This window comes from Deltaproteobacteria bacterium (genome assembly GCA_026129095.1).
Classification (GTDB): Bacteria; JAGRBM01; JAGRBM01; order JAGRBM01; family JAHCIT01; genus JAHCIT01.
On sequence record JAHCIT010000006.1, the window covers coordinates 1 to 115,343 of the forward strand.

Here is a 115,343-nt window from a genome sequence, read left to right on the forward strand (position 1 = left end):
GGCTTCTGCCTCCGTTGCCACCGAACAGAGGCTATCATTTTATATCTTGACAAAAAAGCGCTAAAAAGAGTAATTAGAACTCTTATGGACGATCCCTTATTCAGTAATCACATCAACCCCGTTGGCTACGCCTGGACGGCAACGGCCTTTAAACAGTTGGCTGTCCGGCAGAAGGTCCAAGGCCGGGTTCCCGAGATAACGATAGCGCGGGTGCCGGACTTCTCCGTCGAAAGGAATCCAGAAATCGCCGGGATCGAAAAGGGTGGAGGCCGCGCAGAGCCTCCCCGCTGGGTGCAGCCATTCAAGGATCATCCGGGCCTATTTCTGGATTTTGCTGACCTCAAGCGTCCGACCCCGGAAGAGACGGCTGACGCCATCAGGATTTTTGTCGGCCGTGTGGGCCTCTTGGGCATTGGCGACGACGATGCGGCCGGAAAGGAACCCTTCTCTGGATGGTCACGTGAGTTGGACTATTTCACCCACGCTCTCGATGTATGGGAATCCCTGAAGGCGGGAGATCTGTCACGCCTTCAGAAGCTTGGCGGCGGGTGGGACGGCACCCAGAAACATCTTGCTCATGAGGAATTTCTCGACGCTCGACATTCTGATGACGACGAGGTTCTCGACAGCTTCGGCGCATGGATACTGAGGAGAGCGTCAATTGAAGACGGGCGCCGCGAACTGGATCTTGTCGGCCTGCCGGGGGCGGCCAGGGATTACCTGGCCGGGGCGGTCGATAAAAAAGTGTCCGCCAATGTTCACGTCCGGTTCGCCGGGAAGGCGAGTGCGAATGTTCCGTTCGAGATCCGGATGCTCTCCAAAAACCTGTTGGGCGGGATCTGGCTCCAGTTCGCGAGTTATGTGAGCGGAAAAACCGAGTTCCGGCGCTGCGACATCTGCGAGACCTGGACACCTTATGCGGGCGAGGAGGGCGTTCGTAAGACGCGGCGCTACTGCTGCACCGGCTGCCGGAACCTGGCCGTCGTTGTTCGGAAGCAGGCGCTCGCTCTTCACCGCCGCCAGAAGAGCATCCGGGCAATCGCCGAGGAAACCGGTATCCGAGAAGAAGTTATCAACCGTTGGATTGAGGAGAATCCGCCGGAAATCCCGGCGAAACAGACGAAGGAGTAGACGCGATGGAAGCAACAAACCCGCCTATCGACAAGGCCCTGATCGACCGCCTGATCCGCCAGATCAAAGAGGCGATTCCAGGCGACCCGTCACGTGAACTCGTCTCCGCAGGGCTGGTCACGATCGAAGAAGCATCGAAGTTCCTCGGGATCAGCCGGTCGAAGATCTACGAAATGATGGCCGATGGCCTCATCAAATTTGTTAAACTCGGCCGAAGCAGACGAATTCCACAGAATGAACTGATCCGGGTCGCATCCGAGGGGCTTGTCGGCGGCGCGTAAATTTCGGGCTCGACATACAAGGAGAGACGGTTATGTCCAGAAAACGTGGCAATGGCGAAGGTACGGTAAATCGGAGATCTGACGGCCGATGGGAGGCCCGCCTCCGCCTTGAGGACGCCAACGGCCGCATCGTCCGCAAGTCCGTTTATGGGAAAAGCCGTGACGAGGTGAACAGGAAACTCCACGAACTCCAGTGCCAGAAACACGATGGAAGCTTCAATACCGATGCCAGCCAGAAAATGGCGGACTTCCTTGAAACCTGGCTGATCCAGCACGTCCAGCCGACGCGGGAACCCCGGACGGTCGAATTCTACGAGCGTACGGTCCGGAAGGACATCATCCCGGCCATCGGACATATCCCTCTTGAACGGCTGAAGCCCCCGATGATCCAGAAGTTCTATTCCACACTCCTTTCCGCCGGCCGCTCAAAGCTCACCGTCAAGAAGATTCACATCACGCTTCACGCCGCGCTGGCTGTCGCCGAGAAGCAGCAGATCATCGCCCGGAACCCCGCCCACTTCGTCACGCCGCCGAAGCCGGACGCGGTGGAACCGCTCGCGCTCGATGCGGAGCAAACGAGGAAGTTCTGCCAGCAGATACGGAACCATCCCTTTGAGGTCATTTATGTGTTTGCACTCGACTCGGGCTGCCGGCAGGGAGAAATCCTCGGCCTCAAGTGGCACGACATCAACTTAACCACTGGCGCGGTGAAGATCGACCGGGCGATGAAGCGAACGGCCAAAACTGTTTTTCTCGGCGCGCCGAAGACGAAGAAAAGCCGCCGCACCCTGATCGTTAATCCCGTCACGCTGGACCTGTTCCGGCTCCAGCAATCCAGGCAGGCGGAGATGCGAAGGCTGGCGGGCGACCTCTGGAAGCCGAAGGCCGGTTTCGAGAACCTCGTCTTCACGACCGAGACCGGCAATCCGTTCGATCCGTCCCGGCTGACCATCGAAATGAAGAAGATCTGCGCCCAGGCGGAGATTCCCTACGTCAAGTTCAAGGGTTTACGGAGCACGCACTCGACGCTGCTTGCGGTCAACGGCATATCGCCGCGCGTGATTCAGGAGAGACTGGGCCATGCGACGCTCGACATGACGCTGAGAATTTACACGGCGGTGCAGCCGTCGATGCAGGCGGAAGCGACGCGGGTGATCGAGTCCTATATCGTCAACCACAAACAGAATCTGGGAGGGGACTCGCCAGATGTCAGAATTCCGACGCAAGCCAGTGGTGGTCAAAATGGTGGTCAAATGGCCCAGAAATTCCGTTGGCCGCTGATCGTTTTTTCCAAGCCTGTGGAATTATTCGGAAGATTATGGTTCCCGATGATGGATTCGAACCACCACAAGCAGAGTCAGAGTCTGCTGTCCTACCATTAGACGAATCGGGAACGGGCCGGGGCGGTCTGGAGTGGCTCTGGAACCAGAGGCTCGCAGTCACCCGTTGGGTTATATGTAAGAAGCCGGGGCGCGTCTGTCAACCCTTGCGGACTAAAGGTGTCGTGACACGTCCTGACACGCGGTACGGCCATGATTTTCCCTTCAATCCGCCCGTTGCACGCCCCTGCGTGGCGGAGGTATTCAGTCAGGAGGCAGTTTATGGAACTTGTTATCGCCACAATCGTGGGAGCCGCTCTTGGTCTGGCCGCTGGATTTTTCGCCGGTATTACGCTTGGCAAGAAAACCGGTACCGGCGAAGCCGAAAACCGCACAAAACTCGAAACACTGCTCGCCGAGCGCGACCGGGAACTGAAGGAATGTTTGGCCCGCCTAGACCAGTCCGAGCGGGAACGGGTGCAGGCACTGGCCCGGCTCGCCGACCTGGAGGCCCGGCTGGACAGCGAGCGAAGCAAACTGGCCGACTTTGAAAAACAGATCGAAGGAAAACTCGGGAAACTTTCGCTCGATGCGCTCCAGAAGAACAGCCAGCAGTTCCTGGAGCTGGCCCGGCAGAATCTTGGGCAGACGCAGGCGGAAGCCAAGGGCGAACTGGAAAAACGCCAGCAGGCGATCGAAAATATCGTCAAGCCGGTGAGCGAGCTACTGGAAAAATACCACGCAGAAATCCAGAAGATCGAGAACTCGCGGCAAAAAGACTACGGATCACTCTCTGAGCAGGTTCAGTTCCTGCTCACCTCCAACAAGGAGTTGCGGGGCGAGACATCCAAACTCGTGGATGCGCTGAAAAAACCCCAGATCCGGGGAAACTGGGGTGAAATACAGCTCCGGCAGGTGGCCGAACTGGCAGGCATGATCGAGCACTGCAACTTCATCGTGCAGGAAACGGTAACAACCGAGAGCGGGCGGCTCCGGCCCGACATGATCGTCAACCTGCCAGGTGGCAAACAGATCGTTGTTGACGCCAAAGCCCCGATGGAGGCCTTTCTCAAGGCGGTAGAATCTCCTACCGACGACGAGCGGAACAAGTGGATGCTGGAGCATGCACGGCAAGTTCGGGACCACATCCGGAAACTGTCGGCCAAGAGCTACCAGGATCAATTCCCCAGCGCCCCCGATTTCATTGTCATGTTCATCCCCGGCGAGGGATTGTTCCGTGCGGCTATCGAGCATGATAGCGAGCTCATCCAGTCCGGCATCACGGAAAAGGTGATCACCGCAAGCCCCACAACGCTGATCGCCATGCTCAAGGCTGTCCATTACGGCTGGCAGCAGGAAAAGATCAGCGAAAACGCCCAGCGGATCAGCCGGCTGGGGAGTGAACTGTACGGCAGGGTAAGGAAACTCGCTGAGCATTTCTCCAAGATCGGCAGCGGACTCGACAAGGCCACCGAATCCTATAACGAAGCCGTCGGATCGTTGGAGCGGAGCTTTCTGCCATCAGCCCGGAAGTTCCGGGAACTGGGCGCCGGAACCGGCGACGACATCCCCGAACTGGACCCCCTGGACAAGACCACCCGCGAACCCACCGCCCCCGAACTCGCCGAGCCGCCTTCAGACGGATGATTAACGCAGGTTTTTTCATCTCGGGGAGAAAGGCCGTATTGAGTCCGGCCACTGGCAGGTGATACTGTCCTTCACTTCAGTATGGCAAGGAAAAATACAGGAAACGGTGCTGATTCCAGCACGGCTCCGGCGCGGCCGCTCATGAACAAGGTGGCGGGTGCCGTTGCCGGCCGTGCCGGACAGATCGTGAGCGGTGTGGGGTCGTCAATTGCCGATGTGACCGGAGCGGTTATCGGCATGATCGACCGTGCCCCCAAGCGGGGACGCTATGACCGGAGCGTATCGGCTGCGGAGCGCGCACACGCCACCCGCCGCCGGCTGCTCCAGGCGGCCGCCAAGGTTTTCGCCGAAAAGGGTTATACCGAGGCAAGCGTCGCCGACATCATCGCCGAGGCGGGAACAAGCCGCCAGACCTACTACGACCTGTTCGACAACAAGGAAGCCATCCTGCTGGCCCTCCAGCAGCGGGCCGTCCGGTTCATGATCCCCTATGTGAGTGGAGCGATGGACAAGGCCTCGACCGCCGAGGTGATGATCGACAACGGCGTGAGTGCGCTTCTCAAGCTGGTCGAGCAGGCCGGGCCGCTCGCCGAGATCGCGCTGAGAGAGATGGGCAATTCGCCGGCCGTGATCAGCGCCCGCGAGGAGATCATCGGCCTGTTCTGCGAGATGCTGAAAGAAGCAGCCGAGGCCGCCTACCGGGACGGGCTCACCACCCGGAAACCCGATCCGGTCACGATCCGGGCGCTCGTGGGCGGTATCGAAACCGTCGCACTGGATTACATCCGTGCCGGACGGACCAAAGAGATCATGGAAACCAAACCTGCATTCGTCAGGCTGCTCGAACGGGCTCTGACCTAGGCTGTAATTACGCCGCCTGGGCCTGGCGCTTCTCGTAGACGCGATCCATCTGCTTCTTGATCGCCTTGTAGCGCCGTTCGCCAATGCCGCCGAACACGTCGTTCCCGTAGATTTCGCGCTCCAGCTTCTCCATCTCCGGATCAATCTCGCCTTCGCTGCGCATCGTGTAGTCCACGAATCCCTTGTAGTTCTCGGGCTCGTAGCGCATGAAGTAGGTATTCACGGCGAGATTATAGGCCATGAGCAGTTCGTCACGCTTCTGCGGAAGCGGCATGCCCGACCGCTCGGCAAGGCGCGTCACCTTGGCAACAAACTTGCCGAAGAAACCGAATACATCCATCCCGAGGGCGGTGAAGTAGGGCCGGTAATCGAAGATTGCCCCCAGTGCCGGAGCGAGCATAAGCGCCCGGCTGATCTGGTAGCGCTTGTTCTTGGTTACATGCTCCGGGATGTTGCCTGCCTGGTTGTAGTTCTGAGGGAAACCCACATGCCGGGCCTCGTCCCGGTGGAACTGGTGCATGATGTCCTCGATGCCGGGAAAGTTGGCGAATGTCGAGAACGTGCTCGTGGCAAAGCTCTCCAGCATCACGTTCATCCCGAACAGCCGGTTGTAGGGTTCGGCACGGGCGACACTCTCGAACAGGAACCGGGCCGAGTTGTGCAGGGGCTTCAGGATCCCGAGCGTCTTCAGCATCTCGCGAAGGACCAGGAAGTGCTTGGCTTCCTCCATCACCTGAAGCGACATGCCCATGCGGGAGCCCGTCCCCTTTACATGCGGGATGAGCGTGGCCGAGGTGTAGAGGGCATACGCCTCGCCGTGGCAGATGAGCGAGAGAATCCAGCCGAGCGCATCGCGCTGCTCGGGTGTGGTGGCGGCCTCGAACCTGCGGCGGACGTCCTCGGACGTCGCCCGGCGCATCATCTCTTTCGTCTCGTCAATTTCGCGGATCGACCCGCCGCGCTTGTCGCCGGCGTTCTTTTCGACGGCGGTGGCATCCCGCAGCCCCAGGTATGGGGCAGCGACCTCCGCCTTCCAGATATTGGCCAGCGCCTTTTCGTAGTTCCGGCTGGTGAGGACTTCCATCTCGCCGCCCACGAAATTGGCGGTCCTGTCGTCATAGGTGTTGACGAGGTGGCCGTCCACGTAGTCGCGCGCCCGGTCCTCGTATTTCCGGTAAAGCCCGGAGACGCCGAAGAATGCCGCGTCTATTGCCTTGTCGAGGGTCTGGTATGCGAGCTTCCGAGCAGGGTTCATGGATGACACCTCCATCAGCTAATAAAGACACTACTGTCTTTTCATTGGATGGTCAAGTGAGAAATGGCCCGCCGCGTCAGGCTGTGCGAGCCATTTATAAGCGTGCGAAATGCCTGGGCTAGTTTAACGGCAGTCGGGGAATGGATAGACACTGGAGAGCTTAATGCTCCGATAGATATTGCATCCCTTTACCGACAGTCTGGCAATCACGGCAGATGCCATACAGCTCAAGACGATGGCGGACCAGCCGGAAACCCTGGGCCCTGGCACTAGCCGCCTGGAGCTTTTCGATGTCGTCATTTTCGAACTCGATAATCTTCCCGCAGGAGAGGCAAACCATGTGGTCATGGTGCTCGTCCCGCTCGTTTACCTCATAGCGGGCCACCTTGTCGCCGAAATACCGCTCATTGGCGAGCCCCGCCTCGGTGAGAAGCTTCAGCGTCCGGTAGACAGTCGCATACCCGACCCGCTTGTTCTTCCTGCGGGCCAGTTCCAGCAGTTCTTCAATGGAAAGGTGCGAGTTCGTCCGGAAGAAGGCATCCGCGATATCTGTGCGCTGGCGGGTCACCTTGAGCTGCTTCTCACGGATATATTCGCTCAAACGGCGGTGCCGCTCGTCCACGATCCTGTCTGTAACTTTGAATTTCATTGGAAACGCCTGTTATTCCAGAGAGCTGCCGTGATTTTGAGTACGAAGATATCAGGGTCTCTTCCGCTTGGAAATACCCAATCGAAGGCGGTTGCCCCGACGGTTTTATCCAGGCCAGCTACTACCTGTCGCGACTATTCGGCCAGACGCTCCGGCAGGGTTTGCTCAAACAGCAGGTGCCGCGCTGCGCCAGCAGGGTCGTCGGGGAGACGGCTGCAATACCGCATGAACCTCGGGACAGTGGAAAAGAGCCGCTCGGCCTTCAGGAACCGCGGGTTCTCAATCCGGAAGAATCCGGGCCGGGCAAGACTGGCCACCATCGGATCGGCACGGAACTGCCGGATCTTCTCCAGCAATTCGTCGTAATAGGGTATTTCTTCAATTGTCGCCCGCAGGGTCTTCGCCCTGGCAGTCGTCCCCTCGATCGCCTCAATAGTCTGCTTTTCGAGGGCATCAAGCCCATCCGGGAACATGACCAGCAGTTGAAGATCGTACAGGGGATCGTGATGCACCACCTGTAGCAGGTGGCCGATGATCGTGTCCCGCTCGGACAGGAGTCCCGTGGGGTCCAGCATGGAGGCGGGGTCTTCCACCCAGCGCAGGAACTGATGGAACCAGAAGCCTATTTCGAGCTGGTCGTACATGTCCCGGCTGCCAGGAATCAGGAAGTAACGGAAGTTATCGATCGTCCCCTGAACGATCTGGAGCGGGGTTGGCATCCTGTCCACATATCCCGCGTCCTTCAGGGCGCGCACCCGGCGGGCCAGTTCGCGCCCGTTCCGCCAGCTCCCAAGGGTCACGGCAAAACGGCGGATCTTCTCCTCGACCGCCTCGCGGGGGCCGATGGCTGTGCGGATCAGTTCCAGGGGATTATGGGTTTGCCGGAACGACTTGCTGTCTGGCTGAGCCTCGGACCTTCCCTGCATCTCCATGTCTTGCCCCCCAACTTCAGCGGTCAAACCGCTTCAGCACTTCATCGGTAATATCCAGCGCAGGCCCTGCATAGATCACGTTGACAGAACTACGCTCGAATACCACGTCAATGTTTTTTTCCTTCGCAATCTGCTCGGTAAGCTCGCGCAGCCTGGACACCACTTCACCCGACAGTTGCTCGTCCTTGCGCTTGATCTCTTCCTCGTAGTCGGCCGAGCGGCGCTCGATCTGCCGCTGCTGGGCGCGGAGCTGGTCCTCGCGTTCAGCAATCTGCGAAGGAGTCATGACCAGCCGTTTCTGCCGGAATTCATCCATGTCCTTTTCCAGATCCGACTGAAGTTTCAGCAGCGCCTCGCGGCGGCGCGCCACCTCATCCTCGATTGCCTGCCGGTGCGTGCGGCCTTTTTTGGAAGTGCCGATCACCTTGTGGAAATCAACAATGGCAAAAGTCGTTGCCCACGCCGGCATGGCACCGCCAAGCACAACTGCCGTCATGGCCATCAGGAACAGCTTACGCATCAGGAACTCCTCGGGTTAAAGACCCTTGAGCCGCAGGGCTCCGGGTATGATTTCAAAACTCGCCGGGCTTTCCCCGGCCAGTTCGCCGTCAATATCAATCAGAACCCGGCCGGGCGAACTCACCTCGACCCGGCGGCCACGCCAGCATTTCACCTTCGGGATCGTTCCGGCAAGTCCGCGGTAAACCAGCCGTCCGAGCTGGACCGTTTCCAGGAAGGTGAGATCGCCAGTCACGACCACCTCGAACTGGCCGTCCGAGAGGGAGGCGTCCGGAGCGATCCTCATGCCGGCGCCAAAGCAGCGCCCATTAGCCACTGCCACCATGTATTGCGGGATTCCATCGGCAACGGTCTTGCCGTCCACGACGATCCGCATCGGCTGATTCCGGTAAGCAAGGCTGCCCCGGATACTACCCATGAGGAAACTGGCCTTGCCGCCAAATGCCTTCGTCGTCCGGTTTACTGCATCCACGACAAGACCGCCGACTCCCAGATCGGCGATGTTGATGAAATACCTCTCGGCCGGCGCTCCCTCCGCCGGCTTCAGCCGAACCAGACCCACATCACAGGGGGAAGCGTCCCGGCCACGGAGCAACCGTGCGGCCTCGCGCACATCCTTCGGGAAACCATAGGACTTGATGAAGTCACAGCCAGTCCCGCGAGAAAGGACACCGAGGGCCATTCCCTCGCGCACCGGACGGCCATTATCGAAAAATCCATTGACAACCTCGTTCAGGGTTCCGTCGCCGCCGACGGCGAGAATCATCTCCGCGCCCTCTTGTATTGCCCGGCGGGTGAGTTCGACAGCCTCCAGCGGCCGGGTAGTCATCTTCACCGCAATGGGCCCGAGTTCGGCTTCAAGCGCACTCCTGAGACTGTTCCACTCTTTCCCCGTCCGCCCGTTGGCGCTCCGGGGATTTACCACCGCGGCGGTGCGGAAATTTCCTCCCGTCAAGCCTGCACCCCCAGCGAATGTGCCACGACATCAATCACGTCGAGCACTTCCACGCCCGGACTGCTGGACTTGAGATGCTGTCCGCACAGTGGCGAAGCAGTTACCGTTTTCCGGGTTCCGGTTTCATAAAGCTCCTCCATGCGGCGGCGGGCCATCTTCTTCGCATCAGCAGGGAAAATGCGGGCGTACGCGCTGCCGGCCCCGCAGCAGCTCGTATCCTCGCCGCTCCAGGCGGGCTCACGTACCACAGCCCCGCACATTTTCAGCAGCTCCCGTATCCGGCCTGACGCACCCAGCTTCCGGGCTGCCTCACAGGGGTCATGGATGACGAGCGGCTCGGGAAACGCCCGCAACTCCCGGCCCGCGAGTTTTTCGCAGATCCAGTCCACCCACCAGACGACCTTGGGTGTCACCTTGATATTGACCCGGGGATAACCGTGCTGGAACATCACGGCGTCCTCAGGCGCAACAGTAACGACCGTGTCGTAACCCTGGAGCGATGCCAGCACTTCAGACGCATGGGCACGGAGCCCTTCGCGATCACCGCAATGATACAGTGCTGCACCGGTGTCGAGCCGTCCGGCGGCGATAACCGACACGTTTTCCGCTCCGACCGCATCGAGTATCCCCACCAGCTTCCGGATCCGCTCCCCGCCGGAGGCTATGAGATCCCCTCCCAGCCAGATGGCCGTACGGGCCTGCGGGCCACGATATTTTTCAGGGATGATCCCTGCGGCAACCGGCTCCAGCGGAACGTCATGGGGAGTTCCGGTCTCACGGACCTTTGCAGCCAGCTTCACGGCTGCCGGCAGCGTCTGCCCCGCCACGAACAGGTCGGCCCGTGCGGCCTCCAGAACCGGCCCCACCTTGATCTCGTGGTCACAGTACACCTTGCAATGGGCGCAGGCTGTACACTTGAAGAACGAGACGGCAAGATCCGGACTCGTCTCCACCGAACCCTGCTTCAGCAGATAGGCCATCGTCATCTTGGCAGTGGGCGTATAGGTCTCGCGTGCGTCGGTTTCCGCCACCGGGCAGGCGAACCGGCACATCTTCGGACAGTAGGTGCAGTAGTCGATTTCCCTTCGGAACGATTCGATCAGCACAGTTCTCGTTTCCTTTCGGCTTCCACCTGTTACAGCCCCAGCTTGCCGGGATTCAGTATCCCCGCCGGATCCACCGCCTGCTTGATGCCGCGGAATATCTCCTGAAACGGGCCATTCTGCCGGATGAGTGCATCCTGCTTGAGCGACCCCACACCATGATGATGAGAGATCGTCCCCCCACTGGCTCCAACCGACGCCAGGAGATCATCCCAGAGCGTCCGGTACACCAGCAGGTCGTCCTCCGAACCCGAATTGCCCATGAACGAGAAATACAGGCAGGCGCCTTCCGCATAAGCGTGAGAGAGGTGGCACAGCAGCATCGCACGGGCTCCGACGGTCCCCTTCACCGCGGCATAGAGCTTCGGGATATCCTTCCAGAGGGCGGCCACCTCCATCGTGTCCAGGACCATTTTCGGATTGGGCAGGATGCGGCTGAGGTTGTAGTTAACGCCATAGCGGCGGCCGAACCAGTGTTCCACCGGCCCCGGACCCAGATCCACCGCGACGCCGCCGGCGAGTGATTCGATCTCGGCGAGATCAGCGTCGACCAGTTCGCTCTCACCCTCCACGGCCAGCAGCATCAGCGCTCCCTTGCCCACATTCAGCTTGAGGTGCTGGACCTGCAGGGCCGTGTCGGCTTCATCATAAAGCCGAAGCAGCGACGGCCGGCAGCCCCGCTGGAGCAGTTCGCGGATGACCCGCTGGCCCGCGAGAAAGTCCTTGAAAAGGTACGCCTGGTATTCCTTTCGGGCCGGAAGCGGCCAGACCTCAAGCGTAGCCGCCGTAATCACCGCGAGCGTTCCCTCGCTGCCGATCAGGATCTGCCGCAGGTCAGGCCCCGCCGCCGAACGTGGGGCCGTCGTCGTGCGGAATATCTCGCCCGTAGGCAAAACCCCCTCCAGCCCCACCACCATATCCTCGATCTTGCCGTATTTCGTCGAGAGCTGGCCTGCCGAGCGGGCTGCAATCCAGCCGCCCACGGTGCTGCAGTATATGGACGACGGGAAATGGCCCATCGTGAACCCTTGGCGCTGGAGATTGCGCTCGAACCGCTCACCGTTCACACCGGCTTCTGCATGGACCGTGCTCGAAGTCTTCCGGACCGGAGCCATGCGGGAAAGCCGCTTGATGTCGAGCGTAATGCCCGCCTGCACCGGCACTGCCGCCCCGCACACACCGGAACCTCCGCCGTAAGTGGTAACCGGTATCTCCTCCTGCTGGGCCATCCGGAGCAGCCGCGAAATGTCGTCCACGTTCCTTGGGAACACCACCACATCGGGGAGTGAGGGCGGTAGCCCCCGGCGGAGTTCCAGCATCCCTCCCGGCATGCAGTCACGGCCGTAGATGAGCCTGTCGTTCAGGTCAGCCGTGAACATCCCCTCGTCCCCCGAAAAAATGTCACGGATGAGAGCAAGGACACGCGATGAGGGTTCGGCGAACTCAGGCCGTCCCAAGGTCCACCTCCCCTTCCCCGCCAAACTCGCCAAAACCCAGTTTGCCGGGGTTCATCAGCATCTCCGGGTCCATTACCGCTTTCGCACCATCCAGTATCCGGGCCAGCGGCCCCATCTCGGTCCGCATGGCGTCGGCCTTCAGGATTCCAACTCCGTGATGGTGTGTGCAGGTTCCCCCGGCACGGTGACAGGCATCCAGCGCCAGCCGCCATGCCTGCCCGTAACGGGAACGGCAGTCTTCGAGATCGAAACCGCCTCCCATGAAAGTGAAATAAATCGACCCGCCGGTACGGTAGGCATGGGAAAAATGCGCCATGACGATCGCTTCCCGGGAAAGTGCTTCCTTTACCCGCAAGTAGAGACCGAACAGGTGGTCCCAGTCGGCAGCGACTTCCATCGTGTCCGCCCAGGCAAAATTGTCAAAAACGACCGACATCCGGTAGCTCACGGCATACCGTTTCTCGAACCAGTGCTGGGCGGGAGCTTCGCCAAGATCATGTCCGCCAAATTCGGCTGCGGTCCGCATGGCGATCTTGTGCTCAGCCTCGGTCCGCACCTGGCGGCCCTCGAACAGGTTGATGAACAGGCACTGCTTCGGAATAAACCCGGTCAGCCGGTTGAGGAGCGACGGAACCGAAAGCCCAAACCCCACCATGGTCCGCAACGGGCTCGGATACTGGACACGGGCAAGCGAAAGAACCGATTTGAACAGGCTATCGCGGGGAAGCGTCTCGGAATCCCGACCACGGTGGTCATCGGAAGCGCCTCCGCCGCCGGAGCGCCCCACCCCGCGTAGGGCAATAGCCGAATCCAGCTCGTCATAAAGGCGGGCCACGGCGGGCTTTACACCCTTCTGCATCAGCGCCCGCATGTAACCCATGCCGCTGGCGAGATCGGGGAACCTCCATCCCTGGAATATCCGGTGTTCAGGGAAGTGATGTACCCGGAGCCGGGCCGAGGTAACAAAACCGAGCGTGCCCTCCGAACCAGCAAACAGGTGGTTCCAGTCCGGTCCGGTAGCCGACCGTGGCACAGGGAGCGTGGACGCCAGTCGTCCGTCGGGAAGCACAAGGTCCAGCCCGACCATCATGTCCTCGATTTTTCCGTAGCGGGAACTCATCTGACCGGCAGAGCGGGCAGCAATCCAGCCTCCCACAGTGCTGCTATATATCGAGGACGGGAAATGACCGAGCGTATATCCCTGCTGGTTCAGCCACCGCTCAAGACGCTCGCCGTTTACTCCAGCCTCCACATGGACCACCTGGCTCTCACGGTCGAGGTCGAGAATGCGGTTAAGCCCCTTGATGTCCACCGGGATACTGCCCTCAAGAGGGACTGCGCCGCCACAGACACCTGACCCGCCACCATAAGGCGTCAGCTTCACCTTCTTTTCACGAGCGGCCTCGACGGCTTTCTGGAGCTTTTTCACCGAATCCACGAACAGGACTGCTTCCGGTGCCATACCCGGATCGCCGTCGCGGACGCCCATCGTGAGAAACGGCCAGCAGTCGCGGGCAAATGTAAGTGTGTCCGGCTTTGCTGTGGAGAGGCCGCCACGTCCTCCGGCCGTCCTGAGAGCGGCAACAGCCGAAGACGCTCTGGGCTTCTTGGCCCGTGAACCTGCGCGCCTGCGCGAGGGCTTAACACCCTCACCCGCGGCCTCCTGCTTTGGCGGCTTCCTACCTGCCAATGGCCTGTTTCCCTTCCTGCTGTTTCCCGGCTGCCAGCTGTTCTCCGGCAAGATAGCCCGTCAGGAGTGCCGCACCGAGTCCCGTTCCGCCACGAAGGTAGTCATAACCCGAGAGGATATTCCCGCAAGCGACAAGATTGCGGGCGACCATCTGGCACCGGCCATCCAGCGGGCGTAAATCTGGTCCCACGGCCACGCCTGCCCGGAACGCCGGATGAGGGCCCTCCGGGGCGCGGCTGAACAGTTCCTCCGGCTGGCGAGAGAGTATTTCACGGCCATCCAGAAATACCGGGAGGCCGAATACCGATTCCCGGAGCCGCTTTTCACGGATCATGCCACCGCCCGCGAACTTGCCCGTCGCCAGCACAAAATCATTGGCCCGGATGACTTCTTCCGGTTCACCGGGGTTTTTCCTGACAGCAACGCCTGAAACCACCCCGCCCCCGATTTCCCCCTTCACGATATCGCAGTGGATCGTCTCCACTCCGGCTGCCGAAAGCGCCCGGTCCAGCGCCAGCTGAAGCCGCACACCGGGCACCGATGGGACAGACGAAACCGATTCCGCCACCCGGCATCCCAGTTTTTCGCCGGCCCGGCGTACGGACTCCGCTGCCCGCATGAATCCGAATACTGGCGGAACGACAAGGATATCGAACGTCGCCGAGCCTACTCCCACCCGGATTTTCTCGATCACCCTGTCGAACATCCCGCTGTCTTCAAGAAGCGAGGCGCACCCCAGCGCGTTCGCATTGTACCCGGTTGATTCATCCAGTTCGATGTCGAACCCGCGCACACGCGGCGGATTGTAGGCCGACATGAGGTGCCCAAAGACCTGAGCGGCCCGTTCGCCGTCCCACCCGGGTATGCCCCGGATGCCGCAGAAACCGACCCGCTTCCTTTTCAGCACATCGCCTTCCGGCAGTTCCATGGACGCCTGCAGGAGGGCTGTCTGCTTGAGAGTACCCGCCTGCGTCACCGCAATCAGGTTCTGGCGGCCGTCTCCCGCAAACGGAAGACCTGTACAATCTTCCAGCGCCCGGCGCGCAAGGGAAAAAGCTGTCAGAAGCCGTCCGGCCCTTTGCCCCGGACTTTCGCTGCGGGACGTCAGGAGGCTGAACAGGTGCGCCGGATTACGGGCGATCTCCCGCTCAACAAGCACTTCCAGTCCGGTTTCGTTCGGAAGCGGTGTCGCTGACGTCGTATCCGGATCGGCAACGAGATCCAGCGCGCCGGAGGAAACCGCCGTAGCTGCCCCACCCCGGCGAAGCAGCACCACCCGGCGGCCTGAGCGGGCTGCGATCCAGGCGGCAAGCGAACCGGCCAGCCCGCCACCCAATACGGCGACATCGGCGTGCTTTTCAGCCATGTGCGGCGAGGTTCTCTCCGGATTCCGGCGCCACTGCTGCCCGGCGCCACTCTTCGAACAGTCCTGCGGGCGGGACGGCGGCGGTGAGATTCAGCGTGCAGTAGTGATTCGCCTGGTGAAGTTCTTCCTGGGCAAGTTGCTCCCCTTCCAGCACCGGGAACTTCCCTTTCCAGCGGTTGGCGACGAAATCCCGGAGTTCTTCAAGCTGCCGGGCGCCCGTTAGCCGGTGCTCCCGGGCGAGGATGCAGGAGGCCGCCTGCGAGCAGCGCATTCCCTGACAGGGGCCTGTACCAAGCCGTGTGCGGCGGCGGACGTCGGACAGCTTTGACGCCCATTCGGTCCGGCAGGCGTAAGCAATTTCGGCACCTGTCACAGGCTCGCAGGGGCAGACCAGCGACTGAAGCCCCGGTTCCTCCTGCGAAATCTCCACGATCTTCTCCGCCCGCGCCCCGTGCCGGAAATGGATACGGCCGAGCGCGAATTCCGGTAGCGGCCCTTTTGCGGCAAGCTCGGAAAGATTCAGTTCCCGCTCGCCGCCAGCCAGCGGCACTTCATGTGTCCGGCAGGGAACATGGCCGCGGCCGATGGCTGCTTCCACCGCGTCCACGGCCTCCTCGCTCATGATCCGGTAAGCGGCGAGCTTTCCACCCGACATAGACAGCAGGTTTCGTGCACCGTCCCTGATGCCGTGATCCACGATCCGGTGGTCACGCGAGAGCTTGTCCTCGTTCTTGTGCCATGCCCACAAGGTCGGCCGGACACCCACCATTACGCGCGTCACGCGGGCTTCCCGCACCTGTGGAAACGAACGGGCGATACCCTCCAGCAGGTATTCGATTTCGTCCTCGGTAACGGTGAGGTTGTCGAGATCGCCGTAGAAATCATCGTCCGTGGTTCCGACGATCGCACCATTATCATGGGGGATGATAAAAATCTGGCGGCCGTCGGCGGCATCGCAGAGAATCCCCGTATTCACGACGCGCCTGTCGAGAATCAGGTGAACGCCTTTTCCCTTGCGGAGCCTCAGGCCGACCCCTGCCTTCGCCAGTACGTCCGGGTTCCAAGGGCCGCAGGCGATGAAAACCACCTTCGCCTTCTCCTCATAGATCCGGCCTGTGCGATGGTCCTCCAGCCGGACGCCAGTCACTGAATCGCCGTCTCTTAGGAATGTGAGCAGTTCCGTATGGTTCCGGATCACGGCGCCGTGCTCAGCCGCCGAAAGCGCGGTCGCCGCGCAAAGCCGGAAGGGATCGATACCGTATTCGTCCATCGTGACGGCCCCGTCCACCGACCGGGCAAGGCCCGGCTCGATCGCGAGCACTTCTTCACGATTCAGACGCGTATGCTTCTTGCCGTTCTTGTAGGGCTGGAAGAGGTCGTATCCCTCGAAATAGGTTTCCATCGCCTCGGCCATGACCCGGCTGGCGAAGCTCCGGCGCGAGACGGGAATGAGGAACGGTATGCGGAACAGCATGTGCGGGGCGCACTTCTGGATATAGCCGGAATCGACACAGGACTTTTTCGTCGTCTGGATGTCGTAGAGCATGTAACGTGCGCCACCGTGGATCATGCCACTGCAGCCGCCGGTGGCTCCGGACGAGAAATCGCGCTTTTCGACGAGCAGGACTTTCATCCCCCGGATGGCCGCATCCCGGGCGATGCCGCAGCCGTTTACGCCGCCACCGATGATGATAAGATCATAGGACATGGGGGCTCCGCGCAGGAATCCCGGCGGCTGACGGCACTGTCAGTCCTGGCGGTCCGGCGCTCCGACCGTTCTATGACCGGACGAACCGGCTGCATCAAGTGGGTGGGATTACCTTCCCGGCTTGCACTGGGAAGGGTCCAAGGCGCGGGCGCGAAGCTGCGCGGCCCTGGACTCCTCAGCAGCACCAATTCCCGGTAGAAAAGCGACACGCTGGGCGGCAGCCGCGGCCTCTTCGCAGCGGGTGGAAAGCAGTAGTGCCTCGGCAAGCGTCAGTTCCACCTGTGGATCCTGCTGGCGGGTCGCTGCCGAGGCAAGTTCGGACAAACTCGCCGCCCGGTAAGGGTCGCGGATATTTGGATCCTTCGCAGAGATAAGTAGCCGGGCCATGTCACCGAGAATCAGCGGATCGCGGGTATAGGCCTTTCGGGCCGCCTCGAAGGTGGAAAGGGCCTCGGTTTCCCGGCCGAACTTCATCTGGATGGCACCGAGCCGACGGAACGCCTCGGGCTGGGCACGTGGGAGTTCGATGCACCGTTTCAGCAGAAGCTCGGCCTTTGCATCATCCCGGGTGTCGAGCCCCAGGTTGCAGTAGTCGATGTGGGCCTGCGAGACGGTTTCGGTCTGAAAGGTAGCGGCACGGAACTTTTCCCGCACACTATTAATGACCTGCGTATTCTTTGCCGGGAGCCCGGTCATGGCGAACATCATCGCGCCAGGTGCAACAGGCCGGCCGGCAAATACTCCCGCCATTTCACCTCCGGCCCCCTGATAAAGCACGACAGCATCGGCGAAGTCCGCACCCGACCGGGTATCGGACATCTTGGCACCCTTCAGGGACGAGAGGTTCACCTTCAGAAACGTATCGAACTGTGCGGCGAGCGGGTTATCCTGCGACTGGCGCAACACCAGCAGGCGGCGGCCGTCAGCCCAAAGGATCAGTTCGGAACCCGCCCGCTTCGTCACCTTGCTGGTGTCAAAACCGGCAGGAATTTCCACGCTGAAACCGAGTGAATCTGAACTGTAGGAGACCATCTGGGCCTGCACAGGAGCAACCAGCAGGATTACGAAGACTGCCGTCCACAGCAATCGCATGCGGAACACTCCTATCGTGCCCGCGCCTGCGGCGCGGCCACTAACCCCAGGGCGGCTGGCGCATCCGTCAGTGCCTCAATCGCCCCGTACTCGACGAGCCGGTTCCGTCCCGTTCGTTTGGCATGGTACAGTGCCTTGTCAGCCCGGTCGATGATGTCCGCCTTCTTTTTTGCGTCCCGCGGATAAACGGCCAGTCCCAGCGAAACTGTGGCCTGGAAAGCTTCGCCGCCGGGTCCATAAAATGTTTCCTTCTGGAACTCGTTGCGTATCCGTTCGGCAACCGCCTTCGCCCCGGAGGCCGGAGTATCCGGAAGCAGCAGGACAAACTCCTCCCCGCCATAACGGGCGGCAAGATCGATCTGGCGAGCCTGATTTCGAAGCACGGCGGCCAGCCGCCGGATTGCCTCGTCTCCGCATGGATGGCCGTATGTGTCATTCACCTTCTTGAAATGGTCTATATCAAGAAGGATTAGCGATAACGGCTGGGCCGACCTCTGGGCACGCTCCAGCTCCACCGTGATCCGTTCCTGGAAATGACGGTGATTGCACAAGCCCGTGAGTCCGTCGGTCGTGGCGAGTTGCTCCATCCGCTTGTAAAGCCGGGCGTTCTCGAAAGCGTAGGCAGCCTGGCGGCCAAGCACTTCCACGAGGTGAACCTCATAGGGCTTCAGCCTGTCCCGGTTCCGGCAGCCAGCGACAAGGACACCGCCCACGCCATGCGGAGTCGGAAGCGGGACACCGACCAGCACTTCGCAGGAAGGGAGTTTTTCCCTCCTGAAGGCAAGCGGCTGCGACGGATCGACGCCGCTTTTGCGGGAGTAGGCGAGCGTATGGCCGGTCTCGGCGATCCAGCCGAGACGCGACTGGGGCTCCACCTTGAGGCTTCCGAGCCCCGCCGCACCGGCCGCATGCACGATTTCGAGAATGCCGTCAGGCTCACGGCGCAGGGCCAGGATAAAAAGATCGGCAGGAATGATCTCCCTAATGGCCGCTTCCAGACGGACGGCCAATTCGCCTTCCTGTATGGTTGACCCAAGCGCGGTGCTGAACCGGTACAAACCCTCGAATTCGCGCTTCTGTTCCATCACTTTCCGAAGCGCCTGCGCCGAACCGATCACTTCCATCACCTGCGCGGCGCCCAGTTCCAGTATTTTCTGATCGTCCTCGCCAAAGGTATCGGGCTCCACCGCATCGGCGGCGATGACGCCGCAAACGGTGTCCCCGTCCAGCACCGGAACTGCGGCGAATGACCCGCAGGGCGTCTTCCCCGCGTAGTACGGGAGCGGTATGCGGGCCAGTTCCTGTGCCCCTACGCGAAGCGGTTTTCCGTACTGGAGCACCCAGCCCACAGGGCCGTCGCCCGGACGGACCTCCTTGGACGGATCGATGTCAACCACCGATACGGCCTCTCTCAGGCGCAACGTATCGCCACCTGGAGCCTTCAGGTACAGGGCAATAGTACGGCTTTTCAGAAGCCGGCCGACACGGTCACAGATGGAATAGAGGGATTCTTCGAGATCACGAGACAGCCCGCTGATATCACCGGCAAGCCGCGACTCAATACCCTCGGCCTCGGGAGCCTCGTCCAGCAACGAGCCTTTCACAAGTGCTTCCCGCCCTTGACGGAGACTCTGGACAATGCCTTCCAGATGCTCGCGGCGGCGGCGCTCGAACCGGAGCAACGCCCCCAGCCCCGCCGTGGCGATCAGGATGAACAGCAATCTGCCGACGAACCGGTCCAGCTCGGCGGGAAAAGCTCCCGATCCAAAGCGCTCCACCGCATCCAGCCCCGCCACCGACAGGCCTGCCACGGTCGCCGCCAGCGGTGAGATCGCCATTGACATGCCAGCGAGCAGAAGCAGCAGGCCCGGTGCCAGCGGCGAGGCTGCCACGCCGCCAGTCCACCAGATGACGAGAAAATAGACCGAGGCGACGATCGAACCCTGCAAGGCGTCAATTTTCCGGGGACCATATAGCCTGCCCGCCACGATCAGCGCGGCGGCCGCACCTACAAGCAGCGCAGGCACGCCCGGGCGGCTAGGGGCAATCCATCCCTTGGCGAGCAGAACCGCAGCAGCGGTGTAAAGCGCCACTGCTGCCAGCGGAATCGCCGGAACTCTGAGCCGTTTCAATGAAACCTGACCATCAGCAGCGCGGCCGTCGGGGAGCCCTCGACCAGAATCCGGAACAGCGCTGCCAAGCAACCCCTAAGGTACCCAAAATACCCGGATAAACTCAACTAAAATCGGGAACTTAAATGACGGCGGTTATGGAAGTTCGCCAAGACGGGGACGTGCAGGTTCTGCCCGGAAGGTCAGCTTCCGGCGGAATACCCGTTGGGAAGAATAAATGCCGCGGTGCCCGGTCAGTATCCAGGCAAGGCCGCAAACAATCAGCACATGCGGGAACATATTGAGACCCAGCAGTTCGATACACATCACCGACAGCGCAATCGGGGCGTTAGCCGCAGCAGCAAACACGGCGGCGAGTCCCACCCCGGCGGCCAGTTCCTGCGGAATTCCAAGCCAGCCCGAGGCCGCCGCGCCGAGTGTCGCTCCGATGAAAAAGAGCGGTGTCACCTCGCCGCCCAGGAATCCCGACGCAAGCGTGACTGCGGTGAAAAGGATCTTCAGGAGAAACACCTCCCAGCCGGGCGGCGGTGCCGAGAAGGCACTCACAATTCCCGGAATACCGAGCCCCAGATAGTCATCGGTCCCCACGAGTTGCCACAACATGACCACCGCCACGCCGCCGGCGAACATCCTCCACGGAAGCAAGGGCAACCGCTTTTCCAGATTGGCCTTCAGCCGTTGGGTCAGTTCCACGAACAGGAGCGCCGCCCCCGCCATCAGCAGCGCAAAGAGCATCCACTTGCCCAGTTCCACCAGGCCCAAGGTCCACACCTCCGGACGCGGATAGTGGGTATGGGCGATGCCGAGCCAGTGAACCACCCGGTCACCCACCAGCGCAGCCACCAGCCCCGGCACCAGCGCGGCCCAGTGCAGACGGCCAATGGCCGCCGCCTCAATCCCGAATATCGCGCCAGCCAGCGGAGTTCCGAACACGCTGCCGAAACCGCCGGCCATACCGGCAGCGATCAGTTCCGCCCGCACCGGTCCCCTTACCTTGAACCCGATGGCGATCCGGTCGGCGAGACTTCCACCCATCTGTACGGCGGTACCTTCACGCCCTGCACTCCCGCCAAACAGGTGCGTCAGCACGGTTCCAACGAGTACCATCGGCGCCATGCGGGTGGGGATTCCTGCCTCGGCCCCGTGAATGGTATCCAGAACCAGATTGCTGCCCGCCCGGACCCGCCTCCCCCACCGGTCGTAGATCCAGCCGATCCCAAGACCTGCCACCGGGAGCGTCCAGACTATCCACCGGTGGCCATTACGAAAATGGGTTGCAAGGTCCAGCAGCAACAGGAAAACCGCCGATGAGAGGCCGCAGGCAATCCCGATCAGCGTGCCGAAACCTATCCAGACCGCAACCCGGCGAGCGCCGAAACTGTCTGGACTGGTTTCCATCCGGTGTGTAATCCCTTACGGCTACTTCTGTATCCAGCTGTTCGGCCGCCACAGGTCATAGGTCAGGTCCGCAGCACAGAAGTTTTCAATGGCCATGACTTCGCTCAGATCAGGATCAGACGTCCGTTTCGACCGGAGCGTGTAATCGAGATCTATCGCGCCGGGCCTTTCCCTGATCTGGCGGCACAGGTGCCGGGCGATACTGAAATGGACGACAGGATCGCAGCGGATCCGCCGGGCGAGCCTTCGCCCATATTGATTGACAGGTACTGGTTTCGTCTCGCCGTTTTCGAACCGGATGACGGCCGTCGCATCACACTCTACCAGCGCGTCGAACATGTGGAGCGCGAACAGGCGCCCTTCGCCCGTCACGGCCGAATCGCCCGGAAACGCGTAGGGTATTGCCTGGAAGAAGCCGAATCCGCCCAGCAGCATTACAGCGGCCAGTCGGTACTCCTTCGGAACCAGCGGCTTCAGCGTTGGCCACTGTCCGGCCGGCGACATCAGCCGGCCAAGCGGGAAGATGCTGATGAGACAGAACATGAGCATCGGGTAGAAAAGCCCGACAATCGGCCATGAGAAAATGTGAAAGACCACAAGCTGGGCGAACGTCACCCAGAAAAGCCATGCGCGCCGGGCGTATATCCCGAACACAAGAACCATCTCCATCACAACCACGTACACGCAGCTCGCCGGGATGAGCGCGTCGGGCACCCAGAGCTTGTCTTTCTTGTAGAGTGCCGCACCGGTGAACCATTCGCGGTCGAGCTTCAGGGCTCCGGCCCAGAAATAGATCCAGACCAGCAGATGAGGTATCAGCACCCGCCGGGCCGGGAACGCCAGATACGCCAGCGTCACCCAGTTGGCCATGTAGTGCTGGTTTGCCCTGAGCCGGAAATCCTGGAACAGGATGAACAGCCTGAGCGCCGTCACCAGCACGAGGCCCCAGTACCCCCAGCGCACCTTGCCGGTCACAAAAAATGCGCCGACGGCCACGGTCAGGGCGGCATACCCCCAGAGCAGCAGATGCAGCGTGTCCAACTGAAAAGGTCGGAACTCATGACAGTTTTCCCAGAACGGCCAGCAGAGCGCCATGGCCTTGGGGCCCAGGGTGTCTTCCAGCCCCCGGCGCACAAAGGCCCAGTGAAACCAGGTAATGGTATTGGCAGATGCCAGCGCCGCGCCGTAATAACGCAGCACCCGGTCCCCTTCGATTTCCCCTATCTGCCGGTCATGCCATGACCGGATCGCCTGAAGCATCAAATCCCCTTTCCCGGCGTTTCGGCGGCACCGTAGCATATTCCTGCCGGAAGGCCGCCCATCGCCTTTTCGCACCCGTGGTCCGGCACCTGTACATGCGTTATATTGGTAGTTGGCCGTGATTTCCCTATGGAATTGGGACGTTGCGGAGCCCCGGCCGGTGTGCGCGGGGACAGGACGCCGTGCTCAGGTTCAATGACATCGTGGAGAAGGTTCAGGCCTACCATCCAAAGGCCGACATCTCCCTGCTCCAGCGGGCGTACATTTTTACGGCCAAGGTTCACAAGGGCCAGGTCCGGGCGTCCGGTGAGCCGTACCTGACCCATCCGGTTGAAGTAGCCGGCCTGCTGGCGGATCTCCATTTCGATATACCGACCATTGCCACGGGATTGCTGCACGACACCGTGGAAGACACCCTCGCCACCATTGACGAGATACGGGAAATGTTTGGCGAGGAGGTGGCCTATCTCGTCGACGGCGTGACCAAGCTCGCCAAGGTCCAGTTCCGTAACCGCGAGGAACGCCAGGCCGAAAGCTTCCGCAAGATGGTCATGGCGATGAGCAAGGACCTGCGGATCATCCTGGTCAAGCTGTGCGACCGGCTCCACAACATGCGGACCATCGACTTCCTCCAGCCCGAAAAGCGCATCCGGGTGGCCGAAGAAACCATCGACATCTACGCGCCGATCGCCAGCCGGCTGGGTATCCAGTGGATCAAGTCAGAGCTGGAGGACCTCTCGTTCAAGGTGATGATGCCGGAGGTCTACGCGGAGCTGAAGACCCAGGTCGAGGCCAAGCAGAAGGAACGCTCCAAAATCGTGGACCGGGTGGCCGAACAGGTTCGTGCCAAGCTGACTGAGTCCAATATCACCGCCGATGTTTACGGCCGGGCCAAGCACCTGTACTCAATCTTCCGGAAAATGCACGACAGCCGCGTGGACCTTGACGAGATCTACGACATCATCGCCATCCGGACCATCGTGACCACCGTACGCGAATGCTACGAAACCCTGGGTATCGTCCATTCCCTGTATACACCGGTGCCTGGACGGTTGAAGGACTACATCGCGCTTCCGAAACCGAACCTTTACCAGTCGCTGCACACGACACTCATCACGCCCGGCGGGCAGCCAGTCGAGATCCAGATCCGCACCCAGCAGATGCACCAGGTTGCCGAACACGGTGTCGCCGCGCACTGGCTCTACAAGGAAGGCGGCACCGCGCAGGCGGGCGCGGCGGCGGCACAGTTCTCGTGGCTCCGCAACATGGTCGAGGCGGGCAAGGACATTTCCGACTCCGGTGAGTTCATGGAGTCGCTCAAGTTCGACCTGTTTCCCGACGAGGTTTACGTATTCACTCCCAAGGGTGACGTCCGCATGCTCCCCAAGGGAGCGACGCCGATCGACTTCGCGTTCTCGATCCATACGGACGTGGGGCTGCAGTGCATCGGGGCCAAGGTGAATGGCGCCATCGTGACGCTCGAAACCCCCCTCCGCGACGGCGACATCGTGACCGTGCAGACGCGTCAGAACCACCGGCCCTCGAAGGACTGGCTCCAGGTGGTCAAGACCGCCCGGGCACGGTCAAAACTGCGCGAGTATTTCCGGACCGAGGAGCGGAGCCGTGCAATCGAGATCGGCCGTGACATTCTGGACCGTGAACTCCAGAAGCACGGGATTCCGCTCCAGTCCATGGACAAGGCCGAATTGGCCCGGACAGCCGACAAGCTGGGGTTCAGGGATGCGGACAAGCTGCTCATCGCCATCAGCTACGACACGATCGGCGCACCCCGCGTTGTCGAGCACCTGCTACCGCCCGACAAGCGGCCGGCGCCCCGGCCAGCCGAGAACTCGTTCAAAAAGCTGTTCAATGCCTTCCGGACTGTCGGCGGGACAGCCGAAGCCAAGGCTCGCGGTGTGCGCGTGCAGGGGCACGACGATGTGCTGGTCCGGTACGCCAAGTGCTGTTCGCCGCTGCCCGGCGACAAGATCACCGGCTTCATCACCCGCGGCCGCGGGATCACCGTCCACCGGTCCGACTGCGAGGCGGTCTATGAGATGATTCCGGAACGCAAGATCGCCGTCGAATGGGCCGACGGAGCGCGGCCCACCCGTCCGGTGCGTATAGAGGTAGTCTGCGTGGACAAGCCCGGCATGCTGGCCCTTTTTACCCAGACCATTGCGAATCTCGGGGTTAACCTGAACAGGTGCGAAGTGTTCACGACGATCGAGAAGAAGGCCGTCGCCACATTCGACCTGGAAGTCCAGAATCTCCAGCAACTCCAGAACGTCACCAAGGAACTGAGAAAGATCAAGGGAGTGCTGCAGATCCACCGGGTCGACATGAACTCCCGGTCCGATTCCCCTGCGGCCCGCCCCAGCGCCTGACCGTCTTTCCCTCGCACCCGGACCGCCGATATGGCATATCTCCATCAAGCCTTTTGTGTCCTGAATCGACGTCGCGAATCCCGGATGTAAGGGAGCCCGGCGTGGAGACCCCATGAGCCCCTCAACGCCGCCAGATTCGCTGCCGCTTCCGCTGATTTTGCTGCTTCTGGCAGTAGTAATGGGCGGAGCCGCCGAAACATACTGGGTCTTTCAAAGGGAAATCCGGCTGGTGGAGACTTATGCGGGTATGCCTCCCGCTGAAGCCGAAGTCGAATGGCATTTCCGGGGGCTGGACGCGCGCGAACGGAGCCGGTTCGACCAGTTCAGCATCAGCCGGAATGAGGGAGTGCGGGAGTTTCACTGGATCTATCCCGAGGAAAGCGCCACTGCCGAGCGCAATGTACCCCGTTACCTCACGGCCGCGCTCCTCTACCCACGGCCTGTATACCGCCGGACTGTCACCGACTGCCGCAAGGAGCGCCAGACTGAAACCGCGCCGGGAGTGATCAACGAATGCGCCGGCTGAACATGCGGCTTCTCGCCGGGACCGGCCTTGCGCTTGTTCTTGCTCTGGTGGCAATCCACACGTGGTCGGCCGCCCGGCTGCCGCTCGCCTCCTACGACGGCCGCGTGATCTGGGCGTTCAAGGCACACGTGCTGTTCGAGCGCGGAACCCATGCCGACGAACTCCACAATCCGGATTTCCTGATACCGCATGCCGACTACCCTGCCCTGCTGCCGCTGCTGGCGGTCGAGGCGGCCACCCTTCTCGGATACTGGTCTCCGTCCATCCTCGCCTGGATCTGTATCTGCGCGTTCGCGGCGACCCTGTATGTCCTCTGGTGGCATGCCCGCCAGTCGCCCGTATCGTTGCTCGTAGTGGCCGCATGGGGACTGACACCGGCCTATCACCTGATTCATGAATCCTGCATACGGAGCGGCACCGCCGATATTCTTGTCGGGTTTCTGGTCCTGGTATCGGCCGTCTGCTCCGTGAGGGCTGAAACCGGCCAGCTCCGGCTCCTCTATCTCGCCGCCGGGTCGGCAACGCTGGGGCTGGCTGCCGCCACAAAATTCGACGGGCTCATGTGGGCCATCGCCTTTATTCCAATCGGCATGACTCTCGGTGGCAGTGACCGGGAATGGCTGAGCCGGGGAATGCAGACCACCGCCGGCTGCGGGATTTTTGCCGTGGCAGTGGCGGCCCCCTGGCTCCGCATGACCATGGAATGGAGCGCCGAGGCCACCGAACCCTATTTCTACCGCCTCGTGACGGGAGCCGGGCTGTTTGATATCGGCCGGTGGCTGACCCATGCCGGACAGATGCTGGCCGAACTGCTGCTCCGGCCCGACCGCGCCTCAATACCCATCTGGATCACGATTCTGGCGGCCGGTTTTGCATGGCGGAGGGGCCAACTCGACCGGATGAACCGGGCCATCATGGCGACTACCGGGCTGTTTCTCCTCTGCCTCCTGGGCGCATTCCAGGTATCACCTTGGCCGACGGGGGAACAGGTGCCGGTGACGCTCTACCGGCTGATGTCCCAGATCGCACCGGTAATGGCGCTGGTATCTGTCCGGGCTGTTCTCGCCATGGAACAACCGGTGCCAGCCAAAGGCAACGCGCCTGTTACCGCGTAAGCTCCGCCCCGGTCCAGAAAAAACGGACCGCTCTGCCGGTAGGCACGTCCGTGGCCTCCAGAACGGTATCCGCACTCAGGGTGTCCGCCCCCGGGAACCGGATGATCCACCTCCCACAGTGGCGAGCATCATCGGCGGCCGGTGCCTCTGCCGGCTCAGGATCGATTCCGGCAGGCAATAACGGCCCATCCCGGTCCGTCAGCAGCCGCCACTCCAGATCCTTTTCAGTCCGGCAGGCAATACCCGAAACATAGTGATCCACCCTGAATACCGGACCGGCAAAGCCGGACAGCGGCTCAACCTCGAACCAGAGATCCCTGTGGAGCCCACACTCGACAGCACCATCCGCATCGCAAAGCCTCGTGCTTTCGCCCCCTGCTGCCGGGGCGAACCCGCCCGTCCGGCGGATTTTTCCGCCAGGATACGGCGACCGGTCAAAGCAGGGGACATCCCGGCACAGTGACGGGTACGTCGGCACCAACGCCGCGCAGGCAGGTATCAGCAAAAGCCAGATTGCACAAGCCCGGCAGGCGTTCATTACTGACGCGGGGGGAGTCCCGTTCTCGCCCAGCAGAAACCGTCAACGCCACGGGGATTTGCACAGGCCATTTCCGCGGACCGGAAGACACAGGCCCTGTGAACAAAGCCCTCCTGGCCATCACGGGTACGGACGAGGAACCAGTCCGCACTGTCCGGCTGGTTGCGAATGACGAGGAGCGGCGCGCCCCGGTCGATCACGGTACCCGCTGGACCGGTCTCGGCAGCTGTCTTGAGGCCAGCAAAACGTCCATCTGGGCCGCATTCGGGAATGACGCCCTGCGGTCCTCCGGCATAGAAGACATCGTTACCGACATAGGAGGCGGCTACCCGGCGCAGATAGATATTCCGGTATCCGAACCAGGCCACAAGCAGCGAGGCGAGCACGATCGGGACAAAAATCCACCGCGCCACACCGCTATTCGGATTGGACTTTGTGCTGTCGCTCATCGTGCTTTCGCCACATACAGGCGGGCCTTTTCCAGTCCCAGTCTCAGATTGGAATCCAGAGGAAGTTCAAATGCCTCGTCCCACGAGAACCACCGCACGCGCGGGGCTTCCCCGTCAGGAGCGGAAACCGGAACTCTCATGTCGCCCATGACCAGATAACGCAGGTCGTGATGTGCGTGAGCCGGCTCGCTACCGCGTGCCGGAATGTCGTGCACATCCAGATCGAACGGCCGGGGCGCATCCGCTGCCAGTTCGAGTCCGGCCAGGCCTGTCTCTTCGGCAGCCTCACGAAGCGCACCTTCAGCCGGACCGGCATCGCCCGGTTCCAGATGCCCGCCCGGCTGAACCCATATCCCCAGTTTCACATGATGAAGGAGAACCGTCCCGCGTCCGCTGCGATCAACGAGAAACGCGCTCGCCGTGATATGGCCAGGAGCATATGTATCTCTTGAGAATGGCTGGTCCACGCCTGCCAGAAGATCAAGGATACGTTCCAGGGAACGTTCCTCGGCCGGATGGGCCGGCCGATAACCCGCCAGCAGTTCCAGGAGCCCGGACACATACGGCCTCCCGGCCATCTCTCTGGCTGCCTTGACGCCGTTCATAGAAAAGGCTGCCGGTCAGGCTCCGAAGAGATCCCGCACCGCACGGACCCGATCGGTCAGTGACGAAGCGTATAGTGCCTTCGTCGCCCCGGAGATCATCCGGTATGCCTGCTTCGAATACGGGTAGGAGATCGGCAGCCGGTCGGGCATGGGTGTCCGGTCATAGTTCACGTGATAGGCCTCGCACAGGTGCCGCAAGCCGTCATCCCCATGCACCCGGCCAATGCCTGACTCCTTGACGCCGCCCCACGGCGTTTCCGGTGCCGCGTGGGTCGGGAGCCAGTCATTCACCTGCACGGTGCCCGCATCGAGGCGTTCGGCAATCTGCCGCCCACGCTTGCGGTCACGGGTAAACACATAGGCGTCCAGTCCATAACGGGAGTTGTTCGACCTCTCGATGGCCTCGTCGATGCTTTCCACCCGCATAACCGGTATGACCGGTCCGAAGGTCTCCTCGGCGATCACGTCCATTGTCTCGGTTACGTTCGTGAGAACGGTCGGGGGATAGAACAGGCCGGGACCGTCAGGACGCTTGCCACCGGTGTGGATCACGGCACCCTGCTCACGGGCACGGTCCACCTGCTGCTCGATGATCTTGAGCTGCCCCTCGTCGGTCATGGCCCCCACGTCCACCTCGTCCAGCGGGTTCCCCTGCCGGAGACGTTTCACGCGCTCGACGATTTTCTCGACGAGAGGTTCGTATGTCTTGCCCACCGCGTAGACCCGTTCAATGGAAGCGCAGACCTGGCCCGAATTGGCCAGGGCGCCGAACACGATCGAGTTCGCCGCCTGATTGAGGTTGGCGTCTTCGCAGACGATCGCCGGATCCTTGCCCCCCAGTTCCATCGTCGTCTCGATCAGGTATTTCCCCGCTTCCGCGGCGATGGCCTTGCCGGTCTCGGTGGAACCGGTAAACGAGACGAAGTCCACGCCCATCCCGACCATCTCCATGGCCGTGCGGCCCGGAGCCGTGACGACCTGGTAGATATCCGGCGGCAGTCCGGCTTCATCGAACAGCTTGCGCGTATGGAGCGCGATGAGCGGCGTGAGCGATGCCGGCTTGTGGACCACGGCATTACCCGCCATGAGTGCCATGATCACCTCGCCCGTCGGGATCGTGAACGGGAAGTTCCACGGGCTGATGAGAAGCAGCACCCCTCGCGGCTTGTAATGGACATAGGATGCCCGGTGGAGAAACAGGTGAAGCGGAATCTTCTTCGGACTCAGGATGCGTCCGGCATTCCTGGCGAAATAGGTTGCCAGATCGGCAATCGGCATGATCTCCATCATCACCGATTCCTGGAGCGTCTTGCCGTTTTCCTGAGACAGGAGCCTTGCCGTCTCGTCAATCCGGTCGAGCAGTGCATCCCGGAACCGGAGCATGATCCGGCCCCGGTCCTCGTAGGACTTTTTCGCCCAGATCTTCTGTGCCGAGCGTGCGCGCTTTACCGCCTCGCGGCATTCTTCCACGGTCCGGGCGGGAACCTCACCCAGCCTGTTCCCTGTGGCCTTCTCGAAAACCTCGATCACCTTTGCCATGAGTCTTCTCCTCCGCAGCGGCGGGCCAGCCCCATCGCCAGTCCCAGCCTGACGCAATAGCCCGCCCGCCATAAGGCGGCAACCAGGCTCTCCCCGCAGCCGCAGGCCCTTATCATCAGGGGATTTCTATGGCTGAATCAGCCTCAGCAGGTGCCTTTCGCTTTGCCCTTTTCCATGGAAGCGGCTTAACCTCGCACCGCCCCGCAGCAGCCAATCCGGGAGGACAGACGCACATGGACAGCAGTTTTTTTGACCGTTACTTCAACGATTCTCATCGCCAGTTCCGGGCCACCTGCGCCCGCTTTGCCAAGGAAGAGATCGCTCCCCACGCCTACGAGTGGGAAGAAGCGGAGACCTTCGACCGCGAGCTGTACCGTAAAGCCGCCAAGGCAGGTCTTCTGGGCGCGATGCTGCCGGAACAGTACGGTGGCGGGGGCGGCGATATTTTCCACAGCATCGTGATGACCGAGGAACTGCTTCGGGGTGGAAGCACCGGAGTCGTTGTGGGGCTGGGCTCCCTCGGCATCGGCCTGCCTCCCATCCTGTATCTGGGAACTGAGGAGCAGAAAAAGCGCTTCATCCCACCCGTGCTCGCCGGCGACAAGATATCCGCCCTGGCGATCACCGAGCCAGGTACTGGCAGCGACGTGGCCGGGATCCAGACGAAAGCTGAAAGAGACGGCGACCATTATGTCCTTAACGGCGCGAAGATATTCATCACCTCCGGCGTCCGGGCCGACTACGTATCTGTGCTGGCCCGGACGGGTCCCGATCCGCATGGTGGCCTTACCTTTTTCCTCGTCGAAAAGGGCATGCCTGGCTTCACCGTCTCGCGGTCCCTGAAGAAGACCGGCTGGCGGGCGTCAGATACCGGAGAGCTCTCATTCGACAATGTACGTGTTCCGGTGGCGAACCGCCTCGGCGCCGAAGGCACCGGTTTCGTCCAGCTCATGAAGAACTTCCAGGGCGAGCGGATCTCGCTCGCCGTGCAAGCCTATGCACTGGCCGAGATAGCCTTCGACGAGGCCTTTTCCTATGCGAGAGAACGCAAGGCGTTCGGCAAGACCCTCGCCGGTTTCCAGGTGACGCGCCACAAGCTGGCCGACATGGCGACCCGGGTATTTACTGCGAAATCCATCACCTACCAGTGCGCCGACAGGATGCAGAAGGGCGAATACATCGTTCGCGAGGTCTCCATGGCAAAGAACTTCGCCGCCGAGATAGCGCAGGAAGTCTGCTACGAGGCGGTCCAGATCTTCGGTGGCATGGGGTACATGCGCGAGACACTGGTGGAACGTATCTCCCGCGACGTACGCCTTATTCCCATTGGCGGCGGCACCCAGGAGATCATGAAGGAGATCATCGCCAAGGCGCTGGGGATATAGGACGGTCAGTTCACCGTCTCCATCTGCCTTTTCACGCGGACCAGTTCCCGCTGGATCTGCGGCAGGTCGGGGGCGCCGGGCGAAAGCTCCAGATACCGGAGCAGGTCTTCGTAAGCGAGGCCATATTTGCCGAGCCGGGCGCGCAGCAGGCCCCGGTCGCGAATTTCGTTTCCCTGATCAGGCATCGCGGCGAGAATGAACTCGACCGCCTTCAGGGCCGACTCCAGGTCGCCCCGTGAAAGGTACACGCCTTTCAGGTTACGGAGCGAGCGTTCGATGATGAGGCGATTGCTCCACGGCCGGAAGCAGTCGTCCGTCACCTCGAAGCCGGGCCCGAACAGCCGCTGGACGAGATTTACACATTCGTCGCGGGTAATCGTTTTCCATCCATGGAACGGATCGAAATAGAAAATGCGGCCAGCCGCCTCATGGCTGCATACGAAGTGTCCCGGCAGGCCCACACCCCTGATGGCTAGCCCCATACGCCGTCCGAGCTCGATCGAGATGATTGATAGCGAAATGGGAATGCCCTGCCGGGTTTCCAGAACACGGGGGAGAAAGCTGTTGTCGGTTTCGTAGTAGCGCTCGCGGTTGCCGCTGAACTTTTCCTCTCCAGCCAGATACCGGGCGAGTATGCGGAGCTGGAGCAGGGGCTCGGACGTATTGCCCAACCGTTCGCGGAGGCCTTTTTCCAGCCGGTCCATTCCGGCCCGGCAACTATCCGGATCGAACTGGCAGCCGAGCCCTTCGGCCAGCAGCAGCGACAGCTCGAAAAGCGATGGCTCCGGGTGTTCCTGCCGGGCCAGCTTCGTGAACTTGTCGAGGGCGGGATGGACGAACATCGGCTTTCGGGCACCACGTTCCAGGTCGGAACTGCAATGGTCTAGTCACGAAACCGGGGATCTGTCACCGGTTGCCGCGTTATTTGCGCCCAAACGTAGGGTCAGCAGCCGGGCTCCGCCGCCCTTCCCTGCTTATGCCTGCTTTCCGCTCTTGCTGTCCGTCGCGCCGACCAGCACCACCATCTTACCCTGATGCTTGTTTTCGTACATAAGCTGATGGACATGCGGAATCTTGTCGAAGTCGAACACATCGTCCACGACCGGAACAATTTTCTTTTCCATGATGAGCTGATTTGCCCGGTGGCATTCATAGGCATTGGCGAAGTGTGAGCCCAGGATTTCCTTCTGGCGCATCCAGAGATACCGAACGTCGAAGTTCAGCTCGAAACCGCTCGTGGCGCCGCAAATCACGATTTTGCCAAACTTTTTGGCGACGAACACCGACGTGGAGAACGTCTCAGCGCCCACATGCTCGAACACCACGTCCACGTCCTGACCGCCGGTGATTTCGCGCACGGCCTTGCCGAAGGCGCGCATCATCGTGATCTCATCCTTCTTGGCTTCTGGCGTCGTGGCAATTCCCTGCGGGAACTTGAACTGCTTGCGGTTGATGTAACCAACGGCGCCCAGCTTCTTCACCATCTCACCCTTGGCATCGCTAGACACCACGCCAATGGCGTTCGCGCCGTAGAGCTTGCAGAGCTGTATGGCGAAAATACCAAGGCCCCCGGCGGCCCCCCACACGAGTACCCAGTCGCCGGCCTGTATCTTTGCCCGGGTAATGAGCATCCGGTAGGCCGTGCAGTAGGTCAGCGCGTAACTCGCCGCATCGGTCCAGGTAAGGTGTTTTGGCTTCGGGAGAAGCTGCTGTGACTGGACCTTGGTAAACTGGGCGAAGCTGCCCCAGTTCGTCTCGTATCCCCAGATCTGCTGCTGCTCGCAGGCCATCGGGTCGCGGCCGTTGCAGGCTGGGCACTGGCCGCAGGACTGGTTGCAGTGAATGACCACCTCATCGCCGGGCTTCCAGAGCTTCACCTCGGAGCCGACCTTCCAGACGATTCCAGCGGCATCGGAACCGCCGATGTGGAAGGTGTCCTTGCGGGCCTTGATGATGGAAATGGGCTTTCCGAGTGCCGCCCACACGTTGTTGTAGTTGATACCGGCAGCCATCACGAGGACGAGCACCTCGTTGGCCCCGATTTCCGGCACGTCAATCAGCTCCCGCTGGAAGGCAGTCTTGGGTTCGCTCTCGCGCTCCGGGCGAATCACATAGGCGTGCATCTTCTTCGGCAGTTCGCCGATCTTGGAGGGGACGGTTCCGATATCGAAGGTTTCCATGCGGGATTACCACCTTGAAGAGAATTCCGGACTGGTTTTTGAGTTTGCCGAACCCCGGTTCGGCCCCTGCCCATTACCCACCACCGGGACGGCAAATCAAGGAGGGTGTTCCTCCCAATAAAACTCCACGTATTCCCACTGCGGCACCCGCATGACACATTCTCCCCGATGCCCCTCTTCTCCCTCCAAGGCGCGTTCGATGAAACATCGGCCCGGCAGTATGACCTCGTGGCCCGCAGGGCCCTGGAGCCGCTGTTCGACCTGACAGTGAAGGAGATCACCCGGCTGGGCGGCGGCAGTTTTGCCCCTGGATCGATCGTAGACCTCGGCTCCGGGCCGGGGGTGCTGACGCACAGGCTCGCCCGGCAGTTCCCCCAGGCGGAAGTCACGGGCATCGAACCCTCCACGCCCATGCTGAAGCGGGCCAACGCCACCCCCGCGCCGGGAGTGAGATTCATCGAGGGATCGGCGGAAAATATTCCGCTGCCGGATGCGAGCGCGGACCTCCTTGTCAGCCACAACTCGATCAAGCACTGGCGGGACCGCACGAAAGGACTGCAAGAGATCGCCCGGGTGCTGAAACCCGGCGGTATCCTGTGGATGTGCGAAATCGACCGGGACGCAAGGTGGCCTGACGCATGGCGTTTCATCCGGCAGACCGGCAAGCCACTGATGGTGCTCCCGTTCAAGCTGATCGTCGTCCGGAACGGCCTCAGCGCGCCGGAACTGGCCCGGCTCCTGAAAGACCTGCCCTTCGAATCGATCCAGGTGGCCCCGGCCGATGGGCTCCCCATGATCCGGGCGATGGGCCGCCGGGCCTGACAATTGCCCCCTGTCCGGCATCCCGCCACACTTCAGTCACATGAAGCGCGCCCGGTCATGTAGCATCCTGCTGGCAGCCATGCTGCTGGCGGCTCTGGCCGCGCCCCGCGGAGTCCATGCCGTGCCGTTTGAAGATGCGCTGATTTACTTCCCGAGCCGTTACCCAGACGGAATGTGGGATCTTGCCGGGCGCAGGTTCCCGGCAGGCCCGTGGGCCACCTCCGCGTCAGACCAGTGGATCACCACCGCCGATGGAGTGAAAATCCATGCCTGGTACGCCCGTCCCGAATCGCGTCAAACCGGTGGGGCCACACCTGCGCCGGACAATCCGCTGACTATCCTCTATTTCCACGGAAACGCCGGAAGCATCGCCGACCGGCATGGCATCATGCTCAGTTTCGTGGAGCTGGGGGCTGCGGTGCTGGCCGTGGATTACCGGGGGTACGGCCGAAGCGAGGGCAAACCCGGCGAAAAGGGGCTTTATCTCGATGCCGAGGCAGCCTGGAACCATTTGACCGGCCCGCTTGGGGTTCCGGCCGAACGGATCATCCTGTTCGGCAAGAGTCTGGGTGGCGGTCCGGCGGTGGAACTCGCCACCAGAGTGCGGCCTGCGGGGCTGTTTCTCCAGTCCACATTCACGTCAATTCCAGACATGGCCAGGGAACTCCTGCCCTTCGTTCCCCGATTCCTGATCCGCACGAAGATGGATTCACTGGCGAAAATCCGGAACGTCAGATGCCCGGTGCTGATCATTCACGGACGGCGGGATGAAATCGTCCCGTTCCGCATGGGCCAGAAACTGTATGAGTCCGCCCCCGAGCCCAAGCGTTTCGTGGAAATTGCCCATGCCCGTCATAACGATACGGTCTTTTCGGGGCCGCACTACATCCGAGCCGTTCGGGAGTTTCTCGGCCAGGTTGACAGTTCGCAGGCTCCCGTGGCGGTGGACTGACTTCTGCGTCATAAAGACACCATTATTTTTCTGAGGTCAGATTGGAAACCAGCCCGTAATTCTGTCTAGTTTAGGTGGAATGCGGGAACGGAACGGAATCTCGAACCTTTGCAAACTACTGGTCCTGACAATCGTCGCCGGGGTGGGTCCAGCCGCTGCCCAGAGCCGCCAGTCGATACCTGCAACCAGCCTTTCACCCCGCCCGGTCGTCATTACTGGGAAGCAGGTGTCCGGTGTTACCGGGCTGCCAATCGAATCCATCTCGCTCGCACGGTGCGTGCAAAACAGCCTCGCCGCCCTTCCGTTCCAGATCGATGAACGCAATGCGGACGGGTATATCGTTCCGGGCCAGCCGCATCCCTCCGTCAAGCCGGACGAGCAGCCGGGCATATTCGACGACAATGACGAGATCGTGTTCATGTTCCGCGAAATCACGCCGGGCTGCGAAACGCTGCCAGAGGGAATTGCGGAGAAGGTAATCCCGGTCAGGATTGAGAGCGAGTATTTCAATCCGCCGCGCTATATTTACGTTCTCGTCAATGCCGCCCGGAAGCCACCCGTTCCGGTTTATGTCCGCCACGATCCTGTGCGCGACCGGACTTCCAGCCCCTTTTTCGAATTTGGCTATGACCCGAAGAACGCGGCGATTTTTGACCACCTGGTGATCTCCCAGATCCGGGGGCTGGAAAAGGCCAACATCATCGACCGGCTGAAGGTCCGGATCATCAGCCGGGCCGTGGCCGACCTCATCACGATCCGCCTGAACGAGGACCACCTGAAATCCACGCTTTACGGGTACCGCGCCGGTCCGCTCCGTGTGAGCCGGCTGGTGAATGTTGTCCTGACTCCGGTGCCGGGGTTCACAATTCCCGTCACGGTCGAAACTACCCAGTATGACCGGCTATGGGATGCGCGGGTATCATTCACGCTCCCCAGGTCCCTCACGGCGCTCATGTCGAGCCAGGAGATGTTCTTCATCGTCGATTTCCGTGACCTGCGCGGCACGACCTTTGTCACTGTCGCCAATCCGCAGGGGGCCGTCATTGATGGCATCACACAGGACGAGGAAAAGCAGCTCAACCTTGGCGCCGAACACTGGTTTTTCATTACCGGCCGGGGAGCAAACGCGCTGATGATGATGGACACCTCGCCAAACCTGCAGCTCAAGTTCCGGGCCGATTTCGTGGACGACGCCACCTATGCCAACCCGCCAGAAAACGTCGTGGGCGGCCTGCCGTCTGCCGGGTTCCACCTGACCGGCTGGGAACAGATCAGGAGCGGCAGTTACTGGTTTTTTGGACGGTTCGTGACCCTCCCCGGCTTTCCTGAAGATGGCGGTGCCGGCTGGTATCAGGCTTTCAACAGCCCCATCAAGACCATTGCTGAACCCGCCCGATAGCCCCTTGATGAAATCCCCTTCGGCCGTCCATGATCCGTTCATCAGGTTATGAGCGGAACAGAGACACCCGGGCCGGGAGCGGCGGGAATACCCCGGCGCAGCTTTCTCAAGGTGGGCGCCATTGGGACTGCCGCCGTTGCCGCGGGCGGAGTCGCCCTCGCGCTCCGTCAGACTGTTTTGCGCGATCTCCCCAAGGATGGCCTGATGGTCTTCACACCAAAGGAATACGCCATCTTCGCAGCAGTGGCGGATATTGTCTGTCCGCCGCGTGCCGAGGGTGTTCCGAATGCGACCGACCTCGACGTCGCCCGCACGGCCGACCGGCAGCTGGCCAAACTGGATGTTGCCGTCCAGAAAGAGTTCAAGATCCTTCTCAATCTGTTCGATAGCGCGCTCGCCGGTTTCCTGTTCGACGGCCGCCTGAAGCCGTTCACGCAGCTTTCCCCGGCCAAACAGGCCGAGGCTTTCATGGCGTGGGGAGATTCGGGAGTCCCCTTCCGTCGCACCGCTTTTGAAGCCCTGAAGCGGCTAGCTGGCGCGATGTACTACATCCAGCCTTCCATCTGGGAACGGACTGGTTACAACGGTCCGCCGGACGTGAGCGGATATCGCGAAGCGATACGCCAGAAACGGGAAGCTGCCGCCCGCGAGGCTCCGGCCCCGGAGGAACCCCGCTGATGGCCATTTACCGGGGCACGGAACTGGAGAAAGACCTCTCGCTGGAATGCGACGTCTGCATCGTGGGATCGGGAGCAGGCGGTGCCCATGTGGCGGCGCGGCTCGCGGCCGCCGGCAAGCGGGTGATCGTTCTGGAAGAAGGCGGCTACTACACCAGCGACGATTTCAACATGGACGAAGCGGAGATGTTCCATCATCTCTACCAGGAACACGCCAACCGGGCGACAGCCGATCTCTCCATCTCCATCCTTCAGGGCCGCTCTGTCGGCGGAACGACGACAGTCAACTGGACAACGAGCTTCCGGACGCCGAAGCCGGTCATGGACTACTGGGCCGGCCGGTTCGGCGTCGAGAACCTCACCTACGATGCCCTCGTCCCACACTGGGAACGGGTGGAGGAACGCCTCAATATCCGCGAAGTCCCGCTGGATTTCATGAACCGGAACAACCGGGTGCTCTGGGACGGCGCGACGAAGCTCGGATGGGAGCCCCACCTCCTGAAACGCAACGTCCGCGACTGCGCCTCACTCGGGTACTGCGGCATGGGCTGTCCCTTGGATGCCAAGCAGTCGATGCTGGTAACCATGATCCCCGAGGCCGTGGACCATGGCGCGGATGTCTATGCGAACGTCCGTGTCCAGACCATCGAGTCCGAGGGAAGCCGGATATCGAAGGTGAACGGTGTTGCCATGCACCCGGACGGAAACCGGACCACCAGCCGGACGATTACGGTCCGGTCGAAGGTGACGGTGCTCTCCGGGGGGGCCATCAACAACCCCGCCCTGCTCCTCAGGTCGAAGCTGGGCAACCGCAACGGCCGGGTCGGGAAGCGCACCTTCCTGCATCCGGTTATCGCCTCGGCCGCCATATTCGACGACCCGATCGAGCCCTTTTACGGCGCGCCGCAGTCAGTGGCATCGCACTACTTCCAGGATCGCGGGCCGGACAAAATGGGATTCTTCATCGAAGCGGCCCCGATCTTCCCTGTCTTCGGCGGATCGGCCTCCCCCGGCATCGGCAAGGATCTGCAGGAGATCATGGACGCCCTGTACCGGATGAACGCGACCGTCGCGATCGGTATTGACGGTTTCGACGACAAGGATCTGGACGAGGGCGCCACTGTGACGCTGAAGGACGGCGGCCATCCGAAAATCGACTACAAGTGGACGCCGCGCCTGTCGGAAATGCTCCGCGAGGGAAACAAGCGGGTCGTCGAGATCCAGCTTGCCGCCGGAGCGGCCTATACCCAGTCGTTCCATACTCGCGGGGTAAAGATCAGGTCGACATCCGAGCTGTCGAAACTGGATTCGGCACCCTATGAGCCCAACCGGGTCAAATGTTTCACCGCGCACCAGATGGGCGGCTGTATCATGGGCAAGGATCCGAAGGTTTCGGTGGTCGATTCCCGGCTGAAGCACCATGAGTTCGACAACCTGTTCATTATCGACGGATCGGTGTTCCCCACCTCGCTGGGCGTCAACCCGCAGCTCTCCATCTACGGCCTGTCATCGTGGGCCAGCCAGCACGTCATTGCGGCGGTGTAAATCTCCCCGGCTCCTTGCGGCACCAGATGAGCCGCGCTAGATAATCCGTTCCGCTGAATGACTGTTCATTCAGCATGGAAGGGAGTCCGACACATGCCGCTCGATTTCACCATGCCCGACGAACTCAAGCAGATCCGCGCCTCGGCCGAAAAGATGGTCCGAAAGTTCGATCCCGTGATCGAGCAGATGCGGCACGACATTCATGTCAACCGCCGGTTTCCGCAGGAGCTGTGGGACGCCGCCGCCGAGGCGGGATTTCTCGGCGCGCTGGTGCCCGAAGCCTATGGCGGTACCGATATCGGCATCACGGCGATGGGCGTGGCGATGGAGACCATGACCTCGCACGGCCTGGGCAATGTCCTGTTCGTGCTGACGCCGATGGACGCGCTCTGCATCCTCCGGCACGGCTCCGAGGAGATGAAAAAGGAGTACCTGCCGCAGATCGCCAGCGGAAAGCTCAAGTTCTGCTTTGCCATTACCGAGCCGGACGCGGGTTCCAACACCTTCCGGATCACCACGCACGCGAAGAAGGATGGCGACGACTACGTCATCAACGGCCAGAAGACCTTTATTACCGGTGCCGACGTGGCCGACTACATGCTGCTCGTGACGCGAACGACGCCGTACGAGGATCTCAAGGCAAAGAACCTGCCCAAGACCCATGGTTTTGGCCTCTTTATCGTTCCGACGAACATCAAGGGACTGGAAAAGCGGAAAATCCCCACCCACGGCATCGAGGGAATGAACCAGTTCACGCTGTTCCTCGATAATGTGCGCCTTCCGGCCCGCAGCCTCGTGGGCCAGCACGACCAGGGCTTTCTCCCTATGTTCGAGGCGCTGAACCCCGAACGCATCCTGGCAGGATTTTCGGCATCGGGCTCCATTGATTACCTCCTCTCACGGGCAGTGAAATACGCCAAGGAGAGGAGCGTGTTCGGCGGCAAGCCGATCGGGGCCTACCAGGGAATCCAGCACCCGCTGGCCGAGATCAAGATCGAGGCGGAAGCGATGCGTCTCATGACCTACAAGGCGGCCTGGGCCTATGACGCCAAGCTCCCGGCTACCGAGGTCGGCACCTATGCCAACTACGCCAAATACCTGGCCGCCGAAATTGCCATCAAGGCGGCAGACCGGGCCATTCAGACCATGGGCGGATACGGATTCTCCGAGGAATACGGCGTCATCCACCACTGGACCGGGATGCGCCTGATGCGAACGGCGCCTGTCTCGAAGGAGATGATCCTCTCGTTCGTGAGCGAGCATATCCTGGGCCTGCCGCGCAGCTACTGACCGCCTCCGGCCGCGGATTACCGGCACAGACGGAAACGGGCCGCCCTTTGGGCGGCCCGTTTCATCTTGGCGGCTACAGCTTTCAGATCATTTCAATCGCCACGGCCACGCCTTCCCCGCCGCCGATGCAGAGCGAAGCAACGCCGCGCTTCTTCTTCTCGTCCTGGAGGGCATGGATCAGTGTCACGATGATCCGGGCGCCGGAAGCCCCGATCGGGTGGCCGAGGGCCACCGCGCCGCCGCGGATATTGACCCTCGCCGGGTCAATGCCGAGCTTTTTCACGTTGGCCAGCCCGACGATGGAGAACGCCTCGTTCAGTTCCCAGAGGTCAACGTCCTCTTTCTTCCAGCTGATCTTCTTCAGCAGGTTTTCACAGGCCGCAGCCGGTCCCATCGTGAACCACTCGGGGTCCAGCGAGGCCTCGGCCTGTCCCACGATGCGGGCCAGCGGCTTCATGCCCAGTTCCCTGGCGCGCTTTTCGCCCATCAGGACCAGCGCGGCGGCGCCATCGTTGATGGTGCTGGCGTTGCCAGCCGTGATAGTGCCGTTCTTCTCGAACGCCGCCCGCAGTCCGCCCAGCTTGTCAATGTCGCCGCGGCCGGGCTCCTCGTCCTCGCTCACGATGACCGGGTCGCCCTTGCGCTGCGGGACGCTCACCTCGACGATCTCCCGCTTGAACCTGCCGCTCTTCACCGAGGTCTGCGCCTTGCGGTAGCTGTCGGCGGCGAACTGGTCCTGTGCGGCGCGGCCGAAGTCGTACTTCGTCGCGCACAGCTCGGCACAGCTTCCCATGTGCTTGTTGTTGTAGGCGTCCCACAACCCGTCGTGGATCATCGAGTCGATCATCTGGGCATGGCCCATGCGGTAACCCTCGCGGGCCTTGGCGAGCAGCATCGGCGCCTGGCTCATCGATTCCATTCCGCCCGCGACCATGACACTGCGGTCGCCAACGCGGATCGCCTGGTCAGCCAGCATGACGGCCTTCATGCCGGAACCGCACATCTTGTTGATCGTATGGGCATAGGTTCCCAGGGGAAGCCCCGCGTGAATCGTCGCCTGACGGGCCGGGGCCTGTCCCTGACCTGCCATCAGCACGTTGCCCATGACCACTTCCTCGACCTGGGCGGCCTCGACCCCGGCACGGCGAACAGCCTCCTTGATGGCGGCAGCGCCAAGCTGGCTGGCCGGGACGTCCTTCAGGGAGCCCAGAAACGAGCCCATCGGTGTGCGGGCGGCGGAGACGATGACGGTGGATTCCATAACTGTTATCGAGCCTTTCGTGTGGATGTGTGGTGCCCGGGCGGCCTTGATTAGAACCTGACCGGGATCAGGCCGGACGAACCGGCCACGCCAGAGCGGTTATCACGCCCTGACGCCGGCTGGCAACGCGACCGGGCCGGTAAAATCCCCAAAAAACCCAATGAAAACAGGGTGTTTTTAATATTTGCCTGATCCGGCCAGCCGCGCCTCATCCGTGGTGAGGCGTGGTGAGCCGTGTTCAGCCGTGGCCGCCCTGCCTGCTACCTGGGCAGCAGCACATGGACCAATCGGTCCTGTCCGAAGTTCCAGTCATTCGCCGTGATGAAGAGCGGGACGCCATGACTCCTCGCGTCATCAGCGATATTGTTCGGCATGGGGGCCGACGCAATACCGATCGGTTCGAACAGTGTCATGTCGCCATCGGGGTAAATCACCTGCGCGAGGCTCCAGCGGCCCAGCACACGGCCGCCAAGATCCAACTCTACAACCTCGGCAAAATCTATGCTGTCGGAAACCAGAACAAACACGGTTCCGGTCATCGGGTGGTAGACAATCTCCTTGGGATCGCCGCCCATCCAGGTGCCCGGCGGTATCATCGCCACGCTGCGGATGTCGCCCCCGCTTCCATTGGTATACTGGTCCCACACCATCAGTTTGTACTTGGAAGCATTGGCCGTCTCCGCTCCCAGCATTACCAGATCGCCGCTGTGAGCCGCACCGCTCAAGGCCGGCCCCGTCCAGGCGGAGATACGGACGTCAACATCATTGTGGAAGTTGAACGGAGGCCCCCCAAGGCTGAGTGCATTGAACAGCACATTACCGGAATTCGGAGCGGTCTGGTTCTCCGGCCACATATGCAATGTATTCGGGGAACCACCGGAGTTGCATATGGCTGCAATCGCCCCTTGCGTGACCGGAGACGTGGTCTGATGGTTCCATGCGGTTTCTGTCACCGCAATGGATCGCATGTTCCCTCCAGTGCATCCGCTCAAGCCAGTAACATCCGTAGACTGCATGAGCGATACCGGGAACGCATTCGCCGTTACCTTGCGGATATCAGCCGAACGCAGGACGTAGCTGTGTCCAACCGTAAATCCCGGCTGGGACCGGAAGGCGACCGGACCGGCAACAAATGCGCCGAAGATCACGTTGCTGTCGGAATAGTTCAGCGGCGTCAGGTATTGCGCCTCGCGGGCAATGCCGATCGGCTGCACCATGGCGTTCAGTGACGAGTATCCGAGCTGGTATTCCTGCGTCTCACCCGCATTGTTCAGGATGGCGCGTGATGTCAGGACTGGCCATGGATAGTCGGTATAAAGGAACAGCCCCTGGGTCGGCACCGCCGGATTCACCGATGTGATTGCCGACACAGCCGTGCTGGTCGAATCGACAAAATCCGCGTGATACGGCGGGAACATCCCGTTGAATACCGCTGGACGCGGGTCGTCGCCGAACCGGATCTTCGTCCCCCACCGCTCGCTTTCCGGAATGACCGGAACCGGACTGCGCGGGAAACCGCTGAAGTGGTAGCTGCTGCCAACCGCAACCTGGATATCCTTCATTCCCTTGCCGTCAAACTCGTCGCTGCCGACCTCCAGGAACAGCTCTACCGTCTGTTCCCAGGTCTGCGGATCGATGTTTCCGGAGATGGGGACCATCATGACATCCTGTTCCATAAAGGAACCGCAGCCGGTCCCCACCCCGTTCACCTTCTGGGTGGTGCAGTTGCCCCCCACGAACTGTGGAAGGGTCAGGAAGACCGTATCCCAGGCTTCGCTGGCCTCAAGCACATGGAACTTGAGCGTCAGGTGAAGCTGGACCGGCTCTCCCACCGGGGCCGCGCGGCGGCTGAAGTAGGCCCGGATGCCGCTGCCATCGTGACTGCCCCCGCCGCCCTGGGAGGTCTGGCTGTCCTGCCAGAAACCGGGCTCAGGCGCCACTACAAATTCAAGGAGATCGTCTCCATCCGGACTGGTTGAGAATGCGAAGTCCAGATCAAGATACTTGCTCGTACCGTTATAGCTGACCACCTTCCGCATCTCGCCATCAACGCAGCCGGTGCCTCCCACCCGGATACAGCGGAGCCATTTACCGGTGTAGTAGTCGATCTGGAAGCTCAGTGAATTGTGCCCTTCGATCCTGAGGCCGCCATTCAGGACATTGATGACCGGTGTGGCCTTGAAGATCTCGAAATGGTCACCGGGATCGAACGATACCGGCCCGGCGAAGTTGAACTCGCGGCCGGACCCGTCATACCAGCTGATCTGGCGGTATTGACCGGTACCGGCGCCGCTGGTGAAGCGGATCCACATGCCATCGTATCTGCCGCTTTCCGGGTGCAGTTCCGATCCGCCGCTAAACGAGGTTGTGGACCAGACGTCCCTCACCACAGAAGTCGCCGCCGTGGCAAGCCGGATGTCGGGCAGGTATTTCTCGATCTCCCGCAGGATCACCGGATTGGCGTCACCCAGGTCGAAATAGGGCGACGGATAGCTGGCGTCCAGTGAGAAATCCCCGGAAGCCTCATCCGCGAACTCCGGGGACTGGTTCCAGGGATAGGAGATCGAGTCGAGCGAGTTCTGCGTGCAGAAGTTCGGGGAACTATAGGCGATACAATCCGACCCATTGGCAATAAAAACGTTCGACGACGCATGGCTTGTACCCGGCGTAAATGCTGTTGGATGGAAGATCAGCGCTTCGTTCTGGCTGCCGGAGAAGATATTGTTTCGCAGGTCGATTCCGGGCGCATTTCCGGTTGGACTTGCCCATTCAATCGCGGGATCCATGTAAGCGAACGTATTGTTCGCCACGATGACCGTATTTGCCGGATCAGGGAACGAATTCCCCGTTGCCGCGCCGATAGCGACGTAAATACCCTGTGCCGGAGTGGTTACCATCCCCCGGAACAGGTTTCCGGCAATCAGCGTGCCCGCAGTATTCGCACTGTTCATGTATATATGGTTGCCAGGGCTGTGGCCGCCGATAAACGTGTTGCCGACGATCTTGGTCAGTTCACCATCGTTCCATACGCCGTTCCCATCATGATCCGTCAGGTCAATACGGTTTCGGCGGATGACCGTATTGCTGGCGGATCCCGTCAGGAAAATTCCGGTATCGTTGTACACCAGGTGATTATCCTCGATAACCGTATTTTCATCCTGGATCAGGAACCCGTTCTGGCAGCCAGAAACGGTGTTCCGGGCGAAACGGACATCATTCACGGAAAATTCCGTCCGGAAGCCCTGCACGTTCGTGGACCCCATGCAGGTTACCGAATTGCCGGTGATATTCAGGGAACCGGGCATCTCCACCACCCGGACACCCATCGAGGTGCTGAAGGGATCGTACATCGTGATCCGGTTGTTCTCGATACGGACATCGCCGGTCATGGCTTCCTGCCTGATAACCCCGCCGCTTCCGTCACGAACAGCGATATTGTTGTCCCGGACCTGCATCAGCCCATCGCCAGCAACATATACAATTCCGTCGCCGCGGAAGTTTGCGCTGACCCGGTTGCCATAAAAGTCGGTATTCGCGGATCCGAGCCAGATCGCCGGAGAAGTGCCCGACACCGGGACATTGAACCGGAAACTGTTGCCGTGGATATCCACGCCACTCGCCTGGCCACCAATATACACGACGATCAGGTTCCACGACGAAACGGCATCCAGTTCGATCCCGCGTATGGTGATATGCGGTGCGCCCGATACCGGCTCTATGTACAGAGCATTGAAGGCACTGTCAGTCTTGGATATCTGTAGCTGGCCCATTCCATCCAGCGTGAAATCATCTTCGTCGTTATAAGACGCGGTAACCGCGAGCACCACCTGCGAGACCGCCCCCGGCCGGACGGTCAGCGGCCCGGAAATCAGGCCAGGCAGTGTCTCCATGCCGAACCGCAACGTACCGGGACTGGTATCACCGCCACCGGACTGGATCGCGTAGCCGCTCACATCCAGGCTTAATTCATAGTCCGAGGGGGCAAAGCTGTTCCCCGGCGGAATCTGGTAGTACAGCGTGAGCGTGTAGTCCTGGTTGTCGTGGGGAACCTGGACGGTCCAGTTCCCATTCGCCTGGTCACCCGGCCCCGGAATATCCAGGATCATCCCCTCGGTGCTGTCCACGAGCTTCACGCCAACCGAGCCGGGTTCAAGCAACTGGACGTTAAGCTTCACCACCTGTCCGGCCCTGAGGCCCTGCAGGTAGAAGGTGTCTATATCGCCCCTGGCATCGAACCGGCCCGTGTATTGGGCGACCGAATCGCCAGTCGTATCCAGATTGACGACGGCACCGATGTTGTCGCCGAACGGCTCGTTGAAAATCCAGGGATCGAGCGGATCGGGATCAAGACCCTGGCACCAGGGCGTGTTGACCGGACCGTCGCACTGTCCGTCGCCGTCGCTGTCTGACAGCGCCGGATCGGTGTAGTGCACGAACCCGGAAACAGCAGGTGGGGTGGCTGCTTTCAGTGCAGCCCCCATTTCGCCCGGATTGTCACCGCGGTGCTGCCAGTCGCCCACACCCAGCTGACCCTGGTTATTCATTCCCCAACACTTCACACGACCGTCCCGCAGTATCCCACAGCTGGTAACACCTCCTGTGGACACCATGACCACCTCGCCATCCAGATCCACGTAGGGAAGGTTATCACCCATCTCGCCCGGACTATCGCCCCGGTTCTGTGTATCACCGATTCCGAGCTGCCCGAAGTGATTGCGGCCCCAGCATTTCACCTTGCCGTTGTCGAGGAGCGCACAGGTATGGGCACTAATTCCACTGGCGGAGATGTGGCGGGCGCGCCGGCCGGTACCGAAATCAACATACGGCAGGCCGTCGCCCATCTCCCCGGCGTTATCACCCCGGTCATTCGTGTCGCCCTGCCCGCTGATTCCGTATGCATTGTAGCCCCAGCACTTGACCCCGCCATTATCCAGAAGCGCACAGGTATGGCCCCCACCCGCAACAATCTGAACCGCCGTCCGGCCGGTGCCGAGGTTCACAACCGGAAGATTGTCACCCATCTCGCCGGGTCCGTCACCGCGGGAAACTCCATCTTCATAGCCCAGACGGCCCTGCATGCCGAATCCCCAGCACTTCACCGACCCATCGTCGAGAATCGCGCACGTGTGATTGTTACCCGCCGAAACCTGAACGGCGGTCCGCCCTGTCCCCAGATCAACGAATGGCAGGTTGTCACCCATCTCGCCGCCGTTGTCACCCCGATTGTTGACGTCACCCAGTCCGAGCTCGCCGGAAGAATTTATTCCCCAGCACTTCACCTGGCCACTCGCCAGGATCGCGCAGGTATGAGAACTCCCCGCATCAATGAACGTGGCCGACTGGCCTGTACCCAGGTTCGTAACCGGAAGGTTATTGCTCATCTCGCCAGGACCGTCACCCATGTGGTTGGTCGTGCCCTGCCCCAGTTCGCCACTGGTATTCCGGCCCCAGCACTTGACGCTGCCGCCCGGCCTGATGGCGCAATTATGATACCCACCGGCCGTCACCATCTCCGATGTCGCACCGGAACCCAACAGCACGTTCGGCAGTGACGACATTTCCCCTGGGTCGTCACCACGCGGTGTGGTATCACCGTAACCGAGCTGGCCGTAAAGATTACCGCCCCAGCACCACAGGGCACCGGGCCAGTCGCTCCGGTCAGTCTCGCGGGCACAGACGTGCTCGGCTCCAATGGAAATCATCTTGCTTTCACGGAAGTCGTTTTCGGCTCCGGCGCAGGCGCCCACAGCCACGTACCCGTCGCACAGGCCGTCGCCGTCGCTGTCCGCCAGCGCCGGGTCGGACCGCCGCGAGAACTGGGCTTCACCCAGCATGACGACCAGTTCGTTGTACATCCAGTTGGCGAGCGCGAGGTCTGGCACGCCGTCGCCATTGAAGTCGGCAACGGACACCCGGTCGAAATCATAGGAGGCCAGCTCATACTGGCGCGGGGAGATGTGGTAGTTGCCGTTCGGCAGGCCATAGGCCCCGCCCTGCTCATCCACATGACCGTAGAACACCTGCATTCTGGTTTCGCTGCTTCCACCCGGAATAATGATGTCCAGTGCGCCGTTCTGGTCGAGATCGGCCATGGTGAACCAGGAGGGCGTCACGGCCGGGTTCAGGTCGAGATCCTGGAATCCGGTGTTGGCGAACTCGAGGGTGCCCCGGCCATTGATACCGCCCTGCATCCGTGTCTGCACCTTCTGGGAGTCGCGCATGAGACTCACGAGGTCCGGGACGAGGTCGGCATTGATGTCGGCCATCATCACATCGGCCAGCTCGTCGCTCACCGGGCGCGACTGCAGCGCGCCGAATGAATTACCCGGCTGTCCGGTACCGGCACTGCAGCCGGACACCGGCTGGACCGCGCCGCAAAGCGGCAGGGTATGGACATATCCGCTCTCGGTTTCGGGGAAGTAGATATCCTTGAGTCCGTCCCGGTTCACGTCCGCAACATACGCGAAGCCGAGCGGCTCGAAACCGCCATTATCATAGGGGGTAACCGGCGATCCCGGCCAGGAATTGAACCCCGTCGCCGTGAAGGTGCGGATCTGGCCAAGCACTCCGTAGGCCATCATGATATCCAGGTTGCTGTCGCCGTTCAGGTCAATGACACCGCCGCTCGTGATCCCGCCAGCTCCCGTGCTGTTGTGCAGCACCCCCGCCTCGAACTGCCCAACGCCCAGACAACCAGCCAATGGGCTGCTGATACCCGCGCACCCATAGAACACCTGGAACTGGCCCGCCTGGTAGAACACGACCAGATCCATGAAGCCGTCGCGGTTCATGTCGGCCATCTCGATTCCGGCCGTTGTGGATGAACCCAGGGTATATTGCGCCGGACCCGTAAACTGGCCCGTGCCATCACCGCTGTAGACGAGCATGACGTTGTTGCCGCCCGCCACCGCGATATCCTGCCGGCCGTCCAGATTGAAATCGCCCGTGGCCATGTATCTCGGACCGCTCAGGGCGTGGGTGCCCGTGTTGTACTGCGCGGCCATTTCGAATTTCCCGTCCAGATTGCGGCGCACGACCTCTCCGCCGTCCGGCAACCCGTCGCCATCGGTGTCCCAAAGGTGCGGATTGATGCCGTAGTGAACCTCCCACCCGTCCGGCAGGCCATCGCTGTCAGTATCAGACAGCGCGGGATCGGTACCTACATCGCGGAAGTTTTCCATCGTGCCGGTATTGGTCTCGGCGAAGTCGGGGTACTGGTCGCCGTCGCTGTCCGGCCCGCCGATCACAAGCCCGATCGAGGTGAACCCGGCCATTTCATCCGCCTTCACCCAGGTGAACGCCATCGTCGGACGCCCGGCCGCATCGACGGCGACGCTCACGCCATTGCCGTATTGCCAGATATTGGGGCTCACCGACTTGGTAAGCGCCCAGGTAAACCCGCCGTCATAGCTCCGGGCGAGATAGAAATCGGCTTCCTTTTCGTCCGGCACGTTTGAACGGCGCTGCTCCCAGCCGAGATAGAGCTGGTTGCGCGGTCCTACGGCAACGGAGGGGCCCCGGCTCTCGGTCTCAAGGGAGGGGGTCACCTCAATCTGGCCGGTAAAGGTGCTGCTGCATTCGTCACCAACTACCGCAAACCAGACCTCCGGTCCGTTGACGCCCACCCTGAGCCAGACAACGGCCCATCCGCCACCATTATGGAGGGCCGCAATCCTGGGTGAGGTGTGATTGGAAGCAGGATCAGCGGAAACGTCGAAAGCCGCAGTGTAGCCGCTTCCGCCATCAGTTGAGCAGGCGATTTCCACCTGGCCGTATCCGCCATAGTTGGCAACATACACAACCGCGATATCGCCGTTTTCCGCAACAGCGATATCCGGCTGCGAGGCAGTTGACCCGCCCGAGAACCAGTAAGGCCAGCCGGTCGTAGTGAAAGACTGCCCGCGGTTATTCGATACCTGGACCTGTATGGCATCATCGGTCCCCGTGTCGTCCACTTCGTGGAAAGCCACGGCGACGCGTGCGCCACTGGCAGCTACCGCCGGAGTATGGCCGCTCCATCCGCCCGAGTGGTTGGTCAGGTTCAGGGAGTCGAACGACTGGGCGCCATTCTGCGAGCGCAGGAACATGATGTCGTTGTCCCACGGAGAAGTGGGAGAAAGCGCCGTAAAGACCGCGTAGTAGTCGTTCAGGAAACGCGATGTGGCGGCGGCGACATCAATCTCGCCATCGGGATCATGGGAACCAACCACATTGGCACTGAACACCACGCCGCCATTGAGCGAACGGCGGACCTGGGTCTCCGCGGGCTGCGGCACACCGGCCAGGACTTCGTGGCGCGAGAAGGCAACGACCGGGACATCCTCTGACCTGGGCAGCCAGCGGATCACCGGATTAGTGACAACCACATTCCCGAAATACTCCAGGCTCTGCGGGCTGGCCGTCAGCGAGTAGCCGGGGAGCAACGGATCCATTCCTTCGCCAGGCAGTTCCGCCCCGTCGGGCACCAGATCCCGGTCCGAGTCCGGGTCCGTTGGGTCGGTAAAGGTTATGTACAGCTCGTCAGAATCACTTAGCCAGTCACCATCGGTATCCGGGTTCAGCGGGTCCGTGTCCCAGCCGGATTCCGTGCCGGAGCAGATTCCGGTAACTACCGAGCCGTCACACAGGAAGTCACCATCCGTATCCTCGTTGTTCGGATCGCTGGAGTAGCCAAGACCCACGGTATTCGCCGGGATGATCTTCACTCCCGAAGTGTCTGCGACGACCAGGTCGGCGGCTCCGTCCCCGTTGAAGTCCGCGAGCACGAAGCTCCGCGAATCGGAAGTCCCCGACAATGCATTATCGGAAACGAGTTCACCCGTCGGACGGCCAAAGATACCTTCTCCTCTGAATATCTCGGCCTCGAATGCCACACGCCCCACAATGACGTCGGGGCGGCCATCGCCGCTCAGGTCTCCAGCGAAGATTCCCGTTGTTTCTGTAAGAGTGGGGGCCGTCCCAAGCTGGGCAACCCGCGCAAACCGTACCGGCACTCCCGGTCCTGACCCACCCGGCTGGTAGCCAGCGGCGACGAAATGGTTGACGCCAATCTGGCCGGTGAAGAGGACGTCCGGACGGTCATTCCCGTCAAGACCGGCCACCCTGACATGGCCATGCAACGTCATTGGCGGGTTGAAACTCGCCCCTTCCAGGAGAGTCTGGACCGGACCGAACTGCCCGGAACTGTCATTCGCAACCCACTGGAGCCTGTTCGTGCTGCCATTAACAAGCAGGATATCCTCATACCCGCCATCGTCATTCAGATCAGCCACGGCCAGCCCCAACACCTGGTCTGACAGCGAAACCGTATGAACCGGAACCGGATCAAAGCAGTCATTCCCCGAGAAATCATAACCCAGAACAGTGATGCCAGATGCCGACGAATGAGCCACTGCGAGGCCCGGATATCCCGAAACATCAAGCTGGGAGAACAGCGCAATGTGCACCACATTATCCGGGAGGGAATTGGTTCGCATCGTTCCGAATTCGCCCTGCACGTCCGAGCTTCCCGGCCAGCACCGGAGCGTGTTCGAGTTTGTGTCGTTGACGACGATATCTTTCACAAAGTCGCCATCAATATCGGCCAGTATCATCTGGGTCGAATTCGGACCGGCATCCATGCTGTATCCTTCAGCAAAGCCGCCGCCGGACTGCCCAAGCATCACCTGGATACGGTTGTTGGGCGTATCGTCTTCGAGCAGGACCAGATCCAGCCGTCCGTCGGAGTCAACGTCGGTAACAGCCACGGCGTAGACATAACCGGGCCGGAAGATATCTTCCGTCTGGCCCGTATCGAACGTGCCGTCTGGCCGTCCCACGGCCTCCTCACCGTCGTAGAGGCCGTCTGCATCGGTATCCGGCTCGAAGGGATTGGTACCGGCGTTGCTGGGGCTGACCCAGGTTCCGGTCATCGTCTCCGCGCCATCCTTAAGGCCGTCAAAGTCGGTGTCAGGATTGTTCGGATCGGTGCCGGTATCGAACGGTCCGTTGTAAACGCTCGTATTGGTTTCGACGCTATCCAGGAGTCCGTCCCCGTCCGAATCGGGGTTGAGCGGGTCGGTCCCCATGATGTTTTCCATATGGTCGGAAAGACCGTCGCCATCGGTATCCGGATTCCACGGATTCGTTCCATTCTGTATTTCAACGCCGTCCGGAACGGTATCGCCGTCACTGTCGCTACTGGTCGGATCGGTACCGAAAGCGATCTCCGCACTGTCGCTGAGTCCATCGCCATCCGTATCGGCATTGAGCGGGTCGGTCGTGGGAAGGATCGTTCCCACCACCGCGTAACTCGATCCGTCCGCATTTTCGCTTTCCCATGCAAGGAAGCGGCGGCCTGAACTGGACACCGCCACGGCCGGATTGTTCTGGGCCCCGGCAGTGATCTGGTTCACCTGGTATTGCGGTCCGTATGCGGTACCGGCACTGTCAAACTCGCGGGCGAAAATCCCGTAGAAATCGCCGTCGAGTCCGCCCAAATCCGCCCACAGCACGATGATCTCGTCGTCCCGGTTCATCCCGATGGCAGGCACACGCTGGAAATCGAACTCCTCGTTGTTCACGGCGAAATCCGGACTCATCGGAGTGATGCTGTCATCGAATATCCGGGCGCGGATGCCGAGGCTGGCTGCGTCGGGGCTTGTCCAGGCAACGGCAAAGTTACCCGCCGCGTTCATCGCAATGGCCGGATCATCCTGGGTCCCACCCGTGACCGAGTTGACCAAGTACATGTCCGTGTCGATCGCGCTTGACGGCAGCATCGTGCTGAGACGGATGTCGGTATCAGAGCCGTTATGCGACGAGTAGACGATGAAGCTCAATCCCCATGAATCGACAGCCACATCCGGCTTGGTCTGCGCATTGGCAATTGTCCCGTGAACAACCACTTCGCCGGTCAATGGCGTGCCGTTCCGGTCAAACCGGCGGGCCACGACGTCCCACCCGCTGCCGCAGGTATTTTCACACTGCCACGCGACAGTGAAGTCGCCCGTCTGCCGGTGGACACCAACCGAGGGGGCGCTCTGGTCGCCCGCAGTGGTCGCATTGACCTGGATTTCTCCGGTCTTTGGGGAACCATCGCTACCGAATACCCGCGCATAGATTCCACCCAGGTCGCCGTCCTGTCCGTCGCTCATCCATACGACGACGAAATCCCCGTCGCCCGAAACAGCCACGTCCGGCTGGCTCTGGGTACCAGCGGACGTCGAATTGACGACGATTTCACCGCCCGTCTTCTCTCCGCTGTGCACAAGAAGCTGGGCACGGATGTCGGTCCCATCAACCCACGCGGCCACCCAGTTGCCATTCGGGCTTGCCGCCACGGACGCCAGTCCCTGGAAGCCTGCCGTCATTGTATTCACGACAAACTGCGTGCTGCCCTCTACGCCGGTGCATACCCCTGTCACCCAGGTGCCGTCACACAGACCATCGCCATCGGTGTCGGGGTTCAGCGGATCGGTACCGAGCGCCGTTTCGCTACCCGTGCAGATACCAACGACATTCAGGCCGTCGCACAGCCGGTCCCCGTCGGTATCGATATCAACGGGATTGGTCATGCGTGTCTGGCGCACGAAGACGCCGTTTCCGTCTCCGTCACGGCCGGTGGTGTCCTCAAAAACGATCACCCAGTCGCCGCCAGCAAGGTAACCAGCCTTTACCATGTCACCGGAGGCACTCGGCTGCATCATCAGGAATTCCGGGCCCACGGACGTTCCGTTCCACTGGTAACGCTGCCCGTAAACCCTGAACATTCCGCTTCCGTCCTGGTCCCAGCTGGCCCAGGAAATCAGATAGTCCCCGCTGTTATGCTCGACAGAAACAGATGGCCGGGTCTGGTCGTACAGCGTATAGGAGTTGACCTGGTACTCACCGGCGTACGGCGAACCGTTCATGTCGAACCGGCGGGCAAAGACGCCGCTGTTCGATCCGTCCTGGTTGCCACTCGCCCAGGCAACGACAAAATCCCCCGATACTGATGTCGCCGAAATGGACGGATAGTTCTGGATATCCGCGGTGGTGGTGTTGGCCGTCAGTTCGGCGAATGCCTCGTTATTGGGCGCACTGAACCCGCGGACCCGGATATCCAGCGCATCGCCAGAATCATCCTCGAAGGCAATCGCCACCCGGCCCAGCCCGAGGGAAGCGATTGCAGGGCGCCCCTGGTTTCCGGCCGTCACGCTGTTCACCTGGAACACCGGCGCAAAAGTTGTCTGCGACGGATAGGGCTGCCAGTACCGGGCGTAAATATCAGACCCTGTATCGCATCCGTCACAGCGCCAGGCGAGTACGAACTGGCCCGTCACGCTGGTTGTTGCAATGGCCGGCTGGTAACGGCTGTTTCCGTCTGGACCTACCGCCTCGACATCGTTATCAACCGGGTTGCCAGCGGCATCAAAGCGGCGGAGCCGGATCTGGTAAGTCCCGCTCCGGCTGTCGCTCCAGGCAACAACAAACCGGCCACTGTCGTCGACGGCTATCGTTGGCTGAATCTGGTCGCCTGTATTGGTCGAATTAACAAGGATCTCCGTCGTTACCGGCCGGCCGGCGGAGTCGTACTTACGGGCATAAATGCCGCTCTGGTCACCGTCCGGGCCCGACCAGGCAACGACGTAACTGCCGTTACGCATGACCGCCAGCGCCGGGGCAAGCTGATGACCGGAAACAGTCTCGGTCGCAATGAAGTCCAGTTGCCGTTCCGTGCCGTTGCAACTGCCGGTCATTTCATGCCCGTCGCACAGGCCGTCGCCATCCGTATCGGGATTGTTCGGGTCTGAACCGGGATTGCCCGGACTGATGAAAGCCAGGCTCGCATTTTCGGCGCCGTCGAAATACCCGTCACCATCAGTATCCGGGACATTCGGATCCGTTCCGGTCATGACGGCCGAGAAATAGGTTCCGCCGTTATCTTCATAGCCATCCCAGAGGCCGTCGAAATCGCTATCCGGCTCGTTTGGATCGGTACCGGGATCGGTCGCGCCGCCCCAGATGCCCGTGGCGCGTTCGATGAAATCAGAGAGTCCGTCACCATCCGAATCCTGGTTGCCCGGATCGGTGCCGGTATCGGTCGAACTCACCCAGATGCCGGTGTTGGTTTCGTACGCGTCCGGGATGCCGTCGCTGTCCGTATCCAGATAGCCCGCCGTGAAGGGGACCGTGTTCGAGTTCCACTCCGCCTCAACCAGATAGGTCGCCGGGTAGGTGACATCCAGTGTCAGGTAGATGGAACTCAGGCCGTCGCTGTCCGTGTAGTCAGGGATCGGTGCGCCCAGTATGCCCTCACCCAGGTTCGTCCAGGTAACCAGTTCGCCCGCGACACCGTTGCCAAACGCATCTGTCACGCGGACCACAAACGGGTCATCAAGTGTCAGGCCCGGATCGCCCGTCTGTGCGTCTCCGCCCACATAGGTGACGTTCGACGCAGGACCCGGATTGACGTTCACCATGTAATCTGGCGGATCAAACGTAAGGCCCGGCACGCTCAGCTCGACGTTCTTGCTTCCGGACACCGTCATGGAAATATCGTCAAAAGTGGCTTCGCCGTTTGTCGTGGGTTGCGTGACCGTGCCGTTCAGGCTGCCGGTTCCGCTGGTCAGTTCAACCGTGACGTCCAGGCCGTTGGTCGTGGACTGGTTGCCGTACTGGTCGGTGACCACACCCGTGAAGGTCGCCCAGTCTCCTCCGGCAGTTTCCGTGGGTGACGGGAACGTGCCGAACCGGACATAGGCGTCGGCACCTGGGGTCACGTCGAACGGATTGGAGATGGCCAGATCAAGCGGCGGGCTGGACGTCGCCAGCAGGGTGTAACCCGATGCTGCAATATCCACGTGTGTATTCAGGAAGAAAACAAAACCGCCAGTAACAGTCTTCGGATTGATCGTCGTACTCAGGACAGCCATTCCACCCGTAGGATCGTAATCGAAGGCCAGCGTCACCTCTGTCGAATAGTCATCAGCCACCAGGTTGCCATGCTGGTCATGCACCTGGACCGCCACTGACTGGCTCTGGTCAGCCGTGCGGCTGATGGGACCGGAGGTGAACGCCAGCCGGGCCGGTGCGCCGGGCGTGACATCGAACAGATTGGAGTCGTCATATGCCAGTCCCGGCGATGTCACCCTCAGCATGTAGTTCGACCCCACCTTGTCCAGATGGACCTGGTTGAAGACGGCGAGGCCGTTCGTCGCGAACACCGGATTTGTCCCGGCTGAAAGCGTTGCAGCACCGGGGTTCCATTCGATCGCCAGCGTCACGAGCGGCGGCGGCGGATTACCGGAGCCGCCAAGGTCCACGGCGGGCAGGTTGTCGCCCATTGTGCCGCCTGTTCCACCCCGACCGATCACATCGCCAAGGCCAAGCTGACCCCAAGCATTGTGACCCCAGCATTTGAGATCGTGATTATCCAATATGGCGCAATTACTCGAAAAACCCGATGCAAGGGCAAGAGCCGTCCGGCCGGACCCCAGATTCACCGCCGGAAGGTTATCGCCCATTTGACCAGGCGCATTACCGCGGGTTGTCGTATTACCAAGGCCCAGTTGGCCGGAGGCATTATCGCCCCAGCATTTCACGCTCCCGTTATCCAGCAAGACGCAGGTGTGGGAGCCCGAAACGGCAAGTCCTGTCACTGTCCTGCCAGTGCCAAGGCTAACCACTGGCAGGTTGTCACCCATTTCGCCAGGTCCGTCACCACGAGTGACGGTATCCTCAAGTCCAAGCTGCCCAGAAGGAGACCGGCCCCAGCACTTCAGATTCCCATCGTTAAGCAGGGCGCAACTGTGATCCTGTCCCGCGCCTACAGCAATCGCGGTCTTCCCGGCACCAAGGTCTACTGCGGGAAGATTGTCGCCCATTTCGCCGGGCCCGTCGCCACGATTGTCAGTATCGCCAAGACCGAGCTGGCCATAAAGGTTTATGCCCCAGCACTTGACCTGTCCGTTGTCCAGCAGGGCACAGGTATGATTGGTGCCCAGTGCGACATCAACAACAGTCCGGCCAGTCCCCAGATTTACCGCAGGCAGGCTGTCGCCCATGTGTGCAGGCGATGAACCGCGCTGTCCTGCATCGCCCAGCCCTAGCTGGCCGGACCCATTTGTCCCCCAGCATTTTAGGCTCTTGTCGTTCATCACGGCACATGTATGGCCGGCATTGGAAGGTCCGGCCGCAATCTTCACCGCCGTAAGCCCGGTCCCCAAATTCACGAATGGCAGCGCATCGCCCATATGGGCAGGACTCGTACCCCGGTGCGTCGTGTCCCCCAGACCGAGACGGCCCTGATTGTTCGTGCCCCAGCATTTGACAGTTCCATCAACAAACAAAACACACGAGTAGTCGGAACCAATGGCCGATTGCATAGCGGCCAATCCGGTTCCCAGATCCACGCCAGGCAGGTTATCGCCCATCTGGCCAGGACTACCACCTCGGTTCACTGAATCACCAAGCCCCAGCGCACCATTGGTATTGTGGCCCCAGCACTTGAGTGAATGATCACTCATTACCGCACAGGTTCTAACACCGCTTCCGCCTCCAGAAACCGCCACCTGCACCGGCATCGGGCGGAACGGACCCGTCACATCGTTCCCGTAGGCATCCCGTACCTGGGCGCTGACCATCTGGGTGTCGTCGGCCGTGACCGTGATTGGCTGCTGGACAACGGCGAGTGCCGCCGGATCGCCCGGCGTGATGTCGAATGGATCGGAATCCGCCGTTCCGTAAGCGGGGACCGAGGACGCCCGCAGCGTGTAGCCAGACGACACCTTGTCCACCCACAGGCCGGTAAACTGGGCCACGCCGCCGGAAGCGGTCACGGGGTCGAAATCGTAGGAGAGCGTCGCGCCCACCGGGTTGTTCATCAGTGTGAGCGAAACCTGGGTCGAGCTGTCCGAAAGCACCGTGTTCCCGTAGTCGTCATGAATCTCGACCTCCACGGACTGCAACGCCCCGGCGGCGCGGTTCGCCGGATGACCCGTGAAGGCGAGACTGTTTGCCAAGCCGTGCGTCACGTCGAACGGATCGGAGATCGCCAGATCAAGCGGCGGGCTGGACGTCGCCAGCAGGGTGTAGCCGGTGGCCGCCTTGTCCACATGGACATCCTGGAATACGGCGTATCCGCCGGAAACCGTCAGCGGATTCACAAGTGCCGTCAGGCTCGCAAACCCGCCCGTCGGGTCGTAATCGAATGCCAATGTCACTTCCGTCGTGGAGTCGTCGTCCACCAGATTACCGTACTGGTCGTGCACCGATACGCCGACGTCCGGATCCTGATCGGCGGTCCGGTTTGTGGGCTGCAGGAAGAACGCCAACTGGGCGGGAGCGCCGCGTGTAATGTTGAACAGGCTGGAGTCGTCATATGCCAGGCCGGGCGAGGTCACCCTCAGCATGTAGTTCGACCCCACCTTGTCCAGATGGACCTGGTTGAAGACGGCGAGGCCGTTCGCCGCATAGACCGGATTTTCCAGCGCCGTCAGAGCCGATCCGGCCGGGTTGACCTCGATCGCCAGCGTCACGAGCGGCGGCAGCGGATCACCCGAGCCGCCGAGGTCCACGGCGGGGAGAATGTCGCCCATGGTGCCGGGTGTAGCGCCACGAAGCAGCGCATCACCGAGGCCAAGCTGTCCGTTAAAATTGTATCCCCAGCATTTCACGGTCCTGTCGTCAAGAATCGCGCAACTGTGACCGGAACCTGCGGCCAGCCGGATCGCCGTCCGGCCCGTGCCGAGATTCACAACCGGAAGATTGTCGCCCATCTCGCCGGGGCCGTCACCGCGGTCTTGCATATCTTCAAGACCCAGCGCGCCGTTGGAGTTGCTCCCCCAGCATTTTACGGTCTCGTTATCGAGAAGCGCGCACGTGTGGCTGTTCCCCGACGCCAGCCTGGCCACGGCCCGGCCGGTACCCATATCCACGGACGGGAGGTTGTCGCCCATTTCACCCGGTCCATCGCCGCGATTCTGCGTGTCACCGAGACCCAGTTCGCCAAACAGGTTGCTCCCCCAGCACTTCAGAACCCCGTTATCCAGGACAGCACAGTTATGGACAACTCCTGACACCAGCTTAAGCACCGTCCTGCCAGTGCCCAGATCCAGAGCCGGGAGGTTGTCACCCATCTCCCCCGGTCCGTCGCCCCGATCATCCGTATCCCCAAGGCCCAGTTGGCCCCGATCGTTACGGCCCCAACACTTGGCACTACCGTTGTCGAGAACCGCACACGTGTGGCTGTCTCCCGCTTTCAACTGCACCGCCGTCCGGCCGGTACCGAGGTTCACAGCAGGGAGGCTGTCGCCCATCTCGCCGGGGCCGTCACCACGATCCTGCATGTCTCCAAGGCCTAACGCGCCATTCAGGCTGCCTCCCCAGCACTTGACGGTCCCATTGTCGAGAATTGCGCAGGTGTGGCCAAAGCCTGCCGCCAGTTGGACCGCCGTCCGGCCAGTGCCCAAGTCCACGGCCGGGAGACTGTCACCCATCTCGCCCGGTCCGTCGCCCCGGTTCTGGGTATCCCCAAGACCCAACTGGCCGCCAATGTTACGGCCCCAGCACTTTACGGTCCCATTATCGAGGAGTGCACAGGCATGGAAGTTGCCCATCGCCAGTTGGACCGCCGTCCGGCCAGTGCCAAGGTCCACGTCCGGGAGACTGTCACCCATCTCGCCCGGTCCGTCGCCCCGATCCTGCGTGTCTCCCAAGCCCAGCTGACCATGCTGATTGTGCCCCCAGCATTTCACGGCCCCGTTATCAATAATCGTACAGGTAAAGAAGCCACTTGCCGTCACCTGCGATGGCACGGGCCGGAACGGACCGGTCACCTGGTTGCCGAAGGCGTCCCGTATTTCAGCGCTGACCATCTGGGTGTCATCGGCCGTGACCGTCACCGGCTGCTGGATAAACAGGAGCTGGGCCGGATCGCCCGGCGTGATGTCGAACGCGGCGGAGCTCATCGTCCGCGGACCCTGCTGGGCCTGGAGAACCTTCGAGCCGGTGATATCGATGCTCAGGCTGTCCCCAGGCACCCAGGAGGCAACGCCCGCCACTGGTGCCACGGTGACCGTGCCCGACAGGGAACCTGACCCGCTCCAGAGCGACAGCGTGATGTCGGCCACCGAATCCGGTCCGGTCGTGACCGTGTTGCCGTAGCCGTCACGCACCTCGACCACCGGCAGGAGCGGCGATCCGGCCTGCGTGGCTACCGGTTGCGTCGTGAAGGCCAGCGCCGACGCCACGCCGTGCGTGATATCGAAGGAACCGGAATCGGCGAAGGTCAGCCCGCCGGCCGTCGCCCGGAGGGTCTTCTGACCCGCCATGTCTATCGTGAGCGCATGACCCACCGACCAGGTAGCGACACCGGCTGTCGCGGGTATTGACGTGTTTCCATTGAGCGCTCCTGTACCCGACTGGAGCGCGAGCGCGACCGTCAGGGTCGAATCGGGACCGGTCGTCACCGTGTTGTCGTACGCGTCCCGTATCTCGACTTCCGGAAGCAGGAAGCCCCCGGCTGCCGTGTTCACCGGCTGGACCGTGAAAACGACGTGGTCACCCGGACCATGAGTAATGTCGAAGGGATCCGAAACATCCGGGACCAGCGGCGGAACGGATGTCGCCTCCAGCGTGTAGCCAATGCCCGTCTTGTTCACATGAACGCTCAGGAACTCCACTTCGCCAGCCGAAGCGATCTTCGAGGGCCCGCCCGCGATGCTCAGTGTCGAGCCGCCGGGGTTGTCGTAGATCGCCAGCGTGATTTCCGTCGCGTTGTCGGTGGTGACGAGGTTCCCGAATGTATCCTCTATAAACACGGTGATGTTCTGGGTGATACCGGCCGAACTGTTCGCCGGCGGGAACGGGAATGCCAGCCGGCTTGCTGCGTCAGGAACAATCGTAACAGGCAGCGGGTCCGAATCGCCCCCCGGCAGCGCCGGGGAAGTGACCTTGATGGATATCCCCTCGGCCACTTCATAACTGATGTCCGTGAAGTCCACGACGCCCGCGGTGGCGATACCGGATGTGGTCCCGGTCAGGTTGCTGATGCCTGAGTCCAGTTCCAGCAGGACCGTTGCCGTCGAGAAGATGCCGGTCGTGACCGTGTTGCCGTACGCGTCCTGGATCGCCGCGCTGAAACTGTCCCAGGTGACGCCCGCCGTGATCGGACCCATCTGGCCGGGGGCCGGAGCGACAAACCCGACCTGCGCGGCCGCGCCGTGGGTTATGTTGAACAGGTCCGAGTCGGCATCGGTCAGGCCCGGCGAGGTCACCCGCAGCCGGTAGCCGGAAGCCACCCTGTCCAGATGGACCTGGTTGAAGACGGCGAGGCCGTTCGTCGCGGGAACCGGATTTGTCTCGGCTGAAAGCGTCGAGCCGCCCGGGTTGTCTTGTAGAACCAGGGTAATGGCGGGAGCCGGAATACCCGTACCGCCAAGGTCCACGGCGGGCAGGTTGTCGCCCATCTCACCGGGCTGGTCGCCGCGATGGGCAGTATCACCGAGGCCCAGCTGGCCATTGGCGTTTGCACCCCAGCATTTCACATTGAAATTGTCGAGAATTGCACAGCTGGAGGCCGTATGCGCTGCCAATTTAGTCACTGTCCGGCCCGTGCCGAGGTCCAGGACAGGAAGGCTATCACCCATCTCCCCAGGACCGTCACCACGGTCCACCATATCCCCAAGACCAAGCTGGCCATTGGTATTGTAACCCCAGCATTTTGTGGTCACATCATCAAGAACTGCGCAGGTATGGTAATAGCCCAATGACAGATGGGTAGCCGTTCGGCCGGCACCCAAATTCACGGATGGGAGACTGTCACCCATCTCACCAGGCCCATCACCTCGATTTGCCGTATCCCCAAGCCCCAGTTGTCCAGAGCTGTTCCACCCCCAGCATTTTACATCTCCGTTGTCGAGTATTGCGCAGGTATGACTTTGACCTGCCACCAGACTGATCGCAGTCCGGCCTGTGCCGAGAGACACGACCGGCAGATTATCACCCATCTCGCCACCGTTATCGCCCCGATGGGCCGTGTCGCCTAGACCCAACTGGCCGTTAGTGTTGTTACCCCAGCACTTGACAGTCTGATTATCGAGAAGTGCGCAGGTATGGTATTGGCCTGCCACCAGACTGATCGCAGTCCGGCCTGTGCCGAGAACTACAGTGGGGAGGCTATCTCCCATTTCCCCCGGCCCAATTCCGCGATCCACCGTATCTCCGAGACCAAGCTGGCCATTTCCAGCTTCTCCCCAGCACTTGACAGTCTGATTATCGAGAAGTGCACAGGTATGATAGCTGCCCGCCGCCAGATCCATTGCAGTTCGGCCCGTTCCAAGATCAACCGCGGGGAGATTGTCACTCATCTCGCCAGGGCCATCACCTCTGGTCACAAAATCACCGAGTCCCAACTGGCCGAAGCTGTTATTTCCCCAGCATTTAAGGGCCCCGTTATCGAGTATCGCGCAGGTATGATCGCTACCGGAAGCAAGCTTGATCGCAGTCCGGCCTGTACCTAGAGACACGGTCGGGAGATTATCACCCATCTCGCCACCGTTATCGCCCCGGTGGGCCGTGTCGCCCAGACCCAGCTGGCCGTTAGTGTTGTAACCCCAGCACTTGACGTTGCCGTTACTGAGAAGGACGCAATAGCGGTGAAAACCCGCCGCCACCTGCACCGGCACCGGCCGGAACGGACCGGTCACGTCGTTCCCGTAGGCGTCCTGAACCTGGGCGCTGACCATCTGGGTGTCGTCGGCCGTGACCGTGATTGGCTGCTGGACAAAGGCAAGCTGGGCCGGATCGCCTACCGTGATGTCGAACGCGGCGGAGCTCATCGTCCGCGGACCCTGCTGGGCCTGGAGAACCTTCGAGCCGACAATGGCGATGTTCAGGCTGTCCCCAGGCACCCAGGAGGCAATGCCCGCCGACGGCGCCTTGGTAACGGTGCCTGACAGCACACCCGAACCGCTCCAGAGCGACAGGGTGATGTCGGCCACCGCATCCGGGCCGGTCGTGACCGTGTTGCCATAGCCATCACGCACCTCGACCACCGGCAGGAGCGGCGATCCGGCCTGCGTGGTTACCGGCTGCGTCGTGAAGACGAGCGCCGATGCCGCGCCGTGGGTAATGTCAAAGTAGTCCGACGAGGCAGGCGTGAGCGGCGGAGATGAAAGTGCTTCCAGCGCGTATCCGGTAAATGCCTTGTCAATATGGACGCTGGAGAACACCGCTATGCCCGCCGAAACCGTCACCGGATTTACCGCCACATCCAGCGTGGCCGCGCCGCCGCTCGGATCGATATCGAACCCCAGCGTGATCTCGGTCGCAAAGTCGGTATCCACAAGGTTGTCATGGAAGTCCCGGACCTCCACTTCCACGCTCTGGCTCTGGTCGGTCGTGCGGTTGCCCGGCTGGGTGACGAACGCCATCCGGTCCGGAACACCGGGAGTGATGTCGAAGGGATCGGTTACATCACTTCCGAGACCGGAAGCCGTTGCTTCCAGCGTGTATCCGGAGCCTGTCCTGTTCAGTGCCACCGAGACGAAGGTCGCGCTGCCGCCCGTGGCCATCACCGGATTGGCGGACACACTGAGAGTTGAGCCGCCCGGATTGTCGAAGATGGCGAGGGTGATTTCGGTCGTGTTGTCCGAGGAAGCCAGGTTGCCGTACCCGTCCCGCACCTCGACCGTGAGGGACTGGGAGTTGTCCGTCGAGCGATTAACAGGCTGTGAGAAGAAGACCAGGTGATCGGCCGCGCCGTGCGTGATATCGAAAGAACCCGATGTCGCGGGCAGCAGCAGCGGCGGCACCGCATCGGCGCGCAGGGTGTAACCCACGCCCGCCTTATCCAGCCGGACATCAACAAAATCCACCAGACCGGCATCCGCCGTTTCCGGATTGACAATCACCGAGAGCGAGGACGCACCGGGGTTATCCTGGATTGAAAGGGAAACCACCGTCGTGCTGTCGCTCGTTACCCGGTTACCCTGCTGGTCCTCGATCTGGACGGAAACACCCTGCACATTGTCCGCTGTTGAATTCGCCGGGCCGCTGAAGAAACCGAGCCGGAACGCCACGCCGTGCGTGATGTTAAACGGAGCCGAGACATCGGGGGTCAGCACCGGAACCGAATCGGCCCGCAGCGTGTAGGCACTGCCCACCCGGTTCAGGTGAACATCCACGAATGCCACCACGCCAGCCGCTGCCGTCACGGGATTATCAGCCATGGTCAGCGTCGATCCGCCGGTATTGTCCTGGAAGGCGAGCGTCACCTGGGTCGTGCTGTCCGTGTCAACCACGTTGTCGTTGGCATCACGGATCTCGACCGTCACGTTCTGCACGTCGTCGGCCGTCACGCCGGCCGGACCGCTCACGAAGGCGAGCTTCGTGGCCGCACTGGCGGTAATGTCGAATGGATCGGAAACGCCGGGAATCAGCAGCCCGGAACCGGCTTCCAGCGTATAACCGGTCCCAGTCTTGTCCAGATTCACGCCGGTAAAGACCGCTACACCTCCCGTGGCATCAAGCGGGTTTTCATCGGCCGTGATGAGCGCGCCGCCGGGATTGTCAAAAATGAGCAGTTCGACGGTGGCGGTGGAATCCGGCCCGGTGCTGACCAGGTTGTCGAACTCGTCCTGAACCTCCACGGTAACGCCCTGCGTCCCGGTAGAGGTCTGGTTCGTGGGCTGCACGGTGAACACCAGCTTGTGCGCCGCCGCGTGAGTGATATCGAAAGGAGCTGAAATCACCGGCACGAAGGCCGGAACCGAGTCGGCTCGCAGCGTATAACCGGAAGCCGCCTTGAGCAGGGCGACGCCTGTGAAACTGGCGACGCCGCCGGACACCGTGACCGGGTTCGTATCGCTGAGGAGAGCGGACGCGCCGGGGTTGTCATGCGTCGCAAGGGTAATCTCGGTCGAACCATCCGATGTCACCAGGTTGTCCGAGGCGTCGAGCACATGAACCGTCACGCCCTGCCCCTCCCCGGCCAGGGCATTGGCGGGCGGAGTCGAGAAGGCGAGTTTCGACGCGGCGCCGTGGGTGATGTTGAACGGATTGGAAACAGCCGGCGTCAGAACGGGAACCGATGTGGCTTCCAGCGTGTATCCCGACCCAACCTTGTCCAGCCGGACACCGGTGAAGGTCACGCCGCCGCCGAAGGCCGTCACGGGGCTCGCGTCCACAATGAAGGCGGAGGAACCGGGGTTGTCATAGATCGCGAGCGAGACGCCCGTCGCGTAGTCGTCGGTCACCAGGTTGTCGTTGATGTCCCAGATTTCGACCGTCACGTTCTGGGTGTCGTCGGCGGTGGTGCTCGACGGGCCGCTCAGGAACACCAGCTTGGCTGCCGCGCCGGGGGTGATATCGAACGGATCGGAGACGGCCACATCCAGAATGCCCGAACTGGCTACCAGAATGTAAAAGATGCCCGTCCGGTCGAGGTTGACGCCGGTAAAGGCCGCCTCGCCCCCCGTGGCGTTCAACGGGTTGACATCTGCTGTCAGCACCGCGCTGCCCGGATTTTCGAAGATGGCGAGGGTGATGCTGGCCGATGCGTCAGGGCCCGTACTAACCAGATTGCCGAACTGGTCCTCCACGGCAACCGTCATCTCTTGTGTACCGGTGGCGGTCTGGCTCGTGGGCTGCACGGCAAAGGCGAGCCTCGTTGCCGCGCCGTGGGTGATGTCGAACGGATCCGACGTGCCGGGGGTGAGCACGGGGACCGACGTCACTTCCAGCGTGTAGTTCGTACCAGACCTGTCCAGATGCACGTCGCTGAAGGTTGCGATACCGCCGGACACCGTGACCGGGTTGAACTCGACCGTCAGTGTGGAGCTCCCCGGATTACTGGCGATGGCAAGCGTGACTGACGTTGTGCCGTCGCCAGTCACAAGGTTGTCGCTGGCGTCCTGCACCTGAACCGTCACGGACTGGGTCTGGTCGGCCGTCCGGCTGACCGGTCCGCTCGTGAACACCAGCTTGGTGGCCGCGCCGGGGGTGATATCGAACGGATCGGAATAGCCGAAGCTGAGCGGCGGGACCGATGAGACCACCAGTCCATAACTGTCGCCGGTCCTGTTCAGTCTGACGCCGGAGAAAAATGCCGCGCCTGCGGATGCCACCACCGGGTTCTGATCCACGAACAGCGTCGATCCGCCCGGGTTGTATTCGAATCCCAGCGTGATGCTGGTGGTGCTGTCCGACACCACAAGGTTGCCGAACCCGTCGATGATGTTCACCCAGAGGGATTGGGACTGGTCCGCCGTACGGTTCACCGGCTGGGTATCGAACTCCAGCGCAAAGGCAGGAGCATGATTCACCGTCACCGGTGCTGTGACCGAATCGGTCAGTCCGCTGGACACCAGCTTCACTGAAATCACTTCGGCGGTTTCATAGGAAATATCGTCAAAATCCACGACGCCGAGGAAAGCCATGCTGGATGCCGTTCCCAGCAGGGCGTCACTGCCACTCACCAGCACGACATCAACATCGGCCGAGGCGTATGGCCCTGTCGTTACCATATTGCCGTACTGGTCGCGGATCTCCCCGGTAAACGTCGTCCACGTCTGCCCCGCTTCCACCGGACTGGCCGGAGCCGGGCTGAATGACACCTGCGTAGCAACCCCGTGCGTGACGTTGAATGTTGCCGATACCGCCGGAGTGAGCACCGGGACCGAGGTCACCTCAAGCGTGTACCCCGTGCCCACCTTGTCCAGATGGACACCCGTCAGGTTCACGACGCCGGAGCTGGCGGTCACCGGGTTGAAGTCGGCACTGAGCACCGACCCGCCCGGATTGTCATAGAGCGCCAGCGTGACGCTCGTCGTGCTGTCGCCGGTCACGATGTTGTCGTTGGCATCCTGCACCTGGACCAGAATGTTCTGGCTGTCGTCGGCGGTGACGTTCACCGGTCCGAGAAAGAACGCCAGCTTGGCCGCCAAACCCGGCGTGATGTCGAAAGAATCCGAGATCGCGGCAGTCAGGCCGCCTGATGTCGCCCGGAGCGTGTACCCTGTCCCCGCCTTGTTCAGGTTAATGCCGGTGAACATCGCCACACCCCCGGTGGCGCCGAGCGGGTTACTGTCGGCCGACAGCGTGGCACTCCCCGGATTGTTCCAGATCGCCAGTGTGACGTTCGCCGTGGCATCCGGGCCGGTATCCACGAGGTTTCCGTACTGGTCACGGACCTCTACCGTGACACCTTGCGTAACCGTGGACGCCTGGGTCACCGGCTGGCCGGTTATGGCGAGCTGAGTCGCCGCGCCGTGAGCGATATCGAAACTGTCCGAAATGCCGTCGTTGCTGACGCCATCGGAGGCGCGAAGCTCATAGCCAGCGGCAACCGCCGTCACATGAACAGCCGGGAATACCGCGACGCCGTTCACCGGCGCCACTGGGCCGCCACCCGACAGGACTCCGCCGCCCGGATTCGACTGGAACGTCAGCGTGATGGGATCCGAAGCGGATGTGATGGTGTTGCTGAACTCGTCCTGGACGGTCACTTCAACCGATTGCGGCGAATCGGCGTCACCATTCACCGGCTGGGCGGTGAATACGAGACTGATGTTCGACGACGGGTTCACGGTAACCGGAACCGCCGATGAGGGAGTAAGGCCTCCCGACGTCACGCGCACCGTGATCGCCTCGGCCGTGTTGTAGACGACGGCATTAAACGTGGCGACGCCACCCGAAGCGGCTTCGGAGAATGTTCCGCCGAAGGAGCCGGTTCCGGCGACACGCTCCACCGTCACCGTGGCGCCAGAACCCGTCATGTTGTCGTACTGGTCGAGTATCGAGGCCGAGAACATGGACCAGACCGTGCCTGCCGTCTGGGGACTGGAGGGCGGCGTCCCGAACACGACCTTTGCCGGAACGCCGCTGGCATTATCAAACGGGTCGGAGGTGGCAAGGAGCAGATCGGGTAACGAAGTGATGCGAAGCGTGAAATTGTTACCCATCTTCGTCAGGCGAACGCCAGTGAAGGTCACCGATCCGGCGCTGGCGGTGAGGCCGTTCCCATCCAGCAGCAGCGTCGCACCACCCGGATTATCCCAGATCGACAGCGTGACCTGGGTGGTATTGTCGCCTGTCACCAGGTTGCCATGCTGGTCATGAATCTCTGCCGTGATCGACTGCGGGGTATCGGCATCGGAGTTCACAGGCTGCCCGTTGAATGCGAGCCGGTTCGCCGCGCCGTGGGTGATGTTGAACGCGCTGGAAGTATCGGGTGTCAGCACCGGGACCGATGTCACCTGGAGCGTGTAACCCGTGCCCACCTTGTTCAGGTTCACACCCGTGAAGGCTGCAATACCGCTGGCCGCCGTTACCGGGTTCGTCGTCACCGACAGCGTTGAACTGCCCGGATTGTTCTGGATCGCCAGCGTCACCTGCGTCGTGCTGTCCCCGATCACGAGATTGTCGCTCGCGTCCCGCACCTCCACCGTAACCGACTGGGTTCCGTCGGCCGTCTGGTTTGTGGGCTGCACGGTAAAGACCAGCTTGCTCGGCGCGGCCGGAGTAATGTCAAAACTCGCTGAATCGGCGGTCCGTGGTCCTTGCGTGGCGCGAAGGGTTTTGGTGCCAACCGAATCGATATAGAGGCCGTCTGGGGCAGTCCAGGTGGCGACACCCGCCACTGGCGCCTTGGCAGCTGTTCCGAACAGCGAGCCCGTTCCGGACTGAAGCGTCAGCGTGATGGTCGCCGTCGAGGCGGTTCCCGTGGTCACCGTATTCCCCGAACCGTCGCGGACCTCCACCACCGGTGTGAGCGCCACGCCCGCCGATGTCGTCACCGGCTGCGTGGTGAACACCAGTGCAGTTGCCGCTCCGTGAGTTATATTGAAGGCGCTGGAATCGTCCGGCGTGAGGCCCCCTGCCGACACGCGGAGGACATAGCCCGTACCCGGCCGGTTCAGGTTGACGCCGGTGAAGGTCACCATGCCGCCGGCTGCATTCTGAGGGTTGCTACTGCCGACGCTGAGCGTGGAACCGCCGGGATTGGTGAGGATCGAAAGCGTGATGCTGGTCGAGGCTCCTGCGCCAGTGGTGACGAGGTTTCCGTAATCGTCCTTCACCTCGGCATCGACACTGGCCGAGTCGTCGGCGGTCATGTTCGGCACCGACGACGTGAGTTCGAGATAGGACGCGGCGCCATGAGTAATGCCGAACGACGGTGAGATCGCATCGGTCTGAAGCCCGTTCGAGGCGCGGAGCGTGTACGTCCCCACGAGATCAATCCGCACCACCGGGAAAGTGGCCACTCCGTTCACAGGTGCCACGGGTCCACCGCCCACCAGGAACGCGCCGCCAGTGCCGGTCTCGATGGTCAGCGTGACCGGATCAGTCGAACTGGTCGCCACGTTGCCGCCAGCGTCGTAAACCGTCACCTCGACGGGCTGCGTATCGTCGGCCGTCACGGTCACCGGATCGCCGGTAAATTCGAGATAGTCCGGCGCGCCGGGATTCACCGTCACCGGCACGTTCGCGGTCGGCGTAAGCCCGCCGGAAATCGCACGGACCGTGATCGCCTCGGCGGTTCCATAGGTAATGGTCGTGAACGTGGCCGTGCCGCTCACGGCGGCGACAGCCGTCATGCCGCCAAGCGACGACGACCCGCTCACCAGTTGCAGGGTGACCGTATTGCCCGCGCCGGTGAGGTTCAGGTGCTGGTCGTAAATGCCGACCGAGAAGGTCGTCCAGGTGGCACTGGCGGCAACCGGGCTCGTGATGGGCGTGATAAACGCGAGCCGGTCCGGAGCACCGGGGGTGATATTGAACGCATTCGACGTGGCCGGAGTGAACACCGGTACCGAAGTCGCCTGGAGCGTGTATCCCGTGCCCACCTTGTCCAGATGCACACCCGTGAAGGCCGCAATACCGCTGGCCGCCGTTACCGGGTTCGTCGTCACCGACAGCGTTGAACTGCCCGGATTGTTCTGGATCGCCAGCGTCACCTGCGTCGTGCTGTCGCCCGTCACGAGGTTGTCGTTCGCGTCCCAGATCTGGGCCGTCACGTTCTGTGTCCCATCAGCCGTCTGGTTCGTGGGCTGTCCGGTCACCGCCAACTTCGCCGCGGCACCGTGTGTGATGTTGAACGCATTCGATGTGGCCGGTGACAGCGCCGGGACCGACGTCACTTGGAGCGTGTAGCCCGTGCCCACCTTGTTCAGGTTCACACCCGTGAAGGCTGCAATACCGCTGGCCGCCGTCACCGGGTTCGTCGTCACCGACAGCGTGGAACTCCCCGGATTGTTCTGGATCGCCAGCGTCACCTGCGTCGTACTGTCGCCCGTCACCAGGTTGTCGTTCGCGTCCCAGACCTGGGCCGTCACGTTCTGTGTCCCATCGGCCGTCTGGTTCGCTGGCTGCCCGGTGATCGCCAGCTTCGCCGCGGCACCGGGAGTGATATTGAACGCATTCGATGTGGCCGGTGTCAGCGCCGGAACCGATGTCACCTGGAGCGTGTAGCCCGTGCCTACCTTGTTCAGGTTGACGCCACTGAAGGCCGCAACGCCGCTGGCCGCCGTCACCGGGTTCGTCGTGACCGACAGCGTGGAACTCTCCGGATTGTTCTGGATCGCCAGCGTCACCTGTGTCGTGCTGTCCGACGTGACCGTGTTTCCGTACTGGTCGCGGACCACTGCCACGACTCCCTGCGCGGCGGTGGATTGCTGGTTGACCGGCTGGGCGGTGAACGCAAGCTGGCTGGCGATGCCGTGAGTGACGTCAAAGGCCCCGGTGGTGGCCGGTGTAAGCGCCGGGGCCGACGTCGCCTGAAGGGTGTAGCCCGTACCTGTCCGGTCCAGATGAACCGAGGGGAATACCGCCACGCCGGCCGATACCGTTACCGGACCGCCGCCCGTGATGACTGATCCGCCGGGGTTGTCCTCGATGCCGAGACTGACCTGGGTCGTATTGTCGGACGCCACCACATTGCCGAACTGGTCGCGGACCTGAACTGTCACCTGCCGGGTATTGTCGGCCGTCGTTGTCACCGGCTGCTGGGAAACAAAGAGTTGCGTGGCCGCGCCGGGCATACCCGTGGCGGAGAATATCTTGTTCTGCGTCGCTACCAGCCCCGTAACCGATACCGTGACCGCGTTAGCGCCTGCGACCGTCCCGAGCCGGAGCGTATTCTGTGCCCGGCCGTTTACATTCGTCGCCTGGGCGGCGGCAGCCTGAAGCAGGCCGCCTCCGGCGGTTACGGCGAAGTTTGCCGTGGCATTGGGTACCACGTTGTTGAACTGGTCGCGGACCTCGACCACGAACGGCTGGGCGAGAACCGTGTCCACGGTGCCTGACTGGCTGTTGCCGGAGATTATCGTCAGCGTGGCAGGCACGTCGGGGTTCGCCTGGGCGGTGAATGTCACCGGAGGCGGCGCGAATGCCCTTGCGGCGACTGAATAGGCGCCAGCAACTGTTCCCAGCGTATAACTGGCCGATGCCCGCCCATTGGAATCGGTCGTCTTGATCGTTCCGCCGGCAATGGTCCCGGATGGCGAGGGAGTGAATACGACTTCGGCGCCTTCGACCGGCGTCCCCAGCGGTCCGGTCACACGGACGACGAGCGGCTGGGAGAGAGCCCGCCCCACGGTGCCGGTTTGCCCGGTGCCGGATTCGATCGTGACAACGGGCACACCAATGAACGCGGTGTTGATGGCGATGGTTTCCTCGGCCTTGGTCAGCGTGACGGTTTTCTGGCCGTCGTAGTAGCGGACGTCATTCACGGGCCCCAGCGGGTTCTTGTCCCGGATGACCACGGCGCGAACAGTGACCGGACTGGCCGTGGGGACGTTGGGAACGCGGAGCACGATTACGTCGTCGGCAGACGGATTGCAGTCGGCGCCAGCCGCGACATCGCCGGACTGGCACCGCTCGAAACTGGGGCGGTTGACGATCTGCACGTTCTGGAAGCCGGTGGAGGTTGTGGTGAGCCGGACGTAGAGAACTTCATTGGCCTGGAGCGCGCCGACGGCACTGCCGAGCGACAGGGTGATGCGCGCCTCCGGCGGCGCGGGTTCTTCCGAAAGGCACCCTGGCGCGGCCAGCATCGCGGCGGCTGCCATCAGTGCCAACATCCACCGGCGGTGGAATCTGCTGTATGTGTTCACGTTCGAGGACTCCCCCGGCCTTGCATCACCGCCTGGCGAATGCACGGCCTCTTTCTCATCTGAAATCGCGTCCGGGAAACAGGCTGACCGGTCAGAAAACGGCGCATCGGGACATCATCGTCACCGATGCCCGCCACACAACCCGGTTTCAGCCAGACACTCCCCCGTCAAAACAGGATATTTAAAGCATTATAAGTTTACCTTAATGCCCTGCTCACTCAAAGGTCATGGGTCACATTGCAAACCAAATTTGCTGAATAAATCAGGGGTCTTGTGACCCATGTACACTCGCCGGACCTGGCCCCAAAAGGACTTGTGACACCAGTCACTAATGCAGCCCTCAAACCGCAAAAAACAGGTCGTGCGAACGGGGATGAATAATATTCATATTAGCAGGACCGTTTCATTCTGATATTGCAGATTAAATAGAATGTTTCACGCCAAAACTATCCAAAGTGACGTGACACGGCTGCTGGTGCATCGTCCTTGGCCGGGGTAGCTTGCCGGTAGTCCTCCCACATGAAACAGGAGCGCGGCGAAGCGATGCGCCCATGACTGACCGCACAAACCGCAAAATCCTGCTCATAGCCCCGGAAAACACGTTCGGAATCGGGTTTGCCCGGATTCCGAACCTGGGAATGGGCTACGCGGCGGCGGCGGCCAGAGCCGCAGGTTTCGGATTCGACTGGCTCGATGCGGCTGAAAAGCCCTTCAGTAGCGGCGACGTGCTACGCCAAGTCCAGAACGCCTCGCCGCCCTACACGGCAATCGGGCTGAACGTCTTTACTGCTTCGCTCTCCCCCTCGCGGAACCTCGCGGCGCAACTGGGAAAAATCCCAGGCATTCCGCCCCTCATCCTTGGCGGTCCGCACCCGACATTTGAGCCGGAAGAGACGTTCAGCGAGATACCCGCCGCCCGCTTCCTGTTCCTGGGCGAGTGCGAAGAGGGGCTGGGCCCCCTGCTGGACCTTCTCGCCGGTTCACTGGAGCCTTCTGAACCCGAACTGGCAAAAATCCCGAACCTCTGCTGGCGAGCCCCTGACGGAACGATCCGGAAAAATCCGCGATCGTTTGTCGCCGACCTGGACCGGATCGGCATGCTGCCATGGGACCGGATCCGGCCGGACCGGTACCCGCTGGCTCCCAACGGGATATTCTCCAGGCGCAACCGGATCGCGCCGATGATCGCCACCCGCGGCTGCCCGTATACCTGCACCTTCTGCGGCGCACCCAACAGCATGGGCAAGAAGATCCGCACCCGCTCGCCGGAGCACATGATCGAGGAGATCCGCTGGCTCCAGCGTGACTTCGGCATCCACGAAATCCACTTCATGGACGACAACTTCACGCTGGACCGCCGGTTCCTCAGGGCCTTCTGCGAAGCGGTCCTCAGGGCCGGACTCAGGTTCGACTGGGCCTGCCCGAACGGCGTCCGTCTCGATTCGCTTACCGAAGAAACCCTGCCGCTCATGGAACGGGCTGGCTGCTATTCGTTTGCCGTCGGCATCGAATCGGGCAGCCAGCGGGTGCTCGACCTGATCGAGAAGAAGCTCACCCTGGAGGAGATCGAGGAGAAAGTGGCTCTTGTCCGCCGCCTGACGGATATTCGCATGACCGGATTTTTCGTCATCGGGCTTCCGGGCGAAACGGAGGCGGAGGTCAACCAGACGATCGATTTCGCACGGCGGCTGCCAATTCACCGGGCCAACTTCTTCAACTACTCGCCGTTTCCGGGAAGCCCGATCTATGACCGGCTGAAGGCGGACGGGCGTCTGGACGGTCTCGACCTTTCCAGTCTCTACATACATCGCGTCCAGTATGCGTCCGACGAACTGGGACACGACCGCCTGAAAAGACTGCAGCGAAAGGCATATGTGAGTTTCTACGCCCGGCCGGGAGTACTGTGGGGAATCGCCCGCGAGATCAGATCGTTCAGCCAGGTGGCGACAATCGGACGCCGGGTCGGCCTGCTGGCCGGCTGAAACGGTTTTCCTGCGGCTATTCCGCCGCCTGTGCTGCGGCAGCTTCCCTGTCGGCGGCGCGAAGGATGGCCAGTTCCTCATCGGAGACAGTGCCCTTGCGACGGATCGGGAGCGCAGTGGCACGGGTCCGTTCCAGCACTTTCCGGAGCCGGTCGGTCACTTCCTGTTCCTGCTTCTGGTTCAATTCGAGCAGGAGCCGCAGTGCCTCGCCCACCAGCGGGATGTATTTCTGCATGTAGCTGCGCTTGGCGAACTCGTCGGCCGTGCGGCGCTGGCCGCTCACGTAGAGCTTGAGGCGGCGTCCGCATTCCTGGATGGCGAGCTTGATCTCCTTGATGATCTCGTCGTAGTGGGCGATCGCTTCCTTCGATTCGCTGGTGAACGGTACCCACACGCTGGCCATGTGGACCATCACAACGAATGGGCCGGTGGGCAGGGCGCCACGCGATTGCTGCAGGCCGTACGATTTCCAGTCGGTCGTCAGCACGGAACGATGAATGGCGCAGGCACCCTGCTGGTACTGGAGCGGCACCCGGTTGGCGAACCGGAACACGTCGCAGAGTTCATCGGCCGGCAGGTCGCCGCCATAGGCGAGCCCCACCTCGATCTGGAAGGGATTTCCCCGGTAGACGACGGGCTTGCGCGTCGTCGAAGTGACGAACGCCGCCTTGAACCTCGCCTTGAGGCTGGCTTCCAGGCGGGCCTCGCCGATGGGGGAAAGGCAGTTCGACGGCGGCGCCATGATCTTCACGGTCTGCATCGCCTTGTAAAGCGCCTCGATGTCGTGGGCGGTCAGGTTACGGGGTTTCGCCGAGGGCTTTACCTTCGCCATCTGGCAGATTTCCTCGGCGATCATGTCCGACACCCGGGAGAAATCGCCCTTGAGCGCCGACTTCACTGTATGCCCGGATGTGTCCTGGAGCATCTTGATGAGCATGCCGAGTTCGACCCCGTGCGGATGGGGCTTGATCTCCAGCGCCTCGACCGGGAGTTCCTCGGATGCACGCTCGTAGATCACCGCCTCGCCCGCGGGCGGACGGAAGATGATCCGGGCATGGGGGTTCGAAACCGCGGTGAGCATCAGGTACTCGTCCACCGACCGCTTGCCCTTCTTGTAAAGGCCGGAGAGTTCCAGCTCCACGCGTGTTCCGTGGGGCTTTTCATACTTCTCGTCCACCGTCTCGTTCGACATTTCCGGCTGGTTGAGGCGCGTATTCAGCGTGATGTCCAGCGCCACCGCCGGACGGCCTTTCCCGGTGCGCGACACCACGTGAACCGGCTTGCCGGTCGTCAGTTGCGCGTACATGCCTGCTGCCGATATCCCGATTCCCTGCTGGCCCCGGCTCTGCTTCAGCCGGTGGAACTTGGAACCGTACAGCAGCTTTCCGAACACCTTGGGGATCTGTGGCTTGGGTATGCCGGGGCCGTTGTCGTCAATGGCAATCCGGTACCGGCCTTCGGAAATTTCCCTGATGGCGACCTCGATTTCCGGCAGGATCCCGGCTTCCTCGCAGGCGTCGAGCGCGTTGTCGACCGCCTCCTTGATCGCCGTGAGCATCGCCTTCTGGGGATTGTCGAAACCGAGCAGATGGCGGTTCTTCGTGAAGAACTCGGAGACCGATATCTCCCGCTGCTTCTTCGCCATGTCCTCGGCCGAGGCGCGACGCTGCGGACGCTTCGGCTCAGGCGCGGTGGAAGGCTTTTCAGCCAGTGCTTTTGCGGGTTTCGTGGGCACCGGTTTCGCCGGTGATTCCGCCACTGCCATCAGATCGAGCTGGGAACTCGCCTTGGAGGGCTTTGCTTTGCGGGCCATGACGTACACAACTTCCGGACCCGGCGCGCCCCCACTCACCAACAGTCAAAACGCCGGAGTCTCCAACGGTCAGGAGTGACTATCTTGCACAAAAATGGCCCTGAGGTCCACTGCACAACCCTCCGCTTGGGCGCGGGTTCCGGACGTGCAGCAGTTCACCCGCCGCCTTCTTCGGGTGCCTCGCCATCGAATGCCTCGGCCAGTTCGCGCTCGGTGGCCGTGGCGTAATCGAGTCCGAAGGCATCGTGCCAGAACTGGACGCTGTGTTTTTTCCCGATCAGGCGGGCCACGTCAAAAACCGAATCGGCACTGTCGTCGTTATCATCATCAAAACTGAAGCGGATGTGGAGCTCGACCGCCGTTTCCCCGCGAAGCTCCTTCGCATGGGAAAGATCAATGACCGCGCCGGTATGCAGTTCCACTTTAAACTCATCGCCGCTCGGCCTGGCACGCGGATAGTTGCGTATATCCTCGACGATCTCGCGCCAGCGGATCTCGGCGCCCGGCTGACGCACGCGAATGGTATAGAGCATGAGCGTCCCTCCGCGCCCCTGCGGCCCTTTAACGGCCGCCGGTCGACAGCCCCTTCTTCAGTTCCAGAAGCCGCTGTTTTTCCTCGACGGTGAGCGATTCGTCACTGAAGTTCCGTGACATCATCTCGTCCAGATAGCGGTCGTAATCCTCGTTCTTGCGCTGCATGCGGGCCAGCTCGGTTGCTATCTCCACGCTCTTCACCCGTATTTCCGCATGATACGGATAGAGATAGAGTGCCATGGACGTTTTGGCATCCTCCCACAGATAGCGTTTCGCGCCATCCTTTTCGTCCTGGCTGATTGGCTGTCCGTAGCGGGCGGTAAAGGACGAATACATCTGCTGGTTGACATCCTTGCTGGTCAGTTTCACCCGGATGTAGAAAAGCTTTCCCTGAAACAGCCGGTATTCACTGAACCCGTTATTCGGAAACGAGTAGCTCGTGTAAACGGTGATGTGCGGCTGAAACCGGTCCACGTCCTCGGCGAGGTTGCGTATCCGCTCGCGAAGGTCCTCGATCGTCATGCCCCACTGGGCCATCTGGAATCCTTCCGGAAGGCGGGAGGCATGCCCCGCAGCCGGGCACAGGACGCTCAGGGCAAGCGCCACAACGGCGCTTCTGGCAAGGGTGCGAAACATTATCTTTAATCTAATACCATGGTCCGGATTGGCCGGTCAAAACAGCGTTTATTCGGTCTTTATCAGGGCCAAATGCCCGGAATAACGCCGCTTGCGAAAACCGTGAAAAAGCCCCATATTCCGGGTGGACGCCGCACCCCCGGCGTGGGGCGACGTCCGGTAAAACCATGAGCGACACCGGTTCCGCTGCACACTTTACCATCTACACCACCCCCATCTGCCCGTTCTGCGTCAGTGCCAAGCGTCTGCTGACACAGCGTGGATACCGGTTCCGCGAGATATCGGCAGCCGACCCGGAAGTCCGGACGGAAATCTCCAGCCGGAGCGGCATGCGTACCGTGCCGGTGATCTACCTTGGAGACCGGCTGATTGGCGGGTACATGGAACTGGCCGAACTGGACCAGAAGGGCGAACTGGCGAAACTGTTGGCTAGCCCGGCGGAATGACCCCGCCAGCTATGGCCGGGGAATGAACCTGACCGGCGGAGCGTCATCCGAATCCGGCTGCTCAGGCATCTCTTCACCGACGGTCTCTCCCTTTACATCCGGGGCATCCGTCAGCGGCAGCGGCTGCCTGTCTTCGTCTCCAGCCTCGCTGCCGGGGGCCGGTGCAGCCGGCGGAGACGTATCCGGCAGGCGCCAGTCAAAATAGCTGTACCGGATCTTGTAGTTTTCGGGATCGATCGCCATCCGTTCCTGCCGGTCCAGAAACGGCATGATGAACCTGAGCAGTATCTGAATGTCGCCGGCGTCTTCCTCTTCTTCCCAGCGGGAAACCGGACGGCTCTGGTGGACCGGAAGCGGTCCGCCCTCTTGAGTCATGATCCGTTCCCGGTCCCATAGCAGCACCGGCGAGAGAAACAGCGTCTTGTCAGGCCCTGACCGGTAGTAGTTCTCCCGCTGGCGGAAGAACGACTGAACCCGCCGGTCGAGATAACTGTCGAACCGCACACCGCCCGGCAGTTCGGCCGGAATCGGGGCGCCCGACCTTCCGCCGCGAGCGAGCACGAAAGGCCATCTGGGATCGGGGAACTCTTTCCAGAGCACATCGTTCTCAATCGACCTGAGCGTATGGCGTTCGCCACCGGCACGAATGGCCCGTGCCGTCCAGAAACCCGGCACGCGGCGTACCGAATCGGCATGGTCCCCGGGGTCGGGAGCGGCGCCCACCGGCCGCACACGCTCCGGTGGATAGTGGTCGAGAATCGAGGCGACCAGAAGCCCATGGTACACACAGAACCAGTAGGCCTTGCGGTCCTCCACCGAACGGTTGCGAAGCATCTCGGCATTCACGCGGGCAGCCTTGGAGAGAAACCGGTCGATCTGGTCCCTGCGGGCGAGAAGTTCCCGGAAGTTGATCCATCCCCGTTCGTCCACGAGTCCACGAAGTGCGCCGTTGTAGTCAGTACGGTCGAGAACGATCACCGACCCGCCGGCGGGCGGCGCCAGTGCGGCAAGGACTGCTGCCGTCAGGAACGCCGCTACTAGCGGCGTTCGAGTGCGCGCCCGGCCTTGCGCCGGTCGCGCCGGATCGTGCGGAGATAGAGGCGGCCGAACCAGACGAGCCCGGCCGCGATCAGGGCGTACAGGAACCACTGGTACAGTCTGACATACAGAACGAGCATGTCGAGCACGAGTACGAAATTGGGATCGATTTCGATCAGTTTCTTGTAGGACTGGATGGAACCCCGCAGATCGCCCATGTCTCTCAAGGTATAGGCGCGGCCCAGATGCGCCGGCCGGTAGTCCGGATGGCCGGCCAGCACCGCATCGAACGCCCGAAGGGCCTCTTCGAACTTCTTTTCCTTGTGATCGACCCAGGCAAGGTTGTTGCGGGCCTCCACGAACTCCGGATCAAGAACGAGTGCCTTCCGGAATGCCTCCCTGGCCGACATCAGCTTCCCCTGCTGGAACCGGGCGAAACCGAGTGAGGTCCACAGGCGGGGGTCTTCCGGCGATTTTTCGACCAGCACATGAAAATCGGCTTCGGCCAGCGCAAAGTCGCCGGTCACGAAAAGGCGCGACTCCCCCCGGAATGCACGAAGCACAACGTCGTCTGGCTGCGCCGCGATCTCCTCCTCAAGGAACCGGTATGCCTCATCGTCCCGCCGCTGGCTGAAATAGACCTGAGCGAGGGCGGTTCTGTACGAATTCTCGGCCGGATTTTTCGTGATCAGATCCTTGAGGAAGGAAATCCCCTCCTCCACTGAACCTGCCCGCACCTTCACTTCGGCATAGAGCAGGTGCCCCTTGGGATTGTCCGGCTCCAGCGCCAGCGCCTTTTTGGCCAGTTCGACAGCACCCGCCGGATTGTGGTTCGGACCCGGCGAGAGCCGGATAAATGCCTGCCGGTACAATTCGCGGGTTTCTTCCTGTTCGAGGAAGCCGAACCGGCCGCCGTCCGGCATGGCTACCCGTTCCAGCGACGAAGGGCTGGCGGACTGCTGGGCTGCCGCCTGGCCGGCAAGGGCCAGCACCACCACCGTCAGCTTGAACACCCGCCCCACATGCCGCATGATCGCTCCGCCCGGCCCCGCCGGAATCCGTCTCTCCGGAGCCCTGTTCATGTCCGCCGATACGCCCCCCCCTGCCCGGACGTCCGGGGACGATCCGCTCGAAAAGGCGGAACGGTTATCGGCGGAACTGTGCACGGTGCTCAAACTGCTGCCTCCAGCCGAACAACTCCTAGTCCTTCGTTCTCTCTCGGACAAGATCGATTCGACCGTTCCGCTCACCCGCCATGAACAACGGCGGAACCGGCTGGCGCTGGTTTTTGCCGTTTTTCTGACCGTTGCGGGCGCCGCCCTCTATGGCGTGGAACGGATGAAGGGAACCAACGGGATGACCGGCGGGACCGTCATGCTTCTGGGGCTCATCCTGCTTGCCGGAGCTCTGTCACCCTATCTGGTGCGGCTTCTCCGCAAGCCGTAGCCATATTCGGTCCCCGTTGCAGTTTTTCTCTGGACGAGCCCGAAACGGGGCCTATACTCGCGGCCGATGGAATTCATTCACCAGAACCTTTACTGGATCGTCCCGCTCGCACTCGCTCTCGGCTTTCTGGCGGCCGCCTTCATCTGGAAACGTCTTCCGCCGCCGGAAGTTTCCTCGCCCGGACAGGAGATTCCGCCGCCTGAACAGCCAGATGCGGAAACAGTTCCGGCTGTGCCCGCACCCGCCGCTCCTCCGGCCCTGCCGCCATCTCCAGCTACGGAACCCGAGCCTTCCGCGCCCGAGCGGGAAGAACCCGCAACACCGGATTACGACGGCGGGCTCAAGCGCACGCGCGGTATTTTCGCACGGCTCCGGTCCATACTCGCCGGACAGCCGGCCATCGGGCCATCCACCTGGGACGACCTCGAGGAACTGCTCATTACCGCGGACATCGGCGTCAAGACGACCGAGGCCCTGATCTCCCAGGTCCGGGCGAAGAAACCCAAGGACCCCGATGCTGTCCGGCAGGAACTTCGCGTCGCCATCCTGAAAATCCTGGAAACGGTGGAACATGCCGATCCGGTGCAAACCGGCCTGAAGCCACGCGTGGTGATGATCGCCGGCGTCAACGGTGTCGGGAAAACCACGACTATCGGCAAGATAGCGCACCACTACCGCAAGGCCGGTCTCAGCCTGATGCTCGGCGCGGCCGACACCTTCCGGGCGGCGGCCGTGGATCAGCTGGATGTCTGGTGCCAGCGCACCGGCGCGGAAATCGTCCGTGGCAGGGAGAATGCCGATCCGTCCGGCGTCGCCTACGAATCGGTCGAGCAGGCAAAAAAGCGGGGCATGGATGTGCTTATCGTTGACACTGCCGGGCGGCTGCACACGGCCACGAACCTGATGGAAGAGCTCAAGAAGGTGAAGCGGGTGATCGGCAAGGCGATGGAAGGCGCCCCTCACGAGGTCTGGCTGGTCGTGGACGGCACCACTGGACAGAACGCCATCAGCCAGGTCCGGGAGTTCCACCAGGCGCTTGCCCTCACCGGCCTGATCGTCACCAAACTCGATGGAACCTCCAAGGGCGGAGCGCTCATCTCGATCGTCAACGAGTTCAGGCTCCCGGTCCGCTATATCGGTGTCGGCGAGCGGCTCGCCGACCTGACGCCCTTCGATCCCGGCCGGTTCGTCAGTGAAATCTTCCGCGAGGGCGAATAACTCCCGGTTCCGTTGCCCGTCCCGGCGTCCGGGCGTATTCTTGAGGCCGCGATGCTCCGCTGGCTCTTTATTATCGGCATGTCACTGGTCGCCCTCGGCATGGGAGTGCTGCTGCTGGCGGCCTTTTCGCGGGCACTGCGCCGGGTGGTCCGGCGCCGCTACGAGACGTCCCTTCCCGACCGGATGGAGCAGTACGCCGCCGGTTGCGTTCGGGGAGCGCGGCTGTTCGAGCACCGGCTGGACTACAGCATCGAATCGCTCGACCTGATCGACAACGAGATCGAAACCCATTTTCACGATTCGCCCGATACCGAGCCGTTCGTGGCGGGCTACAGCTCCTACCTGGGGCTGGTACTGATCCGCAATCTCGGTGGCCGATGGGATCTGGACCCCCGTGCCGGCCCCGTGGTGATGGATGCCGGATGGGTGAAGGGCCTCCGGGTGCGGGTATTCGATGCGGTCCGGGCGAAGTTTGGCCAGCGTGCGGGATTCAGGCTGGCATCCCTCCCGGCACTGGTTTCCGAGCCGCCGGGCGAATGGCCGGGCGAAACCCCCGACTATGGAAGCCCCGACCTGTTCGTGCAGCATCTGGCCGGAGCCGATGCACAGACACTTCTGGGCGCCGTGCGGATCGAGGCAGAGCGGGCAGCACAGGCCCTTGGCCTTGATCTTGGCGGGCCGGTCCAGGCGATTCACGATGCCCTGAGGATGCAACTCGCCCGTCAGCGGTTCGTGGACCGGATGACCAAGGGCGCCTTGCTCCAGCTCTCCTGCCTGTGGGCTGAACTGGTACGCCGCATCTATCCCGGCTCCAGCTACCGGCTGGTGGATGTTCCCAGCGTGGGGAAGATACTGCTGCTCGACCGGGGTGTTTCAAAGGAAGGCCGGGCACCGTTCGTGGAAGTTCACTCCTACTGGTGGAATCCCGGCCGGTCGCTCGAGCTGTAAGGGAAATGGCTCACCAGAAACCGAAGGATAAGGATCCCCTCGACCGGCTGCTGTTCTGGCGGCGGCTCCGCCCGCGCCCCGATGCAAGCATGACCGAGGCCGAAGCCCGCATGGCCGGCGTAATCCCGCCCGATGGCTGGAAGCGGCCGGCCTATGCGTTTCCCGAACGGGCCATGTCCACGTTCGCGTGGGGACGGCTCGCGGCTTTTGTGGCCCGGTCCCGCCGCCGCAATGACAGCGGCAGCAGCGCGCCGGGACTCGAACGCTCCCGCGCCTTCTGCCGCGGGGCGCTCGAAGCCCTCGATATTGACCTGAAAGTGAGCGGCACCTCCCGGCTGCCGCCTACGGAAACCGGCATCCTGTTCATGTGGAACCAGACCAGCCACCTGGACCACCTGATCCTGGGAGCTGTCGTGGACCGGCCGGTAAGGAGTCTCTACAACGTCGAGCTGGCGAAAGTCCCCGTCTACGGTCCCTGGCTTCGCAAACAGGGGCACTACCTCGTGGACCGGTACAACGAGGAACAGTGGCGGGAGTCCATCTCCCGCGCCGCTACCGATGTGCGCGAGAAGGGGGTTTCCATCCTGATCTCCCCCGAAGGCACCCGGAGCTGGGACGGCAGGCTGCTCCCGATGAAACGCGGCGCTTTTATCCTCGCCATCGAATCGGGAGCGCCAATCGTGCCCATTATCATCCGGGGCGCACACCGCGCCCTTCCCCGGACGAGCGGCATCATCCGGCCGGGAACGATTGAGGTCGAGTTCGGCCCACTGGTCGATCCACGGCCCTTCACCCAGGAAACCCGATCCCGGCTCAAGGCCCAGGTGGCGGAAATTCTGCGGCGCGGAGAGCCCTGACGCCCACCGCCCGTGCTATACCCCTCCTGTGGCGCGCAAGCAGAAATCCGCCGGCAAGTCGGCCTGGGGCGATGATGTCACCCGCTACTTCTTCGACCTCGGCCCCGATGAAGTCCTGAAGGCCGTCGAAGACGCGGGCTATGAATGCACCGGACTCTGCTACGCGCTGAACAGCTACGAAAACCGTGTCTATGAAGTCGAAATCGAACCGGTCCGGAACGGCCCTCCGTCCACGCTCGCCCAGCCCAGGCGCCGGGTGGTGAAGTTCTACCGGCCGGGCCGCTGGACACCGGACCAGATACGGGAAGAACACCAGTTCATCGCCGATCTGGCGGGGTCTGAAGTCCCCGCTGTCAGTCCGGTTCCGTTCCCGGACGGCTCCACCCTGCGCGAAGTGCCCAGCGGCGGAATCTGGTACACGGTCTTTCCCAAGATCGGCGGCCGCATTCCCGACGAGCTGGACCGGCCCATGCTCCGGCGAGTGGGGAGGCTCCTTGGCCGGCTGCACATGGCCGGCGCCGCCCGGCCGGCCCGCCACCGGATACGGCTGACACCGGAAACCTACGGGCTGGCCAATCTGGAATTCCTGCTGTCGGGCGGCTGGTTCCCGGCCGAGCAGAGAGATTTCTTCGAACGGGTCATCCGGGAAATCTGCAGCATCGCCGACGGACTTTTCGACGGCGTTTCCATGATCCGTACCCACGGGGACTGTCACCGGGGGAACCTGCTGGTGAACGGCGAACAGATGTTCCTCGTGGATTTCGACGACATGGTGACCGCGCCGCCCGTGCAGGATTTGTGGCTGCTGCTTCCCGGCAGCGGCGAGGAAGTCCGGGACGATCTGGAAGAGATGCTTGAGGGCTATGACGAAATGAACCGTTTCGACCGCAGGACACTTCACCTTATCGAGCCGCTCCGGGCCCTCCGGATGATCCACTTCGCCGCCTGGATCGCCCGGAGATGGCAGGATCCGGTGTTTCCGCGCACGTTCGTCCAGTTCAACACGCCTCGCTACTGGAACGAACTGGCGAACGACCTCGCCGAGCAGCTCGCCCGGATCAAGGAAATCCCCTGACGCCGGGAACGATGCCCGGTCCTTCCGGTCATTTCAGCCTGCGGCAGAACTCGCCGAAACCCAGGAGCATCTGCTCGAACCGCTCGCGGATCGATTCGTCGGCGATCGCCGTTCCGTCTGCGCTCAGTTTCGACTCCACGGCCGGGAGCAGCACCCGCTTTCCGTAGATATGCGCTTCCCGGTACTGAAAGATCATTTCGAGCTGCTCGATGGGCCTGAGCGCGCCAAACCGCCCGGCAGCCACACCAATAAAGGCGGCCGGCTTCCCCACGAGACTGTCGGGGAACTTGAGAAGATCTATGAAATACTTGAGTGCGCCCGGAAACCCGCCGTTGTATTCGGGTGTCACGACGAGGATCCCATCCGTTTCCAGGATCATCTTCTGGAACGGCTGGAACTCCGCCGGCGGCTTGCCGTAATGCTCAGGAGAAAATATCCCGGCGGGAAGTTTTGCAAGATCCAGAAGCTGCGCGTCCACCTTGCTATCCCGGTAAAAGGCCATGCCGATACTGGCCACCTTCAGCGTGTTGGAGCCGGGCCGGTTCGTGCCGGAAAGGATCGTAATCATTGCCAACTCCCTTCAGGCCGCCCGCCGGGTGTCGATACCGCAGGTTCGCAGGAAATTGGCGATCAGCTTCTTCCCTTCCACGGTGAGTATCGACTCCGGATGAAACTGCACACCCTCGACCGGCAGCGACTTGTGCCGGAGCCCCATGATTTCGCCATCGTCAGTCCAGGCCGAGACCTCCAGAACCAGCGGAAGTGACGCCTTCTCCACGACGAGCGAATGGTAACGTGTCGCCTCAAACGGATTGGCAAGTCCGGCAAAGACGCCCTTCCCGTCGTGGTGGATCTGGCTGGTCTTGCCGTGCATGGGCAGCTTCGCCCGGATTACCTTCCCCCCGAACGCCTGCCCCATCGACTGGTGGCCGAGACATACGCCGAGGATGGGGAGTTTCCCCGGCAGTTTACCGAACACGTCCAGGCTGATGCCTGCTTCGTCCGGGGTGCAGGGACCGGGGCTCACGACGATCCCTTTGGGAGCGAGTTTCTCGATCTCCTCCACGGTAATCCGGTCGTTACGAACCACCTTCACCTCGGCGCCCAGTTCCGCCAGATACTGGTAAAGGTTATACGTGAACGAATCGTAGTTATCGATCAGCAGGATCATGGCTCAAACCCCTTTGCCGCCATTTCGAGGGCGCGCCGGAGCGCCGCGGCCTTGGCGACACATTCGTTGTGTTCCTTCTCAGGCACCGAGTCGGCCACGATGCCGGCGCCCGCCTGCCAGTAGACACGGCCATCCTGGAGAAAAAACGTCCGGATGGCGATGCAGAAGTCCATCTCCCCCGTCGGAGAGAAGTAGCCCACCGCACCGCCATACCAGCCGCGCCGGGACAGCTCCAGTTCATCGATGATCTCCATGGCCCGGATCTTCGGCGCACCCGACAGCGTCCCCGCCGGGAATGCGGCCTCCAGCACATCGAAGGCGTCCTTCGACGGATCGAGCCGGCCCGTCACGTTGGACACGATATGCATGACGTGGCTGTACCGCTCGATCACCATCAGGTCGGTGACCTTCACGGTGCCCGGCGCCGAGACCCGGCCCGCATCGTTGCGGCCCAGATCCACCAGCATGATGTGCTCGGCCCGCTCCTTGGGGTCGGCCAGCAGTTTCTCGGCGTTGGCGGCATCTTCTTCCGGCGTCTGGCCCCGCGGCAGCGTGCCCGCGATGGGCCGGACCGTCACCTCATCGCCGTCAAGTCGGACCAGTACTTCCGGCGAAGACCCCACGAGTGCGTAACCGTCAAACTCCATCAAAAACAGATAGGGAGAGGGATTGATGGACCGGAGCGCACGGTAGAGCTGGAAGGGATCCACCTCGATATCCGACGTGAACCGTTGCGACAGCACCACCTGGAAGATGTCTCCGGCAGCGATGTACTCCTTTGAGCGGCGGACGGCCTGCTCATATTGCGGCTGAGGTGTGTTTGACCTGACCGCCACCTCCCCGCCCGGAGCCTCCGGAAGTTCCGGCAGCGGCCCCTGGATGCGCGAAACCATCTCCATCAGCTCGCCGGCGGCATGGGCACGCGCCCGCTCCGGCGTCGGATGAAGGTCGAGATCGGCCACGGCAATGAGCGTCATCGTGCGGGCGAGGTTGTCGAACACCACGACACGATTGGTGAATATGAACTCGAAGTCGTAGCCGCCCAGTTCGTCCGGCAGGTTGTCCGGAAGCTGTTCAAAATACCGGACCGAATCGTATCCAGCGTATCCGACCGCGCCGCCGAAAAATTTGGGCAGCCCAGGCACGAGGGCCATCGGGTTTTCCTTCAGCATCGCCCGGATGACATGAAGCGGATTACCCTCGACCCGGATCTCCTCGGACTGCCCGTCCCTGACGATTTCCACCCGCCGGTCCTTGCAGCGGACAATCTCCCGCGCCCCGGTGCCAATGATCGAATAGCGGCCCCATCGCTCGCCGCCTTCGGCGCTCTCCAGCAGGAACGACGGCCGCCGGGAGGCCAGCTTACGATAGACCGACAGCGGGGTATCGAGGTCCGCCAGCAGTTGGCGGTAAAGCGGTATCCGCCGGTACTGGCCCGAGCGGACCAGTTCCTCAAAAGGGCCGATAGGGGGTTCTATATGGTTCATGTCAACCTGGTGCCGCACCGTGGCGGCTGTTCACAGTATACAGAAGCCAAGCCGGAAAACCGGGCCTGGAATTACGATATCGGAAAACAGACGCGTTGAAACTCAGGCCCGGACGGGCCACCAGCGGAAGGAACGGATGACGGCAGGTATTTCAGCCATTCTTTGGCAAGTCTAGGTGGTACCGGCCGATTTCGTCAATCAGCTTGCGAATCCCTGCGTGCGCCTCGGCAGAGCGGCCAGCGGCCAGATCGCTTTCGGCCTTGGCAGCCAGATCGCGGATCGCCTTCAGGTTTTCCCGCTCCCGGTCAATCACGTCATTCACAAGCAGCGACAGTTCGCCAAAATGGTCCCCCGGCCGGCCGCTGAACCGGGCGGTGAGATCCTTTTCCGTTACGCGCTTCAGCGTGTTCTTGAGACCGGTCACCGGACCGAAAATCCGGTGGCTGCCGATCACCGACATCAGCCCCACGAGAGCGAACGGCAGAAGAAGCCACGGCCACTTGTCGGCGTGATAGAAGAAAAACTGGTTCGTCGCCCGCTGGGCTTCCGACAGATGCCAGCCCGGGCCGGGCTTGTAGATGGGCAATAGCGCCCCCACGAAAAAGACGATGCAGTACAGCCAGGCACGGATCATGAACACGACCTGCTCGTACGGCTCGATAAACATGTGACGGCGCTTCACGAAAGTGCGCTCTTCGCTCACGTCCGGCATCCTCCCCCGATCAAACAGCTTGCTGACTTCTTATACCCGCCCGGAACCAAAGGGTAAACCGCCCCTCCCACTTGCCGTTTCTGGCGGATCGTCCATGCTTGGGCTGCTTCAGCCGGAACGGCGCGAAACTCGGGGCGAATACCGCCTGCGGGCCGCCCGGCTGGCAGATGGTCTGCCGCCCGGACCGTGCATGCAGGGCAGGGAGCCAGCAAGTGGCCGTACCAAGGTGCGGTGACTTCCCAGCGTTTCTCCCGTCCTCCCCCGAACCGGCCCCGCCGTTCGAGCAGCTTCCCCATTTCATCGTGAATCCCGGCCCTATTGCGCGCCTTATGTGTTTCCGCGCGGCGCCCGGAAGTTCCCAGCGGCCCCTATGCTTCCGGGCAGGTGGAGAGACCGGCATGTAGAACTGCTTTCCTGCGTCCACAGCGTTGCCGAAAATCCATTCCACCATTAGCCGCCCCGTCTTGAGCAGGACGGCCCAGCCAGGACGCCTGGAGCGTCCTGCACTACCAGCCAGGTTCAAAGAACCACATGATGCACCCACATACGGAGCTTCGCTTCATCAACGACCAGATCGGTTACGGCGTGTTCGCCACCCGCCGGCTTCCGCGCGGAACCATCACCTGGGCCCTGTGCGAACTGGACCGCATTTACCGGCCCGGTGAAACGCACTTCCTCCGGCCCTCAACACTGGCCATCCTGGACCGCTATGCCTATGCAGACCCCGATGCCAACACGATCCTCTGCTGGGATCACGCCCGGTACCTGAATCACCACTGTGAGCCGAATACACGGGGCCTCGGCCACGATCTCGACTTTGCCGTGCGCGATATCGAGGCCGGCGAGCAGATCACCTGCGAATACGGCGTGCTCAACATCGTCGATTCGATGGCCTGCCAGTGCGGCGCTGCCCGCTGCCGGGGCGCGGTTCACCATGATGACGTGATCCGTTACGGAGCCGAGTGGGATGCGATCGTACAGGAGGCTTTCCCGCTTGTCCCGAAGGTGGAACAGCCGCTCGTCCCCTTTATCCGCAACCGGCAGAGCGTTGAGGCGATGCTGGCAGGGCGCGAACCGGTTCCACCATTCCGGAGTGCCTACGTCCCGGCCGAACGCCTGGAGTTCGGCCAGATACCCGCTGGCGGGATGGTGCAGCCGGATACCCGGGTCAAGATCGAAGCTGCGGGGATGTGAGAGCGTACGCGGCAGGGTTTTCTAGTCGGCGGTTAGCAGCAGTTCCGTCGGCACGGTGACAGGTCCCGCGGGTACGGGGGCCGCGTCTGCCTGAGCATCCGGCGGGGCATCTGACACCTCGACCTCGCGGACAAAAACGCGGGTCGGGTCAATACCGCCGCCCTCGATCAGCCCCGCCTGAACCCTGCTGGCCCGTACCTGAGCCAGTTCCCGAAGGGCGGGCATATCGACAGTTTGGGCCGCAATGAGCCTGGCGCGGATCGCTTCCGTCACCAGCGCCAAACCGTCCGCGGAGCTTTCCTTCGGAAAGTCCGGAGAAGCGCGTTCTGCCTTCAGCCGGTCATACACCTGCCGCGGACTTTCACGGAAGGTTTCCTGGTAAGCTTTCCGGAGCAGCCGGGCCTCATCGGTTTCCGTCAGGATGATCGCATTGGGGTCGGGCACGACACCTCCCCGGCCCTTGATCTCGTCCGCACGGTCAGCCCGGAGCCGGCCCAGCAGCTTCTGCTCCTTGAGCGGCCCGGTATCGTCACGGACGCTGGCCCTCCCCTTCACCTCGATCCGGAGCACCGGCCGCGCATCTAGCAGTTTGGCAATGGAAGGGAACTTGCCTTGCTCCTCCGGCGAAATATCAAGACGGCCCGCCGGGAAATCCACATGACCAAGCTGGTCTCCGCCGGCGCCAACAATAAGGCTGGCGAGCGCAGTGAACGGAGCCGAGGCCACTTTCTCCAATAGCGTCTTGAGAGCGGCCCAGATCACCCGGCCGTACCGGAAATCCGGATCGTCGAGATCTCCCCGCACCGGCAGGTCAATGTTGATTTTCCCCTCCCGGTCCTTGAGGATCGCCACCGCGAGCTTTACCGGCAATGATGTGGCATCGGGGCTGTTGGTCTTTTCGCCGAAGGTGAACTGGTCGATCATCACCTTGTTTTCACCCACCAGCTTCCGCTGGTTGAGGCGGTAGCGGAGATCAAGATATATCTTCCCCTTGTCGATCAGGTACCCGGCATACTTGGACGAGTAAGGCGTGAACGACGAAACCTCGATACCTTGGAAACTGAGCGTGACATCGGTGTAGGCGTTGCTGCTGAGGGGGTTGATCTGCCCGGAAATCAGCACTGGCGCGTAGCGGTCCACCTTTCCCCGGATATCCACATTCGCGCGGCCGGTGTTGCTGGACGACAGCCCCTTGATCGCCCCGTTGAGCGCATAAATCCCGGCCGTAAAGCCGGGTTCCAGCGAGTAGTCCGAAAAATTCGCCGAGCCATCCACGAACCTTACTGTCCGGATGGACGCCTTCACCGGAGGCTGAGCCGGCCCCACCTTCGTGCTGGCTGGCGCGGCCGGAGAAGCATCAGCTTCCTTCACGATTCCCGTCAGATTGGTTGTCTGGTCTTTCCGGATGACCACCCGGCTGTACAGCTTTTCCCATACGATCTCGTCAATCTTCACCGACAGGGGTTCGGTTGCGACATCCATGCCGTTGAACCGAAGCGCGTCCCATCGGACGAGATCCTCCTGCGCCCGGGTATCCACGGCCCGCAGTCCCGCCACAGATACCGTCCCCGCATATTGCGCCGATGTCTTGCCGCCCTTTTCGGCGGCGAGCGCCGCGAGTTTCACCTGCCCTGAAGCGTTCAGCAGCCCCGCCTTCAACTGGAGATTCAGATGCGGGTCGAGATACGGCTGGAGTGGCGGCAGCGGAAAACCGGCGAGACTGATCTCCTGAGAGACCGACAGGGGTTTCAGGCCCACGTTCCCACGGGTTTCAAACGACCCGGTTTCTCCGGTTTTCAGCGACAGGGAAAGCCCGAACTCTTTCTCCAGCGGAAACCCGACTCCATCCATTTGCAATTTAATGGAGTTGAACCCGATCGTCGCGGGAACCGGTGTCGTCCGGTCTTCAAAAGCAATGGCATAGTCATCCAGACGGAGTGCATCGAGTGTAACCTTCCAGGTTTTTCCGGATGGCGCATCCTTCGCCGCCGGCGGGGGCGATGCCTCATCCGACGGCTTGGTCCCATCGTCCACCGGAGCGAACATCCGGGTGAGATTGATTCCGCCGCCCGGTTCGCGGATAACACTGATTCTGGCGCTGCCGGATTCGATTACCGGGATCCGGATGGTCCGGGCATCAAGCATCAGGTCCATGTTTCGGACCTGAAAGTCCGGAACCTCGATAACCGGCGCTTCCGTTCCCTTTTCACTGATAATGAGACCAGTGACGCCAATTCCAGCGCCCGTCAGGCGTAGACCGCGGCTTCGGTCCCATCCGTAATTCGAGCTGACCGTAAGATTTCCTGACCGGACCTCAAATCCCGTCTGGTCCCGCATATATTCCCACAAGGGGCGCAACTGGATACCACCAAGCGTAAACCGTCCCTCGGAACCCAACGGGTCCAGATGGAAAGAACCCTCCCAGTCGATCTTCTCGCCCCGTGTGGTTTCCGCTGAAAACGAATAGAGGCTGCCTTCCCGGGGGCGGGTGCTGAACTCCCGGACGGTGAACTGGACGGGACCGAACTCGGCCGTAGCGTCGCGGCCATGCGACTGGTCGCGGAAAATGAACTTGCCGTCCTGGATATCAAGAAGCTGGACCCGCACCGCCGGCAGGTTCTGTTTCTCACCCGTACTCTCCACTGCCGGCTTTTCGGCACCGTCTTGATCGAGCAGATCAGAAAAATTGTATTTCCCGTCGGCGAGCACATGTGCGCGGCCATAGGGAGAAACCAGCCTGATCTCCCGGAACGTATACGCCCGGTAAAAAAGGGACGACAGCTCGAAATCCACGAAAAACTGGCCGAACGAAGCGAATGTCTCCCCGTCCGGATCCTTGAGGTCGAAGCCGTTGATGGTCAGGGCCAGCAGCAGCGGGTTGAACTTCACCTGCTGGACAGTGGCCTCGCGGCGGGTCTGTTCGCGGAGCGTGCCGATGATCTGCCCCTTGATGATCCCCGGCAGCACGAAAAAGCCGGTCAGCAGATAAACCGCTGCCATGATTCCGGCAGCAATGCCGGCCTTACGGACACGTGGGGTTTTCAGAAAGACCGGAATATCCGTCACAGAGAAGCGTTCCTGTCGGCCCGGAAACTCATATGACCATGTTTCAAGGGCTCCAGAGACCTAGCTGTTCGTTTTGACCCGGCGCAACACGAGCCCGAAACCCGCCCCCCTACCGGAATGGGGGCAATACTTCCATGGTGCCCCCGGACGGAATCGAACCGTCACGGCCGTGAAGCCAGCGGTTTTTGAGGGTGACGCCTGGCCTGGTAACAAAGACGATAACGGGGAAGAAGAGGAATGATTGCGGCGGATAGTGCGGGATCGTTCTGCCAGTGGATGCCGATGAAAACCGGTACTTTCAGCTGGTCTGGGCACAAGTTGGGCACATCGAAACAGGCAGGGCCAGATCGCTGGTCTCCGCGCAAAAAGAACCGCTTTACCTCGCCAAGTATATTGAACGGATGGGCACCGGCACCGGAGACATGATTCGGCGTTGCCGGGAGGCCGGATTCCCCGAACCGGAATTCACCATCCGGGACGGGTTCGTGACGATCATTCGGCGCAGGACCGGACAAGTCACCGGACAAGTTGATCCATGGGTGGAAAGGGTTCTCGAAGCCTGTGCAGTGAAGTCGCTTTCGAGCAAACAGATACAGGAAATCAGCGGCATCAGGCACCGGGAGTCGTTCCAGCGGAACTACCTGGACCACCTGCTGAACGAAGGCTGGCTCGAACGTACCATTCCCGATAAACCCAACAGCTCGCGGCAGCAATACCGCCTGACAGGAAAAGGGTCCGCTCTGCTGGCAATGTTGCGGGAGAAAAACCGGAGAGAGTGATTGTTTCCTCCACGCGATGATGATGACGATGGCGATGCTGATGAGCAAGCTCGTGGCGTGGGTTCGGCCTCGAACGAGCATGTGTGAGCATTCCTTTTCTAGCAGATCAAGAAAATACCCATAGCATCGTTCCGCCAGTATCCGGGGCTCTGGCTGCAAGTTGGCTGCATGATTCTGTGTGATGGCTGGCTCTGGCGTGTCCGGAGTTATATAGAATTCGGATGACCGGCGGTTTTCTCCATCCGGCGGACCTCAAACGCCACCTGCTCAACCCCGACAAGTTCGTGCGGGAATGGGCCTCGATTTATTTCGGCAGTGCATTGATCCAAGACACCGACCTGCCTGTTCTCATCATGGAGGCAGTCGAAAGATACGGCGAACTCAACAGTTTCTTCAGCTTGGCCAAACTGGATGTGTTCCCTCAGACGGAACGGTCGGTTTCCATGATCCTCTCGCGGCTGGAAAAGGTCCGCCGGCAGGAAACCGCCGAATGCCTGAACCGGGCGCTCGCACTGATGCCGCTCGATCTCGTGCCGGTCTTCGAGAGCCGCATGAAAGCCGTCCCTGCCCTGCATCCAATGACTCATGAAAGGATCGCACGGCGGCGGGAATACAGATCCCGCAGGCCGCCGGAACTTTTCGACGAGCTTCTGTCGGTCTCGCTGAAATACGAAGGGAAACCCGTCCCGCCCCCCGAATTTGCCAGAACCGACGATCTGATTGAAGCGATTGCCGCCCAGGACTGGCCGCCGTCCGGGAAACTGGTCGAGATGCTCCGGGAGCCGGATTACCAGGGGAGATGGGCCGAATACTTCATTGTGAAACTCTGCGGAACAGTCAGGAGCGAGCTGGCGGTGCCGCTCATCGTCGCGCAGCTGGCGTCAGATGATGATTTCCTTCCGGATGCCGCGCAGGAGAGCCTGTACCGGATTGGGTATCCCGGAACTCCCGGCCTCATCCGGTCCCTCTGGCATAAACTTCCGGATGAACTCTCCCGTATGATGTCCGCATACACTTTCGCCGGTTTCAAATCGCCCGCCTCGGCGGCAGCGGTCCTTGAACTGCTGGAACTGGAGGATGACCCCAGCCTGAGAACCATTCTGCTCGACTCGCTCGCCTATCTCGGTTCGGACAGGGCGGTGGCTATCGGTTGCGAGGAACTGGATGACCTTGACGAAGCCGTTACCGGAGACCTCATCCTGGCACTCTATGGAGCCGCAAAAATCCGCGGACTTGAAGTTCCCGAAGCGGCTGCATGGAAGAACGAACTGGAAGAGAACAACCGTCGCTTCAACAAGGAGGTGTTCGGCGTCGGCCCCGGTTCAGACCGGCCCCTGAGAAAACTGCCATTTTAGCGAAACCACAACGGCCGTTGTCTAATCAATATGGTATACAATTTAGATACGACATTTATAATTTGAGGTATAGCAATACTTTTATCTTGACTCTTCCGTACCCATGCATATACTTGTGGCTATGGAAGCGTCACAACCCACCCATTTTCACCTCCAAAAAACGGCTAAAATGGCCGTTTGGCGGTCTTTGGGCGAGGTTGCCGAGATCATCGCCGGTCACCCGCTCTACCGGTTCGAGGGCGACACAGGACCTGCGATCCCGATTATCAATATCCGCGACCTGGAACACGCCGCCGATCTGACTCACTTCCTGGAAACGGCCGCCATCTCCGATCCGGCCAGATTCGGGCGTGCCCGGATTCTTCCCGACGATGTGATTGTGACGGCGAGAGGGACGCAGCTCCGGTCGGTTCTGGCCCCGGCCCGCTGGCAGGGCGCGGTCGCCTCATCGAACCTCATGCTCATCCGGCCGAAGCCGGAGATACTACTCCCGGAACTGCTGTCGGTATTTCTCCAGTCGCCCGCCGGGGTGAAAGCGTTCGAGCAGCGCCGGACCGGCACTCAGTTACTCAAGCTCACCCTTCGGGATCTGGCCGAAATCGAAGTGCCGGTGCCGCCGCTTTCCGAACAGCGCCAGCTCGCGGACCTGCTCCGCTCTGCCCAGGACTATTACGTCAACGCCCGCTACGCCGCCGAGATGCGTCTGATGGCGGCGCGCCAGATCGTGTCGGAACGGATTCTGCCCCCGCGCAAGCCCGCCACTGGAGACCCTGAATGAAAACCACCAGCACCAGCCAGCTCTTCGGCCACATCTGGAAAGCCGCCGACATCTTGCGCGGCTCCATCGACTCGTCCGACTACAAGGGGTTCATCTTCGCGATGATGTTCCTCAAGCGCGCCAACGACGTGTTCGAGGAAGAGGCCGAGAAAATTTTGAAGGAAACCGGCGACCGCAAGCTCGCCTACGAAGACGAGGACGAGCACCCGATCTTCGTGCCCAAGCGTGCGCGGTGGGAGGAACTCCGCAAGAAATCCACCCAGCTGGGCGACACCCTCAACAAGGCTTGCGAAGCGCTGGAACACTCCAATTCGACGCTTGAAGGCGTCCTTGCCGGCATCGACTTCAACGACGAGCACCGGCTGGGCGACGCCAAGCAGCGCGACATGCTGCTGGCGAAACTGATCCTTCATTTCTCGGAGATCAGCCTGCGGAACGCCGATCTGCCGGAGCCCGACGCGCTCGGCCGGGTCTATGAATACCTGATCGAGAAGTTCGCCGACGACGCCGGCAAGAAGGGCGGCGAGTTCTACACCCCGCGCGGCGTCGTCCAGCTTCTGGCGGAACTGCTCGAACCGAAAGAAGGGATGCGGATCTGCGACCCCACCTGCGGATCGGGCGGCATGCTGATCGAATGCGCGCACAAGATCGAGAATGACGGCGGCAACCCGCGCAACCTCTCCCTGTTCGGGCAGGAGAAGAACCTGGGCACCTGGGCCATCGCCAAGATGAACCTGCTCCTTCACGGGCTGCCGGACGCGCAGGTCGCCAAGGGGGACACGATCCGCGATCCCAAGTTCCTGGAAAAGGGCGAACTGATGCTGTTCGACCGGGTGATTGCCAATCCGCCGTTCAGCCTGGACGAATGGGGCCGCGATGCGGCCGAGGCCGACCGGTTCGGGCGCTTCAGGTTCGGCGTTCCGCCCGCCAGCAAGGGCGACCTAGCGTTCCTCCAGCACATGGTTGCGACGCTCAATGCCAAGGGCATGCTCGGCGTCGTCATGCCGCACGGCGTGCTGTTCCGGGGCGGTGCCGAAGGGAAGATCCGCGAAGGTCTCCTGAAGGAAGACCTGTTCGAGGCGGTGATCGGCCTGCCGGTGAACCTGTTCTACGGAACCGGGATTCCGGCGGCGATCCTGGTGCTGCGCCGGTCCGGAGCGAAACCGCCCGCCCGGCGCGGCAAGGTGCTGTTTATCAACGCACCGGACGGATTCGAGAGCGCCCCGAACCAGAACAAGCTCCGGCCGCAGGATATCGAGCGGATCGCCAGGGCGTTCAAGGCCTTCAGGGACGAGGAGAACTTCGCCCGCGTCGTGCCGCTGAAAGAGATCGAGGACAACGGCTTCAACCTGAACATCTCCCGCTACGTGGAGATGGGCGGTGAAGATGCGATCCCCGACGTCCGCGAGGCGCTGAAAGCGCTCCGCGTCGCGGAAGCAAAGCGCGATGAGGCCGAGAAGCGCATGAACAGGATGCTCAGGGAACTCGGGTTCGAGTGAGCAGGGAGATGCAGGAATTCGCCATGTCGCGGCTTTGGGACCAACCGGGAGTGCCCCACAGGGGATGGAGGTGTATCGATGTCGTCGATAACCGGCCGGGTGACGTTGAGCCGGGCGAGGATGTCACCGAGGGCTATCCCACCTGCGAGATGTGCGGCCAGGAGCGGATACGGTTCGTGCATCTGATGGAGCATCCCGATTTCCCGCAGCAACTGGACGTCGGCTGTGTCTGTGCGGAAAAGATGGAGGGCGACTACACCGGCCCGCGCCGGCGTGAGGCGACGCTCAAGAGCAAGGCCGCCCGCCGCGACAAATGGCTCACCCGGCGGTGGAACGAATCGGCGAAAGGGAACCCCTTCCTTCGCATTGAGGGCTTTGTCCTGACCGTATTCCGGGATTCCCGCCGTCCCGGGCACTGGAAATGCAGCATTAAGGAACCCGGTGCCGAAGACCCGATCTTCGGCACCCAGTCCCATCCGTCCGAGGACGCCGCCAAGCTCGCCCTGTTCGAAAAGTTCTGGCACCTCCGGCAAAAAGGGACCGTCCAGTGACCAAGCCCCTTCCCAAAGGCTGGCGCCGCGTGCGGCTGGGCGAGTTTCTATCGCCGAGCAAGCTGCGCTTCGTTGTGCGCGACGACGTTACGTACACTCAAGTGACCGTAAGGATTCGCCATAAAGGCATCGTGGCAAGAGGTTACGAACAAGGTTCAAACATCAAGACGAAAAACCAGAATCAAATCAAAGCAGGGCAGTTTCTTATATCCAAGATCGACGCGCGTAACGGGGCCTGTGGTATTGTCCCACCAGAGCTTGATGATGCAGTAACGACTCACGACTTTCTTGCGTACGACGTCAATCCTGAAATTGTCGATCCGGGATTTTGGGACATCTATTCGTCGCTACCTTCGTTTGTCGAACTCTGTGCTTTGGCGAGTGAAGGGACAACGAATCGCGTTCGCCTGCGCCCCGATGAATTCCTGGACATGGAGATAGTGCTCCCTCCTCTCCCCGAGCAAAAACGGATCGCCGCCACCCTCCAGTCCGTCGACGCCGCCATCCGGGCCAACGAAGAGGTCATCGAAAAGACCCGCGACCTGAAAAAATCGCTCGCCAACGAGCTGCTGACCCGCGGTATCCCCGGCCGGCATAAGCGGTTCAAGGATTCCCCCATCGGCAAGATACCGGTGGACTGGGAGGTGAAGCGGCTGGGGGGCCTTCTTCTCCGGATCGAAGCAGGCAAAAGCCCCAAGTGTGAAGACCGTCCCGCCTCTCCAGAGGAATGGGGCGTGCTGAAAGTGAGCGCGGTAAGCTGGGGCACTTTTCATGCCCATGAGAATAAAGCGTTACTACCGTCGACATTGCCGTTCCCAGATTCTGAAGTTCAGGAGGGCGATCTTCTTCTTAGCAGAGCGAACACGCCGGATCTCGTTGGCCGTTGCGTAATCGTCGGGAAGGTGCGTCGACGCCTCCTGCTGTCTGACAAGACCCTTCGTCTTGTTCCCAATGATCGCCTCACCAGTAAACAGTTTCTAAATATCGCGTTGAATTCTCCCGATGCCAGAATACAGATTTCGTTAAATGCCACAGGCTCGTCACGCTCCATGAAGAATATTTCCCAAGAGACGCTACGGGATGTCGTCCTCCCTATACCGCCCATTGACGAACAGCGCCAGATCACTGAAGCGCTCGACACTACCGATCCGCGAGATATCGAAGCGAAAACTGCCGTCCAGGAATATCGGAAAGTCGGTGCTTTACTACGGAGTTCTCTATTAGCGGGGATAAGTGTATGAACTCACTCATTACAGACGCCGTCCGCGAGCGCCGCGTCCTGACCTTCACCTATGATGGTTTTGAACGGCAGGTCGAGCCCTATACCTATGGAAAGCTGACGACCGGATATGAAGGGTTGCGGGCGTTCCAGACCGGCGGCGGTTCGCGCTCCGGCAACCAGCCCATGTGGCGGCTGTTCCACGTCAACAGGATTCGCGGCCTCGCCCTGACCGAGGACCGGTTCACCAACCCAAGACCCGACTACAACCCCCAGGATTCCGACTTCCGGACCATCTGGGCGGGGGTGTGAGCGATGGCCAAGGGAATAAATACTACGGGTGTACGGCTCCTTGATTACAAGGAAGTCCTGTCGTCACTCCCTGAAAAGAAGAAGCGCCACCTTCTCCTTGGGAACGGCTTCAGCCGCGCACTGCGCAACGACATTTTCTCTTACGATGCGTTGTTTGACCAGGCGGATTTCACGTCAATTGATCCCAGAATCAAGGATCTCTTCGGATCCCTTGGCACCACCGATTTTGAAACTGTTATGCGCGTGCTTAGAGATGCATCGAACCTGATCAACGTATACTTGCCCAAAGATAAGTTGCTTGCGAATACCCTCATCGAACATTCCAATGCCTTAAAAGGCCTCTTGGCCAAAACTATTTCCGACAACCACCCCGCTCATCCAAACGAAATCAAGGAAGAGCAGTATCAGCATTGCCGCATTTTTCTGAATTCGTTCAAAGATGTTTATACGCTGAACTATGACCTTCTGCTTTATTGGACCCTCATGCACGAAGAGCTGGGAGATTCGCTTTCCAATGATGACGGCTTCCGTACGCCAGATTCAGGTGAGCAGGAGTATGTCACCTGGGAAGTCGAGAATTCTAACAAGCAGACGGTTTTCTATCTCCATGGCGCGCTCCACTTGTTTGATGCTGGCGCTGAGCTCCAGAAATACACTTGGAAGAACACGCAGGTACGATTGATCAAGCAGATTCAAAACGCCCTCGAAGAAGACCGCTATCCACTAATCGTTGCTGAAGGAACCGCCGATGGAAAACGACGCCAGATCAAGCATAGCGGCTATTTAACGAGGGGTTTCCGCAGTCTTTCCAATATTGGCGAGACCATGATTATGTTTGGTGTTTCGTGTTCCAAACAGGATGAGCACATCCTCAAAGCGATAGAAAAGGGAAGTGGCAATGGCATCACCGATATATACGTAAGCATTTTCGGCGATCCCGATAGTGACGCCAATAAACGCATTATCCGCCGCGCCAAACAGATGGGAATCGCTCGGCCCAAATACCGAAAAGCATTGACCGTCTCCTTCTTTGACGCGTCAACCGCAAAGGTCTGGGGCTAATCGTGAGCGATACTCTTTCTCGTCTAGACCAGCTTCGGGCCACCTGGCAGGCCCGGTTGCCGCTGTCGTCCGACGATCTCAGGCGGCTGCGCGAGCACTGGGAAATCGTTCACACCTACAACTCGAACGCGATCGAAGGGAATACGCTTACCCTCGGCGAGACCAAGGCGATCCTGATCGACGGGATCACCATCAGCGGCAAGCCGCTTCGGGAAATCCTCGAAGCCACCAATCACAAGTCGGCGATGGGGCTTCTCTACCGGCTGGCCGAGTCAAAGACGCCGCTGACGGAACCGGAAATCCTGGACCTTCACCGGCTGATCCTGAACGCGATCCGGCCCGACGACGCCGGGCGCTACCGCACAGATACGGTTCGGGTCGGTGGTTCCCGTCATGTATTTCCGAACCCGGCCAAGGTCCCGGACCTGATGGCGGAGTTTGTTGCCGGGATTGCGAAGGAAACTGGCCATCCGGTGAAAATCGCCGCCCGCGCCCACTTCCGGTTTGTCGCCATTCACCCGTTCGCCGACGGCAACGGACGTACAGCCCGTCTGCTGATGAACCTGCTGCTCATGAGGTCGGGCTATCCGCCTGCGTTCCTGCCGGTCGAACGGCGGGGCGAGTATTACGACCTGCTCGAAGAGTCTCATACAAAGGGGACGGGCCGCTTCGAATCATTCATCGCCGAATGCGTGGCGGAGTCTCTTGAAGATACGCTTGAGGGGTTGGGCGGAGTGGATGCGGCTCCGGCGGCTCCTGCCGCCGCTCCGGCAACAAAGACCAGACCGGCGGGCACGGCCGGGCGCTCGTCCCGGTGGAACGAGGAAGACCTCTCGGAGGGACCGGCCGTGGCCTTGCTGGAAAAGCTGGGCTGGACATTCATCGAGAGCGAACGCCTGAATTCCGACCGGGATACGAACCGGGACGCGATTCTGGCCAGACGGCTGGAGAAGGCGCTCCGGAGGCTGAACCCGTGGCTGTCGGACGACAATCTCCACCGGGCCGTCCGCTCGGTCACGCATATCCCCGCCACGGGCCTGATCGAGGCGAACGAGCGGGTTCACCGGACCCTCGTGCATACGCTGTCGCTGGAACAGGACCTGAACGACGGACGCGGGAAGATCGGCCGCGACGTCCATTTCATCGACTTCGCCAATTCGCGGAATAACGAGTTCGTCGTCACCCGGCAGTTCGATGTCCAGGGGGCCAATCAGCGGCGGATCTTCGATGCCGTCTGCTTCGTGAACGGTCTCCCGCTGGCGATCATCGAGTGCAAGTCGCCCACGCTCGGCGAAAAGTGGTTCGAGGAGGCGATGAAATCCCTGAACCTCTATCAGGAGGCGAAGGACGAATACGCCGGTCAGGGCGTCCCGAAGGCGTTCGAAGCGACACAGGTGGTCGCCGCGCTTGCGGGCTCGTCCGGGGCAAAACTCGCCACCGTGCTGACTCCGGACCGGCATTATGCCGAGTGGCGGGAGCCGTTCCCACTATCGCGGGAGGCCGTCGCTGGTCTCGTCGGCCGCGAGGTGACGCCACAGGATCTTCTGATCGCGAGCGCCCTTTCGCCGGAAAGCCTGCTCGACCTCGTTTCGAACTTCGTCGTTTTTGAACCCGAAGGGGCGAGGCGCGTCAAGAAACTCGCCAAGTACCAGCAGTTCATCGCCGTGAACCGGGCGCTAGACCGCATCAGAACCGCTCCTGACCCGGCGGCCCGTGGCGGCATAGTCTGGCACACCCAGGGCTCGGGCAAATCGCTCACGATGCTCTGGCTGGCGGTGAAACTGCGCCGGCTGGCGGCTCTGGAGAACCCGTCCATTGTGATCGTCACGGACCGTACGGATCTCGACACCCAGATCAGCGAGACCTTTGAGCGGTGCGGCTTCCCGAATCCCCAGCAGGCGAAAAGCGTCCGGCATCTGGCCGAACTACTCGGGGCCGGATCGGGCCTCACGATCACGACAACGATCCAGAAGTTTCAGGGCGTGTCCGGCGGCAAGCAGACGGCCCTGAACGAGGCGTCGAACCTGTTTGTCCTTGTCGATGAGGCGCACCGGACCCAGTACAAATCGCTCGCGGCCCGCATGCGTCAGGCCCTTCCGAATGCCTGCTTCCTGGGTTTTACCGGAACGCCGATCGACAAGAACGACCGTTCCACCCCGAAGGTTTTCGGCCCCTACATCCATACCTATCCGATCCAGCAGGCGGTGGAAGACGGCGCGACGGTTCCCATTTATTACGAAGGCCGTCTGACCGAGCTTCACGTCGAAGGCTCGTCGCTCGATGCGGTATTTGGCCGGGTGTTCGCGGACAAGTCGGATGATGAAAAGGCGGCCATCCGCAAGAAGTTCGTCACCTACGAGGCGGTCGCCGGGGCTCCGAGCCGGATCACGCGAATCTGCACGGACCTCGTCGACCATTTCGAGAAGTTCATCCGGCCGAACGGATTCAAGGCGCAGGTTGTCGCCTGCACGCGGGACGCCGCCGTCACCTACCTTGAAACGCTGGAACGGCTGGGAGCACCCGAGTGCGCGCTCATCATGTCCGGCACCCATACGGATGAGGACCGGCTCGCACGGCATCACAAGTCCAGGGAACAGCAGAAGGAGCTGATCGCCCGGTTTATCAACAAGGACGATCCGCTTTCAATTTTAGTCGTCTGCGACATGCTGCTGACCGGCTTCGATGCGCCGGTCGAACAGGTGATGTATCTGGACAGCCCCCTCAAAGAGCACAATCTTCTCCAGGCAATCGCCCGCGTGAACCGCACGGCCGAAGGCAAGACTTACGGTCTTGTGGTGGACTACTGGGGCATCTCCGATGAACTCCAGGACGCGCTGGCCGTTTTCGATCCCAAAGACATTCAGGGCGCGCTGGTGGAGATTTCCAGCGAGCTGCCGAGGCTGGAGAACCGGCACCGGCAGGTCATGGACCTGTTCAGGAAGGTGGACCGCAAAGACCCGGAAGCCTGTCTCCGGATTCTGGAGCCTGAAGACCGGCGGGCCGAGTTCGAAGCGAAGTTCCGCAAGTTCGCCCAGAGCATGGACATGGTTCTGCCCGATCCCGCCGCCCTGAAGTTCCAGAAAGACCTGACCTGGCTTGGCAAACTCCGCGTCATGGCCCGTGCGCGGTTCCGCGATGATAGCCTCGATCTCTCCGGCTGCGGCGCAAAGGTCAAAAAACTCATTGAGGAATACGTACGAGCTGACGAGGTTGTCCAACTCACGGAGCCGGTTTCGATCTTCTCGAAGCGGTTCGATGAAGAAGTGGACAAGCTCAAGTCTCCGGAGGCGAAAGCCAGCGAGATGGAACACGCCGTCAAGCACGAGATCAGTGTCAAGATCTCCGAAGACCCCGTGTTCTACCAGAAACTCTCGGAACGTCTGGAGGAGATTATCCGTGACCGCAGGGAGCATCGTATCCAGGCGGCAGAGGCGATCAAGCGGCTGCAACTGGTCCTCGACGAACTCCGTGGCCGTCATCAGCAAGCGAACTCTTTGGGCCTAAGTGATGAGGAACTAGCGTTTTTCAACGCGATCCAGGCGCCGGGGAGTTCCAATACGCTCAAGGAGGAACCCGCTCCATATGGGAATGCTCACTCTCCCCAAGAGCAGGAACGGGCGAAACTCGCCGCGGAAGTTTTCGCCATGCTTAAAGAACTCGCCGTCATTGACTGGGTCCGCAAAGAGGATGTCCAGAGGGAAATGCGCCGTCAGGTCAAGCGGCGACTCCGCTTCGCTGGGTTCGGCGATGATGAGACAGAAAAACTGACCACCTCGCTGATGGATCTCGCCAGAGCACGGCTCGCGAAGTGATCCATGGTACTTCGTTCCTTCCAGTTCGGTAACACCCGAATCAGCTACCGGACGATCCGCTCCAGCCGGCGGACCACAATAGGCATTGCTGTAAAACCAGACGGGAAAGTTGTGGCTTCGGTGCCACAGGGCATAACGGTTTCCAAAGTGGACCGGGCCATTCGGTCCAAAGCCCGTTGGATCTACCAGAAGCAGCTTGAGGCGCGGGAGTTACAGTCCCAGCAGCCTTCCGGCAGGGAATTCGTTGACGGCGAGACGTTCAAATATCTGGGCCGGGGGTACCGGTTGCGGATTTCAGTGGGTCACCAGTCCGAGGTTCGTCTGATGAATGGCCGCTTAAGAGTCATCGTGGCAAACAAGCCCGCGAGTGGGCGCAAGCCTGAGCTGGTCCGTTCCGCCCTGATAGAATGGTATCGACAGCATGCGATCCAGCGTCTCGCCGAACGAATGGATTACTGGTCCAGAAGGATGGGGATATCACGTCCCAGAATGTTGCTGGGAGACCAGAATCGCCGCTGGGGGAGTTGTAGCGCGAAAGGCGAAGTCCGGATCAACTGGCGGATTATTCAGGCCCCCATGAGGATCGTAGACTATGTGATTGTCCACGAACTGGTCCATCTGATCCATCCGGATCACTCAAGGGCATACTGGAAAGCGCTTCATCGTGTCTTGCCGGATGCGCCTCAACGAAAATCCCGCCTGTATCTCATCGGCCCCGAGCTGATGTGGTGAGCGGGATTTCCGGAATGAGGACTGCTTCAGTCGTCTTCGAGCATGCCGAACTCGTCCATCTCTTTCATCCATGAATACAATGACCGGCGCACCGGCAGGCAGGCATCTTTCCGGACCACAAAATCGGCAATGTCCATGTAGCGAATCCGTGGCAGCTTTGCCGCGGGAATACCCGCGTTGTCCCGGCAGTTTCCGGTCAGTTCCACTTCATGAATTGCCAGGGTGATGCTGCCGGTGAATGCCGGCGGCGACATCACCAGAAGTGATTTTTCCGACACCGGTAATCCTGTCTGCCTGAGAAAACTGGATTCAATTTCCTCCGGTACATCTTCGAAGGCCATCGTCACCCCTCCGGGCAGATCCCAGACCGCTCCGGTCTTCACGACGAGAATCTGACAGTCGTCGGTCATGAGTAGACCGCGAGCATGGATTTCTGGGGGCTTCCCCGTTATAGGATTTCGGGCGGTTGGTGGGTTCATGACAGATCAACGAACGCCATAAACCGTCAGATTCGCGACCCACGCTTCGCCGGCCGAACCCATGCCCTGTGTCAAACCCCCAAGGAACTGCATCCAGCCCCCCGCGAACTGGCCGTACGGAGACGGCGGGACGAACATGGAGGGACCGTCACCGGGCCAGCGGTCACGTCTTCCGGAAAAAACCTCGGAACTAGGCCCCATGCATACATTGACCCAGGTGTTCGTGGGCCAGCTCCAATGCGGTCCGAAAGCATCCAAGTAGTTCGCCCCCGGCGAACCGGTGGTCTGAAACCAGTCGATTCCAACCCGCGGCAATACGCCTGAACTCGAAGGTACCCAGACGGATGCACAAATCATCACCGGAGTGCCCCGCTGGAGTGCCGGCTTTGCCTCCGCGACGGCGACGCCGACGTCCGTTCCGGTGACGACCGTCAGCTTCACGGCGCCAATCGTCGTATCCAAGGATTTTGAGCAGACGTTGTATCTCGGCACGAAATTCACCGGATCATCGACGGTTTCGCAGTAAAATTTCGTAAAACCGTCGCGTTTGGCGCACCACGACGAGACCACTGACGTTCCTGCCGGGGGATTGGGAAAACTGTTGCAATCAGGCGCGGCCGGAGGGGTTGAGGGGACCGTTACCGTAATATTTATGAATGCAGGTGCGGCGGAATCCACGGCGTTCGAGCAGTCGAGCCGGTAGGTCGTCGAGACCAGCGGTGTGACAACCGTATTACCACCGATGGGAGTAACGGAGCCGATACCGGTAATTGTGCAATTCGTCGCGTTGTTGACGGTCCACGTCAGCGTCACCGGCTGGCCGGAAATCACCGACACCGGATTCGCCGCAAACAGTACGATCTCAACCTGCGGGACGGGCGGCGGCGGGGCGGGCGTCACGGTGACGGTCACGCTCCGTGTGGCCGGGCTGCCCGCCCCGTTGCAGTTCAGCGCATAGATCGTCGGTGCGGTGGGCGTGACGGTTTTGCTCCCGCTCGGGATGGTGACGCTGCCGACGCCGTTATCGATGCTGCAAGCGGTGGCGTTCGTCACGCCGGACCACGCGAGCGTTGCCGTGCTGCCCGCCGTGATCGTCGCCGGCGAGGCCGTGAAAGTGCCGATACCGACTGGCGGCGGCGGGGCGGGCGTCACATTGATGGTGATGCTCTGGCTTGCGCTGTAACTGTCGTTCCGGCAGGTGACGAGGTGGGTGCTTCGAAGGAATACGGGGGAAATCGGGTACGACCAAACCGGTTCGTACTCAACCTCGTGATTGTCCAGCGTGCAGTAATCGGCATTCATCGCAGACCAGTACAGCGTAACGGTTCCACCTTCAGGGACCGGATTGGGTGAAGCATATGCATAATTAAATGTAACCGGCTCTGGCGCGGGCGGATCCGGCCGACGTTCAACAGTGACTTCCGCCTGGGTGCTTCCGGCGACGTTCGAACAGGCGAGTAGGTAGGTGACGGGAGGGTAAATCTGCACAACGATACTGTCCGACTCCGGACCGACTTCGGTACCGTTCAGCACGCAGCTATGTGCGTGCTCTACATTCCATGTGATGGTGGTCGCCTCTCCGGGTGAGACCTTATCGGGGGTTGCGGTGAGGCTGCCGATTACGGGGGGCTTTTCCTGTACACAGCCGGGCTGGAGTACCCAAAAGAGCATCAGCATGGCGGTTCTGGCGGCGGATTTCATATCAAATCTCCTCGGATGGGGCGAAGCCTTCACCGAATAGCTATCTAGCCGGCGGCATACGCACAGCCTCTCGATCAGGTAGACGGATACCGGGCGGCCATTTTTTCACCCACGGACAAGAAAAGTGATTCCCTATGGCGGAATATTCAGATAATTCCCTCGTTCTTCTTCATGACGGAAGGAGAAGTGCCATGAACGGCGATGAAACGAACGATCCGATAATTTATACCGCGGAAATCCGGCCGAACGGTTCCGTCTGGTCGATCCGCTTTCCATTCGGACGAATCGAACTGGCAACAGGCTACGGCCGGATTCAGGCGATGGAGATGGCCGAAGTGCTGCTCAGAATATCGATCGAACGCGGATGGGGGGCACCCGGATCAACTTCCGAGGCCGCATGAACAAGTAGCGGTAGTATCCTGAAAGTCTTGCTTTTCCCCTGAGGCCGGGATGACGGGTAAGGGTTAATAAGAAACGGACACGTTCGGTTCAGTCGATGCCGTAATATGCGAGCGTGAAAAGGCCCAACTGGTTCTTTCGCTTTTGGTTCTCAGTTAAATTATCGTCATCTTTCACGGTTCGAAGTGCCGTAATCGCAGCCTGTTGAAAAACACTGCTTGGTAAAAATGCGCCTGATGAGACTGACTGTTCCATAAATATCTGGACAAACGTACGAATCAGGTTTGTCTGTAGCGGTGCGAGACCGGCAATAACACCTCTGGCTCCCTGGGCCAGGAATGCATCGGCCACAGTCTCCTTGTGCAGATGGTCGGTTTGCCGGCGGTAGGCAGCTGAACATGCGAACAAGGCCACGGTAGTACCGTTAAAGGAGATGCCTGATGATTCGATATCCGTGCGACGAAGGCGTAATCCGCCCGGCAATGCGAGGCTGGAACGGGCCGGATCCGCTTCATCGAAACCGTGAGTAATAATCGTGGCCAACTGGCTTCTGGAGATTGCCTGCAATACGTCTTGAACGGAGGAGATGTCCCAAGAATTACCTGGTGGTGAAGAGTATACCATTATCGCACGATACAGCTCTGGCTCAAAAAGATTATAATTCCCGGATTTCGCGCTTAAGGTCGTTCTGTTGGTATCAGTAGCGAAGAACGGAGAGACCATGGCAGGGGTGATTACAGAAGACTGGAAGTTTTTGATGAAAGGTTCATTCTTCGATCCACAAGGAAGCCACTGTATGGGTAAATCCATCAGCTCGGCATCCACACTAAGGTATATATGCTTGGGTTTATGCTGATTTAGACAGGAGAGTAAACTGTTAGGGAAAAGCTTCTGTCCGATGATCAGCAATTTCCTATATAGCAAGTCCACTATTTTTTCATTGGGTTGTTCATCCTTGGTACAAAGATGAATGAGATTTGGCAACGCCTGATCGGGATGGACAAGCTGTCTAAGAAAATCCCTTACAATATTGTCCTTTTGAATACATTCTCGGATTTTGGCGAAATCAGATTTTCTCGCGTTATCTAGTTTTATGATATCTGTTTTACAGTTATCGTTTCCATTGTTTCTGGTTAACAAACAGAATGAAGTATTGTTTTCATTGATAAAGTAATGAACGGCAATGGATCCAGGATTTTTATTTACAAGATCGTATATCCTTTGACCGCCCCAAAGCTTGAAATATAATTCCGAAAGCTGATCACCTGCGGAGACGGTCGAAGCTCCATTTAAAACAGACTCTACATAGCCAGCAAATACCGGTTTTTCATTCAACGATATATTGAGTAATCTTGTCCTCTTATTGGGTATCCACTGCATCTGCTTCTGAACAAGACCCGTATACAGCTTGCACAAGCCAGATGGAGTACCTCTTCCAGACTTTTTAATCAGCATACGGGTCACTTTCAAAATCTCACTCGAATGAAACAAACTATTACTGTCGGAAATTTTCTGCATTTTCGTGACTAAATCATTGATCGCGTCCGTCTTGATGGACCGGACACTCTTTAGCTTTAATTTGATAGCCTGTAAATGCGAATTGTATAGTTGAAATGTTTTTGAAGGATTGTCATCCGATGGAATATATAATAGATTTTCCCAATTATGTCTTTTTAGTTCCTTTACTTCAGTATGGTTATTGTTTTGATCAAGGATCCCAAAGTTTGCGCTCTCACCGAGGCCATGCCATGTCGTTCGGTCGCCGTACACATGTTTCAAATAGGCAATAAAGTAATTCGCCCGTTGTCGTGTCTGCCCATCGTTAATCCAGTTCGACAGCATGAACTGGTAATGAAGCAGTTCAACGAGTGCATTGACATCAAGATTCCTGGACACCAGTTCGAGCTGCCGGTCGATAACTTCAGATGCAAGGCTGAATTTCATGGAGTGAAGCAGACGTGTCAATACGTAGCGTACATTTTTTGCTGAGAAAGGTTCGCTTGAGTTTTGGGCGGTAGCTTTAGCGGTTGATGGGTCAGTGCATGACAATATCGAATTAATATCCGAGGACACTTGACATTCCAGAGGTGCTGCTTGATGCGACAAAAGAATGGGTGAAGGATTCGCCAGTTGGGTATCGATCTGATCAGCTTCAGCGGATAAGACCTGCTTTTGAGGCTGATCGAGGCTTGCGCGGTTACTTGCTAATTTGAGAATGGAGGCGCGATTATTCCAGTCTCCATACAAGTAATATTCCCCAACCTTAAGATATTCCATAGTATTATTCGCAAATGGCGGATGTTTTCCTGCACTGATAACAGGATTCAGACTGGACCATAGCGATTGGATCGCAGTATCCATGTGACTGAGTTTAAGAACAGATATGATTAAAACCGGATATTCTTCTTTTAATATGATAAGTTTGGAATGGATTCCTGATGGAGTGGTATTTGCGGGACCGGACAATGCGCAGTGGAGTAACTCTTTTAGTCCGTCATCGTCAATTATCATCTCAGTGTCTGTACGAAGGTGGAGAACTTGGTGGGTCAGCCAGTATGAATAATGGCGCACACTCCGCTGGGAAGAAATTGTGCCTGGAAACTGAATGCTACCGAGAATCTTTTTCACCGTGTTCGCGATGCCTTTGACCTTGGCAATCGTGTTTTCATGTTGCTCTGGCTGAACCTCCAGTACGGAAGAGGCGAGAAACATGATCGCCATTCCCAGCCCGGCGCGGTCGAGTGCATTGAGATGGGAAAATCTGTGAAATCCGGCGACTAAATCGCCAAATGCATTTACCTTTTCAACGTCGGTGTAATCTTCGATTGAGTTTAAAGAATCTGATAGCGGATCTGGGCTGGTGTTATTATTAACTATGTGGTCGACGATCGTCATTGTTTGTAGACCAGGAGTAACTAAATTCAGGTGGCGATTGTTATCAGGCCCCGTTGGTGTCTTCTGCTTTTTGAAGACGGAACAGCCATTTAATATTCCGACGCATTTTAGAAGTTGGTTTGTCTTGAAAAATAACTGAAGTCGTGGACTCATCTCCGGGAACGATTAAGACTTCATTTAGTGTTGCGTTGCTCCAAACTGGCTTCGCCAAAAGACTAAAACCTTTAGGAGGGAGAGAATTGACGATCCTGAATCTGACTGCCATATTATCCTTTTCAGACTTTTCAAATACCTCTAATTTGAGAGTGGTATTGGGGTTGAAACGTAATATTATAACTCCCTCCCTGACCCCTCTAGGTCTTTTGTGAATAGCCCTATCCTCCCCCATCTGAATTTGGGCTTCATGGCGTATGGAGGGGGGAAATAAATTAGGATGCACATAGGTGCACTCTTTGAAAGCTGACGGTTCGGCGAGATCGTCTTGCGGGTCGTCTTCTTCTGCGTCCGCCATATCCGGATTGGTAGCCGCCTCCATTATTTCCTGTATCGCTTTCCGGATCCGGTTGTCGATCTCGATGGATCCGGGGACATCCAGAGGAAGCAGTCGTGCGAGGCTTTGGTTTACTCGGGTTGTTTCGGCTGCACCCCCCAGAATGCAATTTTCCTGCAAGTCGACGTATTCAACCAGGGCGCGGGAAACCTGGGCGTAATCTTCCGGGGTGACTTCACCGATTACCGATACGCCGGAGTTCCCGGTGAGTGCGCGATGCGGTACCGTGACGGTCAGATTGACCTTGGCATGGAAGTCTTCGTGGATTGCCGGATACAGGGGAGCGATGGCCGCAGGGTTCCCCGTTACCAGCGGGACGATCTGCGGGGGAGGGTGTTGGGTATCAACCGGCATGCCGTAGTCCGCGCCCGTGATCAGGAAGCAGCAGCTGCCGGATTCCGCTGGACTGTCTCCGCCGCAAACAATGACGGAACCGTGCGCAAGCCCGCCAGCGGTTTCATCCGTAGTAGTCATTGCCTTCTCCAGACGAGTGAGCATATTTTTTGCGTTGAACTTATCGAGTAATTGGTTCTCTTCAGCTTTTGAATATCCGGTACTCATTTGGTACATTCTCCTTGGGACTTTTCAATTTCGTCTAAATAACGATGAAGGCCCCCTCTAAGGCTAAGGGCGGCCTGTCTCTTGCGTTTTCCATCTTCGTCGCCAACGAATTGGGCGCTGATGTTTTTAAGCTTCTCGATCAGGTTATCCTTGCGGCGCGAGATGGTCGCCTCGCTAACGCCACCCAGATCGCATTTGAGTAACCGGTAGGTCAGTTCTTTCCGGTAGATTCCGTAAAGCAGCTTTTGGTCAAACTCGTCCAACTGTTCCCTCAAGAGGTCATAAATCTTATCTGCATCCGGGTCCGATTCCTCGCCGGAAATCGCCGGACCGGTATTTCCAATATCATCGGTAAGGGGATCTGTCGCAACCGGTATGGCGTGTTTTTCTTGATCACGTTTCTCAGCCCGGAGAATATCGCTCATCCTCCATTTAAATAGGACCCAGATTTTTGAATTAACTATATCCCCTATGAATATGTTCGCGTTTTCAAGCGTCTGGCGCGTAGCTGTTATGCGTTGATTCTGATATACGGATAAAATGACTTGGCTGAAATCATCTTCAATCTTTTCCCGGCTTTTATACGTAGTTCCATAGAAGCGTATGAACGCCCGGTAAAGATCTTTGAGCCTGGTCTCATCCATCATACTGTACGCGCCCCGATTCGTTGATGCTCAACATACCGGTAGCGGCTCTTCATCAATCTTGCCAAAACGGTGGGACTTAGCCGGCCCAAATAGGTCCATTCATCAATATGAGGTGGGGGGAACGGGAGCCCAAAGCATTCCAGATCGGCAATCAGAAACAAAGGTACATTAGGAAGTGCAGGCTGACGATCCTCAATATCGGTATCGGAACTGATTCCGAGAATGGCGGTGTCGTGAGGCCGACTGTCATATGTTTTCCTATAGTCACACTCTGCGCTGTCCCTATTTGTGTAGAACCATAAAATGCGGTTTGAGATACCGCTTGATAGAACGGCCCCTAGACCATTGCGACGCCATGCACCTGCCGCCAGGTATTGAACACCGACAGCGGCCTGAGTCTCTGTGGCTAACGATATGTTGCCCATATTGGGTGGCACATGGCCGGTCGGTGCTACCGGAGTTTCTTTCGACGCCAAAGCCCTACGGATCTTTTCGATTAAGTCTTTCAAGGCGTCCTCCCTTAATGGATTTGGGAAAAGTTTACTGGTTATGTTGATCGTCGTCTAGACTATGCACCGCCGCTGGCTTCGCTAACCTCCAGAAAAGATCGTCTGTTACGTATTGAAGTCTGGGAGACTCGTCCGGGCGTCGGCCGGAGGAAGAGTCCCCATCTCTTGCCTAGGATAACGAAGCGTTACGCCTGATTTTGCACGTTACACAGGATATTTTTTAATGCCTAGATTTCTTTAGTGATTCCAGCTGGTTACTGTGCTTTTGTTTTTTTGATGTGAAACTGGAAATCTGGCGGAATCGGGCCGTTTACCTTTTCGAGAGGTAAACATCGCATGTCCACCCCCTACCGCTTCGCGAATCTCGACTACGGCAATTTCACCGGCGCCCTCAATGGCGAGCAGGTGTTTCCCGTCACGATAAACGGTTTCCGCCGAATCTGGTCGTCTTCGGACGGCTTTGCCGGGAATGCCCGGCTGATGCTGGTGCCAGCCGAGAGTTCGTCGGTGGTGGCCACCACCTTCGGGGTGTCCGATCCAGAACTGCTGGATGGCCTGAAGGCGATCGAGGAATATTCTGGTGGCGTTCAGCGGGCCATCCGCTCGGAAGCGGTCGTGCAGTGGCGGGATACACCGCTCCCGGAGGCATTCAAGGAAGTTCTTGCATATCGTTATTGGAGCCCGGCGGCTGCAAGCCGAGTGATCCGGAATCAGCCGATATACTGGAGCCAGGCGGCGGCAATCCTGATCGCCTGCCATCGGGCCGGTGGGCTCAACTTCGTCGACGACTTCATCCGGAGCACCGGCGGCTGGGGTTCTACCTGGCTAGATGACCGGCAGGCACCGGCCGGCCCCTGGGATCTTTCGGATGCAACGCGTCTGGAACTGATCGTTGCGCGGGAGAAGCTGCTCGCGCTGTTCCAGCCCAAATTGCGAATCGCTCCCGGCGTAACCTATCAGCATCTGAACGGGAGCGGCTGCTGATTCAGAAGCTTATCCCTTAGCCGGAATAAGCATGGAAAGTATTATCCTTATTATCCGCCAATGAATCGCACTAACTCAGAACTGACCGAAGCATTCCTCCATTTCCGGCGGGCCTATTTCCCCCGCCGGTTGAATGACTGGCGGGCCGTCGATCTTCCATTGGGTATCGGCGGCTACGCGGATTTCCTGGCGAAGGAGATCGCAGTCGATGTGGAGGCGCATCGGAAGCGGAAGATTCCGGCCGGATATACGCTGTTTCACGAAATGTGTCACGCCGCCGCCGGGCCGAACGACAATATGGATGCCGATGGCCACGGCACACCATTCCTGCGAGAAGTTGACCGTCTTCTTGCCGCAGGCGCGCCGTGGCGGATTTCATTCGGCGAAGTGGTCTGGGCGAATCGCCTGGTCGTTGAGCGGCTCCGTTTCCGGCATGTCCGCACGGCGCTGCTTCCTCTCTTTGTCAAACCTCCTTCACCTTGGATGACCCCAAGCCGTGAGGCCAGAACGCTGGCGCTCAAGCGATGGTTCAGGCAGCACCCCACGGTGACGCTTGGGAAAATCGTCGAAGAGTTCGGAGTGCAGATCGGCATTGTCGACCTCGACGGGCGAAAGATCCGTTCCGAGGCGTGGCTGTATGAGAAAGCCAGGGAGCTCTGGGGTGATGAGTGAAATCGCACCGCGGTGGATATTGGCGATTGGCAGCCTGGCCGCAAAAGGTGTCGGCTGCCCGCAAGCTGTGCCGGTAAGGCTCGTCAACTGGCGCCGGGGTTTCTATGCCCGTGTCAGCGATCACCATGCGACCGGATTGGGCGCCGTCCCGGCGCCGGGGGCGTCACTCAACGGCGTATTGTTGCCGATCGGGGTTGTCGGCGAGACTATCAAAGATATCGATGAGCGCGAGGCGGTATCGGACCTTTCCCGCCGCGATCTCAATTCGGTCGATCTCCATCCCTATTCCGGCTTTCAGGTCCCTCGACTCAGACCGGGTGAAACAGTCGCGATCTACACCCCGAACAATATCCTGCGGCCGGCACCAGAATATCCAGTCCTTCGGAGTTACATCGATGTCTGCTTCGACGCCTTCAAGGCATTCGGGAGTGAAAAGGGGGTTGGCGGCAAACTGTTTGCCGAAGATTTCCTACGGACCACCGACCCCGAAAGCTGGAAGCCGATTGCCGATGACCGGGCCAGGCCGCTTTACCCGCGCTACGTACTGCTGGACCCGGAAACGCCCAATTACGTCGATGAGCTATTACGGCGGCTAGGATTGCCGGGCCGCCGAAACCCACCCGACTAAGCTATTTTCCCCTGAACCCATGGATTGGATGACAATGTTACGCCGTTGCTTGACGCTCTCGCCAAAATCCCCGACAGGCCCGGTCCCGCTGGGCTTGAGCAGGCGCTTGATGAGGCGGGGTCCTGGTATTGGCTTCCGCAGTTCCGAATGTTCGAACTGGGTAAAACGCCAACGCGAGAACATGAGAAATCCGTGAAGATGCGGTTCAGCTATGCCCCGGAGCCGTTTAAGAGGTCAAAATAGGAGACCGGCACGGAGTCCTCGGGGTTCAGTTTTAAGATCCGTGCGACTTCCTCGAACTCCGCAACGGTGTCAGCGCGATCCTGTCCGGAAATGACGGTTTCAATCTCGACGAAGGTGCCGAGCCCCTCGACGTCATCGAGGTGAATGCGGGTATTACGGAATAGGAACAGATGGCGTGTTTTCCTGACCGAACCCTTCGTGCCCAAGGCCTGTTCCAGGATTGCCTTGAGGCCTTCCAGCGCCGTTGAGTGGTAGACGAAATATTCGCTTTCCCGGCCGCCCGGGACGTCCGACCGTCGATAACTAATCAGTTCACCGCGCCCGTCACCAAATTCACGTAGCTTCAGGCGGGCATGCTCTGCCTGAAAGAACGTGTCGCACTGATGCAGCAGGCCCATATCTCGGGCACCCAGCTTACGAGTCTTTCGTTCAATGGCCGCTATGTCACCGTACCGGAACTTCGCTTCGATATTTTTCACTGTCGCCTCGTTCGCGCCATCTTCGAACAATGGCAATTGGCCTTGCAATTTATTGTGGAACTGGTCCGAAAAACTGCTATAATTTCTTTACTTCTCGGGTGCTGTCCGCTGCCATTTGGCAGGGCCCTACCAAACGACTCGGCCTCCAAACCAATGGGCGCCGGGTCGTTCCATTAGAATTATCAACGATTTTGAAACATGAATGTCTATTTGGTCCGGCATGGTCAAACTCAACCAAACATCGATGGTCCGACGGGCGTCGTGCAGGGGCAGCTCGACACTGACCTTAACAATGCAGGCGAAAATCAGGCGACTCAGCTTGCGAAGGAGTTGGAGAAAATCTCTTGGGAAGCTGTGTACAGCTCTACGTTAAAACGAGCGATTCGGACGGCAGAGATTTTGGTTCGCGGCCGGCACCCGGTTCTCCAGGTCGCCGGTCTTAACGAACGGCACTGTGGCGACTGGCAGGGTCGAAAGCGTTCTGATCTTGCTTGCGAGCTGGGATACTCGGACCTGATTGCATTCTGGAAAGCGCTCGGGCCTCATTTCGCTCCACCTAGAGGGGAAACATTCGATCAGATGGTAAGCCGGTCCGTAGCGACCTTTGAGCAGATCATCTCGGGCCACCCAAGAGATTCGAATGTCCTGCTGGTATCGCACGGTGGGCCGATTCGGGCGATAACCGGTCACCTCAGCGGGCTGTCGATAGAAGAGGTCTGGCAAATGCGTGGGCCCGAAAATTGCGAGGTCATACGAGTCGCAGTGTGAATCGTAAGGTGATTGAATTGGATTAGCCGGAGGCGACTGAAACGAATTTGTCTGGAGCAGACTTTGAAGAGCATCTCGCTTCCATGATGGCATCGGAATTGCTTTGATTTCACCGAAGGGGGTTGCAACCGTGGCCGACAACTATCCGGAACTGATTGGCCGCCTTCATTCCGAACTGAAGCGGATCGGATGTATGAGCTGGCAAGCGGACTCGGGAGACTACACGGTCTATGAAGTTTGCCGGTCGCCTCAGGACGGTTGCGACACTCGTCTGAAGACTTACACTCAGGTCTTGGACGGTAACGTCGCGCCGTTGCTCGATGCTCTCGCCAAGATCCCCGACAGGTCCGGTCCTGCTGGACTTGAGCAGGCGCTCGACGAAGCAGGGGGCTGGTATTGGCTTCCTCAGTTCTGAATGTCCGGATTGAGTAATAATCTTATGCGTGAAGTTTCGGATAGCGGCGAACTTGAGCCCATCGTACGGTGGGTAACGCAGTTCGTTGCCGAACGGGAAATTACATTCGCTGAACTGGACGAGGTCGGCTGTCCGCCGGTAGCTGCACTCGCCTATGTTTCATTTCTGATGACGGGTTCGATATCGATC

At 60.6% G+C, this 115,343-nt stretch carries 78 protein-coding genes, 1 tRNA gene and 2 pseudogenes (1 of these 81 running past the window's edge); 41 read left to right on the top strand and 40 right to left on the bottom strand.

Annotated elements, in window-relative coordinates; translation table 11 throughout:
* Positions 1 to 84 precede the first annotated feature (84 nt).
* The 4 genes and pseudogenes from KIT79_09700 to KIT79_09715 all read left to right on the top strand — a co-directional run bounded on the left by KIT79_09700 (position 85) and on the right by KIT79_09715 (position 2,536).
* Positions 85 to 1,131, top strand: coding sequence for a hypothetical protein (locus tag KIT79_09700; protein MCW5829576.1), 1,047 nt, complete (start codon positions 85 to 87; stop codon positions 1,129 to 1,131).
* Between the two features lie 5 nt (positions 1,132 to 1,136).
* Positions 1,137 to 1,412: a helix-turn-helix domain-containing protein gene (locus KIT79_09705; GenBank protein MCW5829577.1), complete on the top strand. Its 276-nt coding sequence runs from the start codon at positions 1,137 to 1,139 to the stop codon at positions 1,410 to 1,412.
* Between the two features lie 32 nt (positions 1,413 to 1,444).
* Positions 1,445 to 1,822: pseudogene (locus tag KIT79_09710) on the top strand (site-specific integrase).
* Positions 1,796 to 2,536: pseudogene (locus KIT79_09715) on the top strand (site-specific integrase). The pseudogenes KIT79_09710 and KIT79_09715 overlap by 27 nt, the downstream one beginning before the upstream one ends.
* Positions 2,537 to 2,731: 195 nt before the next feature.
* Here the strand turns inward: KIT79_09715 and KIT79_09720 are convergent.
* A tRNA-Gln gene (locus KIT79_09720) sits at positions 2,732 to 2,805 on the bottom strand.
* A gap of 208 nt (positions 2,806 to 3,013) precedes the next feature.
* Here KIT79_09720 and rmuC point away from each other — a divergent pair.
* Together rmuC and KIT79_09730 are read left to right on the top strand one after the other, a co-directional pair.
* On the top strand, positions 3,014 to 4,378 hold the full coding sequence (gene rmuC / locus KIT79_09725) for a DNA recombination protein RmuC (GenBank protein ID MCW5829578.1): 1,365 nt from the start codon (positions 3,014 to 3,016) through the stop codon (positions 4,376 to 4,378).
* A gap of 81 nt (positions 4,379 to 4,459) precedes the next feature.
* Positions 4,460 to 5,239 carry a TetR/AcrR family transcriptional regulator gene (locus KIT79_09730; protein ID MCW5829579.1) on the top strand — a complete coding sequence of 260 codons (780 nt, stop codon included), beginning with the start codon at positions 4,460 to 4,462 and terminating at the stop codon, positions 5,237 to 5,239.
* Positions 5,240 to 5,246: 7 nt separating this feature from the next.
* Here KIT79_09730 and KIT79_09735 read toward each other — a convergent pair whose 3' ends face one another.
* The 14 genes from KIT79_09735 to KIT79_09800 form a co-directional block, all read right to left on the bottom strand.
* Positions 5,247 to 6,494 carry a ferritin-like domain-containing protein gene (locus KIT79_09735; protein MCW5829580.1) on the bottom strand — a complete coding sequence of 416 codons (1,248 nt, stop codon included), beginning with the start codon at positions 6,492 to 6,494 and terminating at the stop codon, positions 5,247 to 5,249.
* Between the two features lie 160 nt (positions 6,495 to 6,654).
* On the bottom strand, positions 6,655 to 7,143 hold the full coding sequence (locus tag KIT79_09740; protein ID MCW5829581.1) for a transcriptional repressor: 489 nt from the start codon (positions 7,141 to 7,143) through the stop codon (positions 6,655 to 6,657).
* 134 nt (positions 7,144 to 7,277) lie between these two features.
* Positions 7,278 to 8,069: a hypothetical protein gene (locus tag KIT79_09745; GenBank protein MCW5829582.1), complete on the bottom strand. Its 792-nt coding sequence runs from the start codon at positions 8,067 to 8,069 to the stop codon at positions 7,278 to 7,280.
* Positions 8,070 to 8,091: 22 nt separating this feature from the next.
* Positions 8,092 to 8,595 carry an OmpH family outer membrane protein gene (locus tag KIT79_09750; GenBank protein ID MCW5829583.1) on the bottom strand — a complete coding sequence of 168 codons (504 nt, stop codon included), beginning with the start codon at positions 8,593 to 8,595 and terminating at the stop codon, positions 8,092 to 8,094.
* Positions 8,596 to 8,610: 15 nt separating this feature from the next.
* Positions 8,611 to 9,519: a diacylglycerol kinase family lipid kinase gene (locus KIT79_09755; protein ID MCW5829584.1), complete on the bottom strand. Its 909-nt coding sequence runs from the start codon at positions 9,517 to 9,519 to the stop codon at positions 8,611 to 8,613.
* Between the two features lie 26 nt (positions 9,520 to 9,545).
* The gene (locus tag KIT79_09760; GenBank protein ID MCW5829585.1) at positions 9,546 to 10,655 is read right to left on the bottom strand and encodes a (Fe-S)-binding protein; all 1,110 of its coding nucleotides are present in this window, start codon (positions 10,653 to 10,655) and stop codon (positions 9,546 to 9,548) included.
* 29 nt (positions 10,656 to 10,684) lie between these two features.
* Entirely contained in the window at positions 10,685 to 12,109 is a 1,425-nt protein-coding gene (locus KIT79_09765) for an FAD-binding oxidoreductase (GenBank protein MCW5829586.1), read from the bottom strand.
* Complete coding sequence (locus KIT79_09770) at positions 12,096 to 13,799, bottom strand: FAD-binding oxidoreductase (GenBank protein MCW5829587.1); 1,704 nt, start codon at positions 13,797 to 13,799, stop codon at positions 12,096 to 12,098. The genes KIT79_09765 and KIT79_09770 overlap by 14 nt, the downstream gene beginning before the upstream one ends.
* A complete protein-coding gene (locus KIT79_09775; protein ID MCW5829588.1) occupies positions 13,789 to 15,165 on the bottom strand; it encodes an FAD-binding protein in 1,377 nt (458 codons plus the stop codon). The genes KIT79_09770 and KIT79_09775 overlap by 11 nt, the downstream gene beginning before the upstream one ends.
* Entirely contained in the window at positions 15,158 to 16,873 is a 1,716-nt protein-coding gene (locus tag KIT79_09780) for a glycerol-3-phosphate dehydrogenase/oxidase (GenBank protein ID MCW5829589.1), read from the bottom strand. Before KIT79_09780 ends, KIT79_09775 begins: the two co-directional genes overlap by 8 nt.
* A gap of 108 nt (positions 16,874 to 16,981) precedes the next feature.
* Positions 16,982 to 17,965, bottom strand: a complete 984-nt coding sequence (locus KIT79_09785) for a hypothetical protein (protein ID MCW5829590.1) — start codon at positions 17,963 to 17,965, stop codon at positions 16,982 to 16,984.
* 11 nt (positions 17,966 to 17,976) lie between these two features.
* On the bottom strand, positions 17,977 to 20,097 hold the full coding sequence (locus tag KIT79_09790; GenBank protein ID MCW5829591.1) for a diguanylate cyclase: 2,121 nt from the start codon (positions 20,095 to 20,097) through the stop codon (positions 17,977 to 17,979).
* A gap of 135 nt (positions 20,098 to 20,232) precedes the next feature.
* Positions 20,233 to 21,495, bottom strand: a complete 1,263-nt coding sequence (locus tag KIT79_09795) for a chloride channel protein (protein ID MCW5829592.1) — start codon at positions 21,493 to 21,495, stop codon at positions 20,233 to 20,235.
* A 21-nt stretch (positions 21,496 to 21,516) separates the two neighbouring features.
* Entirely contained in the window at positions 21,517 to 22,755 is a 1,239-nt protein-coding gene (locus tag KIT79_09800; GenBank protein MCW5829593.1) for a hypothetical protein, read from the bottom strand.
* 182 nt (positions 22,756 to 22,937) lie between these two features.
* Here KIT79_09800 and KIT79_09805 point away from each other — a divergent pair, with 182 nt between their 5' ends.
* The 3 genes from KIT79_09805 (at position 22,938) to KIT79_09815 (ending at position 26,783) form a co-directional block, all read left to right on the top strand.
* Positions 22,938 to 25,142: a bifunctional (p)ppGpp synthetase/guanosine-3',5'-bis(diphosphate) 3'-pyrophosphohydrolase gene (locus KIT79_09805; GenBank protein MCW5829594.1), complete on the top strand. Its 2,205-nt coding sequence runs from the start codon at positions 22,938 to 22,940 to the stop codon at positions 25,140 to 25,142.
* 112 nt (positions 25,143 to 25,254) lie between these two features.
* Positions 25,255 to 25,668, top strand: a complete 414-nt coding sequence (locus KIT79_09810; protein MCW5829595.1) for a hypothetical protein — start codon at positions 25,255 to 25,257, stop codon at positions 25,666 to 25,668.
* Positions 25,656 to 26,783, top strand: coding sequence for a hypothetical protein (locus KIT79_09815; protein MCW5829596.1), 1,128 nt, complete (start codon positions 25,656 to 25,658; stop codon positions 26,781 to 26,783). The genes KIT79_09810 and KIT79_09815 overlap by 13 nt, the downstream gene beginning before the upstream one ends.
* On the opposite strand, the gene KIT79_09820 is transcribed toward KIT79_09815, so the two are convergent.
* The 4 genes from KIT79_09820 to KIT79_09835 are packed head-to-tail and all read right to left on the bottom strand — an operon-like array spanning position 26,773 to position 29,914.
* Positions 26,773 to 27,261, bottom strand: coding sequence for a hypothetical protein (locus KIT79_09820; GenBank protein ID MCW5829597.1), 489 nt, complete (start codon positions 27,259 to 27,261; stop codon positions 26,773 to 26,775). The two genes, KIT79_09815 and KIT79_09820, sit on opposite strands and share 11 nt — an antisense overlap.
* 59 nt (positions 27,262 to 27,320) lie before the next feature.
* Positions 27,321 to 27,770, bottom strand: coding sequence for a hypothetical protein (locus KIT79_09825; GenBank protein MCW5829598.1), 450 nt, complete (start codon positions 27,768 to 27,770; stop codon positions 27,321 to 27,323).
* Entirely contained in the window at positions 27,767 to 28,330 is a 564-nt protein-coding gene (locus KIT79_09830) for an NUDIX domain-containing protein (GenBank protein ID MCW5829599.1), read from the bottom strand. Before KIT79_09830 ends, KIT79_09825 begins: the two co-directional genes overlap by 4 nt.
* Positions 28,331 to 28,390: 60 nt before the next feature.
* Positions 28,391 to 29,914 (bottom strand): aldehyde dehydrogenase family protein, encoded by a 1,524-nt coding sequence (locus KIT79_09835; protein MCW5829600.1) that lies wholly within the window; start codon positions 29,912 to 29,914, stop codon positions 28,391 to 28,393.
* A gap of 233 nt (positions 29,915 to 30,147) precedes the next feature.
* On the opposite strand from KIT79_09835, the gene KIT79_09840 reads away from it, so the two are divergent.
* Complete coding sequence (locus KIT79_09840) at positions 30,148 to 31,299, top strand: acyl-CoA dehydrogenase family protein (GenBank protein MCW5829601.1); 1,152 nt, start codon at positions 30,148 to 30,150, stop codon at positions 31,297 to 31,299.
* A 5-nt stretch (positions 31,300 to 31,304) separates the two neighbouring features.
* Here the strand turns inward: KIT79_09840 and KIT79_09845 are convergent, their stop codons facing one another.
* Together KIT79_09845 and ccrA are read right to left on the bottom strand one after the other, a co-directional pair.
* Entirely contained in the window at positions 31,305 to 32,141 is an 837-nt protein-coding gene (locus KIT79_09845) for a tetratricopeptide repeat protein (protein MCW5829602.1), read from the bottom strand.
* A gap of 132 nt (positions 32,142 to 32,273) precedes the next feature.
* On the bottom strand, positions 32,274 to 33,479 hold the full coding sequence (gene ccrA / locus KIT79_09850) for a crotonyl-CoA carboxylase/reductase (GenBank protein ID MCW5829603.1): 1,206 nt from the start codon (positions 33,477 to 33,479) through the stop codon (positions 32,274 to 32,276).
* A gap of 168 nt (positions 33,480 to 33,647) precedes the next feature.
* On the opposite strand from ccrA, the gene KIT79_09855 reads away from it, so the two are divergent.
* The 6 genes from KIT79_09855 to KIT79_09880 all read left to right on the top strand — a co-directional run bounded on the left by KIT79_09855 (position 33,648) and on the right by KIT79_09880 (position 40,164).
* Entirely contained in the window at positions 33,648 to 34,301 is a 654-nt protein-coding gene (locus KIT79_09855) for a class I SAM-dependent methyltransferase (GenBank protein MCW5829604.1), read from the top strand.
* Positions 34,302 to 34,341: 40 nt separating this feature from the next.
* Complete coding sequence (locus KIT79_09860; protein ID MCW5829605.1) at positions 34,342 to 35,253, top strand: alpha/beta hydrolase; 912 nt, start codon at positions 34,342 to 34,344, stop codon at positions 35,251 to 35,253.
* Positions 35,254 to 35,332: 79 nt separating this feature from the next.
* Positions 35,333 to 36,652 (top strand): hypothetical protein, encoded by a 1,320-nt coding sequence (locus KIT79_09865; GenBank protein ID MCW5829606.1) that lies wholly within the window; start codon positions 35,333 to 35,335, stop codon positions 36,650 to 36,652.
* 48 nt (positions 36,653 to 36,700) lie between these two features.
* Positions 36,701 to 37,330, top strand: coding sequence for a gluconate 2-dehydrogenase subunit 3 family protein (locus tag KIT79_09870; GenBank protein MCW5829607.1), 630 nt, complete (start codon positions 36,701 to 36,703; stop codon positions 37,328 to 37,330).
* Positions 37,330 to 38,874: a GMC family oxidoreductase gene (locus KIT79_09875; protein MCW5829608.1), complete on the top strand. Its 1,545-nt coding sequence runs from the start codon at positions 37,330 to 37,332 to the stop codon at positions 38,872 to 38,874. The genes KIT79_09870 and KIT79_09875 overlap by 1 nt, the downstream gene beginning before the upstream one ends.
* A 93-nt stretch (positions 38,875 to 38,967) precedes the next feature.
* Complete coding sequence (locus KIT79_09880; GenBank protein ID MCW5829609.1) at positions 38,968 to 40,164, top strand: acyl-CoA/acyl-ACP dehydrogenase; 1,197 nt, start codon at positions 38,968 to 38,970, stop codon at positions 40,162 to 40,164.
* An 82-nt stretch (positions 40,165 to 40,246) separates the two neighbouring features.
* Here KIT79_09880 and KIT79_09885 read toward each other — a convergent pair whose 3' ends face one another.
* Positions 40,247 to 41,425, bottom strand: coding sequence for an acetyl-CoA C-acetyltransferase (locus KIT79_09885; protein MCW5829610.1), 1,179 nt, complete (start codon positions 41,423 to 41,425; stop codon positions 40,247 to 40,249).
* Positions 41,426 to 41,685: 260 nt separating this feature from the next.
* Positions 41,686 to 71,502 carry a VCBS repeat-containing protein gene (locus tag KIT79_09890; GenBank protein ID MCW5829611.1) on the bottom strand — a complete coding sequence of 9,939 codons (29,817 nt, stop codon included), beginning with the start codon at positions 71,500 to 71,502 and terminating at the stop codon, positions 41,686 to 41,688.
* A gap of 551 nt (positions 71,503 to 72,053) precedes the next feature.
* Here KIT79_09890 and KIT79_09895 point away from each other — a divergent pair.
* Positions 72,054 to 73,484, top strand: a complete 1,431-nt coding sequence (locus KIT79_09895; protein ID MCW5829612.1) for a radical SAM protein — start codon at positions 72,054 to 72,056, stop codon at positions 73,482 to 73,484.
* A 16-nt stretch (positions 73,485 to 73,500) separates the two neighbouring features.
* Here KIT79_09895 and KIT79_09900 read toward each other — a convergent pair whose 3' ends face one another.
* The 3 genes from KIT79_09900 to KIT79_09910 form a co-directional block, all read right to left on the bottom strand.
* Positions 73,501 to 75,297, bottom strand: a complete 1,797-nt coding sequence (locus KIT79_09900) for a DNA topoisomerase VI subunit B (GenBank protein MCW5829613.1) — start codon at positions 75,295 to 75,297, stop codon at positions 73,501 to 73,503.
* A gap of 155 nt (positions 75,298 to 75,452) precedes the next feature.
* On the bottom strand, positions 75,453 to 75,830 hold the full coding sequence (locus KIT79_09905; protein MCW5829614.1) for a hypothetical protein: 378 nt from the start codon (positions 75,828 to 75,830) through the stop codon (positions 75,453 to 75,455).
* 28 nt (positions 75,831 to 75,858) lie between these two features.
* Positions 75,859 to 76,467, bottom strand: coding sequence for a hypothetical protein (locus KIT79_09910; GenBank protein ID MCW5829615.1), 609 nt, complete (start codon positions 76,465 to 76,467; stop codon positions 75,859 to 75,861).
* A gap of 167 nt (positions 76,468 to 76,634) precedes the next feature.
* Between KIT79_09910 and KIT79_09915 the strand changes: the two genes are divergently transcribed.
* On the top strand, positions 76,635 to 76,913 hold the full coding sequence (locus KIT79_09915; protein ID MCW5829616.1) for a glutaredoxin: 279 nt from the start codon (positions 76,635 to 76,637) through the stop codon (positions 76,911 to 76,913).
* A gap of 9 nt (positions 76,914 to 76,922) precedes the next feature.
* Here KIT79_09915 and KIT79_09920 read toward each other — a convergent pair whose 3' ends face one another.
* Both KIT79_09920 and KIT79_09925 read right to left on the bottom strand, forming a co-directional pair.
* On the bottom strand, positions 76,923 to 77,891 hold the full coding sequence (locus KIT79_09920; GenBank protein ID MCW5829617.1) for a DUF547 domain-containing protein: 969 nt from the start codon (positions 77,889 to 77,891) through the stop codon (positions 76,923 to 76,925).
* A 59-nt stretch (positions 77,892 to 77,950) separates the two neighbouring features.
* The gene (locus tag KIT79_09925; GenBank protein ID MCW5829618.1) at positions 77,951 to 79,033 is read right to left on the bottom strand and encodes a tetratricopeptide repeat protein; all 1,083 of its coding nucleotides are present in this window, start codon (positions 79,031 to 79,033) and stop codon (positions 77,951 to 77,953) included.
* On the opposite strand from KIT79_09925, the gene KIT79_09930 reads away from it, so the two are divergent.
* The 5 genes from KIT79_09930 (at position 79,032) to KIT79_09950 (ending at position 83,495) form a co-directional block, all read left to right on the top strand.
* The gene (locus KIT79_09930; GenBank protein ID MCW5829619.1) at positions 79,032 to 79,397 is read left to right on the top strand and encodes a hypothetical protein; all 366 of its coding nucleotides are present in this window, start codon (positions 79,032 to 79,034) and stop codon (positions 79,395 to 79,397) included. The genes KIT79_09925 and KIT79_09930 overlap by 2 nt on opposite strands.
* A 66-nt stretch (positions 79,398 to 79,463) precedes the next feature.
* Positions 79,464 to 80,615 carry a signal recognition particle-docking protein FtsY gene (gene ftsY, locus KIT79_09935; GenBank protein MCW5829620.1) on the top strand — a complete coding sequence of 384 codons (1,152 nt, stop codon included), beginning with the start codon at positions 79,464 to 79,466 and terminating at the stop codon, positions 80,613 to 80,615.
* A 51-nt stretch (positions 80,616 to 80,666) separates the two neighbouring features.
* Positions 80,667 to 81,563 carry a hypothetical protein gene (locus KIT79_09940; protein ID MCW5829621.1) on the top strand — a complete coding sequence of 299 codons (897 nt, stop codon included), beginning with the start codon at positions 80,667 to 80,669 and terminating at the stop codon, positions 81,561 to 81,563.
* A gap of 5 nt (positions 81,564 to 81,568) precedes the next feature.
* Entirely contained in the window at positions 81,569 to 82,420 is an 852-nt protein-coding gene (locus KIT79_09945) for a 1-acyl-sn-glycerol-3-phosphate acyltransferase (protein ID MCW5829622.1), read from the top strand.
* A 28-nt stretch (positions 82,421 to 82,448) separates the two neighbouring features.
* Positions 82,449 to 83,495 (top strand): serine/threonine protein kinase, encoded by a 1,047-nt coding sequence (locus tag KIT79_09950; GenBank protein MCW5829623.1) that lies wholly within the window; start codon positions 82,449 to 82,451, stop codon positions 83,493 to 83,495.
* 28 nt (positions 83,496 to 83,523) lie between these two features.
* Here the strand turns inward: KIT79_09950 and KIT79_09955 are convergent, their stop codons facing one another.
* The 4 genes from KIT79_09955 to KIT79_09970 form a co-directional block, all read right to left on the bottom strand.
* On the bottom strand, positions 83,524 to 84,063 hold the full coding sequence (locus KIT79_09955) for an NAD(P)H-dependent oxidoreductase (protein MCW5829624.1): 540 nt from the start codon (positions 84,061 to 84,063) through the stop codon (positions 83,524 to 83,526).
* A 12-nt stretch (positions 84,064 to 84,075) separates the two neighbouring features.
* Positions 84,076 to 84,666 carry an aminodeoxychorismate/anthranilate synthase component II gene (locus KIT79_09960; protein ID MCW5829625.1) on the bottom strand — a complete coding sequence of 197 codons (591 nt, stop codon included), beginning with the start codon at positions 84,664 to 84,666 and terminating at the stop codon, positions 84,076 to 84,078.
* Positions 84,663 to 86,153: an anthranilate synthase component I gene (gene trpE / locus KIT79_09965; GenBank protein ID MCW5829626.1), complete on the bottom strand. Its 1,491-nt coding sequence runs from the start codon at positions 86,151 to 86,153 to the stop codon at positions 84,663 to 84,665. The genes KIT79_09960 and trpE overlap by 4 nt, the downstream gene beginning before the upstream one ends.
* A 151-nt stretch (positions 86,154 to 86,304) precedes the next feature.
* Positions 86,305 to 86,856 carry a methyl-accepting chemotaxis protein gene (locus tag KIT79_09970; protein ID MCW5829627.1) on the bottom strand — a complete coding sequence of 184 codons (552 nt, stop codon included), beginning with the start codon at positions 86,854 to 86,856 and terminating at the stop codon, positions 86,305 to 86,307.
* Positions 86,857 to 87,399: 543 nt separating this feature from the next.
* Here KIT79_09970 and KIT79_09975 point away from each other — a divergent pair.
* Positions 87,400 to 88,059 carry an SET domain-containing protein gene (locus KIT79_09975; protein MCW5829628.1) on the top strand — a complete coding sequence of 220 codons (660 nt, stop codon included), beginning with the start codon at positions 87,400 to 87,402 and terminating at the stop codon, positions 88,057 to 88,059.
* Between the two features lie 21 nt (positions 88,060 to 88,080).
* On the opposite strand, the gene KIT79_09980 is transcribed toward KIT79_09975, so the two are convergent.
* A complete protein-coding gene (locus tag KIT79_09980) occupies positions 88,081 to 91,125 on the bottom strand; it encodes a DUF748 domain-containing protein (protein MCW5829629.1) in 3,045 nt (1,014 codons plus the stop codon).
* Between the two features lie 272 nt (positions 91,126 to 91,397).
* On the opposite strand from KIT79_09980, the gene KIT79_09985 reads away from it, so the two are divergent.
* The 10 genes from KIT79_09985 (at position 91,398) to KIT79_10030 (ending at position 103,224) form a co-directional block, all read left to right on the top strand.
* Positions 91,398 to 91,904, top strand: a complete 507-nt coding sequence (locus tag KIT79_09985) for a hypothetical protein (GenBank protein ID MCW5829630.1) — start codon at positions 91,398 to 91,400, stop codon at positions 91,902 to 91,904.
* Between the two features lie 221 nt (positions 91,905 to 92,125).
* Entirely contained in the window at positions 92,126 to 93,259 is a 1,134-nt protein-coding gene (locus KIT79_09990) for a hypothetical protein (GenBank protein MCW5829631.1), read from the top strand.
* Positions 93,260 to 93,446: 187 nt separating this feature from the next.
* Entirely contained in the window at positions 93,447 to 94,037 is a 591-nt protein-coding gene (locus tag KIT79_09995; protein ID MCW5829632.1) for a restriction endonuclease subunit S, read from the top strand.
* Positions 94,034 to 95,536, top strand: coding sequence for an SAM-dependent DNA methyltransferase (locus KIT79_10000; protein MCW5829633.1), 1,503 nt, complete (start codon positions 94,034 to 94,036; stop codon positions 95,534 to 95,536). The genes KIT79_09995 and KIT79_10000 overlap by 4 nt, the downstream gene beginning before the upstream one ends.
* A gap of 23 nt (positions 95,537 to 95,559) precedes the next feature.
* Positions 95,560 to 96,087: a hypothetical protein gene (locus tag KIT79_10005; GenBank protein MCW5829634.1), complete on the top strand. Its 528-nt coding sequence runs from the start codon at positions 95,560 to 95,562 to the stop codon at positions 96,085 to 96,087.
* Complete coding sequence (locus KIT79_10010; protein MCW5829635.1) at positions 96,084 to 97,328, top strand: restriction endonuclease subunit S; 1,245 nt, start codon at positions 96,084 to 96,086, stop codon at positions 97,326 to 97,328. The genes KIT79_10005 and KIT79_10010 overlap by 4 nt, the downstream gene beginning before the upstream one ends.
* Entirely contained in the window at positions 97,325 to 97,618 is a 294-nt protein-coding gene (locus tag KIT79_10015; GenBank protein ID MCW5829636.1) for a WYL domain-containing protein, read from the top strand. The genes KIT79_10010 and KIT79_10015 overlap by 4 nt, the downstream gene beginning before the upstream one ends.
* A gap of 3 nt (positions 97,619 to 97,621) precedes the next feature.
* The gene (locus tag KIT79_10020; protein ID MCW5829637.1) at positions 97,622 to 98,680 is read left to right on the top strand and encodes a DUF4917 family protein; all 1,059 of its coding nucleotides are present in this window, start codon (positions 97,622 to 97,624) and stop codon (positions 98,678 to 98,680) included.
* Between the two features lie 2 nt (positions 98,681 to 98,682).
* Complete coding sequence (locus KIT79_10025) at positions 98,683 to 102,492, top strand: HsdR family type I site-specific deoxyribonuclease (GenBank protein MCW5829638.1); 3,810 nt, start codon at positions 98,683 to 98,685, stop codon at positions 102,490 to 102,492.
* A gap of 3 nt (positions 102,493 to 102,495) precedes the next feature.
* A complete protein-coding gene (locus KIT79_10030) occupies positions 102,496 to 103,224 on the top strand; it encodes a M48 family metallopeptidase (protein ID MCW5829639.1) in 729 nt (242 codons plus the stop codon).
* Positions 103,225 to 103,250: 26 nt separating this feature from the next.
* On the opposite strand, the gene KIT79_10035 is transcribed toward KIT79_10030, so the two are convergent.
* The gene (locus KIT79_10035; protein MCW5829640.1) at positions 103,251 to 103,634 is read right to left on the bottom strand and encodes a hypothetical protein; all 384 of its coding nucleotides are present in this window, start codon (positions 103,632 to 103,634) and stop codon (positions 103,251 to 103,253) included.
* A gap of 75 nt (positions 103,635 to 103,709) precedes the next feature.
* Complete coding sequence (locus KIT79_10040) at positions 103,710 to 105,404, bottom strand: hypothetical protein (protein MCW5829641.1); 1,695 nt, start codon at positions 105,402 to 105,404, stop codon at positions 103,710 to 103,712.
* 191 nt (positions 105,405 to 105,595) lie between these two features.
* Here KIT79_10040 and KIT79_10045 point away from each other — a divergent pair, with 191 nt between their 5' ends.
* Positions 105,596 to 105,805, top strand: a complete 210-nt coding sequence (locus KIT79_10045; GenBank protein MCW5829642.1) for a hypothetical protein — start codon at positions 105,596 to 105,598, stop codon at positions 105,803 to 105,805.
* An 88-nt stretch (positions 105,806 to 105,893) separates the two neighbouring features.
* Here the strand turns inward: KIT79_10045 and KIT79_10050 are convergent, their stop codons facing one another.
* The 4 genes from KIT79_10050 to KIT79_10065 are packed head-to-tail and all read right to left on the bottom strand — an operon-like array spanning position 105,894 to position 110,965.
* Positions 105,894 to 108,698, bottom strand: a complete 2,805-nt coding sequence (locus KIT79_10050) for a CHAT domain-containing protein (GenBank protein MCW5829643.1) — start codon at positions 108,696 to 108,698, stop codon at positions 105,894 to 105,896.
* A 43-nt stretch (positions 108,699 to 108,741) separates the two neighbouring features.
* On the bottom strand, positions 108,742 to 109,809 hold the full coding sequence (locus KIT79_10055) for a hypothetical protein (protein ID MCW5829644.1): 1,068 nt from the start codon (positions 109,807 to 109,809) through the stop codon (positions 108,742 to 108,744).
* Complete coding sequence (locus tag KIT79_10060) at positions 109,806 to 110,456, bottom strand: hypothetical protein (GenBank protein MCW5829645.1); 651 nt, start codon at positions 110,454 to 110,456, stop codon at positions 109,806 to 109,808. Before KIT79_10060 ends, KIT79_10055 begins: the two co-directional genes overlap by 4 nt.
* Positions 110,453 to 110,965 carry a hypothetical protein gene (locus tag KIT79_10065; GenBank protein MCW5829646.1) on the bottom strand — a complete coding sequence of 171 codons (513 nt, stop codon included), beginning with the start codon at positions 110,963 to 110,965 and terminating at the stop codon, positions 110,453 to 110,455. The genes KIT79_10060 and KIT79_10065 overlap by 4 nt, the downstream gene beginning before the upstream one ends.
* 336 nt (positions 110,966 to 111,301) lie before the next feature.
* Here KIT79_10065 and KIT79_10070 point away from each other — a divergent pair, with 336 nt between their 5' ends.
* The 3 genes from KIT79_10070 to KIT79_10080 are packed head-to-tail and all read left to right on the top strand — an operon-like array spanning position 111,302 to position 113,249.
* Positions 111,302 to 111,949 (top strand): hypothetical protein, encoded by a 648-nt coding sequence (locus KIT79_10070; GenBank protein ID MCW5829647.1) that lies wholly within the window; start codon positions 111,302 to 111,304, stop codon positions 111,947 to 111,949.
* Between the two features lie 60 nt (positions 111,950 to 112,009).
* The gene (locus KIT79_10075) at positions 112,010 to 112,621 is read left to right on the top strand and encodes a hypothetical protein (protein MCW5829648.1); all 612 of its coding nucleotides are present in this window, start codon (positions 112,010 to 112,012) and stop codon (positions 112,619 to 112,621) included.
* Entirely contained in the window at positions 112,614 to 113,249 is a 636-nt protein-coding gene (locus tag KIT79_10080; GenBank protein ID MCW5829649.1) for a hypothetical protein, read from the top strand. Before KIT79_10075 ends, KIT79_10080 begins: the two co-directional genes overlap by 8 nt.
* A 209-nt stretch (positions 113,250 to 113,458) precedes the next feature.
* On the opposite strand, the gene KIT79_10085 is transcribed toward KIT79_10080, so the two are convergent.
* Entirely contained in the window at positions 113,459 to 114,007 is a 549-nt protein-coding gene (locus KIT79_10085) for a class IV adenylate cyclase (protein MCW5829650.1), read from the bottom strand.
* A 162-nt stretch (positions 114,008 to 114,169) separates the two neighbouring features.
* On the opposite strand from KIT79_10085, the gene KIT79_10090 reads away from it, so the two are divergent.
* From KIT79_10090 to KIT79_10100, 3 genes are all read left to right on the top strand, one after another.
* Complete coding sequence (locus KIT79_10090) at positions 114,170 to 114,739, top strand: histidine phosphatase family protein (GenBank protein MCW5829651.1); 570 nt, start codon at positions 114,170 to 114,172, stop codon at positions 114,737 to 114,739.
* A 130-nt stretch (positions 114,740 to 114,869) separates the two neighbouring features.
* The gene (locus KIT79_10095; GenBank protein ID MCW5829652.1) at positions 114,870 to 115,154 is read left to right on the top strand and encodes a hypothetical protein; all 285 of its coding nucleotides are present in this window, start codon (positions 114,870 to 114,872) and stop codon (positions 115,152 to 115,154) included.
* 24 nt (positions 115,155 to 115,178) lie between these two features.
* A protein-coding gene (locus KIT79_10100; GenBank protein MCW5829653.1) for a hypothetical protein crosses the window boundary here: on the top strand, positions 115,179 to 115,343 show its 5' portion. It continues 96 nt past the right edge of the window; only the first 165 of its 261 coding nucleotides appear in the window; it begins with the start codon at positions 115,179 to 115,181; the stop codon falls past the right edge of the window.

Coding starts and splice junctions, on each gene's coding strand:
- KIT79_09910 (MCW5829615.1), bottom strand. CDS start 76,467: ATGTTTCGCACCCTTGCCAGAAGCGCCGTTGTGGCGCTTGCCCTGAGC.
- KIT79_09800 (MCW5829593.1), bottom strand. CDS start 22,755: ATGCTTCAGGCGATCCGGTCATGGCATGACCGGCAGATAGGGGAAATC.
- KIT79_10030 (MCW5829639.1), top strand. CDS start 102,496: ATGGTACTTCGTTCCTTCCAGTTCGGTAACACCCGAATCAGCTACCGG.
- KIT79_09975 (MCW5829628.1), top strand. CDS start 87,400: ATGCACCCACATACGGAGCTTCGCTTCATCAACGACCAGATCGGTTAC.
- KIT79_10005 (MCW5829634.1), top strand. CDS start 95,560: ATGTCGCGGCTTTGGGACCAACCGGGAGTGCCCCACAGGGGATGGAGG.
- KIT79_10090 (MCW5829651.1), top strand. CDS start 114,170: ATGAATGTCTATTTGGTCCGGCATGGTCAAACTCAACCAAACATCGAT.
- KIT79_09945 (MCW5829622.1), top strand. CDS start 81,569: ATGGCTCACCAGAAACCGAAGGATAAGGATCCCCTCGACCGGCTGCTG.
- KIT79_09750 (MCW5829583.1), bottom strand. CDS start 8,595: ATGCGTAAGCTGTTCCTGATGGCCATGACGGCAGTTGTGCTTGGCGGT.
- KIT79_09990 (MCW5829631.1), top strand. CDS start 92,126: ATGACCGGCGGTTTTCTCCATCCGGCGGACCTCAAACGCCACCTGCTC.
- KIT79_09835 (MCW5829600.1), bottom strand. CDS start 29,914: ATGGCAAAGGTGATCGAGGTTTTCGAGAAGGCCACAGGGAACAGGCTG.
- trpE (MCW5829626.1), bottom strand. CDS start 86,153: ATGAACCATATAGAACCCCCTATCGGCCCTTTTGAGGAACTGGTCCGC.
- ccrA (MCW5829603.1), bottom strand. CDS start 33,479: ATGGAAACCTTCGATATCGGAACCGTCCCCTCCAAGATCGGCGAACTG.
- KIT79_09705 (MCW5829577.1), top strand. CDS start 1,137: ATGGAAGCAACAAACCCGCCTATCGACAAGGCCCTGATCGACCGCCTG.
- KIT79_09795 (MCW5829592.1), bottom strand. CDS start 21,495: ATGGAAACCAGTCCAGACAGTTTCGGCGCTCGCCGGGTTGCGGTCTGG.
- KIT79_10055 (MCW5829644.1), bottom strand. CDS start 109,809: ATGAGTACCGGATATTCAAAAGCTGAAGAGAACCAATTACTCGATAAG.
- KIT79_09825 (MCW5829598.1), bottom strand. CDS start 27,770: ATGAGCGACAGCACAAAGTCCAATCCGAATAGCGGTGTGGCGCGGTGG.
- KIT79_10040 (MCW5829641.1), bottom strand. CDS start 105,404: ATGAAATCCGCCGCCAGAACCGCCATGCTGATGCTCTTTTGGGTACTC.
- KIT79_09740 (MCW5829581.1), bottom strand. CDS start 7,143: ATGAAATTCAAAGTTACAGACAGGATCGTGGACGAGCGGCACCGCCGT.
- KIT79_09865 (MCW5829606.1), top strand. CDS start 35,333: ATGCGGGAACGGAACGGAATCTCGAACCTTTGCAAACTACTGGTCCTG.
- KIT79_09905 (MCW5829614.1), bottom strand. CDS start 75,830: ATGCTCTATACCATTCGCGTGCGTCAGCCGGGCGCCGAGATCCGCTGG.
- KIT79_09700 (MCW5829576.1), top strand. CDS start 85: ATGGACGATCCCTTATTCAGTAATCACATCAACCCCGTTGGCTACGCC.
- KIT79_10020 (MCW5829637.1), top strand. CDS start 97,622: ATGGCCAAGGGAATAAATACTACGGGTGTACGGCTCCTTGATTACAAG.
- KIT79_09780 (MCW5829589.1), bottom strand. CDS start 16,873: ATGTCCTATGATCTTATCATCATCGGTGGCGGCGTAAACGGCTGCGGC.
- KIT79_09885 (MCW5829610.1), bottom strand. CDS start 41,425: ATGGAATCCACCGTCATCGTCTCCGCCGCCCGCACACCGATGGGCTCG.
- KIT79_10060 (MCW5829645.1), bottom strand. CDS start 110,456: ATGATGGATGAGACCAGGCTCAAAGATCTTTACCGGGCGTTCATACGC.
- KIT79_09955 (MCW5829624.1), bottom strand. CDS start 84,063: ATGATTACGATCCTTTCCGGCACGAACCGGCCCGGCTCCAACACGCTG.
- KIT79_09880 (MCW5829609.1), top strand. CDS start 38,968: ATGCCGCTCGATTTCACCATGCCCGACGAACTCAAGCAGATCCGCGCC.
- KIT79_09810 (MCW5829595.1), top strand. CDS start 25,255: ATGAGCCCCTCAACGCCGCCAGATTCGCTGCCGCTTCCGCTGATTTTG.
- KIT79_09960 (MCW5829625.1), bottom strand. CDS start 84,666: ATGATCCTGCTGATCGATAACTACGATTCGTTCACGTATAACCTTTAC.
- KIT79_09940 (MCW5829621.1), top strand. CDS start 80,667: ATGCTCCGCTGGCTCTTTATTATCGGCATGTCACTGGTCGCCCTCGGC.
- KIT79_10045 (MCW5829642.1), top strand. CDS start 105,596: ATGAACGGCGATGAAACGAACGATCCGATAATTTATACCGCGGAAATC.
- KIT79_09840 (MCW5829601.1), top strand. CDS start 30,148: ATGGACAGCAGTTTTTTTGACCGTTACTTCAACGATTCTCATCGCCAG.
- KIT79_09730 (MCW5829579.1), top strand. CDS start 4,460: ATGGCAAGGAAAAATACAGGAAACGGTGCTGATTCCAGCACGGCTCCG.
- KIT79_09745 (MCW5829582.1), bottom strand. CDS start 8,069: ATGCAGGGAAGGTCCGAGGCTCAGCCAGACAGCAAGTCGTTCCGGCAA.
- KIT79_09870 (MCW5829607.1), top strand. CDS start 36,701: ATGAGCGGAACAGAGACACCCGGGCCGGGAGCGGCGGGAATACCCCGG.
- KIT79_09900 (MCW5829613.1), bottom strand. CDS start 75,297: ATGGCCCGCAAAGCAAAGCCCTCCAAGGCGAGTTCCCAGCTCGATCTG.
- KIT79_10000 (MCW5829633.1), top strand. CDS start 94,034: ATGAAAACCACCAGCACCAGCCAGCTCTTCGGCCACATCTGGAAAGCC.
- KIT79_09895 (MCW5829612.1), top strand. CDS start 72,054: ATGACTGACCGCACAAACCGCAAAATCCTGCTCATAGCCCCGGAAAAC.
- KIT79_10075 (MCW5829648.1), top strand. CDS start 112,010: ATGAATCGCACTAACTCAGAACTGACCGAAGCATTCCTCCATTTCCGG.
- KIT79_10080 (MCW5829649.1), top strand. CDS start 112,614: ATGAGTGAAATCGCACCGCGGTGGATATTGGCGATTGGCAGCCTGGCC.
- KIT79_09735 (MCW5829580.1), bottom strand. CDS start 6,494: ATGAACCCTGCTCGGAAGCTCGCATACCAGACCCTCGACAAGGCAATA.
- KIT79_09845 (MCW5829602.1), bottom strand. CDS start 32,141: ATGTTCGTCCATCCCGCCCTCGACAAGTTCACGAAGCTGGCCCGGCAG.
- KIT79_09930 (MCW5829619.1), top strand. CDS start 79,032: ATGTCCGCCGATACGCCCCCCCCTGCCCGGACGTCCGGGGACGATCCG.
- KIT79_09785 (MCW5829590.1), bottom strand. CDS start 17,965: ATGCGATTGCTGTGGACGGCAGTCTTCGTAATCCTGCTGGTTGCTCCT.
- KIT79_10050 (MCW5829643.1), bottom strand. CDS start 108,698: ATGACGATCGTCGACCACATAGTTAATAATAACACCAGCCCAGATCCG.
- KIT79_10015 (MCW5829636.1), top strand. CDS start 97,325: ATGAACTCACTCATTACAGACGCCGTCCGCGAGCGCCGCGTCCTGACC.
- KIT79_09875 (MCW5829608.1), top strand. CDS start 37,330: ATGGCCATTTACCGGGGCACGGAACTGGAGAAAGACCTCTCGCTGGAA.
- ftsY (MCW5829620.1), top strand. CDS start 79,464: ATGGAATTCATTCACCAGAACCTTTACTGGATCGTCCCGCTCGCACTC.
- KIT79_09855 (MCW5829604.1), top strand. CDS start 33,648: ATGCCCCTCTTCTCCCTCCAAGGCGCGTTCGATGAAACATCGGCCCGG.
- KIT79_09775 (MCW5829588.1), bottom strand. CDS start 15,165: ATGGCTGAAAAGCACGCCGATGTCGCCGTATTGGGTGGCGGGCTGGCC.
- KIT79_09915 (MCW5829616.1), top strand. CDS start 76,635: ATGAGCGACACCGGTTCCGCTGCACACTTTACCATCTACACCACCCCC.
- KIT79_09860 (MCW5829605.1), top strand. CDS start 34,342: ATGAAGCGCGCCCGGTCATGTAGCATCCTGCTGGCAGCCATGCTGCTG.
- rmuC (MCW5829578.1), top strand. CDS start 3,014: ATGGAACTTGTTATCGCCACAATCGTGGGAGCCGCTCTTGGTCTGGCC.
- KIT79_10035 (MCW5829640.1), bottom strand. CDS start 103,634: ATGACCGACGACTGTCAGATTCTCGTCGTGAAGACCGGAGCGGTCTGG.
- KIT79_10070 (MCW5829647.1), top strand. CDS start 111,302: ATGTCCACCCCCTACCGCTTCGCGAATCTCGACTACGGCAATTTCACC.
- KIT79_09925 (MCW5829618.1), bottom strand. CDS start 79,033: ATGAACAGGGCTCCGGAGAGACGGATTCCGGCGGGGCCGGGCGGAGCG.
- KIT79_09815 (MCW5829596.1), top strand. CDS start 25,656: ATGCGCCGGCTGAACATGCGGCTTCTCGCCGGGACCGGCCTTGCGCTT.